We start from the raw sequence: 115,343 nt of genomic DNA, 5'->3' as shown, positions 1-115,343 counted from the left end.
ATGCACTTCATCTTCACAAAGGAAGGTGCATTGCTGATCGATTGGAAGTTCCTCAAGATTTACGAAGAAGGCGTCAGGCAAGGGATTTATATTTCCATCCGCTTCCTCGTGCTTGTCTTGATGACAACCATATTAACGCTGACGACGTCACCCATTTCCATCACGGACGGTATGGAGACGCTGTTGAATCCGTTGAAGCGCTTTAAACTGCCTGTTCACGAGTTGGCATTGATGATGTCGATATCACTTCGCTTCATTCCGACGTTGATGGATGAAACAGATAAGATTTTAAAGGCACAGCTCGCCCGTGGCTCCGATTTGACGAGCGGGACTGTTAAAGAAAGGATCCGGGCGGTCGTTCCGCTTCTTGTCCCTCTTTTCGTCAGCGCATTCAAACGGGCAGAGGACCTCGCCATCGCAATGGAAGTGAGGGGCTACCGCGGAGGAGAGGGCAGGACGAGGTACCGTCAATTGGATTGGCAGTGGCGTGATACAGTGGTCATCATTCTCTTCCTCGTTTTAGTCGTAGCCCTTTTTTGGCTGAGGGGAGGGAACTGATATGAGACGTGTTAAGGCCAAAGTTGCTTATGACGGTACACACTACGCTGGATACCAGTTTCAACCGAATATGCGGACAGTGCAGTCCGTCATCGACAAGGCGCTTGTGAAGCTCCACAAAGACAGTTCCATCCACTCTGTCGCAAGCGGCAGGACGGACGCAGGTGTGCATGCATGGGGTCAAGTGATCCATTTTGACACTCCTCTAGAGCTGCCGCTCGATCGTTGGCAAATGGCGATGAACGTTTTATTGCCGAAAGATGTGCGGATTGTAGAAACAGAATTCGTGGATGAGGATTTCCATGCGCGCTATTCCGCAACAGGTAAAACGTATATGTTTAAATGGTCGTCAAGTGAAGTGCAGAGCCCCTTTGAACGCAATTATGCAGTCCATTTGGGAAAGTGGCGGCCGGATATCGCTAGGATGCGTGAGGCTGCCGAGTACATTATCGGTACGCATGATTTCACAAGTTTCTGTTCGTCCAAGACTGCTACTTCGAACAGGGTGCGGACGGTCAGGGAACTGACTGTTGAACAACAAGGCGAAGAGCTGATCATGACGATTGAAGGCGACGGTTTTCTGTACAACATGGTACGGACAATTGCCGGTATGCTTTTTGCAGTCGGCATCGGTTGGAACGAGCCGCAGGACATGAAGGAAATCCTTGAGGCGAAGGACCGGAAAAAGGCTGGCAAAACAGCGCCAGCACACGGTTTGTACTTGATGAATGTCACGTACTAGACCCGTGTCAACTTTTCCTGGCGTTTTCTAACAAAACGCTTGACTTATGAACGTATTCAATATAAGATGATAAATGGTATTTCAATAACCCCACAATAAGCCCCGGAAAGTTTATTTGTGTTTAGGGATAGAGAAAACGGAACAGATTTGATATTTTTAGGAGGAAACAATACATGCGTACAACATTCATGGCTAAAGGTCACGAAGTAGAGCGTAAATGGCTCGTTGTCGACGCTGAAGGACAGACGCTTGGTCGTCTAGCTTCTGAAGTTGCATCAATTTTGCGCGGCAAAAACAAACCTACGTTCACACCACACGTTGACACTGGCGATCACGTTATCATCATCAACGCTGAGAAAATCCATTTGACTGGGAATAAATTAAAAGATAAAATCTACTATCGCCACTCTGGCTATACTGGTAATCTTAAACAACGTACTGCGCTTGAAATGCGTACGAACTATCCAACTAAGATGTTGGAACTTGCGATTAAAGGGATGCTTCCAAAAGGCCCACTTGGTCGTCAAACATTCAAGAAACTTCATGTCTATGCTGGACCGGAACATCCACATACGGCACAAAAACCAGAAGCATATGAGCTTCGCGGATAATTAAGAGGAGGAAACACTTTTGGCACAAGTACAATATATCGGCACTGGCCGTCGTAAAAGCTCAGTAGCTCGTGTACGTCTCGTACCTGGCGAAGGTAAAATTGTCGTCAACAACCGTGACGTAGAAGACTACGTACCATTCGAAACACTTCGTGAAGTGATTAAACAACCACTTGTAGCTACTGAAACTCTTGGCAGCTATGACATCCATGTAAACGTCCACGGCGGCGGTTACACAGGTCAAGCAGGCGCAATCCGCCACGGCGTAGCACGCGCTCTACTTACTGTAGACCCTGACTTCCGCGGAACTTTGAAATCTGCAGGATTGCTTACTCGTGACTCCCGCATGAAAGAACGTAAAAAATACGGTCTTAAAGGCGCGCGTCGTGCACCTCAGTTCTCAAAACGTTAATCTACGAATATTTACAGCCCTTTCCTTTTCAGGAAAGGGTTTTTTGTTTGGGTATTTTGGAATTATGTAGTATTAGGTTTTCTATTATAGGATCTTCTTCATTTCGAAAGCGTAAACACGAAGAATGATTTATCGAAATAAAATAACATTCGTGTTTACATTGACCGTCTTACAGTTTTTATGCTATAAATATAAAGTGCAAAAACAGCTTCAAGAAATGTGCGATAATTTTATTTAAATAATAAATGTATATGCTTGGGAATATGGCTCAAGCGTTTCTACCTGGTAACCGTAAACTACCGGACTACATGAAAAACTGACTGGAAACATTTTTATTCCATTGTTTTTCGTGAATCGGTAAACCGGATAGGTAGAATCTATCTGGTTTTTTGTATTTCATCCAGAAAATAAATTGCCGGAAAAAGCATATGAATAGCTTCCCGTTAATAACGGGAGACTAATCTATAGTGGTTCAAACAAAAATGTATTCTAAAGGATGGGACAGCATGACTAAAAAACCTATTTATTTCAACCACGACGGTGGAGTCGACGACCTTATATCTTTATTCTTATTGCTTCAAATGGATAATGTCGAACTGACAGGCGTATCTGTCATTCCGGCGGATTGTTATTTAGAGCCGGCCGTTTATGCAAGCCGGAAAATCATTGACCGCTTCGGGAATGATGTTAGCCTTGATGTAGCAGAATCGAACTCTCGCGGAAAGAATCCTTTTCCGAAAGACTGGAGAATGCATGCATTTCTTGTAGATGCACTGCCAATTCTAAATGAATCAGGGAAAGTTGTTACGCCCGTGGCGGAGAAGCCGGCACATCTTCATATGATCGATGCGATTCGAAATACACCAGAGAAGACTACTTTATTATTCACTGGGCCGCTTACTGATCTTGCGCGTGCATTGGATGAAGCGCCGGATATTGAAGAGAAGATCGAAAGGCTTGTTTTCATGGGCGGCACTTTCCGTGAAGATGGAAATGTCCATGAGCCAGAACATGATGGTACAGCTGAGTGGAATGTGTTTTGGGATCCGGAAGCAGCGGCTCGCGTATGGGAAACAAAGATCGAAATAGATTTAGTCGCGCTCGAAAGTACAAACCAGGTACCACTAACTTTGGATGTACGTGAGCGCTGGGCAAGGGAACGCAACTATATCGGAGTGGACTTTCTCGGTCAATGTTATGCAATGGTTCCGCCGCTCGTCCACTTTAAAACAAATTCCACGTACTATCTATGGGATGTGTTAACAACAGCATTTCTTGGAAAACAAGATCTTGTAAAGGTAAAAACGGTCAATAGTATTGTCATTCCGGATGGACCGAGTCAGGGTCGGACAGTGGAAACACCTGACGGGCGCCCTGTAAATGTTGTTTATGATGTGAATCGAGACGCATTCTTCGATTACATTACGGAATTGGCAAAGCAGGTTACCGGAGAAAACTCCAAATAAAAACGAATAATCAGCTCGATTTTACTATGATAGGAGAGATACTATGCAATACATCTGGGGGATTGGCGGCATCATTGGGATATTGGCAATTGCATGGTGCCTATCAACAGCAAAAAAGTCCATTAATCCGAGAACTGTTTTTGGAGCTTTGGCCATCCAAATTATTTTCGGATTTATGGTGTTAAAATGGGAGTTCGGAAGAAAAGTCTTGGAATACATTTCTGGAATTGTCCAAAAAGTAATCGACTCCTCCAATGAAGGAATTCAATTCTTATTCGGAGGTGTACTAGGGGCAGAAGGTGCAGGCTTCACCTTTGCATTTCAAGTGTTACCCATTATCATTTTCTTTGCTTCCTTAGTATCGGTACTTTATTATTTAGGAATTATGCAATTCTTGACGAAAATCCTTGGTGGCCTTTTGGCGAAGGCTCTTAAGACGAGTGAGACCGAATCGATGTCGGCTGCTGCCAATATCTTTCTCGGACCGACGGAAGCCCCGTTAGTCGTTAAACCTTATATCGAAAAAATGACTAGATCAGAGTTGTTTGCAGTGATGGTAGGGGGCTTGGCCTGCGTATCAGGTGCCGTGTTAGGCGGTTACGCTATGTTAGGCGTCCCTATCGAATATTTGCTGTCGGCAGCTTTCATGGGTGCTCCGGCAGGATTGTTATTTGCCAAAATTATAGTTCCTCAAACGGTACAGTTGAACGAAACAGAAGATGTTCAAATGGTAAAAGACACGGAATCCAAAAACGTCATCGATGCGGCTTCACGCGGGGCGATGGATGGATTGAAAATAGCGGTTGGTGTAGGTGCGATGTTAATCGCGTTTATCTCTCTCATTTATTTGATTAACCTAATCACCGGAGCAATTGGCGGATTCTTTGGATTTGAATCGTTAACGCTTGAAAAAATATTAGGGTATCTTTTCTTCCCAATCGCCTTCCTCATTGGTGTTCCTTGGGAGGAAGCATTGCAAGCCGGTTCATTTATCGGGCAAAAATTCATATTGAACGAATTCGTTGCCTACACTTCTTTTGCATCTGAAATAGCCAATCTGTCACCTAAGAGCGTCGCGATGATCAGCTTTGCACTATGCGGCTTCGCAAATCTTTCAGCGCTTGCTATGTTAATTGGCGGTTTAGGTGGTATGGCCCCTTCAAGAAGACAAGACATCGCGGAGATGGGATTACGTGCAATCATCGCGGCGACACTAGCCAATCTGACGAGTGCAGCTATTGCGGGGATGTTAATTTAATTTCCACTGGAGTTCAAAATATTGGACTGAGGATCCCTCACCCCTATAATATGAAGGGAATGAACAAGAGGAGGAATCGGCATGAAGGAAATGACTACAACTGAACTCCAGAAGCAGTTGGAAAACGGTGAAACAGTTAATATGATTGATGTCCGGGAAGAAGATGAAGTTGAACAAGGCATGATTCCAGGTGCAATCCATATTCCATTAGGGGAAGTTCCGGAGCGTTTGGAAGAGCTCGAAAAAGCTGAACCATACGTGCTCATTTGCCGGTCAGGCGGACGCAGTGGGCGTGCAGCAGAGTTCTTAGAGGCAAAAGGATATGACGTGACGAATATGGTCGGCGGCATGCTGGACTGGCAAGGGGACGTTGAATAAGTATTGCGAAAAGAGGAGCCTATGCGGCTTCTTTTTTTGTTGCCGATGTGCAAGTTTCCATTTTCTCGCGTTCAAGGTCCATTAATTCCAGCAAGGGTCCAATCTTTCATGTTCAAGGTCCATTCATACCTCTACCTGTTGCGCTTATCAATTATGTAATACAAGCATTCATATCTTCGCCAAGGTGTGCGTATAGTGGAGGAAAAAGGCGGTGTAAGATTGAAACGATGGCTAATCATCGGGTTATTATTTGCGAGCTCCCTTCTTGTTGTGCTGTACGGTGTGAATGCCTCGGACAGAGGATTCTTCATGCCTGAACAGCTTGGGGGAATGAAGATTCTCATTGATCCCGGGCACGGTGGATTGGATGGAGGAGCGTCAGTTGGAGAAGTAGTAGAAAGGGATATTACCTTAAGCATTGCACATGAGTTGAAAAAAAGGCTTGAAAAGAAGGGTGCAATGGTTGTCATGACCCGTGAGAAGGAAGGGGACGCCATTGCGGAACATGCACCAAGTGATAAGTTTGGAACAATTCGGCAAAGGAAATTGGCTGATTTGAAACTGCGTGAAAATATCGCCATCAATGAGGATCCCGACATCTTCCTCAGTGTCCACGTAAATGCAATTCCGGAACAAAGATGGCGGGGCTCGCAAGTATTTTATCATGCGGAAGGACATCCCGGAGGCGAGCTATTAGCCAAGTCAATTCAAGGATCTTTCGTAACAAATTTAAAAAATACCGAGCGTGAAGCCATGGCGATCAAAGGGGTTTATTTATTGAAAAAGGTTCCGATGCCTTCCGTACTTATAGAAACGGGCTTCATCTCAAATCCTGAGGAACGGGCATTGTTGACGGATCCTACGTACCGGGGGAAAGTGGCGGATGCGATTGTGGAGGGAATTATACAATTTCAATTATCGGAAAAACAATGAAAGTAAATTCCGACTTTGAAGAAGGGGCAATATGGTATACTTAGGGAAGAATGAATAAATCTCTAAGGGGTGGCCATATTGATAAACGAACAAATTATCCGTGATGTTGTAGGCGAGTTGAAGGATCCGTTTTTACATAAAACACTTGCGGAAACAGATGGAATTGTCAGCGTATCGGTTAAACCGGAGAAGAAGCATGTCAGTGTAAAATTGGCCATCGCTAAAGTCAACACGGCGGAGCAAATGAACTTGCAGACGAAAGTGGTTGAAGTGATAAAGGCGGCCGGGGCGGATTCAGTCGGAATCCGATTTGAAGAACTTCCGCCCGAAACGCTTGAAAAGTTCCGTGGCACTGCGACGGAGGCGGAAGCACAGGACCTGCTGTCTCCGCTGAATGATATTGAATTCATTTCGATTGCATCCGGGAAAGGCGGAGTCGGTAAGTCAACCGTTTCCGTGAACTTGGCGGTTGCGCTCGCTCGTCTCGGGAAAAAGGTCGGATTGATCGATGCGGATATTTACGGATTCAGTGTGCCGGATATGATGGGCATTACCGAGTTGCCGGTAATCCGTGAAAATCGGATCATTCCGGTGGAGCGTTTTGGCGTGAAAGTGATTTCCATGGGGTTCTTTGTCGAGGATAACGCTCCGGTCGTATGGCGCGGCCCGATGCTTGGGAAAGTGCTGGATCAGTTCTTCCGCGATGTGGATTGGGGTCCTCTTGATTACCTCATCCTGGATTTGCCGCCTGGAACAGGTGACGTTGCGCTTGATGTCCATCAAATGATTCCTTCCTCGAAAGAAATCGTTGTGACTACGCCGCATCCGACTGCTGCATTCGTAGCAGCACGTGCAGGGGCAATGGCGCTCCAAACAGATCATACGTTGTTGGGCGTCATCGAAAACATGGCATGGTTTGAATCGAAGTTGTCTAACGAAAAGGAATATGTATTCGGACAAGGGGGAGGCACGCGGTTGGCGGAGGAATTACGCACCGAGCTTCTAGGCCAAATCCCGCTTGGACAGCCCGATTGGAATGAAACAGATTTCGCGCCATCCGTTTATGCCGAGCATCATCCGATCGGTCAAACGTACACAGAAATTGCAAAGGCAGTTATCGACAAAGCGAATAAATAAAGTAAAACGAACAATCATTGGGGCTCAGTTCACCCCCACTGACTGTTCGTTTTTTTAATCCGGCGTGGAGGTTTTTAACATGTACTGTTGGGTTAAAGCGGGAGATGACGTTATTTGCCGCCGCCCCCGCCACTTTCGCCGCCCCCAGCACCGCCCCCGCCTCCGCCACCTGATTCACCGCCGCCCCCGCCGCCCTTCTCGGTTGGCGCTACTTCACCAGCTTTAAGAATCAGCTCCTGCCATTTTGCTTTGAGTAATGGGCTATTAATCGTTTCCTCAATGGATTTCTCCATCTGTTTTTTCATATCTGCAGATTGCAATATAGTTTCCATCTGCTTTTGCATATCTGGTTGACCGAAAAACTCCACCATTTCCTTTTGAAATGAAGAGTCGTTAATTAACTTCGACATGATATCCTGCTGCTGATCTTTCATGCTTTTTGCAATTTTTTCGGTGAATTTCGGGTCTTCGAATGCTTGCTTCCAAAATTCCTCACCTTTTTTCGACAATAACGTATCCTCGATAGATTTCTTCACTTCCGGTTGCTCCAACACCATTAATTCCCTGAACTCGGGATCAGACAGCATTTTCCGGATAGCTTTTTTTCCATCATCCGTCTGCAAGGCATCCGTCATCATTTTCTTCATTTCATCGTAATTCGGCCCTTGCTGTTGCATGCTGCAGCCCGATAGGAGTAAGGCAAGTGCTAGTAAATGAACCCATTTTTTCATCATGAGATCAATTTCCCTTCCGATTGCATTTTCAATTATTGTTCACAATATGAAGAGGAATATGCATTAGGCATTCAAGGAAATAGATTTTTCGGCAAAACGTTGATACACTATTGAGAGCAATTTAAAATGGGGGAACAGTATCGTGACCATACGAAATTGGGTTAAATTCTTTTTTACTGCATTGATAATTGGAGGAGTTGTCACGGGCATCTTAGGGTTGATCGTCCGTTGGGAATTCTTTTCACAATATTTATCTGCCGGAGAATATACAGAGTTTCTTAGCGCTTTATTATGGATGATCTTTCTCGGGTTCACAATGAGTGTCGTTGCGCAAATGGGCTTTTTCGCCTATTTGACTGTGCATCAATTCGGTGTGAACTTATTTAAGACATTGACGTTATGGAACTGGGTACAGTTGCTGATCATCGCGGTTGTCATCTTTGACTTGGTGTTTTTCAGATTCAAATTGACGGCAGGGGAAACAGGGCGGACGGTTCTCTATTTAACATTGCTATTTTCCTTATTGGCAGTGTCCATCGTCACAGCGTATTTCAAAGCAAAATGGACAAAAAAGCACACACTTATTTCCGCATTGTTTTTCATGATTGTCATTACGACACTTGAATGGCTGCCGGCTTTGATGGTTCGGTCCGGCAATATTGATTCATGGGTGACGATTTTATTATTCCCGCTTCTCGCGGTAAATGCTTATCAGCTTCTTATGTTGCCGAAGTATAACCGTCAATCCGATGAGGACAAAGCGAGACTTGACGCACGTAAGCAAGCGCGTAAAACGGCAAAAACGGCAAAAGCGAAATGATGAAAAGCGCAGTTCCTCACTTGAATGGGGAACTGCGCTTTTGCTATCGTCTACAGAATAATAGCCTCAAAACACCTGCTCCCTTAGGGTCGCAGAAAACATTGCTCCCAACGCTGCGCTTGTGGTCGCAAAAGCCGTTCTTCGTGACGGCTTTGCCTCTAGGCAGGCGCCCTGCGCTTTTGCTATTTCGGCAATTTTTTTGTTTTGATGGACATATTGAATAGGACATCCTCCAATGATTTGTTCTGACGCGTTTCAGTTAGCTTTTTGAAGTCGGCTAACGTAATCCGTTCCTCACGGTAATGCGGCAACGAAATGATTTCCCCTTCGATGACCGGCGGCGGCTCTCCCGTATGCCAGCGGACTGATGAACCAAGGGCGTTCACTTCGGTGTCCCAAAGTGCGGTCCGTAATGAATAAGGGAACTGCTCATCGGACGTTCTGAACCATAACGGTTTGGTACCGAAAAGCTTCTCGTATTTCTCCAGCTCCTCAATCAGAAGAGGTGTATTCTGTTCATACTCCATCCCGGCATGTCCCAGTAAGCCGGTAGGGATGTTGCGTTTCTTGATCAATTGTACGATTTCAGGAAAGCGCCCGGCCCAATCCATGTCAAGAAGGAGCAATGGATAGGGAGCCTGTAATTCACGGATCAGCTGCTCCACTTCCTCGTCTCCAAATGAAATATTAATGGTCAATGCGGACCCCGACATTCCTCTGACGATGACTTCATTCGGCTCGTCCGTCAAGCGGAAAACAGATTTCAACGAATCCGATCCGGGCATGCTTGGGAAAAACAATGCGGCAGCACAGCATACGATAAGTAGAAGAATTAGTTTTGCTCTCAAGTTACATCCCCTTTGAAACGAAATCTATAGGGTACTTTATGATAAAGGCTTGACCGATATGATTGGAACATGCTAATATAAGAAAGTCGTTACGGGGTAATGAAATTAAAGTTGATTTTCCCCGGGCTTTCAGTTAAACTAAATAATGTCGTTGGAAAAATTAATTACGATTCCGCAGTAGCTCAGTGGTAGAGCAATCGGCTGTTAACCGATCGGTCGTAGGTTCGAGTCCTACCTGCGGAGCCATTTTTATGCTTCCATAGCTCAGTAGGTAGAGTGCTTCCATGGTAAGGAAGAGGTCACCGGTTCGAATCCGGTTGGAAGCTCCAGTTGAAACTTGAGAATTCTGTTTCAAACGCAAGACATTTTTTTTATGTCCGCCTGCTGACTTAGTACAAGGTTGTAAAAATAGGCTTGCATTATGACTATAAGTTTGTTACTATAGCATTTGTGCGATTCACTGAGAAATATTTATTATTATAGTATGGCCCCTTGGTCAAGCGGTTAAGACACCGCCCTTTCACGGCGGTAACACGGGTTCGAATCCCGTAGGGGTCACCATGTTTGTTTTCTTAAATGAAGATGCACAAAATATTACAAGCTCCCGTTAAAATTGGGAGAGGCAAGCAGGTCGCGGAAGCGATTGAACGAATGAAGCTGACAAAGAGATGCGCAGCTTATCACAAATTTAACCTGGTGGGGTAGCGAAGTGGCTAAACGCGGCGGACTGTAAATCCGCTCCCTCAGGGTTCGGCGGTTCGAATCCGTCCCCCACCACCATCTATACATACATCTGGGAAGCAGCTTATCACGATATATCATTGGGGTATAGCCAAGCGGTAAGGCAACGGACTTTGACTCCGTCATTCGTTGGTTCGAATCCAGCTACCCCAGCCAAACTTTTTTAGCGCTTCGCGATAAAAAAGTTTTGCGAGCAATGCCGTAAGGTAATTGCGAGCAAATCGGTTTTAATACCTAAAGCATTCCAAGTTCAATGGATTGCGAGCAAATCGGTTTAAATATTCAAGCACCATAAATAATTCGCTCATTAATCAACAATCCTACAATCCACATACAAACCACTCAAATCCATCCATCGATAGGATTTTTTTTATTGCCAAAAATCCCTCCCACCACTTTCAAAAAAAAGTTCATTCGGTTACCCGTCAAATACAGTTATATATATTTCTTCAACAGGCCTCTGCCTCCAGCTGATTGTGAACTCCTGTTTTTGAAATCTGTAGAAAATGAATAAATATCCAAAAACTTGTCGGGTTGAGCCATTCCATATGAGGAATTACAATATGGGGGGGGGGCTGACAACTATGAAAAGAATGAATATATCATTAATAGGGGTTCCGCTAGATTATGGACAAAGCCGTAGAGGCGTGGACATGGGACCGAGTGCAATCCGATATGCCGGCGTGGTAAACAGATTGGAAGCGATCGGGCATACGCTGAAGGATGAGGGAGATGTCCAAGTAAGCGCAGTTGAACGTAAAGATCAGGAAATTGCAAAGTTGAAAAACTTGGATGAAGTTGTCCAAGCGACTGGTGAACTTGCGAACCGTGTAGCTAAAGTCGTTGAGAAAGGGAACTTTCCTCTTGTGCTGGGAGGCGATCATAGTATTGCCATCGGTACAATTGCAGGACTAACATCGAAATATAAGAACTTAGGCGTCATCTGGTATGACGCACACGTTGACATGAATACGCCTGAAACGTCACCGTCAGGCAATATCCACGGGATGCCGCTTGCGGTCCTGATGGGGCGGGGCCATGAGAGGTTAGTGGATATTTATCAAGAAGGGCAGAAAGTGAAGCCCGAGAATATTGTCATCATCGGTGCACGTTCAGTTGATCCGGGAGAGCGTGACCTCATTAAAAATTTAGGAATCAAAGTGTTCACGATGCATGAAATTGATCGGGATGGCATGACTACGGTCATGAAAGAAGCAATTTCTTATTTGCAGGAAAAGAACATCGATGGGGTTCATCTATCATTGGATCTGGATGGCCTTGACCCACTCTACACACCTGGAGTCGGTACACCGGTGGCGGGCGGAATAAGCTATCGTGAAAGTCATCTCGCAATGGAAATGCTTGAGGATGCTGGCATAATTACATCCGCTGAATTCGTCGAGGTGAATCCAATACTCGATGAAAGAAACAAAACTGCGGATGTTGCAGTCGGATTGATGGGATCTTTGTTAGGGGAAAAATTACTATGAGAATGGCCGCCTGGGTTTTCATCCAGGCGGTTTTACTAGCTTCACAGAGTTTTACCCGTAATTGATTTCTGTAAAAGAAATCCCTAAAAGAACGGAAAAATTTATCAATCTTTGGTAAAATAAAAAACATGGAGTAAAAATGAAACCAGTTGGACCCTTCAAACGTATAGAAGGAACAGCCGCATAGAGCGGAGGATGAAAGTCATTGGATGAATTGGTCAATAAAAGAATAAATCAAGTGATCAAAGGCGATCAAGATGCATTCGAGGAAATAGTCACCATGTTTCAACATCGGCTGTATCATGTTTGTTATCGAATGCTCGGCAATCCCCAAGAAGCGGAAGATATAGCCCAGGAAGCTTTTGTACGTGCTTATGTGAATATCCATACGTACGATCAGAAACGGAAGTTCTCCACTTGGTTATTTCGGATTGCAACAAATTTATGCATCGATAGGATCCGCAAAAAGAAGCCGGATTATTATCTTGATGCAACAGTGCCGGGAACGGACGGACTGAACATGTACTCGCAGATTGCAGCGGCCGGCGACTTGCCGGAGGAAGAAGTGGAGCGTATGGAAGCGCAGGAACGTGTCCAATATGAGATTGGACGGCTGCCGGAGAAATACCGCACTGTCATCATTTTGCGTTATATGGAAGAATTGCCGTTGCAGGACATCAGTGATATTTTAGAGTTACCACTTGGAACCGTGAAGACCCGGGTCCACCGGGGCCGGGAAGCATTACGGAAGCAGATGGGTACTATGTAGGAGGGAATAAAGTATGAATACGTGTCAGGAACCAGTGATTCATTTAATGCACGCGTATTTAGACGGAGACATTAGCCGTGAAGAAGAGCAGGTGCTGCAAAAGCATTTACTTGAATGTGAACTTTGCAGGGAAATGATGGATGAACTGAAAATGTCGGCTTTATTTCTGAAGGATACAGCTCCAATTCAAGCACCGGAAGGATTTGTCTCGGGCGTTATGGCACGTCTCCCAAAAGAAAAATCGCAAGCTGGCTTTCAGCGCCTATTACGTAGACACCCGCTCGTGGCTGCGGCTGCACTATTTTTACTATTAATGAGCGCGACGCTCTTTTCAAGCTATAGCAACAATCAACAGTTCTCCTTCACGAAACAGCCGAATCTCATCGTCGATGGGGAAACGGTAGTCGTTCCCGCCGGGGAAGTCGTGAAAGGCGATATCGTCGTCAAAAATGGAAATCTCCGGATCGAAGGGGAAGTGAACGGTAATGTGACGGTAATCCGCGGCTCCAAATATATGGCTTCGACAGCAGTCGTTACAGGGAAAAGTGAAGAAATTGATCAAGCCTTCGACTGGCTATGGTATAAAATCAAGTCTACCGTCAAGGATATTTTCCCATCTTCGGATGGCGAGAAACAGGGAGAATAGCAATCCGGCGACTGCCTTCCCGGCAACGGGTAGCGCGGTCGCTTTTCACATCGCGCAATTAATGCTGCCGCTCGCGGAAAACTTCCTTGAAAGGAAACAAAACATGGGCTAAAACGTTCCCATTAGTAACCAGTCCTAATTTGTTTTCAAGAGCATTGAAACTAGGCTGTATGATATACTGAAGTATAGAATTTGCGATGAAGGTGAGGGAAGCGCATGCCCGGTTGGGAAATGATAACAAACTCAAGTCCGGTTGAAATACTGAAAAATATAGTGGATGTGCTTCTCGTTTGGTTTGTTTTCTATAAATTGATCACCATCATAAAAGGCACGAAAGCTGTACAGCTGTTAAAAGGGATTTTCGTCATTTTATTCGCACGTATTTTCACTGAATATTTCGGACTTGATACACTGAAGTGGATGTTGGATCAAGTGCTGATGTTCGGTTTCCTTGCTATTATTATCCTTTTCCAACCCGAAATACGCCGCGCCTTGGAGCAGCTTGGCAGAGGCCGCTTATTTGCAAGGTCGCAATTGCAGGAAGAAGAGGAACGCGACCGCATGATTGAAGCGTTTACCAAGTCGGTGAGCTATATGGCGAAGCGGCGGATCGGAGCACTTATTTCGATTGAACGGGAGACCGGTCTAAGTGAATATATTGAAACCGGAACGCCGTTGAACTCGGATGTCACTTCTGAATTACTCATCAATATATTCATCCCGAATACGCCGTTGCATGACGGGGCCGTCATTTTGCAAAAGAATCGTATTGCGGCTGCGGGCTGCTATTTGCCGCTCTCGGAAAATCCTTTCATTTCAAAGGAGCTCGGAACCCGACACAGGGCGGCACTTGGCATCAGTGAAGTGACCGATGCCATCACGGTTATTGTATCCGAGGAGACGGGTGCCGTCAGCATCACAACTAACGGTGACATCAACCGGAATCTTTCAATGGAGGAATTTGAAAAACAGCTGCGGCAAGTATGGTTTGGGGCAGAAACCGAAATGTCTTCTACTCCATTCTGGAAATGGGGGAAACAAAAAAATGGTTGATAAGTTAATGGATCGCCCATGGTTTCTCCGTTTTACAGCATTGGCGCTCGCCATCATTCTATTCTTTTCCGTCCAGTCGGAGAATGAAAAAAAGACGAGTTCCACAATCGGTGATTCACAGGGTATCCTTCACGATGTGCCTGTTGAAGTGCTAATTGATAATGAAAATTTCGTAGTAACCGGAGTCCCTAAGACGGTCAATATGGAAATCGACGGACCTTCAAGCCTCGTCCAGTCGGCAAAGCTGTTGAAGGATTTCACATTGAAGGTCGATTTGCGGAGCCTGTCGATGGGGAGACATACGGTCAAAATACAAGCTGAAAACCTATCGGATAAGCTGGATGTAAGATTGAATCCGGCGACTGTTGACGTTGTCATCGAAGAGAAAGTATCAAAAACGTTCCCAGTTGAGCCTGAATTTAATGAGCGGCTGCTTGCGGAAGGTTATAATGCTGTGAAAAAGGAAGTCGAGCCTTCCACCATTCAAGTGACTGGTGCGAAAAGCGTCGTGGAAGCAATCAGCTTTGTGAAGGTTTCGGCAACCGGAGATTCTGGCATCAATAAATCATTTGAACAGAAAGCACGTGTTCGGGTGCTCGACCGAGACCTGAATAAATTGGATGTGACGATTGAACCCGAAGAAGTGACGGTAAAAGTGGAAGTGAAAGAAAATAGTAAAGTGGTTCCGGTCGTCCTCAACCAAAGAGGCGTTCCCGGTGAGAACATCGTCATCGACTCGGTTTTCACAGATACGAAGATGGTGACGCTCTTCGGTCCGCAGAAGACGCTTGAAACCATTGATGCGCTTCGTGTGGATGTCGATGTTTCGAAGGTAAAGGAATCAGGAACCTTAGAATTGAACCTACCAAAGCCGACGGGGGTTTCCAAGCTTTCAGAGGATAAAGTCAAAGTGAACATTAGCGTGACGGTTATGGATGGCGAGGGTCCGCCGCCTGATGATGTATCGATGGAACCAACAACTGATGTGGAGAAGGACGTAACAAAGGAATTTAAAAACATCCCTGTCGTAGTGAAAGGCCTGGATGAGAAATATAGCAGTACCTTTTTGAAACCTGCAAACGGAGTTGTCGATGTGACGGTGACTGCCAAAGAGGAAGTCATTAAATCACTTGACAGTTCGGATTTTGCTATTAGCGTCGATGCTTCCGGGACGGATCAGGAAGGGGAGCATTCATATCCGCTTTCTGTAGTTGGTCCTGATAATATTGCATGGAAGCTTTCAGAGAATGAAGTGACATTGGAAATTAGGCTTGCATGATGGAGAAGCTGATTAAAGCATTGAAAGGGAGTATGGATTATGACAAAGTATTTTGGAACGGATGGCGTCCGTGGGATTGCGAATAAAGAATTAACGCCGGAGCTTGCTTTTAAACTCGGCAGGATTGGCGGATATGTGTTAACGAAAGATTCCCAGGAGACATCCCCATCCCAAGTGCTTGTTGGACGGGATACCCGTATATCCGGCCATATGCTGGAAAACGCTTTGATTGCAGGCCTGTTATCGATGGGAGTCGAAGTGATGAGGCTTGGAATCATCAGCACACCGGGTGTCGCTTATTTGACGCGTGTCATGAATGCCCAGGCGGGTGTCATGATTTCAGCGTCCCACAACCCATTTGGGGATAACGGGATTAAGTTTTTCGGTGCTGATGGTTTCAAATTGACAGATAAGCAGGAAGAAGAAATTGAATCCCTCTTACATGAAGAGACTGATCAGCTGCCTCGTCCGGTAGGTGCGGATGTTGGCACTGTGACGGATTACTTTGAAGGCGGCCATAAATATATCCAATACTTGAAGCAGACGGTCGATGAGGAATTCACAAACCTTCATGTTGTACTTGACTGTGCACATGGCGCGACTTCTTCACTAGCAACGCATGTCTTTGCCGACCTTGATGCGGACTTGACGACAATAGGGGCATCTCCGAACGGCTTGAACATTAATGAAGGAGTCGGATCGACACATCCTGAAGGCCTCAGCCAGCTCGTGGTCGATAAAGGCGCAGACATCGGACTAGCTTTTGACGGGGATGGAGACCGCCTCATTGCTGTTGACGAACTTGGCCGGGTCATTGATGGTGACCAGATCATGTTCATCATCGGCCGCCATCTCCAATCGAAAGGCCGCTTGAAGTCCGATACAATCGTTTCAACGATTATGAGCAATCTCGGCTTCTACAAAGCATTGGAGCGGCACGGCATGATGAGTGTTAAAACAGCCGTCGGTGACCGATACGTCGTCGAAGAGATGAGAAAAGGGAATTACAATCTCGGCGGGGAGCAATCCGGCCACATCATCTTCCTCGATTACAATACAACAGGGGACGGTCTGTTGACGGCCTTGCAACTTGTCAACATCATGAAGCGGACGGGTCGGAAGCTATCAGACCTTGCAAGCGAGATGACAATTTATCCGCAGGAACTTGTCAACGTCCGTGTGACGGATAAAAATAAAGTGACCGAAAATGCAAAAGTCGCTGCGGTTATCAAGGAAGTTGAGGAGGAAATGGCTGGCAACGGCAGAGTCCTCGTCCGTCCATCAGGAACGGAACCGCTCGTCCGCGTAATGGTCGAGTCACCGGACCACGATACATGCGAACGCTTCGTCAACCGTATTGCGGATGTGGTTCGTGAGGAAATGGGTATAGACGAATAATCAATGAGTTGGCTATTAAGGGTGAAAGGAAATCGCTACGATTTCCTTCATCCTTTTTTGTTTTGCGCTGTTAACAGGCGGTCATGATGCTGCTTCATGCGATCACGAACAAAAAAACGCATCCTCAATCGGATGCGATGGGAATGTCTATTTAGAATACACGTTGGAACTTATTCCGAATGATGATTGCTGTGGAGTTTAAAATGAACAGTGCTACTAGCAAAACGATAATTGTGGCGGCTGCCAGATTGGCATATTCCGCAACTAACGAAGCATCCAACGTCCAGTAATAGATCTGCATCGGCAATACTGTGAAGCGGTCCATGATGCTTCCAGGGAACGGGATAAGCAGTGCCGGAATTCCAATGACGACGAGAGGCGCAGTTTCTCCGATGGCGCGAGATAGGGAAAGAATCGCACCCGTCAAGATGCCCGGAAGTGCTGCCGGCAGGATGACACGCTGGATCGTTTGCCATTTCGTGGCGCCGAGCCCGTAAGATGCTTCACTTAAAAAGAAGGGGATGGAACGGATCGCTTCCTGGCTTGCAACGATAACAATCGGCAAAATTAATAACGACATCGTCAATCCGCCAGCAAGTACGATGTTTCCAAGGTCTAGCACCCGTACAAAAATAGTTAAACCGAGGATTCCGTACACGATGGAAGGGACGCCTGCCAAATTGGAAATATTCGTCTGAATGAAGCTGACCAGGCGACCTTTTTTCGCATACATCTCCAAGTAGATCGCCGTGCCGACGCCTACAAACATCGTAACGGGAGCAACGACAAGCATGAGCCAAAACGTTCCGAGAATCGCTCCCATGATGCCCGCGCGCTCAGGCTGCGTCGATAACTTACCGGTCAAGAAATTGAAGTTGACTGAACCGATGCCTTCCGTAACGACTTTGACGAGCAAAACTGCAAGAAAGAACAGCCCGAAAAATGCAGATAGCATGAAGATGGACTTCGAGAACCGGTTCAGGAATAAACGGCGCTTCGTCCGACGGATATGTTGTTTTTCATTCAGTTGTTTCATCTTAATATTCCTCCCTGAACTTTTTGGAAACAGCCCTTGCAATAAGGTTCATCACGAGTGTGAAAACGAAAAGGGTCATCGCGACTGCATACAAGCTGTAATAGACTGTCGATCCGGAAGCGGCGTCCCCGCCTGTCACTTCGACGATATAAGCGGTCATCGTCTGCATCGACTGTGTTAGATCAAAAGTAAAGTTTTTCGTGCTGCCGCTCGCAATCGTCACAATCATCGTTTCCCCGATGGCACGTGATATCCCGAGCACAAACGAAGCGATGATGCCCGATAGAGCTGCAGGAATAACAACTTTACGGGTCACTTCAAGCTTCGTTGCACCTAATCCGGAAGCCCCTTCACGCATCGAGTTTGGAACGGAACTCATTGCGTCTTCGGATAGGGAGGCGATCATCGGGATGATCATGACACCCATGACTAAGCCGGGGCTAAGAATATTCGTCGCTTGGAGACTTGGAATGAATTCACGTAATAGCGGTGTTACAAAAGTGAAGGCGAAAAACCCATAGACGATTGTCGGTACACCTGCCAGCAGCTCAAGCACCGGCTTGACGACTTTCCTCACTGTAGCGGGAGCATATTCGCTCAAGTAGATGGCGGCCATCAGCCCGATCGGCGCGGCTACTGCCATTGCAATCAAAGAGGAAGTGACGGTGCCCATCAATAATGGAAGCACCCCGAATTCAGGATTCTGACTCAGCGGCTTCAAGACGGTGCCCGTAAAGAAATCGAGGAACGGTACACGTTTGAAAAACTCCACTGTTTCAGATAACAATGTCCAAATGATGCCGACTGTCGTCAGGACTGACAATGAGGCGATTATGGCGAGGAAGCTGGGAATGAGCCGTTCAATCCTTCTTCTGATCGACTGACCGCGTTGGTTTTGGTCAATCATGTCCCGGATATTCACTTTATCTGCCTTTGGTATTTCGTGATTTATCATTAAAAGATACCCCTTCCACTAAGATGCAAGAGGATGAAGGCTTTAACAGCCCTCATCCTTCCATTCTGATATTACAGACCTTCTAGGAAGTTGACGTTTTCTTTCACTTCCGATTCCGGAATCGGTGCAAAGCCTGTTTCACCTGCGAATTTATTAATATTGTTCATGACGTACAGCGCAAAATCCTTAACTTGCGGCTTTTCTTTTGCGTGATTCACATTCAAGTATGTGAAGACCGGGCGAGTGAACTCCGCATAAGCGCCATCCTCAGCGATCGTATCTAACGCAGGCTCGACAGGACCGTTTCCGAAGTCGACTGCAACAGCATTCATCTTGTCTTTGTTATTCACATAGTAGCCGTATCCGAAGAACGCGATGCCGTTCTTGTCCTCGGAAACAAGGTTAACAAGTGTCGAGTATTCTTGCTGCAAGTTGACTGAGCTATCCATATCTTGCTTATCTAAAATGCTTTCGTAGAAAGACTCATATGTTCCATGGTTTTCATTTGGTCCCATAGCATTGATCTTTTCATCGGGCCAATCAGGGTTGATGTCGGACCAATTCTCGACAGTGCTATCGGCAAGGAAGATGCTGACGAGTTCTTCAGGCGTCATTTCAGCAGCCCAATCATTTTCTTTATTGATGACGAAAGTAAGGCCATCCAAGGCAACCTTCAATTCTTTCACTTCGATGCCGAGCTTGTCTGCTTCTGCTGCCTCTTCATCTTTGATTTGGCGGGAAGCATCATTGAAGTCTGTACCGTTTTCAACGAGGAACTTCTTGAACCCTGCACTTGTACCTGCGCGGCTCACTTCAACGGAAACGTTCTCTTGTTCGTTCACCATGTACTCCTCAGCAAGACGTGCCATAAGCGGATACACTGTTCCGGAACCGTCAATGGCGACACTGCCTTCCAGTTCTGCTCCTTGCGCGGATGCTTTGTTTTTGTCCGATTCCCCGGGATCGCCGTCCTTGCCACATGCCGCAAGAACAACTGCAAAAGCAGCGATAATCATGAATAAAAGATACTTGTTAAACTTCATTGATAAATCCTCCCCTAGGTTTATGTTCTAATGTAAGATGAAGGAATCTCCCTCACAACTACATCTTAATGGACTATTGTTAAGTGAGTATTGTTAAAGTGTAAAGGTATTGTAAATCCGTACTTAATTAATAAATAAAAACCCACTGCTAATGAGCGGGTTTTTGTATTAGCCGAATCGGCCATTAATATAGTCGTCTGTCAATGTATCTAAAGGATTGGTGAAGATTGTTGTCGTCCGATCTTCTTCGATTACTTCGCCATTTAGGAAGAAGGCAGTGCGATCGGAAATACGTGCGGCTTGTTGCATATTGTGTGTGACGATAGCAATGGTAACATCGTTTTTAATAGCACTGATCAATTCCTCGATTTTATGCGTTGATACTGGATCCAGGGCCGATGTCGGTTCGTCCATCAAAATCACTTCCGGATCGATGGCAAGGCAGCGGGCGATGCATAGCCGTTGCTGCTGTCCTCCGGAAAGGCTGTACGCGCTTTTATGGAGGCGGTCTTTCACTTCATCCCATAATGCAGCTTTTTTCAAGCTTTCTTCTACAATCATGTCGAGCATCGCTTTGTTGCGGATGCCGTGCACTCTTGGTCCGAATGCGACGTTTTCATAAATCGATTTTGGGAAGGGGTTCGGCTTTTGAAACACCATTCCGACTTTGGAACGAAGGATTTCAACAGGCATCGCCTTGCCGAGAATGTTATTCCCTTTAAAAGTGACATTGCCTGAGATGGAGACATCAGCTGCGGTTTCCACCATCCGGTTCAATGTTTTGAGGAAAGTCGATTTCCCGCATCCCGATGGACCGATGATTGCAGTCACTTCGCGTTCATTGATGGACAGATCGATGTTCTTCAGCGCATGCGACGTGCCATACCAGAGATTCAAGCTGTTTGTTTCATAGATCGGCTTATGCCAGCTTTCGTTTCGTACAACTGATAATGGTTTTTCTTTTATACGATCAAGAAGTAATGTCATTTGAAATCCTCCTAGTAGGTTTTGAGGCTTACGTTTAGTGTACGTGAGGATTATTGAGGGAGTATGAACGAAGTGTAAAGGTTTTGTAAAGGAGAAGTGATGCGTAAATGGGCTAAATTATGCTGAGTGGTGATAAACGTGCTCTGAGTGGTGATAAAGATCCTCTAAGCGGTGATAAAGTCAATGTAAGTGGTGATAACCTCACTCCAAGTGGTGATAAATTGGGATTAACAGCAAATATGTAATTTCGGCGTTCCAATATAAAAAGGCCATCCCGTCGGATAGCCTTTTCATTCATTCAAAAATATAATGCAATGCCTTCACGGCTTGGTCCACTGTCTCGACCGTAGCATGCGCTTTACGGGAAAGCTCCTTCAGCGGATGGTGATGCTGCTCGGAACGGATGAGGATGAGCGGCTTGCCGTATGCAACCGCGGCACTCGCGTCCATCGCCGTGTTCCATTGCTTGTACTGCTCGCCGAAAAGGGCGATGACTAGATCGGCTTTCTTCATTAGAAGTTCAGTCCGCAAGTTGTTGAAGCTGGAAGCGGCGGCATCCTTGAAAATTGCATCCGGCTGCTTGCCTAAAATCTCCTCCCCGATATTATCCGAGCGGTCGTGATCTTCCATTGGCCCAACGAAATCAATCGGCAAGTTCAACGCCGCGACTTTCCGTTTCACCTCTTCACGCCAAGATGTATGGATTTCCCCTGCAAGATATACTGTCAATCTCATAAATAATCCCTCCTATATATGATGCCCCCATTATAACATTCATCCGAATTAGATTGCCCAACGTTGCACGAAAGTTTAGAATTAAGGAAAGAAAAGGGGGAGACAGGATGAAAACGATTTGGCATAACGGCAAACTGTATACGATGGATAAGGAAGGGGAAACCGTCGAGGCGCTTCTCACGGAAAATGGTAAGATCATCGCGTTGGGTACCTATGACGAATTAAAGAGTGAAGCTGAGAATGAAATCGACCTAAAAGGGGCGGCGCTCTATCCAGGATTCATTGACAACCATATGCATATGATCGGGTATGGTCAGAAGCTGCTCAGTTTGGATTTATCAAAGGCGAAGTCCGCTGATGAAATGATGGATATGCTCTTGAATGCCTATCCAGATTTGAAAGAGGATGAGTGGTTCATTGGCGAAGGATGGAATGAAAACAATTTCGCGGATAAAAAGATTTTCACGCGCCACGAACTGGACAAGGTGACGAATTCTCCAATGTATTTGAAACGGACGTGCAGGCACGCGGCAATCCTCAATTCAAAAGCGTTGGAGCTCGCCGGCATTACGAAAGATACGCCAGATCCGGATGATGGCGTCATAGTACGGGATGAAAACGGGGAACCGACAGGAGTATTGAAGGAAGGCCCTATGGATCGCGTACTGCAACTCATTCCGCAGCCGACGGAGGAAATGTTGACGAAGGCGCTTGAGAAATCGGTCGATGATCTGCTGTCGTTAGGATTGACCGGTGCGGTAACGGACGACTTGGGCTATTACGGTGATTACCACAATCCATTACAGGCATTTAGGAATGTCATCGGCGAAAAGAAAAAGTTCCGTGCGCATCTGTTGCGCCGTTCGACGGTGTTTACGCAATTGATGGAGGATAATGCCGAATACAACGAACCGTGGATTGACCCAGGAGAAATGAAATTCTTTATCGACGGCTCGCTTGGCGGAAGCACAGCTTTGCTGAGTGAACCATATGCGAATGACCCGTCCACTTTCGGCACAGCTGTGTTGACCGATGAGGAAATCCACGAGCATGTAGCGACTGCTCGGAAATACGGCCAGGCCGTTGCAATGCATATGATTGGCGATGGAGCTGTTGAAAAGGGATTGGACGCAATCGAGCGCCATCCTGTGCCGGAAGGGAAGCGGGACCGTCTCATCCATGTGAATGTGCTGCGTGACGACTTGGTGGAGCGGATGAAGAAGCTTCCGATCGTTTTAGACATACAGCCAGTTTTCGTCTCATCCGACTTTCCATGGGTCATGGAGCGTCTTGGTGAGGATCGCCTTGACTGGGCATATGCATGGAAGCGATTAATCGACGAAGGGTTCATTTGCGGAGCGGGTTCGGATGCACCGATCGAAGAAGTCGATCCGTTGCTAGGCATCTATGCTGCGGTGACGAGGAGTAAACCGGGGGAGATGCATGAGGGGTACTTGCCGAAAGAAAAGCTAAGCATGTTTGAGGCAGTTAGTTTATTCACATCAGGCAGTGCGGCAACGATAGGGAAGGCGGATTCACGTGGGAAGCTCGGCGTCGGTTTCGATGCGGACTTTACGGTCTTGGATAAAGACTTGTTTGAGGTGAGTGAAGAGGAAATCCTAGATGCTGCTGTCGTTATGACGGTAGTTGCAGGAGATGTCATGTATCGGAACTGACAAAAATGTATTTGGAGGAAGATAACAGGATATTACTTGTCCGTTATCTTCTTTTCAGTATTGGGTAGATAGGAGATTGAATATGATACAGTCACTTATATTCGATATGGACGGAACACTTTTTCAAACAGATAGAATCTTGGAGTTAGCGCTCGATGATACGTTTGAACACTTACGATCAATTGATAAATGGAACGGCGCCACACCTATTAATAAATACCGTGAAATCATGGGGGTTCCTTTACCGAAAGTATGGGAAACATTGATGCCCACTCATTCTAATGAAGATAGAGAACTAACGGATGGATATTTTCTTGAAAGATTACTTGAAAATATAAGAAATGGAAACGGAGCTTTATACCCCGGTGTCAAGGAACTCTTCAGTTACTTGAAAGAAAACGGATGCTCAATCTACATAGCAAGCAATGGATTAATAGATTACCTCGAAGCCATAGTGAGCTATTATCGATTGGATCGATGGGTGACAGAGACATTTAGTATCGAGCAAATTGACTCTATGAACAAATTGCACTTAGTCCGGAGCATTGTACAAAAGTATGGCATTACAAACGGAGCGGTAGTAGGTGATCGATTATCGGATATAAACGCAGCGAAAGATAACGGCTTACTCGCTATTGGCTGCAACTTTGATTTTGCTAGGGAAGACGAACTTGCTCAGGCGGATGTCATAATTGACGGCTTACTTGAGTTGAAAAAGATCAAAAGTGAGAGTTAGGAGTGTTGACGAAAGATCTGGAATTTGAAGGCGAATGGATTGATTCGAATAATATGAAGTTGACGAGGCACAGCTGGTTGGGTAGAAAAGTTGGTTAATTAAAACAGAGCAGATAGGGCACTTCAGCCATTCTGCTCTGTATTTTTTATTCGTCTAATTAACTATCTTATTACTCCGCAGTCCCTGTAATGATGCCTTCAACCTCTCCAATCGGCAAAGGACCATACTCGCGGCTATCGTATCCACGCCACCATTGATCAACGAGAATGAACAGTGTATTTTCCTTTACAGTTACGGCTGCCATGTTCATATTGAAGTATTCTCTTGTAGATTGTTCATCTACAATTACATTGCTCGGAACCGTTTTGAAGTACTCCTCCTCTCCAGCGCCGCGCCTTGTTGCTTTGCCATAAAATGTATCAAGTATCTTTCCGTCAATATACACCTGGCCGCCTTTAATCTCGACCGTTTCACCCGGTAATCCGACGACTCTTCCAATATACATTTCGGGAACTGCCGAATTCTTGGCAATGACGGAAGGTGGCATATGATAATAAACAGCTTGCCCCCGTTGCAACTCATCGAAATCAGTTGAAACGACAAGCTGCCCGTGCTCGTGGGATTCGAAATCATGATTTCCTCGATCCATTGAATCCAAGCCCCATTCAATTAAAAATGTATGTTCATTTTGTGTAGCGGTTTCCAAACGTTCAGGCGTTATAGCATCGGTGATTACTTCTAGTGTGTCCAGATATACCCTCGAGGAATATTCAATACCGTCTTCACCTACAAGGATTCGCGGTCCTTTCTTTTCCAAATTGTAAGTAAACCCCGTCTTGCCATCCACCTTAAGTTTGTAAGTGCCGTCACTCTGTGTAATCGTGTAATTCTCGTATGTCCCAGGGATTAACAGGGGCTCCTTAATTTTATAGCCACGCAAGTATGCTTCCTTATCCACTTTATCTGACATGAAACTTGAACCAAGGAAATCATCTTCAATCGTCAATGAAGTTCCATAGAATTTCAAAACGTATCTCGTAGGACTCGTTCGACTTGATTGTTCTAAAAGCATGCCATCCCATGAAGCAGTTACATTCGTTGTATCAGAACCACCAATGGTTACATATAATCCGACACCGACCGATAGCAGAACAATAAGTGAGATGAAGCTAGGAAGCAATGTATTTATACGAAACACTTTCTTAGGGCGGGCTGAAGCAAAGATACTCCGCCGTAGTTTCTCTTTCTGTACGGCGGAAGGTTTAAACGCTTGGCCAAGCTTTTCCAACTCTCGCGCTATCTCATCATCGGATAAGTGTTTCATTCGTAAAACCACCTTTCTCTAATTCTTCTTTGAACGCGACAAGCGCCCTCGACAAACTCATCTTCACTTTTCCTTCTGACCAATTAAGGATCGATGACGTATCTTTTGTTGAAAACTCTTGGATCTTCCGCAGTATGATCACTTGCCGGTAACTTGGCTTCAGCTGGTTAAGCGCTTCGTAAAATTGCCTTTGCTGTGAATTAAGAAGGACAGTTTCCTCCGATGACTGTTCGTGCTTGGCGCTGTGAGCATATAAATCAAAATAATACGTAATTGGATTCATCTTTCTGAAATAACTCATCGTCGTCGTATAGGCGATACGAAAAATCCATGTTTTGACGAGGGAGTCTCCTTTGAATTGATGTTCATTCCGAACTACCTTCATAAACGTTTCCTGGGACAAGTCCTCGGCTGTATGGGAATCTTTCACGAGCATGAGGATGTAACTGTAAACGGCATCATAATGTTCATCAAACCACGCTTCACTGGACAAATCGTTCACCTCGCTTAATATTAACTTAGACGCAATCTATGAAAATCGGTAACGGTTACATTGAACTAAATACTATACTACTAGTTCAAAAACAACAAAAAGCCACATTCACACTTTTGAATACGTGTGAATGTGGCCTCTATCTATTGCTTAGTTTTCACCAATCAACGGTACTCTCCATTGCTCTTCAACAGGATAATAGCTACTCATCGAAACAAGGTACAACGTCAATTCCTCCGGTACTTCTTCCAAACCCTCCAAATGCAATTCTAATGTCGCTCTATGGCGGCCGTTCTTATCTTTTAGATCCTGAATGGATGAGACGAATTTGGTAGGGTAGCTGTTCCCATTGCCATCAACGGCAATATAGTTGCCTAAGTCGGCATCAAGAGAGTCTGTGCCTCCCTCCATTTTGATGACGACATAATGATCTTTTCCAAACAAAGTTTTTTTCACGCTTTTAATTGTTAAGTGAGTCCCTTTATAGTCAAACGACACCGGATGTTCATTTATGTCTTTAGGTTTAAATGTAAGAGAAAAATCTGTAGGCTCTTTTTTATAGACGCCATCCAGTACAAAGGTAAGTTGGTCTTCGTTTTTCGGAACGAATGAATGGATCCATCCGGTGCCCCCCGGCGTACTCAGTTCTTTGCTCTCAACTTGCAGCATGCCAGGCGTCTTTGAATGAGTCGAGTGAGCTGCAGAATAAATCACTTTCCCTTCCGCATTTTCAATATGGTATTTAATTGCGGTACTTCTGCCGAATACAAGGTTATCCATGCTGCTTATTCCGAACTTCTCCTCGAACTTGTGTATTGCCTCTTCAGTCTCTAACCATTCTTCTTTTGTGAAAGCAGTCTCGAAATACAATTCCATGGAAGAAGGAGCGAAGTGCAGTTGCTTCAAATCAATTTCCACGCCGTGATGGACGGCAGTTGCATCTTTCAAGTCCGCCATTTTTGTCAGCTTGCGGTTTTCAAGTAAATCGACAGGGACGTCTAATTGCCAGTTGCCCTTTACGCCATTTAGTTCGACAAGATTGAACCGAATTGTCAGTCGTTCTAAGTTATCCTGACCGCGAATGGAGAATTGAATGAATCCATAACCGCTTTCTTGCCGCCAACCTGTGCCAAAGCCTAATCCATCAAGTACGTTTCCATTTTGATCAATGGCTGTGATGGAATTGTCAGATTGCGCCATTTTTAAATGCGTATCCAGCGTTTTGCCGTCTTTATTCAACACTTTATAAGAAAGCGACACCCTGGAAGAGTCTGCAATTACGTCTTCCACTTGTAACGTCAGCCCTTGGTCTTCGACTTCCAGATCAACCCTTTTCGTCAGCCCAGACTCCGCCGCAATTTGCAACCCTTTATCGACTTGGTTAGTCGAGAATAGACCGCCGATTAATTGTGCGAAGGCCGGGTTTACAGTTGCGCCGATACCAACAGCCAAAACGATGCCTGCAGCAGTTAAGGCGGCTTGTTTCCAAATCTTCGTCCGACGATGTTTTACCGGTTTTTCATAAGGCTCTAGCTGATCTAAGACAAGATCAGTAAAATTATCTGGCAAGGTCGGAGTTTGCAACGTTTCCTCAATGAAGCGCTGTTCCTCTTGAAAGGCATTCACAACTACTCCACAAGAAGTGCATGACTGTAAGTGCGTTTTTATTTCAGCTATCTCGTGTTCAGGTAGCAGCTGATCTACGAATTGTGAAAGTTTATCCGCCGTTGGACAGTTCATGAAAAAATCCTCCTTCTTGTTTTACGGTCTCCCTCATCTTTTTCTTTGCGCGATGCAGTTTATTGCGCACCGTTGATAGAGGGACGTCCATCAATTCACTAATTTCTTTATAACTAACTTCATTTATATAACGGAGAAGAATGATCAGTCGCTCATCTTCAGGCAATGTGGAAATCAGACGTTCCAACTGCCGGCTTTTCTCTTTTTTCAAGAACACAACTTCTGGATGCTCTCTATTAACCACTTTTGTTTCGTCGATTTCAACTTGAACGGTGGAGTACCGTTTTTTACGGAATTCATCCATGCAATGATTGATCGCCACCCGGTATAGCCAGCTGGAGAACGACCCGTCCGTATTGTATTTATCGAGGTTCCGATACACTTTGATAAATGCATCTTGAACGAGGTCCTGGGCATCCTGCGGGTTTTTCGTCATCCGCAGAATGGTCGCATATAATTGGTTTTTGTATTTGTTAATAATGTGTGCGTAGGATTGTTTGTCGCCTGCCAACACTTGCTGTATCCAAAGCTGCTCTTGTTCCATAGTGACCTCCTAACTGAAACGGACATGCGCATGTCGTTTGGTGTTTCATATAGTATAACGGGTTTACTCAGTGGAAAATTTCGTTTTTACCAAAACTTTCAACACAAGTCGGTGATAAAGTGGGGAAAGTCGGTGGTAAACACCGTAGAATCGGTGATAAAGTGCCGAGAATCGGTGGTAAACCCATGAGAATCGGTGATAAACCCGCTAAAGTCGGTGATAACCTATCTGCTCGGTGTACGGATGGCCATGCCGAGGACAGGTTGTGATAAACTTAGGGAAATTGTCATGAAAGGAACGGATAGCTAATGACAAATTTTTGGCATGAACGTTTTTCAACAGAAGAGTACATATACGGAAAAGAGCCGAATCAGTTTGTCGTGGAAGCTGCTCACGTGCTGCCAAAAGGAAAAGTGCTTTGCATTGCGGAAGGGGAGGGGCGCAATGCCGTCTACTTGGCATCCCTCGGATTTGATGTGACTGCATGGGACTATGCGCAGGCCGGGCTCGATAAGACGCAACAATTGGCGAATGAAAAAGGGGTTTCGGTGAAGACAGAGCTTCGCGATTTGGCAGAGGTTGTTTGGGAAGAGAAGCAGTGGGATGCAATCGTTCACATTTTTGGTCATTTCCCAGAGGATGTCATGGAAAAAACGATGACAGGCATTCAGAAGGCACTGAAAGTCGGCGGCTATTATGTCAGCGAATTGTATACGAAAGAGCAGCTCCGATATGGAACAGGCGGTCCGCGCGATTCGGTAATGCTAATGGATCCAGCAGACATCTTGCACAAGTTCGATGGATATTTCATCAAACATTTCCACGTCGGGGAAGTAAACCGTGAAGAAGGGCAGCTTCATACAGGGACGGCCCATGTCGTACAAAGCATTTTTCAAAAGAGAGAGGAAGAGAACTAATGGACGGACGTAATCGAAGTGATGTGAAGCCAGGAATGAAAGTCGCAGTCATCCTGAAAAAGGACCAGCGCACAGGTGTGAAAACGGAAGGGGTCGTCAAGGATTTATTGACAAACTCGAGCTTCCATCCGCATGGTATCAAAGTGCGGCTCGAGGATGGACAAGTCGGCAGGGTCAGCGATATCTTGGAATGAAACGAAATAAAGGGACGCAGCCTACTTCAGGCTCGTCCCTCTTTCATTTTAATTCACTTAATAAGGATCAGCTTCATGGCTTTTCTTCACAGCGTCATCTGCAGCTTCGTTCGCAGCTAATGTCCCTTGACCATATTTCGATAGACCTGATTCACGGCCTGGAATCTTATTGTCCGTTTTCGTTTCTTGGATTTCTTTCATTACCCTTTCTATACCTTCCTTCACGCGTCTGCCATAGTCTTCATCGGCTTGCGTGAAGTGATCGATCATGGCGTCTTGAATTCGTTTGTCGCAGATCGCCAGCGCTTCGGATAGGTTCTTAATCAATTCATCACGCTCCCAATCTTCAAAGCTGCGATATGTGTGGCCGGCTTGACCATAATTGTTCGGGCGATCGATTGGTGCACTCATTGCTGCCGCATTATAGATGGGTTGATGCGGTGTACGAATATCCTCGCTTTTTTCCTGATAGCCGCCGAGCATCGATGGTTCATAGTTGATATGCAGATCTCCAGACTCTTTCGCGTCATGGATAGCCATTTGACCGCGTTTCTGATTCGTCCGGACAGGAACCTTTGGTGCATTCACAGGCAATTTCAGATAGTTCGCACCTATACGATAGCGCTGCGTATCTGAGTATGAGAAAGTCCGGCCTTGCAGCATCTTATCGTCCGAGAAATCCATTCCGTCAACGAGAACCCCCGTACCAAAGGCTGCCTGTTCAATTTCTGCGTGGAAATCTTCTGGGTTTCGGTCAAGGACCATCTTACCTACCGGCAGCCATGGAAACTTCTCCTCCGGCCATAGTTTCGTATCGTCGAGTGGATCGAAATCGAGTTCAGGATGGTAATCATCCTCCATGATTTGAACGAATAGCTCCCATTCAGGATAATCTCCCCGCTCAATTGCCTCATATAAATCCTGTGTTGCATGGCCGACGTTTTTCGCTTGAATATCGTTAGCCTCTTCCTGAGTCAGGTTGCGGATCCCTTGCTTCGGCTCCCAGTGGTACTTCACCAACACAGCTTCGCCTTTTTCATTCACCCATTTGTAGGTGTTGACGCCAGAGCCCTGCATGTGGCGGTATGTAGCTGGAATGCCCCATGGGGAAAATAGGAACGTGATCATATGCGTCGCTTCAGGTGAACGGGAAACGAAATCGAACATCCGCTGAGGACTTGGCACATTCGACGCTGAATCAGCTTTAAACGCATGAATCATATCAGGGAATTTCATTGCATCGCGGATAAAGAAGATTTTCAGGTTGTTTCCGACTAAGTCCCAGTTGCCGTCTTCCGTGTACATTTTTACCGCAAAGCCCCTGGGGTCGCGTGCCGTTTCCGGCGAATCCTTCGCACCTGCCACTGTGGAGAAGCGAACCATTAGCGGTGTTCTCTTCCCGGTACCCGAGAATACTTTCGCACGCGTATACCTCTCAACTGGTTCGTCACCGACTGTACCGTATGATTCAAAATAGCCAAATGCTCCAGTTCCACGTGCATGTACCACTCGCTCCGGTATCTCTTCGCGGTCGAAATGGGAAATCTTTTCAATGAAATGATAATTCTCAAGCGTGGCTGGACCGCGATTGCCGATCGTACGGATATTTTGGTTATCCGCCACAGGATGACCTTGCCGCGTTGTCAACGTCTCCCGTTCCACGTCTTGGCTATTTGTAACATTCACATCTTTGTTCTTCGCCAAAAAGAAAACCTCCTCAAATCATTCTCCTTATCTTTTACCCTGTGTCGGAAAGTTTAGTCGGGTATATTTCAGTTCCTTTTTTATATTCGAAATAATGTATACTAAACAAAAGAAAGATTGCGAGGAGGGAATAGGTTGAAAACGATTTGGGGCATATTGTCAGTTTTATTCATATGGGCATTAGTATTACCATTTGCGGGCTTCGCAGCGTTTTTATTATATATTTCAAATAAGGGGTTTTTTGTACCGCTTGTCATCGCGGCATACATATCTTTTGGTGCAATACTTGTCATGGCGCGCTTTGATCTGTTCAACTATAAGAAGCATTTCTGGATCGGAGCAGCGGCTCTCATCGCTGTATCGCTTCTATTCACCATACCGGCCGTCTATGATAAAACCCGGCCAGTCATTACCGATGGCCAAGTTGATTTGACTGCTTACCAGCCGTTTGAAAAGAGGACAAAAGCTGTAGCTTTAGATGGGCCTGCAACTTTGCACCTCGAGGACAACTTGCCGATTATCGATGGGGCGACGGCGCTTTATCCGATTTACGCGGCATTCGCACAAGCCGTTTATCCTGAAAAAGAGTACCAACCCTATGACAGCGAAGTGATGTCGAATCGGACTGAAGCTGCCTATACGAACTTGATCAACGGAAAAGTGGATATCATTTTCGTTTTGGGACCATCTACAACGCAGCTCAACCAAGCGGAAAGTGCGGGTAAGGAGCTGAAGCTGACACCGATCGGGAAGGAGGCATTCGTCTTTTTCGTCAATTCCAAAAATCCGGTGAAAAGTTTAACCGAGAATGAAATTAAAGGGATTTACTCAGGGAAGATTACGAATTGGAAAGATGTCGGTGGAAAAGACAATGAAATCCGTGCATTTCAACGACCCGAAAATAGTGGCAGTCAAACTGCACTGCGAAAATTCATGGGCCTCACACCAATTATGAAGCCGCCGACAGAGGATGTCATGTCACTCATGGGCACGGTCATCGGCGAAGTGTCCGACTATAAAAATCATAAAAACGCAATCGGCTACACATTCAGGTACTACTCAACGCAGATGGTGAAAAACAATAGAATTCGCCTGCTTAGCGTGAATGGTGTCGAACCGAACACCGATACTATCAGGTCAGGAGAATATCCAATCACGAATGAATTTTACGCCGTGACAGCAGGAAGCGACAACCCGCATGTCGAAGCGTTCATAGAGTGGGTTCTGTCGGATGAAGGGCAGGAAATTATCGAGAAGACGGGATATGTTCCGGTGGGTAAGTGAGGGTTTAAAAGGAAGGAGTTGTTTGGACTTGATTGTAGCACTTTGGCAAGCGTCATTGATCATTTCATTTCTTTCGTTCTTTTTTGGCCTATTCACCAAGTCTAAAACGTCATTGCTCATTAGCTTTTTCACTTCTTTACCGATCGCCTTGTATTTCTTCGGTGCAAACAATGCATTTAAATTAGTGGCGCTGTTCCCGGTTATTCCCTTAGTTATCATGTATTTATTTCATCGGTATGAAAGAAGGAGGGTGGAATCATGACCTTTACAGAAACAGTAGGAATTCAACATCCAATCATCCAAGCCCCAATGGCGGGTGTCACGACGCCAGAATTCGTGGCAGCATCATCAAATGCAGGCATTTTAGGTTCAGTAGGTGCAGGGTATTTATCCGGAGAAGCTACACGGAATTTCATTCGCGAAGTCAAAAAGCTCACAGATAAGCCGTTTGCCGTCAATCTGTTCGTTCCAGAAGATGTCAAAATGAATCAAGAGCTTCTTCGTCAAGCGTATTTAGGACTGCAGCCGATCGGCAAGAGACTTGGCATGCCGTTTTGGAAGGCGCCATTGTCAGAATCGGATTTTGACGAACAAGTGGATGTCATTATTGAAGAAGGCGTACCGATCTGCTCATTTACATTCGGGATTCCAGATCCGCGGACGATTCAGAAACTCAAGAATGCGGGCGTAGTGCTGATCGGGACAGCGACGACGAAAGAAGAAGCAATTGCTGTGAAAAATGCAGGGGTGAATGCCGTTGTCGCACAAGGCAGTGAAGCCGGAGGACACCGGGGTTCATTCATCGGGGAAGAGCTTGTGTCACTTGCGGAATTATTGCCTTCGATTGCCGAGGCTGTCGGCATTCCAGTCATTGCTGCTGGTGGAATCGCTAACAAAGAGCATCTCGAACTACAACTCTCCCGCGGAGCCCAAGCCGTCCAAATTGGTACCGCATTGCTAGCAGCAGAAGAAAGCGGTGCGCATCCGCTCTATAAAGAAGCCGTCTTGGCATCGACCGATAATAGTACCGTGCTTACAAAAGCCTTCTCCGGAAAATCGGCAAGAGGCATCCGTAACGAGTTCATAGACATTACCGCAAGCGTCCCGATCGCCCCTTACCCCTACCAAAACGACTTGACAAAGAAAATCCGAAGCCAAGCGGCAAAGCTTGGAAAACCGGAGTTCATGTCGCTATGGGCGGGGGAGAGCGTCCATGAAACAACGGGTGGAACGGTGAAGGAAATCATCGGAGTATTCCTTTGAAAAGAGGATGGGTAATAGCATACAACTGCAATGCTAATGGGAAATAAAGGTCATTCTATCTTTACAAACTATTTAGAGCGTTTGATATTTCCTGTATAATTTCTTTGTGCACATAAATACTCCAAATAATAAAGATGGTAAGTAATATAAAGTATATTGTGAGATACAATTTCACAATTTTTCTTTGTATCCAAGGTTTAACAAATAATAAAAGAAAGCCTGTGATGAAAAGTGAGGATATTAAGATTGTAACTCCCCACATGTCATACGCTTTGTTAATTGATAACATTACTTTCATCGCTTGAATTGGAGAATCTTGCACATTGTACGTTTTTATTTTTCCGAAGCCCTCTTCAATCGTTAACATCATCGTTTTTTCATCCAAGTAATAACTATAACCAGTCAAATTAAAGTTGGTCTTTAGTGTTAATAGGAGTATTGTTATCAAAAGAATATAAACAAATAAAGGTAAAAACCTCTTTTTAGGAATAGCTATCCCTCCTTAACGGCTTATTCGAGATTCTTTCAAAAAATGCCATCCATATCCAGACTGAAAGAAAAGCGTCCCATTTGTTAAATAATTTACATATATTAACTTATTCAACACAATCGTAAAAACTCCTTCTTCTTCAACTAAACTCATATTTATTACGGGACCATTTCTTCATATTTCTTAACTGCAACATACTGAATAACCAGAAAACAGTATTTTATTATGTAGCAAAATGAAGTATACTAGTTTCAAGCTTTCAGGTTCTGAAAGAAATATTGCCTTTGGGGAAAGGGGAAAATGTAATGATTACGTTCTTGTTTTGTATCGTCTTATTGATTGTCGGCTATTTCACGTATGGCAAATTCATTGAGAAGATGTTCGGGGTGAAGGAAGATCGTGCGACACCTGCTTATACGAGCGGGGACGGCGTGGACTATGTGCCGATGAGCACAAAGAAAAACTCGTTGATCCAGCTGTTGAACATTGCGGGGGTAGGTCCGATTTTCGGTCCGATCATGGGGGCTCTTTATGGTCCGATTGCCTTTGTTTGGATTGTAATTGGGGCGATTTTTGCAGGTGCTGTTCACGACTATTTAACGGGAATGATCTCCATCCGTAACCGTGGAGCGCATTTGCCGGAGCTTGCAGGTAAGTTTTTGGGGAAATTCATGAAACATATCGTGAATGCTTTTGCCATTCTATTATTGGTGCTCGTTGGAACGGTTTTCGTATCCGCACCGGCAGGATTGCTGTACAACTTAATGAATGGTTGGATGGCGATGGGCATCATCGTTGCACTTATTTTTGCTTATTATATTCTTGCGACATTGTTACCGATCGATAAGATCATCGGCCGTTTCTATCCGATTTTCGGAGCGCTTTTGATTATTAGTGCAGTCGGGGTTGGCGGTATGATGGTCGTCAAAGGGGTCAGCATTCCTGAGTTGACTTTTGCCAATATGCACCCTGACAAATTGGCGGTTTTCCCGCTATTATTCTTAACGATTTCATGTGGTGCATTGTCTGGCTTCCACGCGACACAATCACCGATCATTTCACGTACGACACAAAAAGAAGGCCAAGGGCGCAAGATTTTCTATGGCATGATGATTGCAGAAGCGATCATCGCGATGATTTGGGCGGCTGCAGGAATGGCGTTGTTCAACGGTTATGGCGGCTTGAATGAGATGTTGGCTGCAGGCGGTCCTGCGTTGATCGTCAGCGAAGCTTCGACATTGATGTTGGGTGCAGTTGGTGGAACGCTAGCAATTCTAGGTGTCATTATCCTTCCGATCACTTCCGGCGACACGGCTTTCCGTAGTGCGCGTATGATCATTGCGGACTATTTCAAGTTGCCACAAGTGAAGATTGCGAGCCGTCTTTGGATTGCTGCACCGATGTTTATCATTTCCATAGCTTTGACGCAAGTCGACTTTAACATCCTATGGCGTTACTTCTCATGGGCGAACCAATCGACAGCCGTTATCGCATTATTCGTAGGTGCAATGTATCTGTTCATTGCACGGAAGAACTACTGGGTCGCACTCATCCCGGGAACGTTCATGTTGATGGCGACAATGACGTATATTTTAAATGCTACGATCGGCTTCGGATTGCCAATGAATGTGGCATATATCGGGGCAACTGTCATTTCAATCTTCCTTGTTGTGCTGTTCTTCTTCGCCGCAGTTCGGGCAAGAGCTGCACAAATCCCACTGGAAGAAGACATCTCACATTGGAAAAGTGCAACGACAAACTGATTGTTATTTTGAAAAAGAGGCGGCCGAGGCTGCCTCTTTTTACATATACCAAAGCAAGTCGTACTCCATCTTCTTCCCTTTTTCACTGTCCTGGTCGATGACTTTCCAAATGCCATTCTCCTTGAAGACCTTGTAATAAAAATTGGTTCCATCGGCTGTCTTGAATAGAATGAAACCTTCATTGCCTTTAACGAAAGTTACCGGGTTGATCACATTTTTGTAAGGCGGTTGGATTTCCGTGCTAAGAATATTAATGACAATTTCCTCCGCGATATGAGCGAGAGAATTGAAATCATTTTGTTTTTCGGCCTTGTACCGCAACTGGTTATAATCATATCGCTCATACGGAAGTAAATTTAAATGAAATGACTTTTTAATGTCGATGAGTGATTCCTTATAAAATTGATGTAATTTCTTTTCCTCGTCATCACCTTCATGAGAAAAGTCGAGCAGTTTAACACCTCTCGGACTAATCCCGAACTGCAACGTCTCCTTGCCGTATGGTGGATTTTCCGCTGTCTCGAATGTATTCACTTGAACTTCAACTGTGAAGGAAAATCCACCTTTTTCGTCACGCTGGATATTCACTATTTTTGCGTCATATAATCCATACGATTTATCGTATCCGTAATATTGGATGATGCCTTCCGAAATATACGGTTGAAGTGTCGACAGTAGCGCATCTTGGATGGATTGTTGGTCAATATTGTTCTGCTCCGCTTTAGACGTAAGAGGTTGAATAAGCATTGAAATCATTAGAAATGGAAGTAAGAAGTATAAACGTCTCAATTGGAAACCTCCTAACCGGTTTTGTGATTAGGTTTTCCTCAGTCGATGAAACAATACATGTATGAACTTTGAAAAAAATGTCTTTGAATGAAGACAGTTGCGTTATAATGAAATAAATTGTTTGATTACTTGGATACCGGAGGATGCTATGCGGAAATATTATGGTGAAATTGGATTGCTGTTAACAGCAATCATTTGGGGAAGCGGGTTTGTTGGGAGTGCAGTTGCATTGGATTCCTACACGCCCTATCAAATTCTGGCGGGCAGATTCCTAATCGGCGCCGTTCTATTATGTGCGGTTTTTTATAGAAAATTGAAGTTCATTTCAAAAAGTGCATTGATAAAAGGAACGATTTTAGGGGTCTTCTTATATATAGCATTTGCGCTGCAAACGGTCGGTCTCCAATTTACAACACCGTCCAAAAATGCTTTTTTGACAGCGGTGAATGTAGTTATCGTACCTTTCATAGGGCTGGCGATTTATAGAAGGAAATTGGATATATTTGAACTCATCGGAGCATTTCTCGCTATGTTCGGCGTTGCGGTCCTGTCACTCCAATGGTCAGCTGGACTCAATATCGGCGATTTCCTATCGTTTTGCTGTGCAATAGGATTTGCATTTCATATATTCTACACATCCCAATTCGTGAAGAAGGAAGATCCGATTGCGTTGACGATTGTTCAAATGGCGACAGCGACTGTGATCGGAGTCATCGTCGTATTGCTGAAAGGCGAGACAACGTTCAGCACGCAGCCGGAAGGTTTGACATCTCTACTCTATTTAGGTGTATTTTCAACGACAATAGCGTTTTTATTACAAACCGTCTCACAGAAATTCATTACAGAAACAAAAGCGGCAATCATACTTTCGACGGAATCATTATGGGGAATGGTCTTTTCAGTCATTCTGTTGAGTGAAATCCTTACGCTTAAGATGGGGATCGGGGCGGTTTTAATACTTGCTGCGATTATTTTATCGGAAACGAAACTGAGCTTTTTGACGAAAGGGAGTAATCCAGCAAGGTTGGGATAAAACGATGAATGGGGGAATGGAGAGATGTATAGTTCTGAAGAAAGAGATGAGTTTTTTGTAAAGGTAGTTGAGAGATTAACGTCCTCCAATTTAGTTGAAGGAGTTGTTCAGTTAGGTTCAGGAGTGATTGGATATAACGATGAATGTTCCGATATTGATCTAATGGTTTCTACGTCCAAAGTTGAAGACGTTGAAAGCACTAAAAGTTATATTCATCGGACTCTCAGTGAGCTAAATCCTATCTATATTAAAGAAAAGCAGTTTAGCAAGGATATTTATCTGCTTATCGTATTCATGGAAAATTCACTTGAGTTTAATGTGTCTATTCTTCCTAGTGAATTACTGAATGTGAAATCGCCTTTGTGGAAAGTGATAGTCGATAAAACTGGATTCGTATCCGAAAAGATGAACGCTGAAAATGAAGTCTTTCAAAATAAGCCAGTCAAATACGATGTGAATGTCGATATCGCGTTTGAATTCGTTTACAGTGCATTGAGTTTGAACAAAGAGTTGAAAAGAGGTAATCTCATTTATTCTCTGAAGATGCTTGAGACTATGAGAGACTATGTTCTACTGGCACAATCGATGAACGAAAACAAGAAGCTGCATCAATTTAAAGCGTATGACACGTTACATCCTTCGTTTATAGAGGAATACCTTTCAACCTATCCGGATGAAATGACAGTTGAAAAATTGACTGCTTCAGCTGAAAAGTTAAAAGGACTCTTTTCTGAAGTAGTTCAGCATAGTTCTACTATTACGATTGATAAGGCTTTACATAAGCTTCTTTATTCCTAAGAGAATTTTGTTGACCTGTCCCTTGGAGGCAGGTTTATAGTGTAATAAAAGGGAGGGAAGCTATGTTATCGATCGGGAAGACGGCCCATCTTGTCGGACTGACAACGAAGGCTATCAAACATTATGAGGAAATCGGACTTGTCCATCCTGCTTATGTGAGTCCGGAGTCGGGATACCGGTTTTATTCCCAAACAGAACAGAAACAGCTTGTGCGAATCAAAACATTGAGGAATTTCGGAGTGTCCCTTTCCGATATTTTGCGGGAAGGAGATGAACAGATGGAGTCTTTGTTGATGAATCGGAAAAAGGAAATCGAGAATGAAATCAACGAACTGCAAGGGAAGATGGAAGGAATCGATCAATTACTAAGCAAAGGGGAGAAGGAAATGGAGACACGTATTCTTGAAAGTGAAGGGTTTACAGTGAGAGGGTATGAGGTGCAAGGGCCCGTATCAGAAATTCCAGCAGAATGGGATCGGCTAATCAAGGAAATTAATGAGAAAGATGTCGTCGTAGAAGAATCATTTGGCGTCTGCTTGAAGATGGAGAATGAGATCATCCATTATATTGCGGGACTGCAATCTGAGTTGACGGAAGGGTTCCCGGACACGAAAGAGGTCGTTATTCCCGCTGGCAAGTTTATTGTGGCAACAGTGGAAGGCGGGATTCCAGGCATTCCGGCTACGTATGACTACATCATTCAAATGGATGACATCAAACTGAGGGATTGCTATGACTTCGAGCGATACGTCCATCCAGCTGGGGTGTCGGAAGACGTCATCGAGATTTGGATGCCGATCGAATGATATGGAGATCTGGCTTATAGCTGGGTCTTTTTATATTCCTACTTAAGAGCTTATCCTTATTTACTTCATTGCAAGGGGGTTACGGCGTGAAAGAAATATATAGGAAGTCGTCGATTTTCGGTTTTATTGGAGGAACAGGAATGATTTTATTTTGTATCCTCTATTATTTTATCTGGTATGAGGGGTTTTCTGTAAACGGCAATATATTGTTTGAAATAGGGATCAGCGGGTTAGCTGCGCTAGGTGCAGGAGTGTATTTCAAATATGCATATGAAAAGATGGTGGCCTCGAAGTCGTCGAAAATGTAAGGGACATGGAGACAATTGGAGAATTAATATTGAAACGAGTGCCGTCGTTGTTGCCGAAACTATATCACGTAGATCATAATGGACAACCGTCGTTTCAAATTCATCCTACAACAGGCCGGATTAGTAGGTGGCTATTATGTTTTCGTCCGTTTGAAAAAGGAATGCTTTTTCCTGTAGAATACGATATTTCATCAATGGATGGGCGTCCGATAGCGACAATCCACATTAAAAACAATGTAAAACAATTTACATTAACGTTGAGGAAACCTGATGGAACGGACATTGGGAGGTACATACAGCAGCTATCAAAATCGGCAATGAAAAACCGGGGAACCCTCTATCATGCGGATGGAACGGTTTGGAGAAAAATTGAAGCGAAGAATATGGCGGGCGACATCGACGTAATAGATGAGGAAGGAAATCGGACAGCTTCCTATCGCTACGGCCTGTTTCCTTACGCAACGCTCCCAGCATTCCAAAGCACATCCCTTCATGAGCATGTCTGTTTTGGAGCACAAATTTCATCCGAAGAAAAGCTTGCTTACGTGATGATTTTTTTCTTTTGGCTGGATGGGGAGAGTTGAAGATAAACGTGAGGATAAATAAAAAAACCACCAGTTGACGGTGGGAAAGTAATCAATTAAATTGGTAACCGATTGCCTATTAAATGTAAGCAACGAAATGATTGAAGATAGACATAGACCATGAACGAGCTAACGTTTACTTCTTTTTCATTTCCCACTTAAGCATAGTGTCTTCTCTTCCAATTTGTCGTAAGCCCAACTTTCCTAGCACCTTAGTTGAAGCGAAATTATCTTGCAAACATTCTGCAATGACTCTCTTAACTTGCCCCGATGCAAATGCCCATTCAATAAGCGCTCCGACTGCTTCAGTTGCATATCCTTTGTTTTGAGCAGATGGAATAATGCCGTAACCGATTTCCACAGTTTGATTTCCCGAAGGCTTCCCTTTAAAACCGATGTCACCAACAATGGCATCCGTTGCTTTATCCACAACGAACCAAACACCCCACCCTAATTGGGAAGCATCGCTTTGAAGTTCGGTTACATGTCCTTTCACATGAGCCCCTATTTCATACTCCTCAGGCGATATTGTCGATAAAAATTCTGGTGTGCAAGCAACCAGTTTGAGTCTCTTTGTGTTAAAAACCATGGTTATAACCTCCTGCGTAAGTCATTGATTCAAGTATACTTGAATCACGGTTTGTAAGTTAAAAATTCTTTCATCAATTGTATTGACTCTCACGTTACGTCATACTCTATAGTCAATAGTGAAGGGAGGCGGGGAGTTATGAAAGTGAAAGAAGTGGCGGATTTGACCGGTGTGAGTGTGCGCACGCTCCATCATTATGATGAAATCGGTTTACTTGTTCCGGACAATGTGACAGAGGCAGGCTATCGGGTTTATTCTGATGAAAATCTGACGACCCTCCAGCAAATCTTATTCTTTCGTGAAATCGGCTTCCCTTTGAAGAAAATCAAGGAGCTATTGGAAAGTCCGTCGTTCAACCGGTTGGAGGCGTTCGAGCTGCAACGCGACATGTTAGTGGCGAAGCGCCAGCAACTCGGGACAATGATTGAGACGATCGACAAGACGCTCCGATCCGAGAGAGGAGAAATGACAATGACTAACGAAGAGAAGTTTAAAGGGTTCGACTTCAGTTCGAATCCATATGAGCAGGAAGCAAGAGATCGGTGGGGGGATGAGGCGGTCGACAAGGCGAACAAGAATGTCGCTAAATTCGGCAAGGAAACTCAGGAGGACATGAACCGCATTTATTACAACCTCGCAGAACTTCGCCATACAGATCCGGCTGCAGCGGAAGCTCAAGCAGCTATTGGTGAGTGGTACACGTTCTTGAATAAAATCGGCGACTACTCATTAGAAGCATTCGCCGGACTTGGTGAAATGTATGTCGCGGATGAACGATTTACGAAGAATATTGACAAATTCGGGGACGGTTTGGCTGTTTTTATGCGGGATGCGATGAAGTTTTTTGCCGAAAGAAACTGATGATAACAACATGAAGTGACCATATAGATCCTTACGAGCGATTCATCGCTATTTTCACCCAGACATCGTATAATGAGGAAGCGGAAGAAGAATTCATTTTTCCTCTAGTTAAAAAAAGAGGTGCGATTACTTGAAACAGTTTGAAACAGCATTACCTGAGCAATATGAAACGTTAAAAAAACAGGCCAATTATACGTCTAGCTGGCGAGAGCGTTTAGACGCAGTAGAATTGTTATCGGCTTATCAACATGACAAAATCATTGATTTATTAAAAAATCGTATGCAGAATGATACTGTCTACAAGGTGCAAGTAGCAGCCTATGAAGCACTAGTGGCGTTTGGTGAGGACGTAGAGAAGCCACTACCGGCACGTTTTGATATTATCAAAGACACAGACAAAATATTCCTACGGGTGAAAAAGAGCTTACCGAAGGACCATTCAGTGGCAGACTTTGCAGATAAGCTAAAACGTATGCGTTTAGATGTCTATGATGCGTATGAAGGCGATAAAGGTGCACAATTTATGAACTGGTTAGAGGAACGTTGGGCAAAACTGTAATCAGTAGTTTGGCGATTTAGAACGAAAGTCATTCTCTCCGCATGTGGAGGGAATGGCTTTTTCTTATCCTGCCGTATGGTTCATCTCGATAGAATTTCCTGATTGTTTCTTTTCACTAAAATAAAAACTTATATAGACGACTTTAATTAGTTGGCGTATTGTTGAATAAATAAGAAAATGGGAGTGATTGCAAATGGACGTCGCGGAATTTTGCGAGCGGTATGCCGTCGAGCGAAAAGGAACGAATTCATTGAAATGGGATGCATTGGATGAGCGTTTCGGTGACCCTGATCTGATCGCAGCATGGGTTGCAGATATGGAGTTCAAGGCCCCCGAAGCAGTATTGGATGCATTGCAAAAACGGATTGCCCATGGTGTGTTCGGTTATTCATTCGTACCCGATTCTTTCTATGAAGCATTTATCAATTGGGAGAAACAGCATCATGGGTACGAAGTGAAAAAAGAATGGATGCGCTTTTCAACCGGAGTCGTCACAGCACTATATTGGTTTATCAATGCATACACCAAACCTCGTGAAGCTGTCATGATTGTAACGCCTGTCTACTATCCATTCCATAACGCCGTGAAGGACACCGACCGTAAATTGGTGACTTGTGAGCTTGTGAATGATAATGGATTTTATCATATCGACTTTGATGCGTTCGAGAAAAGCATCATCGACAATGATGTAAAACTGTTTATCCAATGTTCTCCGCATAACCCTGTCGGCCGCGTGTGGACAGAAGAAGAGTTGGTGAAGGTCCTGTCAATTTGCAAGAAGCACGGTGTTCTAGTCGTTTCGGACGAAATTCACCAAGACCTTACTATGGAAGGGCATAAGCATATCCCTTCTGCAATTGTATGCGATGGTGAATTCGCAGATCGGCTCATCACCGTAACAGCGCCGTCTAAAACATTTAATTTGGCTGGACTCTTATTTTCACAAATCATAATTGAGGATGAACAGCTGCGTACCCAATTCGATGAGTACGTGAAAACGGTGAACCAAACTGAAGTGAATATCCTTGGATTGACCGCCGCGGAAGCTGCTTATCGGCATGGACAAGAGTGGCTGGATGGATTATTGGCAGTCATCAAGCATAACTACGAACATGTAAAACAACATCTGCATGACGCGGCACCCGAAATTATCATCTCTCCATTAGAAGGCACTTACTTGATCTGGCTAGATTTAAGAAATGTGATTGATCCAGAGAAAACAAAGGAATTTATCCAAGATCGATGTCGAATTGCTGTTGATTTCGGGGAATGGTTTGGCCCTGAAGGAAAAGGGTTTATTCGATTGAATATGGCGACTGAGCCAAGATTTGTCGAGCTTGCCGTTGAAAATATCTTGTCGAACCTTGGAAGGTGAAAGGTGTTTTCAATTTTATTTTTAAGAAAAGCAAGAAAGTCGAAGCGATTCATAGTATAATAGGACAACCATCGATAGATGAGCAATTGTTACTTCCATGACAACCATGCCATCACTTGCTTTCCTGCGGGATTGAAAAATCTTGGGAAAGTGAAACTCTACGTATAGGTAAAACGTATAATACATATATAGATAAACGCTTGAACTGTCCGAACCCCTACTCTTGTCTACAACTTAGGGCTTAGAAGGTTTACACCTGCAGACGGTTTAGGTTCCCCCAAAAAATGTACATACTTGTAGAGAGATGAGTTAGGGGTTGGGATAATGGGAAAAACAATCTATATCGTACTTACAGACACGGGAACATTGTTGTCTAAGGCGATTGGCATGTATACACGCAAAGATTTGAATCATGCATCCATAGCATTCGACGAGCAATTGACCGAAATCTATAGTTTTGGTCGGAAGCAGCAATACAATCCGTTCTTCGGTGGGTTTGTACGTGAAAATGTTGCGGAAGGCATTTTTCAGGAGGCTGATTGCGCTGTATACCGTTGCGAAGTTTCTACGGAAGCGTATATACGGATCCGTCAGAAAATCGTTCAATTTGAGTTGAATCAAAGAGCTTATAAATACAACTTTATCGGTTTGTTCGGCGTGGCGCTGAATAAAGAGATTCGACGGAAGAGGGCGTTTTTCTGTTCGCAATTCGTCGCGACCGTCATGCAGGAGAGCGAGATGCACCGACTGCTGACGAGGCCTAGCCTGACAATGCCGCATCATCTGGCGTATATGCCACATATGGAACTAGTTTATGAAGGTGACTTAAAAACATATTTACACACTGCAAGAGGGCCGCAAATGGATCGTCCGATTCGAATGGGACTTTGGAAGAGTCTGGCGTTCCGCCTACTTGCCTGATGTTGAAGCTTCTCTGTTACGAGAAGCTTTTTTCGCGTCTAGCTACGGGCGCCAGAGGCTCGGGGTCATAATTCAAAGCTGCTCTGTGGCAAAAAGCGCCACGCCGCATCTTTGCCTTATGCCTGTCGCCTCTAAGCAGTTGCCCTTCGCTTTTATACAGTCTTCATGCGATAATGAAAAAAATGATGTAAAAAGGATGACACGATGACAAAAACGATTGATGTACAAGTAAACGCACAGAGTATAGCGGCCTTCAAGAAGGGCTACCCATTGATTTTGAAAGACGCGGTAATTAATCCGGAAGTGTTGCAGGAGGAAGGCTCACTTATCCGCTTGGTCGATAAATACCGTAAATTCATCGCAAAAGGCTATTATGGCAATCAAAACAAAGGAATCGGCTGGGTATTGACGAGGGATGAAAACGAGGAAATCGACTTCGCCTTTTTCGAGTCCAAGATAGCAGCAGCCCTTTCGAGACGGGAATCTTTTTTTGAAGATAGCGAGACGACCGCATTCCGTATCTTCAACGGAGAAGGCGATGGCATCGGTGGATTGACGATTGATTATTTTGACGGCTATTACATGGTGAGCTGGTATAGTGAAGGAATCTATTCCATGAAGCATCATGTGTATGGTGTGTTGGACAAGCTCGTGGAATATAAGGCAGTATACGAGAAGAAACGCTTCGATACGCAAGGCCAATACATTGAGCAGGACGATTTTGTAAGAGGGATTCCCGGAGATTTCCCGATCATCGTGAAAGAAAATGGCATGAACTTTGCCGTCGATTTGAATGATGGCGCAATGACGGGAATTTTCCTTGATCAGCGTGATGTGCGTAAAGCGCTGCGCGACAAGTATTCGGAAGGCAAGCACGTGTTAAATACATTCTCATACACAGGTGCGTTTTCGGTTGCCGCGGTACTTGGCGGGGCGCGGGAGACGACGAGCGTTGATTTGGCGAAGCGCAGTTTGCCGAAGACGATCGAGCAGTTCAGTGTGAATGGGATTGACTATGAAGCACAGAACATCAAAGTGATGGACGTGTTCGATTACTTCCGTTATGCGAAGCGTCATGAGCTGAAATTCGACGTTGTTGTTTTAGATCCACCGAGTTTTGCACGCTCCAAGAAATACACATTCAGCACGGCGAAGGATTACCCGGCATTGCTCAAGGATGCAATTGACATCACAGAGAAAAACGGCATCATTATTGCATCAACAAATAACGCAAGCTTCAGCATGAAGAAGTTCAAGACATTCATAGAAAAAGGTTTTGCGGATGCTGGCTCACGCTTTAAGATCCTCGAGGAATCTTCATTGCCAAAGGATTTCCGCACAAGCCGCGACTTCCCGGAATTCAATTACTTGAAAGTCGTCATTTTGCAGAAGTTGAAATAATAAATTGGAAACCATCTCCGTCTGGGGATGGTTTTTTGGTTGGGTCATTGCAATTAGTGAGATAAAGCCTTTCAATAGAGAGAAAGATAGAAAAGGGGGAGAGGGGATGGTCGAGGCGGTACTTCATGGCGTCATCCTAGCGATCGGACTTATATTACCATTAGGCGCCCAAAATGTATTTGTGTTCAATCAAGGGGCTTTGCAGCCAAAGCTAGCCAGGGCACTTCCCGTCGTTATCACCGCGGGGATTTGTGACACGATTTTGATCGTGGCTGCAGTATCAGGAGTATCTCTACTCATTTTGACATTCCACTGGTTGGAAACAATCATGTTTGCTGTCGGTATCCTGTTTTTACTGTACATCGGAATTTCTCTTTGGCGAAGCGCCCCTGCGTCAATGGAGGCGGAAGCGGAACGGTTTTCTCCTAAGAAGCAGATTTTGTTTGCAGCATCCGTCTCTTTATTGAATCCACATGCCATCATCGATACGATCGGCGTGATCGGTTCGAATGCCTTAAGTTATTCAGGAGAGGCACGTTTCGCGTTCACGTTGACGACAATCATCATTTCATGGTGTTGGTTTTTCGGACTCGCTGTTGCTGGAAGAGTACTCGGCAAGATGGATACGAGCGGGAAATTCATTGGCATGTTGAATAAAGTCTCCGCTGTCGTCGTCTGGGCGGTCGCGGTGTATATGGCGGTCCGATTACTGAGCAAGCTTATTTGAGAGGTACCAATATCTATTGAATAAAGAGAGTTATCTATTGAATCCGGATAGTTATCTAGTGGATAAAGAGAGTTATCTATCGAATTTGGCCAGTTATCTATCGAATAACAAAACTTATCACCAAATCGGGACTATTAACCTAACAATAGAGGAGCGTGGGCTTACAACTCCCTCAGCTCCTCATTCAATTTCGCTGCTTGCTTTCTGAAGTACATGTAGAAGGAAAACCAAATGATTGAATAGAACACGATGAAGATGCCGAGCATGCCGATAAATCCTCTCACTGTGAATGGAATCCATCCAATGATGAAGGCTACGATGAAATACAGCATAGTCACACATAAGAAATGCAGTGTCGTCTGGACCGGCAATGTCAGTTTTTCATTTTCAAACAGCAAAGGAGTCACCGTGAAGAACCAGCCGCAAAATACTGTGCCGAGTAAGTTTTTCCCGAGAATTGAGGCATCTAGCATATCCTTACCGTCAATATAGATGACCGCTAGAATTGTAGCGACTGCCAAGAATGAGCCAAAGAAAATGCCCAATACACTTCTTGTCAAAAACGTTTTCATCCGTTTTTCCTCCTGTTCATTTTCAGCGCTTCCTTGATGCCGCTCACATATGTCCTCGAAACATACTCTTTCGCTCCGGACTTAAAATGGACGACTAACGTACCGTTGAAAGAAGCTTCAAAACGGCTTAGCTCATGCAAGTTGGCAATGACCGATTTCGATAGCCTGATGAATTTCGCAGAAGGCAGCATCTCTTCAAGCTCATAAAGTTTCTCTTTCAATGAAAAGGAGCCAGTAGCAGTGACGGCCATGACGCCTTCCTTTTCCGTATGGAAATAATGGATGTCGTCCGGTTTCAAAATATGCTGCATCTCGCCATCTCTTCCAACGAGAAACTCCGTTTTCTTCCCCTTCAAAAAATCAAGGATCTCCTTTATCGAATCATCCACTTCATTACAATGGATCGTCACTTTCGTTTCCTCATAAATTTCATCAATGTCCAGTGTAACTTTCATTCCCCATATCTCCTCCTCGGCCCCTATTAGTAGGATACCATTTGAAGAAAGATTTTCGCGGACTATTTCCAAAACGTAAGACCAATAGAGAGACGGCAGTGACGAGGACGATAAATCCGATAGACTTGAGTGTCGCTGCGTTCCATTCTAACTGTCCATTCCAAACGGCGATGAAGAGTTGATTCATATGATAGACGGGATTGAAATCAGCAATGACTTGCACGAACTTCGGCATCATGGGAATCGGCATTGTGAATCCGCCAGTGAACATCACTACTTGAAAGATGACGATGGAGAAGACGAGCGCGCCATTCATGCTTGTGAATAAAGAGTAGATCGCTGAAGAGATGATAAGCAAGGCTGCATTCAATAAGATGAACGTCCCGAATGCCAAAATGAAATTGAACGGCAGGAATGAAAGGTCATAAGCGATCATGCCGATGAAGAAAACTAGGAAATAGCCAAGGCTCGTAATGATGATCGACTTTAGGATATTCGATAGTAGCAATGTCCTTTTCGGTACTGGCGATAAAATGATTCGCTTTTCCACGCCTGTCGTCCGGTTCATTACTTGATCGAACCCGAATGCGAAAAAGACGACGCCGAACGTGATCAGTAAAATGAAGGAAGGTGTGTACGTTTCCGCGTAACTGAGATTCCCGGTATACGTGGCGTTCCCGAAGAGTTGCCCCATGAATAAATACGTGACCGGCGGAACAATGATCGTGAACACCAAATAAAAAATCTCCCGTGTAAACATAAGCAAGTCATACTTTAGCTGAGTAAGTAACATGCAAATTCCTCCCTATATAGATACTTTTGATAAGTAAAAGTCGTTGATTGATTTGTAGCCGTTGGAAAGGATACCTTCCGTCGAATCAAACACTTCAGTGACACCGTTGTTCAAGAGCATTACTTTATCACAATACAATTCAACTTCATCCATATTATGTGTAGTCAAAATAACGGTGCCGCCTGTGCGTTTGTTGTACTCGCTAATATACGTCCAAAGCATATTTCGCATATGCGGATCGAGACCTGTTGTCGGTTCATCCAAAATTAGCAGTTTCGGCTCGGATAAAAAGGCGATCGCCAAACTGACGATTTGCTTCCAGCCTCCTGATAATTTATCGAAGTATTTTTTCCGGTGCGGCTGCAGTTTGAAGTCGAAAATGATTTGTTCGATATCGACCGGTGAGTTGTAATACGCTTTGAACAGCTTCAGCAACTCGACCACCTTCAACGTTTTGTAAAACTGCGTCGGCTGCAGAACGACTGATATGTCCCTTCGTATCTGTTCAATTTGGTTGGCCGTTAACGTGTTCAATTCACTGCCCAACACGGCGACAATTCCATTGTCATACGGATTCAGCGTCATCAATATCTCAAGAAATGTAGATTTCCCTGCACCATTTTTGCCGATGACTCCAATGATTTCTCCTGCATTGGCAGTGAAATCAATTCCCCTTAATACGTTGTTCCCCCCATATGCCTTTTGCAAATTGCTGACTCTTACAATTTTCATTTGCAATCCCTCCGTCGTCGTTCTTTGTATTCTTACTATATACAGACTCTACGAATCCGTATGCCGGTTTTCGATGACCGGTCGTTTTTTTAAGGTCAGTTGCAAAAAAGCACATGTGAGTTGCATCGGGTGTACACTTCCTTGGAGTTATGCCCCAATAATGAAGGAGAATAGGGAATCTTTGTTGAATTAAGGGTAGATTGGAGGTGGCTCTATTGGTTTCATTAAAACCGATCAAGCGAAGCAAACTGAGAATCTTTGCAGGAAAGAAAGTATATAGACTGAAACGCTATAGCGAATGGCTGTTTGACGGGAAAAAGTATGCGCGCAAAAGACTCGATGAAAAACTGCCATATAGTATCAAAAAGCATCGGACTCCTTTGCTAAGGCAATTGAAGGACGTCGACATGCAGTTGCAGTGGAATAAAATCACAAATCTTCAGATTGCCGCTAAACGATTGCATAAAGTCGTCATTGAACCAGGAGAAACCTTTTCATACTGGCGTCTCATCGGCAATACGACGAAGCGGAAAGGGTATGTCGACGGCATGATCCTCCATTATGGAAAAGTGACTGTCGGGACGGGCGGAGGGCTTTGCCAGCTATCTAACCTCATCTATTGGATCACATTGCATACGCCACTGACTGTGACAGAGCGCTATCGCCACAGTTACGATGTCTTTCCCGATTCGAACAGGAGTCAGCCGTTCGGCAGCGGAGCGACTTGCGCCTACAATTATTTGGATTTGCAAATAAAGAATGAAACCCAAACACCATATCAGCTCATGATCTATTTGACAGATACACATCTCAATGGGGAATGGCGTTCAATTACGCCAGCAATCCGGACATATGAGATTTACGAGAAAGAGCATCATTTCACGAGGGAATTATGGGGAGGGTACGTCCGTCATAATTCGATTTTTCGGAAATTATTCGACGCAGAAGGGAACCAGATCGACGATGAATTCGTCACAGAGAATCATGCGATAACAATGTATGAGCCTTTTCTAACATATGAGGGGGACGGGAAATGATTATCATGATTAACGGGGCGTTCGGTGTTGGCAAAACATCTGTTGCGAATGAACTAGTAAGAAGGCTGGATGGAACAATGCTGTTTGATCCGGAAGAGGTCGGATTCATGTTGAGGCAAATCATTCCGGATGAGATGAAATTGCAAAATGAGAAAACTGGGGATTTTCAAGACTTGAAGATGTGGAAACCATTGACGGTAGAAGTGGCAAGGCAGTTACGCGAGACGTACGGCAAAGATTTGATAGTGCCTATGACGATTTACAATAAGGACTATTTCAACACAATTCATAGCGGATTCCTGCAAATCGATCCTGAAACCTACCATTTCTGTTTGACCGCGAAAAAGGAAACAATCCATGAGCGGCTGATTGAGCGCGGAGAAGAGGTAGGCAATTGGTGCTTCGAGCAGACGGATAAATGCCTTGAGGGGTTTGCCGACTCCTGCTTTGAACAATTCATACAAACAGACGATGTAGGTATTGAAGAGATTGCGGATTTCATTTGCAAAGAGATTGGACAAGGAGCAGCGACAAAATGTTAGGTCTGAATAAAGACGTAGTCGCATTGACACCGTACTGCCGAGAATGGAAAGCGCTTTTCGAGCAGGAGAAGACGTTATTAGAATCGCTAATCGGGGAGTATGTAGTTGATATTCAGCATATCGGAAGCACCGCGATTGAAGGGATTGCGGCAAAGCCTATGATTGACATTCTCATTGGCGTTCGATCGGTGGATGACGTGAAGAAATTCGATAAATACCGATTGAAGGATGCGGATATTTATCATTTGGGGCGTGTGGAAATTGAAGGTAAAGCAGTGTTTGCCAAGTTCTCAAATTTGGAAGAATTGACGAAGACGCATGTCTATCATGTAGTAGAATATGGCGGCAACTGGTGGAAGCAACATACGTTTTTCAGGGACTATTTGAATGAACATCCCGATGTCGCGCAAAAATATGAAGCGTTGAAGAAGGAACTAGCGTTGATATATCCGGATAACGAACGGCAATATACAGATGCTAAGAAGGCGTGTGTAGATGAGGTGCTGAGGTTAGCGGGATTGTGAATACGGGCGGGAGGAAACTACTATGAGACACCAGGATACGCTTCCGGAAAAACAGCGGGAGCTGAACATCATAAGAGCATTTAAACAACTTGTCCATTTCGGGTGGCAGCAGGCTCTCTCCTGTTTGTTCCCAGTTGTTATTTTTGCTTCCTTAGCACTTACGAAAATTATGCCTCTTCCCTTACTGTCACGATATGACTGGCTTCTGATCATTTGCGTTCTTATGCAGTGGTGGATGCTACGTTCGGGACTGGAAACGAGAGATGAACTGAAAGTAATTACCCTGTTCCACTTGATTGGACTTACTCTTGAAATCTTCAAGGTGAATATGGGTTCGTGGTCTTATCCAGGGGAAGGGTATTTCAAAATTTTTGGAGTTCCTTTGTATAGCGGATTCATGTACGCAAGTGTAGCAAGTTATCTATGCCAAGCGTGGAGAAGGCTGGATGTCGACCTCATTAAATGGCCGCCTTTTTGGATAGTTGTCCCTCTTGCTTCGGCAATCTATTTGAACTTTTTCACCCACCATTATTGGATCGACATTCGTTGGTGGTTATCTGCACTTGTCATCATCGTCTTTTGGAAATCTTGGGTTAGTTATAATGTGAATGGATCTCAGTACCGGATGCCTATTGCTCTTTCATTTGTACTCATCGGTTTTTTCATATGGGTAGCTGAAAATATCGCGACGTTCTTCGGTGCATGGCAATATCCAAACCAAGCCGAAGCATGGAGTCTCGTTCATCTAGGAAAAGTCAGCTCATGGCTTTTATTAGTGATTGTCAGCTTTCTAATCGTCGCAACGTTAAAGCAGGTGAAGGGGAAAAATAGGTAAGATACAGTGCAATGTAAAGGTTGAGAATTTACGTTAAGGTGGGGGTCAGATGAGTACGCAATGGTTGAATTGGGCGAAGCAAATTCAGGCTTTGGCGCAGTCAGGGCTAGCGTTTTCTAAGGATATATATGATATAGAGCGCTATGAGGAGTTGCGCAAAATCAGTGTAGAGATTATGTCGCAGCACACCGATCTTGAGATACATAAAATTGAAAGCTTGTTTACAAACGAAACAGGCTACCAAACACCGAAAGTGGACGTTCGAGGTGTTGTCTTTAAAAATGATCAAATCTTAATGGTGAAAGAAAATATCGATGGTAAATGGGCTTTGCCAGGTGGGTTTTGCGATATTGGATTGTCCCCTTCAGAAAATGTAGTGAAGGAGATTGAAGAGGAATCTGGCTATGATGTAATTCCCGTCAAGTTACTCGCTTTATTAGATAAAAACAAGCATCCTCACCCACCGGATCCATATCATTACTATAAGGTTTTTATTTTGTGTGAAATTATCGGAGGAGAACCTGCTGTAGGACCCGAAACAAATCAAGTTGAGTTCTTTACGAAAAACAATTTACCGCCACTTTCTATGAATCGAAATACGGAGTCTCAAATTACAACAATGTTTGAATTCTTGAGGGACCCTAAAAAGAAAACGATATTTGATTGATTTCATTCCACTCGCGGTAGAATCTCATATTCAACCAACAGTTGATAGGCGACCAGAGAGCGATATGCTACGCTGAATGTACAGTGCGCGCTGAAACATATTGGGGAGGTTGTTTGGATGTTGGATACACGGAAGATTGGAAGTTATATTTCAAAGCTTCGAAGAGAGCGGGATTGGACACAGGTGGAAATGGCGGATCGGTTGAATGTGAGTCATCAGGCCGTATCTAAGTGGGAGCGTGGGGAATCGTTGCCTGACCTTGGGACATTGATGAACATCGGACAGGCTTTTGGTGTGTCGGTGGATGAGTTGATGAATGGAGGTGCCGAGCGAGAAGGTTCGGTATATATCCATAACCTTGGGCGGATTGTGAAAGGGATTTCTGAGGACCGTCGGGAAGAGGTCGCGGAAATGATCAATGCGGGGGAAGCGGACATGGATGAATTGATTGAAGTCGCCCCTTTATTAAGAGCAAGCGAATTGGCTGCCGTGACGGAGAGGGTTGATAAAAGCTTGTTCAATGAGGATATGATTGTAAGACTCGCGCCATTTGTGGAAACGGAGCTGTTGGATGGGCTCGTGCTCCAGGCGATGGAGGACAGTGTTGAAGTGGAATTGATCGAAAAACTGGCTCCGTTTGTTAGCAGTAACGCGTTGGGCCAATTGTTAGACAAGGCCGTTACTGATGGAGTGGATTTTGACGCTGTAGTCCGGTTGGCACCATTCGTGGAGCAAGAGTCATTGGATAAGCTTTCACTTCAAGCGGTTGAGGAAGGCATTGAATTGGAGCAGATCGGTAAACTTGCTCCGTTTGTTAGCAGAGAAGCATTGTGGAATATACTCGATAAAGCTGTTACGAAAAATGTGGATTATAATGCCGTTATCAAGCTGGCACCATTTATCGGTAGAGAACATGTAGATAAATTGATTGATCGGGCAGTGAGTGAAGACCTTGAATGGGAGTTTGTCGTCAAATTGGCTCCGTTCTGTAGTCGGGCAATGTTGAATCGATTGGCGGAACAAGTGAAAGAGGGAGAGTTGGATTCAAGCCGCTTAGTTTCCCTTGCTCCTTTCATTGACAGGGAAGTCCTGAGCAGAATTGTGGATCGGATGGAAATGAGAAAGTTTGCTCCGGAGACTGTGGCGGAATTAGCACCATTTGTAGATAAAGGAACGTTAAGCAGATGGATTCAAGGTTTGTTAATTAAGTGAGAGGGAAAGCAGCACTGTGAATTCGGTGCTGTTTTTCAGTTGTATACATAATTTGTCATGTTCCATGAGTTGCGAATTGTCTGGTAAGTGGGAACGGGTGTATGGTATACTGTGAGAATAATAGCGTAGTTTTCAAGGGCGGTCAGCATCCCGTGGTTGTAACAACTTTCCAGTCTATCATAGACGGAATGGGGTGCTGTAACGTGACTACATTCGAAGCAATAATCGTCATGATTAGTTTTTCTACGCTAATCGTAGCAGTGATTGCATTAGTATTGTCACAAAAGAAAAATCCACCCTTGAGTTTTAGCCGACTCGGATGGATTATTCCCTGACGTGACGCTGATCCCCATATGGAAACCATGTCTATTGAAGTTCCGCAATGATGCTCTAACATCGTTGCGGTCCTTTTTACTATAACCTCTATCTAATGGAATTATAACAAATAGGAATTACAAAGTCTATTAATTGAAACAATTCAAGTCTGCATAATTGATTAGGGGGAAGTGGATGTTGATAAATAATCGGTTAGCCATCCGGGATTTAATAGAAGACGATAAATTCCTTTTGGCCAAATGGTTGTCCGATCCGGAGGTTCTCCAGTTTTACGAGGGGCGGGATCGCCCGTTAGATTTGGCGCAAGTCGAAGAGGATTTTTTCGGGAATGCAGACGGTGAAACAAGGTGTCTCATTTTGTATGATGAGGAGCCGATTGGGTATGTACAGTATTATCCGGTTGGGGATGAGGAAAGACGGATTTATGGCTATTCGGATACGTCAGAAATCCTCTATGGAATGGACCAGTTCATCGGTGAACCAGCCTATTGGAATAAAGGAATCGGGACGCAACTTGTCGAAATGATAGTTGCGTATTTATTGATTGAAAAGAATGCTGATCGCATCGTTATGGATCCACAAACTTGGAATGAGCGGGCAATCCGCTGTTATGAGAAATGCGGATTCAAGAAGGTCAAGCTCTTGCCAAAGCATGAATGGCATGAAGGGGAATACAGGGATTGCTGTTTGATTGAATATGGCAAGAAGTGAAGTTGTGCAGCCAAGAAATCGAGGATCTTCCGTTATTATTGAGAAGGATAAGGTCGCGGTTATTAAGAGGAATCTTGGCGTTGAGGAATATTATGTCTTTCCGGGCGGTGGAATTGAAGTTGACGAAAGTCCTGAGCAAGCAACAATTCGGGAAGCGTTTGAGGAGCTAGGTGTTCATATTGAGATAAAAGAACATCTGGGAATCGTTGAATTCAATGGAAAGCAATACTATTTCTTAGCAGAGATTGTCGGCGGGGAATTTGGGACAGGACAAGGCGAAGAGTACGATGAGAGCTGTAACCGTGGATTATATGAGCCGAAGTGGATACCGATTGCCGAGCTAATAGCGTTGGATGTTCGACCAATAGAGATTGTGAAAATAATAGTTGACCGAATGGAAATTTGAAAATAGTTGGAGGAACTAGGAATGAAACGAATGAGAGCACCATTCGCAGCCAAACGATTTGTCGATGAATATTTCCCTCGTTGCCAGGCTGCAGTCCTCGCTGGAAGCGTTGTCAGGGGAGAAGAAACTCCTACATCAGATTTGGATATTGTGATTTTTGACAACCAATTTGAAGTGGCCTACCGTGAAACTCTTATTGAGCATGGCTGGCCAATTGAAGTATTCGTACATTCTTTAACTTCCTATCAAACCTATTTTCGAAGTGATGCGGAACGAGCGCGTCCTAGCTTGCCGCGAATGGTAGCGGAGGGAATTGTTTTGAAGGACACCGGCATTTTATCAACGATTAAGAACGAAGCCGCAGAGTTGTTAAATGCAGGACCAGCCCCTTGGTCGGATCAGACATTGTTGACGAAGCGGTACATGCTGACAGATGCGCTTGGTGATTTAATAGGAACACAAAATGAGACAGATGCACTTTTCATCGCAAATACACTCGCCGAAGCAATCCATGAGTTTGTACTTCGGACGAACGGGCAATGGATCGGCGCATCCAAATGGATCGTGCGGGCACTGAGAGAGTATGATGAGGATTTAGCCGATCGATTTGTGGCGGCATTTCATTCGTTTTATAAGACTGGCAATCGTGAAGGAATCATCGAACTAACAGATGAAGTGTTAGCACCATATGGCGGAAGATTATTTGAAGGGTATTCTGTAGGGAAATGAGGGATGGCTTTGACAGTTACTCATGTTAATTGGGGTGGACATCAGTTGAGGCTTACGTGGATTCGGGATTTGATGCCGGACCGAGAACTGATCACAAGCGTCCATGCTTTTTGCTTTTATGAAGGCAAACTGCTCATGGTTAACTTGAATGACCGCGGTTGGGATTTTCCCGGAGGTCATATCGAAGCGGGGGAAACAGCGGAAGCTTGCGTCTGTCGCGAAGTGATGGAGGAGGCATATGTGGCGGGTGATTGTACACACTTAGGTGCCATTGAAGTGAGCCATGAAGAAAATCCGTTATGGAATTCATCCAGCCCCTATCCGAAAGTGGGGTATCAAGTATTTTATCGAATGGATATTAGAGAATTTCTGTCCTTTGACGCTGGTTTTGAATCATCGGAGCGGATGCTGATTCAGGCGGAAGAGGCGGCTCATTACCATAAGGGATGGCAGAAGGGTTTTGATGAAATTATGGATGCAGCACTTCGCATTCGTAAATTATCTATTGAATAAGGTGAAATATCTATTGGATATTAGAATATATCTATTGAATAACAGGAGTTATCGATTGAATACTGAACTTTATCACCAAATTGAGACCTTGAGGCTATGTAAAATAAAGGCAGTGGACTGAATGAAGATAATAAAATTACAGCATCATGAAATACCACCATATGACTTACTTCTACTCGCCGATCCTTCTTATGAACTCGTAGAAGCGTACATAACAGATGGCGAATGTTATGTATATAAGGAGAACGAAGACATAATTGGAGTCTTTGTGATAGTTCCATTGTCCGAAGTTACAGTGGAGATTACAAACATAGCAGTCCGTGGAGATAGGCAAAGACAAGGGATCGGCAAGAAATTACTACAAGAAGCAATCAAGGTCGCGAAAAGCAGCGGCTATGAATGGATCGAAATCGGAACGGGAAATTCAAGCATAGGTCAGCTTGCGCTCTATCAAAAATGCGGATTTCGTATTTCGGATGTGATCAAAGACTTCTTCATACAGCATTATGACAAGATCATCATGGAGAACGGCATTCAATGCATCGATATGATTCGGCTTAGGTTAGAGATTCAGTAAAGGGAAGAAGGGATTACGATGATTATACCAAACAAATTAAAGCATGGAGACGAAATTCGGATCATCGCTCCGAGTCGAAGTGCTAGCCTTCTATACGAGGAAGGCGTTCAAACTGCAAAGGAACGATTAGAGAACTTAGGCTTTGTCGTTTCATTCGGTAAACATATTTTTGACAAAGACCTTCAAAACTCCACTTCCATTCAGCAAAGGGTCGAGGATTTACATGATGCATTTGCCGATAAAAATGTAAAAGGCATTTTGACGGTCATTGGCGGTTTTAATTCAAATGAACTCCTTCCTTATATTGATTACGAATTAATTAAAAAGAACACGAAAGTGTTTTGCGGATACAGCGATATTACGGCAATCGGCACAGCAATATCGACGCAGACCGGAATGGTCACGTATTCAGGGCCACATTTCTCGAGCTTTCAAATGCGAAAGGCGCAGGAATACCAAACACATTTCTTTAAGCAATGTCTCATGCAGAATGAACCGTTCGAGTTGAAGCCGTCTGAACACTGGAGCGACGATGCATGGTATTTGGATCAGGAAAACCGTGTCTTTGAGAACACGGTTTGGAAGACATATAACGAGGGGACAGTAAGCGGTGAGCTATGGGGCGGCAATTTATGCACATTGAATTTGCTGCAAGGAACAAAGTACATGCCAATTATCGAAAATGCGATTCTTTTTATCTAAGACGATGAAATGACAATTTCCGAAACGTTCGCCAGAGATTTGACGTCATTACTGCAAAATGCGCAATCCATAAAGGCCCTCGTCATCGGCAGATTTCAACGAGCGTCAAAGATAACGGAGGAGCAATTGCTGTTCATTCTTGATAAGCATCCCATGTTGAAAACGATTCCAGTTCTATATGACGTGGATTTCGGCCATACGCAGCCGATGTTTACATTTCCGATTGGCGGAGAAGTGCAGATTGATGCGGAGAAAGGATCATTGAAACTTGTGAGGTTTTAAGGTGTAAGGGAGGAGTATTCGTTTTAATGAATGTAAATGTATGGTCATTTATAGGTGCACTGCTTTGCATTCCACTATTTTTATTTACGATTTTTACTCCTTCTATCTTTAAACTGTTTCAAATGACGGGCACTCATCCGTTGAATATCGTTTTTGGCATAACATTAGTTGTCTTTTTCCTCGGGCTTGTAGGATTTAAGGACATGAGAGAATGGAAATCCATATCTAGAAGTATAGTGTCACTACTCCTTACTGCTTTATTGATGGTCATAATTGGCTCTATTATAATAGTTGGCAGTTTGCTTAAATGAACATCGTTCATCTGCAAAGCCATATTTGTTTTAACCTAGAAAAAGCGTCTCCGTAAAGGAGGCGCTACTTTTATTTGTTCGATTTTAGTGATTGCCTTACAGCACATTTCCTTATTAACGCATAATTTTCATTATGAAGGACAGTCTAATCCTTAGAAAATAGTTGAAAGGATTGGATCAATTTGTACTACTACAAGGAAGAGCTTATCAATATTATTACTCCTGATAAACCAGATCCTGAAGCTGCAAGAGTTATGCAAGAAATATTAGGTGGCCATTTTGGCGAAATGAGAACGATGATGCAGTATTTCTTCCAAAGCTCCAATTTTAGAGGAAAAGATACTCAATATCGAGATTTGCTCCGTGGCGTTTTTTTGGAAGAAATCGCGCACGTCGAACTCGTTCAAAATACAATCAATCAGCTTTTAAATGACTCTGGTCATTCTGCTGCTCCAGGGAACGCTGGTGTCGACCAAGCTCCACTTAACGACGCTACTAGACATGCAAATCCTCATCACTATATTATTGGCGCGCAGTCTTCTCTACCAGTTGACGCTTCAGGTAACCCTTGGAATGGATCTTGGGTCTATGCTCATGGAAACCTTATCGCGGATTTACTCGACAACTTAGTGCTCGAATCAACGGGAGTTCTCCAGAAAACGCGAATTTATGAAATGAGTTCGAATAAAACATTCCGTGAAACGCTCGCTTTTCTAATCGTTCGTGATAACGCACATCAGAATGCTTTTGCAAAAGCTCTGGAGACGTTAGGTGTCGATTGGGGTAAGATACTCCCAATTCCTAATTATGATATCAACAAGTATCCTGAATGTAGAAAATATGTAGACATGGGATTCCATAATGCGCAATTCAACTTCAGATTAGACCCGACTCGCATAGCTGAAGTTTTCCAAGGTTCCTCTCCAAGTCGGAATGAAGGCACTCTTCAAGTGGTCGATCCGCCTCAAGGTTTCCCGGTGCCGTTAATGCCGGATATGCCGAACGAACATAGCCCTGGAATTCAAGACATGAACCGTTAATTATTAGCCCCTAGCAACGATGCTAGGGGCTTTTGCTTGTCACAAAATCGTCGGGAGACAAACAGGGGATTTCCGATTACGCTGAAAGTAACAAATTGTAAATGTACGTGAGGGGGTATTGGGGTGAAACGATTGTTACTACCAATGTTTCTATTTACCGCTGTGCTAATGACGGGTTGCGCATATGAGTATACGGAAGAAGACGGCTACCGGATGGCGGTCATCAATGAAGGTTTCCCGGTTCCGAAAAATGCCTATGAACTGAAGCCGGAAGATTGTACATCAGAAATCGCGAAGTCGGCGAAGTATAAGCTGAAAGGCATTGGGGATGAAGAGGGAACCCCGCCCGATGACTACTTGCAGGAAATCCGGGAATGGGGAAGGACCGAGCTTGAAGACAAACGAGTCGGTCATGTTCATTATTTCGAGAAAAAAGGCAAAATCATGTCGCTGATCATTCAGAAGAATGTATTTGACGTGTTTGAGATGAGCGATAATGTGGAGTTGTAATAGAAAACAGGAAATGAAGGCGAATGAGGTCTTTCATTTCCTGTTTTTTTCTTTAAAGACCTAATTATCGAAAATCATCTGTACACCATCCATACGGATGGTATATACTATAGTTAACATACAAAAGGGGGATGGTAGGGGTGGCCGAATCTGAAAAGATTACAATTAATATGAACGTTGTCGATTTGGGGAAAGTCGATTTACTTGTTGATCAAGGGTTTTATTCCAACAGAACAGATTTCATAAGGACTTCGATTCGTAGTCAATTGGATACACATGCTGAAGAAGTGAAGGAAATTGTCATTCGAAAATCATATGTCGTAGGGGTAGTGAATTACGGGCGAAAAGAGCTGGAAAAGCTCCGTGACTCTGGGACAATGATTGATGTGAAAGTTGCGGGATTACTCGTGATCTCAGATAACGTCGATGCAGAACTGGTGAAACAGACGATGGCTTCGGTACAAGTAAGAGGTGTATTGAAAGCGAATGCTGAAGTGAAAACAGCTATTCAAGAGCTATGAAAAGACGCCTCCCGGGAAAAAACTGGGAGACGTCTTCATTGTAAGTTCCTTAACGCAATCCGAAACATTGCCTTTTTCTCTTCCTCGTTTTTATATTCGAAGAAACCTAGCTGATTCCCCCAAGGGTCTGTGAAAGTTCCCCATTTGACGGGTACTTCTTCCCTTGAATGAAGTTCGAACCGTTTAACGCCTAATTCTTCCTGAATCCGATTGCGTTCCTTTTCGAGATCAAGTACTCCCAACCTAAGAGGGCCACTATTAACAGAAGGAATACCTTTAGCAACTTGCAACCAACAACCGGGGAGGAGCTCCCACTCGGCAAACCCATCATGCGGAATGAAATTAGGTTCTCTTTTGAGCAAGGTCGTATACCAATCTTGCCCTTTTGCGAACTCTGTTACCCGAACTTGTATCGTCATTTCATACAACAATCGAATCACCTTTTCACTGTTATTCAAACAACTTAACGTTAAGATCTTTCCCAACACAATGGATAAGCATGGCATGCAACTGCCCACGGTGGTGATAGAGGTGTGCTGAAATCTCTAACAACCACTCAAACCGCGTATAGGAAACGCCCCAATACGAAGTTGTCTTTTGCATCAGTTCTTCCTCGGTATAACCAAGATAACGTTTTTCCAAAAATGTAAAGTTAGACAGCAAAGCTTCTTTCATTTCAGCCATGGACACAAGAGAGTTGGTCATATAAAAGTTGCTCATCTGTCCCTCAGAAGCTTCCTCTGAAATGAGTAAATCGGCTTTGCAGATCAGGGCCATATGAGCCAACAGCTGCCCGACTGAAAACTTGTTTTCTGTTGGCTGCACTTCTAAATCGGATTGATCTACTGTATCTATAATATCAATCGTCGACCTAACCACAATATGGATTTGATGCAACACACTTTTTACATACTCACTCATTTCACCACCTCAATCAAACGCCCTCAGGACCCTCAAATTATCAAGCGTCAGCACACCGCTCCATTCCTGCTTAGCGATTTCCCAAACGTCTTCATATCGTCCCCATGCCCATGTTGGCTCCCAGCTGCCATTTTCTGTTTGGCTGGAAGCGAGATGCTGAATGTTTGCAGGGATGATGTCTTTAAAGTCTTCATATAGAAAAGACGTCGGGGATGATACGACTTGAAGAGGAAGCAGGCAATAGTCATGCCATTTTTCCTGATCTGTCGTCACGCTGCGATGGGCAATCTCGCGCACCCTAGCGGAAATTTTCTCTGCTTCTTCCGCAGGCAATTCTCTCATCAATTTCACCAAGCACTGCAATTCATGAAAGTCGTTTGTCGCCTCTTCGTTGGTATAAGCAACCGAGTAGGCAGTCAACTTTTCTAGAAACTCCTTAGGAACAAGCCCCTTGTAATGATGGAGCAATCCAGTCATTTCAGCGCTAGGGTTTCCCCATGGCCAATCACCGCCGTAATTCCACCAGATGGCGCGCGGTGCAGTCTCCACTTCCTTCGGGACGATTTCCCATCCCATCTTTTCCTCGTCAAACGTTTTAAGTGCATATTGAATTGCTCGCTGCACCATCGGCTCAGATTCATCCGCTCCGACGCGAATTAAATGCTGTAATCCAATTGTCGTCGCTAACGCTGACGATGCCTCACATCGGAAATCAGGCTCCAATCCATTTCCGAAACCGCCGTCTTCATTTTGATAAACCTTAAGCTCCTCTAACACTTGCTCCCGGCTCCCATTTTCAAATTCAAATTCGAATAGCGCTTTTTCTAATGGTCGTGCCTCTGTTTTAAGAAAATCCGTGGCTTGTAGATATTGTTCTGTCGCTAGTTTTTCCATTTAAATCCCCACTTTCGAAAGAATGATTAATATGGATACTTTCGCTATTGTTATCTGTGAATCCTTCCCAATTAAAAATAAAGACACCCATTGAATGGATGCCTTTATCTGATAGTCAATTAAAACTCATATTCCGCGAGCACTTTCGCAATCGCATCTTCAATCGGCGTAACAGGTCCGGTTACATAATTGTTGATTAAGATCGAGAAAATCAGTTCCGTGCCATCTTTCGCGGTGACGTAACCGGAAAGGGTTGAGACGCCTGTGATGGATCCGGTTTTTGCCGTAACATTTCCGGCTGTCAACCCACTGCCCATCCGATTGCGGAGCGTGCCCCCGATCATCCGTTCAGGAACGCCCGCAATCGGCAAGGAAGCCTCGAACGCAGGGAACCAGCTTTTCCCCTGGATGTTATACAGTAATTTTGTGAATTCATCTGCAGAAACGAGGTTCTTATGCGACATGCCCGAGCCGTCGCGAAGGACGATCGTATCCGTGTTGACGCCAAATTGCTTCAGTTTATCCTTCATGACAGCAAGACCTGCACTCCAACTGCCTTCGCCGCGCTGTACTTTCCCCATTTCCTTGACTAACGTTTCAGCGTGTCCATTGTTGCTCAACTTCATGAATGGAATGAAAAGTTCCTTTAGCGGCATCGATTTTTTCGAAACGAGCACGGTAGCGTTACCAGGTGTCACACCGGACTTCATCCCGCCGTTTCCGACAAGTTGGATGCCTTGTTCTTCAAGTGACTTCTTAAAGACATCGAGGGTTAATCCTGTTGGCTCCCAAACAGCTGACCATGACTGGGATCTAGTACCTTCTACAGGAATTTTGCCTTCAATAATGATCCTGTTCGTTCCATGCTCACGCGCGATGGAAATGCTTTTCGCTTCGCCTTTCGCCACAGTCGTAGCACGGTTGACAATCTCAACATAGTCCGTTTCCGGAGTGAGTGTCACTTTCGGAAGATCCCCGGCTTTATTGCCAGCATTCACTTCGACAATGACAGTTCCCGCATCATAGTCTTCGTTCGGGGAAAGCGTCAGTGCAGAAACCTGTGCTCCGACATAATTATGCTCATCCGACCAGTTCAAATCCTGGGAATAACGGTCATCATCATACCAACTGTCGTCAGCAATCAGGTTTCCGTTGATCTTGTCGATCCCTTTCGCCTTCAAACCCTTTGCGAATTGATCCAAATCCTTTTTCATCAACGTCGGGTCGCCTTTACCTTTCAGATAAAGATTACCGTGAATCATTTTTCCTTTTACTTGTCCGTCCGTCAGCACTTCTGTCGAGAACTGATAGTCAGGACCCAATATGTCCATTGCCGTCGAGCCCGTCAGCAATTTCATATTGGAAGCAGGGCGTAGCCGGATATCACCTAGGTGGGAATACATCGTTTCACCTGTATCGGCTTTCCGCACACTGACCCCAGTAATTCCCCCTTGGAGCTTCGGGTCTTTTAATATTGCCTGTAATTTTTGGTCTAAAGTTGTCGAATCAATGGATGCTACGGGAGTTGTTTCCCCGGATGCGGCGACAGATGAATACGTTCCTTCATGTGTTACCGGAAATACGGCGATCAAAGCAATTACCATTGCCAGGAAAGCCCTTTTGAGAAGACATTGCTGTTTCATTAACATGCTCACATCCTTTCATCCTTTGTATTTGATTGTACTTCAACTTATTTAAAGTGGGTAGACTGAAAACAGAATATTGGAAATTTGAAGCGTTCTACCTAAATGGGTAAGTAGTCATTATTCATTATATGTATGAAGTGGCATCGCTCATACATACTGAATCCTGTCTAGGCGGTAGTTCGATGATTTCAGGCGATCCATAATAAAAAACCGCCAATCATGGCGGTTTTCACAAGATTTATTCCCCTAAATCAACATTATGATAAACTTGCTGAACGTCTTCCAGGTCATCCAATGCGTCAATCATTTTCTCGAATTGCGCTTGCGCATCAGCATCCAAAGTGACATCATTATGAGCGAGCATCGTCAATTCAGCTACGGAGAATTCTGTGATGCCAGCATCTTTCAAAGCTTCCTGCACAGCATGGAATTGGTCCGGTTCCGCGTAGACAATGACCGTGTCTTCTTCTTCTGAAATATCGCGGACTTCAACGTCTGCTTCCATTAGAAGTTCCAACACTTCATCCGCAGTTTTGCCTTCCAAACCGAAAACGGCAGTGGCGTCGAACATGTATGCAACGGAACCGCTGACACCCATGTTTCCGCCGTTTTTCCCGAATGCAGCTCGCACTTCGGAAGCAGTCCGGTTAACGTTGTTTGTCAATGCATCTACGATGACCATCGATCCGTTCGGGCCGAAGCCTTCGTAGCGAAGCTCGTCATAGTTTTCCTCGGCGCCGCCTTTCGCCTTCTCGATTGCGCGGTCAATGATCGCTTTTGGCACATTGTACGTTTTCGCGCGTTCCACTACCACTTTCAATGTTTGGTTCAACTCTGGATCAGGTTCACCCTGTTTTGCTGCAACATATAATTCACGCCCGAACTTTGCGTAAATACGGCTCGTATTCGCGTCCTTCGAAGCTTTCTTCTCTTTAATATTATTCCATTTCCGGCCCATCTTTTATCACACTCTCTTTCAATCTGAGCATAGATTTCATCGAGCTATTATACACCCGTTGCATGAATGCTGACAAGTGAAAAATCCTTTAATTGGAATGGAGTAAGTTCTCTTTCCTGTGCAAAAAGTTCTCGTTAATTCCCGTAAAGTTTTCGTTCGTTCTCGGAAAGTTCTCGTTCCGACACATAGAGTTCTCATTCACCCGTCAATTTTCACTTTTTAATCAATGAAAACTACCTTATACTATAAGTGAACAAAGGCTGCCTTAATTTCTGCAAAAAACGCAGAAATACGGCAAATCGAACTCTACGTGGTTCGATTCACTACATTTTCGAATAGAGAGGAAACGTGGGCATGGAACTTATATATAAAGGCAAGACGAAAGATGTTTATAAATTGGAAGATGGCAATGTTTTATTGGCATTCAAAGATGATGTGACTGGGGAAGACGGCGTGTTCGATCCGGGAGCGAATACAGTAGGATTGACGATTGAAGGGGCAGGGCAATCAGGCTTGCGCATGACGAAATTCTTTTTTGAGAAATTGGCGGATAAAGGGATTCCGACGCATTATATCGATGCCGATATTGAAAATGTGACAATGACTGTGAAACCGGCAACCGTATTTGGAAAAGGGCTGGAAGTCATTTGCCGGTTCCGTGCTGTCGGAAGTTTCTTGCGTCGTTATGGTGCATATTGCGAAGAAGGACAACCGTTAGATGCATTTGTTGAAGTAACAATTAAAGATGACGACCGCAATGACCCGCCAATCAATGAGGATGCATTGGCGCAGCTCGGCATTTTGACGGGAGAAGAGTATGCGGTATTAGAGAAGTTGACGAAGGACATTTCAATTGTCGTGAAAGAGGAACTTGCGGTGAAGGGGCTTGAGTTGTACGACATCAAGCTCGAATTCGGACGTGATCCGGAAGGAAATATCATGCTGATCGATGAAATTTCCGGCGGCAATATGCGTGTGTATCAAGATGGTGTGTATGTGGCGCCGCTTGACCTGGAGAAATTGGTATTAGCTTAAATAGAGGAGACCGCTGTTCATTCCGATATAGGGGAATGTGCGGCGGTTTTTTTGTGTGTTTGCAATCGCGTCCAAAGTGAGGGATCCCGCGCCCAAAGTGAGGGATCCCGCGCCCAAAGTGAGGCATCCCGCGTCCAAAGCGAGGGCTCCCGCGTCCAAAGCGAGGCACCCAGCGTCCAAAGCGAGGCACCCAGCGTCCAAAGCGAGTCCTCCCGCGTCCAAAGCGAGGCATCCCGCGTCCAAAGCGAGCTCCTCAGCGTCCAAAGTGAAGTACACCTGCTCAAACTATCTTCGACAAATGGGCGGGAAAACTTACCACTACTAAATCCACTCCAGTTGGGCATGCTTGGCAGGAATAAACGTGGAGGAGGAACTACATTGAAGCGAAAACTATTAATGGTAGTACTAATCAGCGTCGTTATCGTAGTGGCGGGATGTGGGAAAGCCAAACAAAAGGTGCCTGTCAGCGCGGAAAAAATGGAAGCGATCGTCACTCCTTTATTGAACACGGAAGGGAAGGAAATCGGTGAAGTGACATTGGTCCAAGAGACGGAAGGCGTTATGATCAATGTGCAGGCGGAGGACTTGCCGCCTGGACTGCATGGAATTCATTTCCATGAAACCGGCGTGTGTACACCACCCGATTTCACTTCTTCCGGAGGGCATTTCAATCCGACCGGGAAGGAACACGGCTTCCACAATCCGAAAGGCTTCCATCTTGGCGATTTGCCGAATATCGAAGTGCCGGAGGACGGGAAAGTGTCGTTCAGGTTGACGAATTCAGAAATTACACTGAAAAAAGGTCAGGAAAACTCCATCCTCGATAAGGACGGAAGCGCAATCGTCATCCACGAAAAGGCGGATGACTACAAGACGGATCCGGCAGGGGATTCTGGTGCACGCATTGCCTGCGCCGCCATCACAGGTAAGAAATAGAAAAAACCGGTCCAAGGACCGGTTTTTTCATGGCTTCAATATCACTTTAATGCAATCATCTTCGTGCTCGTAGAAATGGTGGTAGGCAGCCGATGCTTCCTCCATCGGAACGACATGCGTAATGATTTCCGTCGGATCGAATTCGCCTTTCGTAATCTTATCAAAAAGTGTAGGCATGTAGTGGATGACGGGGGCTTGCCCCATCTTCAGCGTAATATTCCGTTCGAACATATTCCCGAGTGGAAACATGTTGTAGAGCGAACCGTAGACGCCTGTCAGATGGATCGTCCCGAATTTACGCACGGCTTGGTAACCGATTTCCACTGCACTTAACGTCCCGCCTTGCATCTTCAACTTTTGACCGACCTTCTCAGCAATATTCTTCTTTCCATCCATTCCGACACAATCGATGACAATATCAACACCGCCACGGGTGATCTCTTTAATATGAGCGCCCATATTGTCATAGTCATCGAAATTAAAAGCTTCCACTTTGTTCATCTTCACAGCGTGATTCAGCCGATACGGGACATGGTCGACTGCGATGACGCGTTTCGCGCCTTTCATCCACGCGAATTTTTGTGCCATTAATCCGACAGGTCCGCAACCAAGCACGGCAACCGTATCCCCACGCTTCACGCCGGCATGCTCGACGCTCCAATAGGCGGTTGGCAACACATCGGACAGGAAAAGCAACGCCTCGTCAGGAAGCTCGCAAGAATCCGGTACGAGAAACGGTGTGAAATTGCCATACGGGACGCGTAAATATTCCGCCTGGCCGCCAGGATATTCCCCATACCGTTCGGTGAATCCGAAATACCCGCCCGTATCGACATGGGGATTCGGATTCGAATTGTCGCATTGGCTCTCCATCTGATGCTCGCAATAAAAACATTTGCCGCATGAAATATTGAACGGAATGATGACCCGGTCGCCTTTCTTCACTTTCGTTACATTCGGTCCGGTTTCTTCGACAATACCCATCGGTTCATGGCCAATGACATATCCCTTATGTGTAGGCAACGCGCCTAAATAGATATGCAGATCGGACCCGCAAATCGCAGTGGACGTCACCTTGACGATAATATCATCAGGCTTCTCGATCTTCGGTGCCTCAACCTTTTTCACTTGAATATCTTTCACACCTTGGAACGTTACAGCTTTCATTTGAACTCCTCCTTCTCTATCTGCTTCTTCCTATATTCCCCGTAAGAAACAAAAATAGTCGCGAAGAGTTCATTGCAGGAAAAAGTTCTCCGTGTAATACGGCTGCGACTTCTCGTTGAAAGCGACCCCGACGCCGAGGTGGCTATAGTCTTTAATTAATATATTCTCCCGATGCCCTAAGGAATTCATCAATCCCTCATGAGCAAAAATGCTGCTCGATTGCCCATACGCCAAATTTTCACCAGCCCTGCGGAATTTGATATCATCCTCTTTCATCCGATCGAAAGGCGAAAGCCCCTCCAAGTTTTCATGGCTGAAATAGTCTTTGATTGCCATATCGCGGCTATGCTTGCGGGCTGTTTCAGCGATTCTCTCATCCCATCGCAATATCGAGCGGCCGTGCCGGACACGGGCGGCATTCGTCAAATCGAATAGCTGCTCTTCAAACCCATTGCGCAAGGATACATCCCCGCCCGCGTACATGCCCGATTTCCTTTGTTCCAATGCGATCGTGATGAGTTGGACAGCTGTCACGGTATCATTCCGATGCAGATCGTAAAACACGTACATATAGACATCCCCGGCTTTAAAGAGATCCATCCCTTCGTTTTCCTGCAGGACATAGATACTCAAGCCTTTACGGATCTCTTTCAACGGCTCGCCATAAGCTTTCCGGACATCAGCTTTCGGTGTGCCGTACCGGATTCCTGCTTTCGAGGAAATGAGGTCATCATTCGTGTAAATAGCGTTCACTTTCGATTTTTCATCGTATGAAATCATGACGAAATTCTGGTAATCCTCATGATATGTGAACCACTCGGTGCCGTATTCATTCAATGAATAGCTCTTTGGCTCGCCAAGTTCTGCCTTCACTTGTTCCTCGGTTGCACCGAGCTCGATATTATGGATGGACATAGCGGAGTGATCGGGTTTGTCCAAGCTCGGCTTAGCCACTTTGTCGGGAATAAGCTGTTCCACTTCAGATGACTTCGAAGATATATAAAGGAATAATCTATCGGCAGCGTTAAGGATGGAGTTCATGGTGGAAGTGACCGGTTCTTTCTCTAAGATGCTTTCAACCTTTTCGTCAACTGGATTCAGGAAGGAAAGGTCGATGTATTTCGAAACGGGCTCTTCCCATAAAGGTTTTGCGAGATAAAGTGCAACTATGAAAATGATGAATAGAAAAATCCGCTTCACGGAAATCGCCTCCTTTCTAGTATTGTACCCGCTGAAGGTGCGATAGATACAGTTGGACACTTTGATAGTTTGAGTCCGAGCGGAAAGGCGGTATACTGGTAGAACACTATTGGATCGGAGTACAGGAAATGAAAATGACGAAGAAAATGCAAAGCGCTCTAGTGATGGAGAACAATATACAGCTATTCAAATGCCCAATCTGTTCTGCGGAGATGAAAATAGAGGAGCATTCCCGTCTCATCTGCCGGAACATGCACTCATTCGACTTGGCAAAAAGCGGATATGTCAATTTGGCGCCGCAAGCCCATGCAACTAAATATGATAAATCACTGTTTGAAGCGAGGACTGCCGTCATGAGCAGCGGGTTTTTCGAGCCTGTCCTTGAAACTATCATTTCCCATTTGGATGATCAATTGGCGCGAGTTGAGTGTCCTGTCGTATTGGATGCGGGCTGCGGGGAGGGGACCCATTTGCAAACAGTTCATTCTCGGATGCGGACTGGGAGTGTCGGCATAGGCATTGATTTAGCGAAGGAAGGCATTACGGCAGCTTCGAAAGCTTACCCGGGAATCATTTGGAGTGTGGCAGACCTGGCTGCTATGCCGTTTTCGGATGCTCGTATCGATGCAATTTTGAACGTCTTATCACCGGCGAATTACGCGGAGTTTACCCGGCTGCTGAAACCGGGCGGCGTGTTGGTGAAAGTCGTACCGGAAAGCGGGTACTTGCAGGAATTGCGGGACGTCTTTTACGAAGGGAAGCAGCAGAAAGAAGAGGCTGACCCGGTAGCAAGGTTCTCTGAACAGTTCGATGCAGTCGAGACGGAACGGGTAACATACACGTTTGCGCTGCCGGATGGGCTGCTCGCGCCATTGATTCGCATGACGCCGCTCACATGGAATGCGAGTGAAGAGCGGGTTGATGAAGTGATTGCGACGGGAATGAAAGAGATAACGATTGATTTGCGGGTGATTTCGGGTGTTCGGCGGTCGGGGGAAAGCGACTAAGTGGTGATAAAGTCGTTGCGAGCGGTGATAAAGCATGCATGAGCGGTGATAAACCCAGTCTAAGCGGTGATAAACGGTCCATAAGCGGTGATAAGCTCAATGTGAACGGTGATAATCAAGATTTGTAGATCGCTCGGAAGGGGAGAGGACAGATGTTCAGTGGAATAAGTTCGATTCCAAATTGGTTTTATATGTTGGCGTTCATCGTTGTTATACTGCTCGTCATTATTATTGAATGGAAGACGCGATAGGAGGGATTGCATGGCGAATAAAAAGGACAAGCGGGTGAAACCGAAATTGTCGATGGAACATGAGTTGTTGAGGCCTTCAGATATATGGAACCGAGACGGGTTTATAGAAAAAGCGAGATTTGAAGGCGGTGTAATGCCGGGTGCAGATGGGGAGCGCCTCGTGTTCGATAATTGCGTGTTCAAGGATATGTCATTTGCGAACAGTGATTGGAGAGGCGCAGAATTCGTTGATGTATCATTCCAAACATGCGATTTCTCAAACGTTCAAATGGAAAATGTCATGTTTCACCGATGCGAAATCGTTGCTTCCAAGCTGACGGGTATAGATATGGCCAATTCCAATATAGGACATCTCCTCATGAAGGAATGTGACGCCCGCTATGTGAACTTCAATTTTTCTAAAATGAAGGAAGTTGAGTTCGCGGAGTGCAACTTAGAGGATAGTGATTTTTACGAATGCGATTTCAAACAGGTCCGATTTGAAAAGTGCAAGCTTGACGATGCGAATTTCTCGGAAACCGATTTGGATGGCGTGGATTTATCCGACAATACATACGAGCGCATCGAAGTGACAGTGCCGAAGATTGCGGGATGCATCGTGTCGACGGAGCAGGCGCTCGGCTTTGCGCGTGCGCTCGGTCTAACGGTGAGGGATGAATGATGGTATACTGGAAAGACATTTGACAAAGAAAGAGTGGCCAAAACATGCTAACATTCGAACAAAAACAGCAAATCATTGAGACATTCCCTGAACTGACGCGGAAAGAAGTGTCGATGAAGCGGCTCAATTACCATTTTGAAGATAGCCTTTATGAAAAAACAGTCGTTGTGCAGCATCTTCATCCGAACGGCAATGGATTTGTGTACCTGGAAGGGGTCCCGGGTTACGAGACGGATGACCGCGGGCTCGTCAACATCCGTGAAGCGACGGAAGAAGAGTTGAAAAAGACAATCCGCGACGCCATCCGTGCACTTTCAACCGAAGAGGCTGAAGAAGAGGAATCGATTGAAGAAGTGTGGGTGAATGAGGAAGGCCAGAAGCTGACGTTGCTTGGAGAAGAAGGCTATTTCAATATTTACCATGGCGCCAATCTGGAAGAGGGTTTCGGCGATTATCAGGAAGCCGTCGACTATTTGAAAGAGGAGAAATTCAAGCTTAGCAGGGGGTGACGCCAAATGAAGGGAAGAACGCTCGTCATCGGGCTCGTCGTCTTTGTCCTCGCAGTCGTTGCAATCATCTATTTTGCAATGACAGCACAGTTTGATAAAGACCGGCAGGAAGACCCGCAAGTTGAGATTATTGATAAAAAGTAAAAGCTGCCTGGACAAACGGAAAAATTCGTTGTCCAGGCAGCTTTTCTATTGTCATGGAGTTAATGCCAATTCCCAGCTTTGTATTCACCTTTCCTAAACGGCATCCACCAGTTCCACTTGCCAAATAATTTCATTAAACTCGGAACAAGCAACAGGCGGATGATCGTTGCATCAATGGCGACCGCAATCGCGATGCCGACGCCAATCTGCTTCACCGGCATGACGTCTGTGAACGCGAATGCACCCGTCAATACAATCATGATCAATGCAGCGGAAGTAATGATCTTACTTGTCGTCGCAAGCCCTTCGACCGTCGAATGATCATTATCGAACGTCTTCGCGTATTCCTCTTGCATCCGAGAAATGAGGAACACTTCATAGTCCATGCTCAAGCCGAAGACGAGACTGAAGACGAGGATCGGAATGATGAGCGCAATCGTTCCAGGATGCATTCCGAAATGGCCATATTGGAAAATATAGACGAGGATTCCAAACGTCGCGGATAGCCCAACGATGTTCATCAAAATCGCCTTCAACGGAATAAGCACCGAGCGGAATGCAATCATAAGAATGATGAACGTCGACACTAGGATTATTGTTAGCACAGACACGATATTGCCGAAAATCTCATCAAAGATTTCCTGATTGAACTTCGGTTGACCACCCACCAACAGATTCCATTCGGATTGCTGTGACCAATCCCGCGCCCATTGCTGCGCTTCGTCGGACGTGCCTTTCGCCTGAAGCGTAACTGGAATCAATACTTGATTATCCTTGACGAATGAATCAAGAAGCGGTTCAAGCTGGGCCTTCATTTCAGGTACTTGCATCGCTTGCTCCCATTCTTCAGGAGAACCGACTCCGCTAGCAGTGAAAATTGTAGTCAGCTTGTCGACCAATCGATCATCGGCCAAATCTTCTTCCAACGCTTTCATTGCATCCAAGCCTTCCGCATCAGTCCAGCCGCCATCACGTTCCGCGATCAAGTACACATGCGATCGCTTACCGAGCCCGAACGTGTCATCCATCAATTCGTACGAAGCCCGAGTATCATACGACGCCGGCAATGAATCGATCTGTGGAATCGTCAAATCCATATTTTTCACAGGAATTATTGCAATGCCCAGTAAAACAAGCGCCACAATTGTAATAAGAATGGGACGTTTAATAACGGCATTGGCGAACTGCCTCCATCGATCAGAGCCGTTTTCCTTCACCTTCAACACGCGGCCTTTATTCAACCGGTCGCCGAGCATTATTAAAATCGCCGGAAGCAACGTAACTGAACTGAGCACCGCCATACCGACGACAATCATTCCGCCGAGCGCAATGTTTTGGAAGATCTCGACTTTGATAATAAACATTGCACCTAGACCGATGAACACACAAAAGGCCGAGAAAATGACAGAGCGGCCCGCAGTACGGATCGTTGTCGCAACAGCCTCAAGCACATCGCTCTTCAATCGCTCTTCCCGGTAGCGGCTAATGAACAGAAGCGAAAAGTCGATGCTCAGAGCGAGCCCAAGCATCGGAACGATATTCAATACAAAAATAGCCAACTCCATCTGTCCGCCAACTAAAGCCAACACACCGAACGTCGATACGACTGTCGCAACACCGACGATCAACGGAACCATCGAAGCCATGAGTGAACCGAATGCAAAAAGAAGGACGATGATTGCGATTGGCAAGCCGATCGCCTCCGCCTTCATCAAATCGCGTTGGCTCGCGCTATTGATATCTTTCGTAATGGCGGATTGGCCTGTTAGGACAATGCCTTTCTCGTCACCGATCGCTTTCCGGATATCTGTAACGACTTTGGACATATCCTTGCCGTTCTCTTCAAAGTGGAGCAATGCATAGGAGACATCCTTCGTATATTGCTCTTCGTTATCCAAAGGGGAAACGACTTCGGAAGCAAGATCCAGCTTCTCAATTTCAGTCAAAGTGGACGCAATCGTTGCATCACTTGCTTTATCGAAAACGACAAACATCGTTTCTGCCGGTAAATCGAATTTCTCAGAAGCGATTTTCATCACTTGTTCATGTTCTCCATCCATCCTGAAGCCGTCACCCGCAAGCAGCCCAGGCAAACGGATTGCAAAAATGGCCATGGCAATGAAAAGTGCAATCCAGGCAATCATGATCGTTTTATAATACTTCGTAACAAAAAGCGCAAGTGTGCGCATACCATCGTCCTCCCCAATCTTTCTGTCTGCTCCTTATCATATCGAAATTGGATAGGAATGTCTTTTTTGAAGGGATAGTTTGGGAGAATCGCGTCCAAAGTGAGCCGCTGCGCGTCCAAAGAGGATGGCTCCGCGTCCAAAGCCATCCACTGCGCGTCCAAAGAAGATGGTTCCGCGTCCAAAGCCATCCACTGCGCGTCCAAAGAGGATGGCTCCGCGTCCAAAGCCATCCGCTGCGCGTCCAAAGAGGAAGGTTCCGCGTCCAAAGCCAGCCACTGCGCGTCCAAAGAGGAAGGTTCCGCGTCCAAAGCCAGCCGCTGCGCGTCCAAAGAAGATAGTTCCGCGTCCAAAGCCATCCGCTGCGCGTCCAATGAGGTAGCTCCCGCGTCTAAAGCACATGTACTATCCAGGAATAAATACGAAAAAAACCACTCCCCGAAGGAAGTGGTTTTGAAGGGTTAATTCAAATTAGTTTTTTTCAACGTTAGTTGCTTGAAGTCCGCGTTGACCTTGTTCGATTTCGAAAGTCACGTCTTGGCCTTCTTCAAGAGTTTTGAAGCCATCACCTTGGATAGCTGAGAAGTGTACGAATACATCGTCGCCATCTTCACGTTCGATGAAGCCATAACCTTTTTCTGCGTTAAACCATTTTACTTTACCTTGTTCCATGTTTGTTTCCTCCTTGTGTGCAAAGCACACATTGTGTTACTATCCTTGCTCAAGTCTTGAAGCGGTCAAGCGTTAAATCGTGACCATCGCGCCGAACAAAAATAATTCTCCTTTATCATACCAGAGGCCATTTGGCAATGCAAGTGAAAAGTTTTGTATTACAATAATAAATTCAAAATTTGATACACAATGGCGGCAAGAGCTGCAGAAATAGGCATTGTAATCACCCACGTGAGGACAATTTTTTTCGCAACTCCCCATTTGACGCCTTTAACACGTTGCGCCGAGCCGACTCCCATGATTGCGGATGAGATGACATGAGTCGTGCTGACAGGCAAATGGATGAGCGTCGCGCCGAAAATGATCATAGCAGAGCTCAAATCGGCAGCTGCTCCGTTGACTGGACGGATTTTCATAATCTTCCCACCGACAGTCTTAATGATTTTATATCCGCCGATGGATGTCCCAAGCCCCATCGCAGTGGCAGCAGCAATCCGAACCCAAAGTTGGATATCGTCGCCTGTCTGCAACTGTGCGGCAATTAATGCCATTGTAATGATCCCCATCGCCTTCTGGGCATCGTTCGTACCGTGCGTGAATGCTTGTAGGGCCGCGGTTCCAATCTGCAAATAACGGATCCGTTTATTCGCCTTGAACAAATTCCGGTTTTTCAATAAAACCTTGAAAAGCGTCATCATCAGGAACCCGGCCGCAATTGCGATGAACGGGGAAATGAGTAGAGCTTGCATGATTTTGACGAACCCGCCGTAATTCAAAACCCCAAATCCTGCCGCTGAAATGGCGGCACCTGCGATCGAACCGATCAACGCATGCGATGAACTTGAAGGAATGCCGTAATACCAAGTGATTAAATTCCATGCAATCGCAGCAGTAAGGGCAGCCAATATGACAATAGATCCTTTTTCCAACATGAAAGGATCGACAATATCTTTGGAAATGGTCTTGGCGACGCCTGTAAACGTCAATGCGCCGATGAAGTTCATTATTGCAGCCATATAGATGGCTGTCCGTGGTTTCAATGCTCGTGTCGATACCGAAGTCGCAATGGCATTCGCCGTATCGTGGAAGCCATTTATGAAATCGAATGCGAGCGCAAAAACTACGATAGCTATCGTGAGAAACAATATCATATCCATAAAAGCTGCTCCTTACGCGTTTCGCATGATGATTGTTTCAAGTGTGTTCGCAACGTCCTGGCAATGATCCGCAATGTCTTCCAGCAACTCATAAATATCCTTGAACTGGATGATGCGGATCGGATCCTTTTCACGGATGAACAGCTGTTTGATCGATGTGCGAAGGACTTCATCGCAAATCCGCTCATATTCTTTAATCAAAACAGCGTGATCCCGCATCTGGACAAGTTTCTTCTTCGCAAGCAATTCCATCGCCTTGACGATTTCATCGGAACTTTTCACGATATTATCCATGAACTTCTGGACATATTCGTCGATTTCCGTCAGCGAGAACATTTCAAGATTCGCCGCGAAATGTTCGATGCCGTCGAGGATATCGTCCATCTTAATTGCCAATTGCAAAATATCTTCCCGTTCAATCGGCGTCATGAAAGAAATGTTGAGTTTTGAGATAAGGTCATGAATCAGATCATCGCCTTCTGTTTCGTATTGCTTTAACTTGATGCTTACTTCTTTTAAATCTGCAACCGACGTCACTTTGAAGTCATTCGCATAGTGCATCGCTTCTTGGACATGCTCAGCAATCTCCAAAAGAGCTGCGAAAAAAGGATCGGTTTTACGTGGACTGAACATTTTTAAGCCTCCATCCGTTTCCGGAATCAATTTTTAGTAGTCTTATCATAGCAAAAAACAATGAAAATAAGTACAGATATACGGGCTGATTTCTTTTTTAAGTCATAATGTGGTAGAGTTCTGATGTTGAAAAAATCGAAATTTATTTCCAGGAATTTTGAAACTTTATTATCGGTCGACCGTATGTATAGTAGAATTCAAATAGGAGAAGGCGAGGTGAGAGGATGGAAGTGTTCGGAATGCCGGTCATCCATGTCTATTTGACCGTGCTCATAATCGCAGGATTAGCGACCGTGCTGTACATTCTATTCAGTGACATTGCAGAAGGGATTGGCGATGCGAGTCCGATTTTGGATCCCGCAGTCATTCTTGCATTCATTTCATTTACATCAGCAGTGGGATATATATTGGAGTTGACGACAGAATGGAATCATTTGCTGATCTTGATCATTGCGCTTGGGGCAGCGACCGCATTGGACTTCCTTCTATATTTCTTCGTGCTCCTTCCTTTGAAATCCGCAGAAGTATCGCTTGCTTATACCGATGAATCACTCACAGGCCAAGTCGGCAAAGTCATCGTTCCGGTACCGGTTGACGGCTTTGGCGAAATCATCATCGAAACGGTGAATGGCATCATTTCGAAGAGGGCTGCGGGGTATGAAAACAAAGCGATCGACTACGGAAAAGAAGTGTTGGTCATCGAAGTGAAGGAAGGAACGTTCATCGTAAAGGAATATGAGCCTTTCCGCTTCAAGTGATCAAATCAAAACCAATCCATTAAGGGGGAAACAGAATGCCAGGAATTTCAGGAATGTTTATTGTCATCGGGATTGTCGTGTTCATTTTGCTTGCTGTCATCCTTGTGTACATTTCAAAGTACAAGACAGTCGGACCGGATGAAGCGCTGATCGTCACGGGTAGTTATTTAGGATCGAAAAACGTACATACGGATGACTCGGGCAACCGGATTAAAATCATCCGTGGCGGGGGAGCATTCGTCTTCCCTGTGTTCCAACAAGCGGAACCTCTCAGCTTGCTCTCTAGCAAACTAGAAGTGACGACGCCTGAAGTGTATACGGAACAAGGGGTTCCCGTCATGGCGGACGGAACAGCAATCATTAAGATCGGCGGATCGATTACTGAAATCGCGACGGCAGCGGAGCAGTTTTTAGGAAAAGCGAAAGCCGACCGCGAAAATGAAGCGAAGGAAGTTCTCGAGGGACATTTGCGTTCCATTCTAGGATCCATGACGGTCGAAGAGATTTATAAGAATCGTGATAAGTTCTCCCAGGAAGTGCAACGTGTCGCTTCGCAGGATTTGGCTAAAATGGGGCTTGTCATCGTTTCCTTTACGATCAAAGATGTACGCGATAAAAACGGGTACTTGGATTCACTCGGTAAACCGCGTATCGCCCAAGTGAAACGCGATGCAGACATTGCTACAGTCGAAGCGGAAAAAGAGACGCGCATCAAGAACGCAGAAGCATCGAAGGAAGCACAAAAAGCTGAAATCGAACGTGCTACGGAAATTGCTGAAGCGGAGAAGGAAAATCAGTTGAAAGTCGCTGACTACCGCCGCGAGCAAGATATCGCGAAAGCGCGCGCCGACCAAGCGTATGAGCTAGAATCCGCCCGTGCGAAACAAGAAGTTACGGAGCAGGAGATGCAAGTCAAAATCATCGAGCGTCAAAAGCAGATCGAGTTGGAAGAGAAAGAGATCCTGCGCCGTGAAAAGCAATATGATTCCGAAGTTAAGAAAAAGGCCGACGCAGACCGTTACGCGATCGAGCAAAACGCAGCCGCGGATAAGTCTCGTCAAATGGCTGAAGCGGAAGCAGAGAAGTATCGCATTGAAGCACGTGCATCTGCGGAAGCTGAAAAAATCCGCCTTGACGGGTTGGCAAAAGCCGACGCTCAGCGTGCGCAAGGTGAATCCGAAGCTGACGTCATCCGCCTGAAAGGTCTCGCGGAAGCAGAAGCGAAACGCAAAATCGCGGAAGCGTTCGAACAATACGGCCAGGCAGCTGTGCTTGACATGATCGTTAAGATGATTCCAGAATACGCGAAGCAAATTGCAAGCCCGCTTTCTAACATCGATAAAATCACTGTTGTTGACACAGGCAGTGGTGAAGGCGGCGGTGCCAATAAAGTGACATCATACGCAACGAACCTGATGTCCACTCTGCAAGAAACATTGAAAGCCTCTTCAGGCATCGATGTAAAAGAAATGATGGAAAGCTACGTTGGTAAAAACAATCTTCGTCCTAGCATCGACAACTTGGCGGAAGAACTTCGTACGAAGCCGACACCAGTCAAACCGAAACCTGTTGATGAGGAATAAGCTTTGCTTGAACACCCGGACCACATTCGTGGTACGGGTGTTTTTTTAATTGTCAAAAGCATTTGGCGCGAATAAGCACGGCCCCGTCCAAAGTGATGCCGCCCGCGTCCAAAGCAAGCTGCTCCCCGTCCAAAGTGGTGCTATCCGCGTCCAAAGTAAGCTGCTCCGCGTCCAAAGTGATGCCATCCGCATCCAAAGCCCACCCACATCTTAAGAATTTCTTCATTTTTCTCCTCACTCCCCCTTAAGAATCTTCCCCTACAATGAGAAACAGTTACTACGTTGGAGGGGAAATCATGATACAGGTTCAAGAATTAACACATTCATTCAAAATCGGCAAGAAAGGCAAAGAGCGAAAAATTCCCGTTCTAAAAGGGCTGTCCTTCGCAATCAATGAGGGAGAGATCGTTTCGATTGTCGGTCGAAGCGGGTCAGGGAAGTCGACGCTTCTTCATATATTGGCGGGATTCCTGAAGCCCGATGCCGGCATCATCCAAATCGGCGACGTTCGGACATCCACTTTCAGTGAGGCGGAGAGCGCTAAATTCCGCCTCGATCATTTCGGCTTCATCTTTCAAAATTTCCAGCTCATGCCGGGTCTTACGGCATTTGAAAATGTGGAGTTGCCGCTCAAACTCGCCGGCGTTGCCAAAAAGGATCGCCAGAAAAAAGTCCAACAGCTTCTTCAGCTCGTCGGCTTGACAGAGGTGCAAGACCATTATCCGAATGAATTATCGGGAGGTCAGCAGCAACGGGTGAGCATCGCGCGTGCACTCATCACCGATCCGCCGATCATCTTTGCGGACGAGCCAACCGGGAGCCTTGACTCAGAGACAGAGCAGGACATCCTGCTGCTCATCCAATCGCTCAATAAAACTCGTGGCATCACATTCATCATCATTACACATGACGACACAGTGGCGGAAACCGCGGATCGCGTTTACAAGATGCATGACGGTGAATTATCGGAAGGGGGTGTTGGACATGCAAGTTAACGATCAAATCGATTTCGTCCGACAACATATCAAAAAGAACAAACTACGTGTCTTCATGACAATCCTTGCAGCAACGATGGGGACAGCCTTCCTGATTGTCCTTGCTTCCGTCGGGTTCGGCATCCACGACACGCTGCGGAACGAAATACTCGATAACCGGTTGGTGAACCAAATAGAAGTGTACTCAAGTGAAATGAATCAGGTAAAAGTGGAGGACCTGAAAAAACGTGAACATGTGAAGGCGGTCGTCTTCCGCCAGTCTGTAAGCATCAATCAGCAATCGGAACTGGACGGGTTCATCGGCAGCCATAACATGACGGTCACGGAATTCCAAGAGGAAGCCAAAGTGGGCTTCGCCTTACAAGAAGGACGCATGCCGGAAAATGAATCTGAAGTCGTTGTCGGAAGCCACTTCGCAGAAAATCTGATTGAACCAAATACAGTCGAGGAAGCGGAGCCTTCAACATATAAAGGTTCATTAATCGGCAAACAGTTCACATACAAAATGGGATTGTATGAAGAAAAGGAACTGTTCCCGGAAGAAACTACGTTGACCATTGTAGGCGTCGCGAAAGAGCCGGCGAAGGATTGGATCATGGATTTCAATATATATGCGGATTCAGCCATCATGCCTGACTTGACCACAATTTTCACTAGTCACGTTGATGACGAGAATAGTGAATTGTTCTACGGAAACGTCAATGTGTATGCCAAGAACTTGGAAAACGTAACCGCTGTCAGCAAGGCGCTCAAAGACGAAGGGTATTCCGTTTACTCGATTGCTGACCAGCTCGAACAGCTTGACGTCTTCTTCCTAGCATTCAAAGCTGGCCTCGTCTTCGTCGGCACGATTGCAATCTTAATTGCCTCCATCGGCATCTTCAACACGATGACAATGGCCGTTACAGAACGGACGCGGGAAATCGGTGTCATGAAAGCGATCGGAGCAAGCCCGAAACTGATTCAAAGACTGTTCCTAATGGAAAGTGCCTGGATCGGAATAATAGGAACAATCATCGCAGTCATCATCTCTTACGGCGTCAGTTTCATTGCCAATATGGTATTGCCGATCATCGTTTCAGCCGCACTCGGGGATGAGGAGATCGCAAGCTTAGATATAACGTTTTCCATCATTCCATGGCAGCTTGTCATCATCGCATCCGCAATCAGCATTACAGTTGCCATGATTTCTGGCTGGCGCCCGGCTCGCAAGGCGACAAAAATTGACGTCATTCAAGCACTGAGACAAGAAATATAAAAGAAAGTATATTCTATTTATTCAAAAATAACTATGGAAATTCCCGGCATTATTCGTTATAATGGAGGAAACATGCGGAGATAGTCGAAACCTGCCTGACGGAGGATGCCTATGGGAACCACTCGAAACGACAGACCCCGACAAATAGATGTCCTGCCCCCCGTATTACGGATGACGTCGGGACAGATTACGTTTATGGGGCGATGGAAAAACGTTGCAGAAGCCCTTTTTTCATTGAATGAAGGAGGCTCTTTCTGCGCCCAATATAACCCGGAGAACACGATTGTCGAAACGTACACGCTGCTGGATGGCCAAGTCGATATCGAATACCGCGGTACGCGCACAAAAATGCGTATCGGAGAAACGATGGATGCTTCCTGCTACGACAAGGTAGTCACGTTTTACGGAACATCCGACGCGGAAATCCTCATGAAAATGGATGCGGACTTCTATGAACAATTATTTTTCGAAACCCAAACTTTGCAAACCGAAATTGATGCAGTCGCGCTTGTGGATGGTTATACGTATCACCATTGCGATAGGATCAGGCAATATGCCATTGAAGTATGGAAACGGATGGACCAGCCGAAAAGCAGACTGAAATTGATGCGGTGGGGTGCTCACTTCCATGATATCGGCAAACTCGCAATTCCTCTCGAAATCTTAAATAAACCCGAAAAGCTCACGCCGGAAGAATGGGAAATCATGAAATTGCATTCCCAAGCCGGAGCAAACATTATGCGCGCCCATCCAGTGGAGTGGTTGAAGGATGCCGCATTCATCGTAGAACAGCATCATGAGCGATACGATGGCAAAGGGTACCCTTATGGATTGAAAGGGGATGAAATATCCCTGGAAGCCGCCATCGTCTCTGTCGTCGATGCCTATGACGCAATGACAACGGAACGCGTCTACAAAAAAGCGGTGACAGCAGAAGAGGCATTCGAAGAACTGAGAAGAGGCAAAGGGACACAATTCCATCCAGATGTAGTAGATAGGTTTATAGAAATATACCAGGAAAAGAAATTGGCCTGATTCTTAAAGACTCGGATAACCGGGTCTTTTCATTTTATTTCAACTCTAAAAAAGTGCATGATAGATAGAGGAGTTTGAATAATCTATTGAAAGGCGGAGGGAAAATGGAATATCGTATCGAGCATGACACGTTTGGAGAAATCAAAGTACCAGCGGATAAGTTGTGGGGCGCGCAGACACAGCGGAGCAAGCAGAACTTTAAAATCGGTGGAGAACGGATTCCGCTCGGCGTCATCCGTGCGTTCGCCCATTTGAAAAAATCGGCTGCAATTGCGAGCAACTCATTTGGCAATCTATCGGAAGTGAAAACGAAAGCAATCGTGGCGGCTGCCGAAGAGGTGATTGAAGGCAAATGGGACGACCATTTCCCGCTTGTCGTTTGGCAAACCGGCAGTGGAACGCAATCCAACATGAATATGAACGAAGTGCTTGCGAACCGTGGCAACCAGCTGTTGGAGGAGTGGGGCGAGGAAGAGCGCCTTCATCCGAATGATGATGTGAATAAATCGCAAAGCTCCAACGATACATTCCCGACTGCACTGCACGTCGCAGGCGTGATCGCTGTGGAGCGTGAATTGCTGCCATCCTTACAAGTCTTAAAAGAAACCCTCGGCAAGAAATCCGAAGAGTTCATGGATATTATCAAGATCGGACGTACACATCTGCAAGACGCGACGCCTCTTACATTGGGCCAGGAAATAAGCGGCTGGCATCGCATGCTTGAAAAGACAGAGAAAATGCTGAACGAAAGCGTCCAGTCCATGAAGGAACTTGCAATTGGCGGAACTGCTGTCGGTACAGGACTGAATGCACCGAAAGGATTCGGTGAAAAAGTTGCAGAAGAAATTTCAAAATCGGTCGGCATCGCTTTCACATCGGCGGAAAATAAATTCCATGCCCTCACAAGCTATGACGAAGTCGTCTATACACATGGTGCGATAAAAGCCCTTGCAGCGGATCTGATGAAAATCGCGAACGACGTAAGATGGTTAGCAAGCGGCCCGCGTTCAGGAATCGGTGAAATTACAATTCCTGAAAATGAACCGGGCAGCTCCATCATGCCGGGCAAAGTCAATCCGACGCAAAGTGAAGCCCTCACAATGGTTGTAGCACAAGTGATGGGGAATGACGCAGCTATCGGATTCTCGGCAAGCCAAGGAAACTTCGAGCTGAACGTCTTCAAGCCGGTCATCATCTACAACTTCCTGCAATCTGCAAAGCTTCTCGCAGACGGCATGCGCAGCTTCAATGACAATTGTGCGGTCGGCATCGAGCCAAACCGGGAAGAGATTGATAGCAAAGTGAAAAACTCCTTGATGCTTGTGACTGCGCTAAACCCGCATATCGGTTATGAAAACGCAGCAAAAATCGCGAAAACAGCACATAAAGAAGGAACGACGTTGAAGGAAGCGGCACTGAAAACTGGTTTATTAACAGAAGAGCAATTTGATGAATATGTTGATCCTTCCAAGATGATCGGACGATAAAATGTACAAAGAAAATTGCCCTTATTGTAACTTGGCCGCAGATCCTGAGCAGCAAATCATTTTTGAGACAGAAACATGCGCCTATATCCTAAAGCCTTCCGAGCAAAAAGTGTTGGAAGGCAGTGGCCTGATCGTACCGAAACGGCATGCGGAAAATGTGTTTTCATTGACGCCTGAAGAGTGGCGGGATACGCAGGAGCTCTTGCTGAAAGCGAAGGCATACTTGGAAGAACGTTATAACCACGAAGGCTATACGATCGGATGGAATACGGATGTAGTGGGCGGGCAGTCGATTCCTCACGCCCATCTGCATGTCATTCCACGGTTTTCAGATGAGCCGTTAGCTGGCAAAGGCATCCGTTATTGGATCAAGCAGAAAGAGAATAAACGAGGCGCAATGTCCACAAAGTTGTAACCCTACTCCTTACCATTATCCGATATGATGGAAGGACAATGACGTAGCAAAGGAGTAGACATGAATGAAAAAACTAATGCCTATCATGCTTATACTGATCCTTATCCTTTCCGCTTGCGGTGAGAAGGCGCAAAAACACTCGGAAGACGAACATTTGGAAGTGGGCCATGAAAAACATTTGCCGAATGGGGACTTGCAGGAAGTAACTGAATCAGCCGCAGTCTTGCCGAAGTTTTTGGATGACAAGCCCGAGGATATGCGCCTCGTCTATCAAGTTGCAGCATCCGCCTCTGATGTGCTAACTTACATGCCGTGCTATTGCGGCTGCGGTGAAAGTGCCGGGCATGGCCACAACTTGAACTGCTTCGTCGATGAAATCCGCGAAGACGGTTCTGTCGTCTGGGACGACCATGGAACACGCTGTCTCGTATGCTTGGAGATTGCGGTTAAATCGGTACAAATGAAACAAGAAGGCAAGTCGATGAAAGAAATCCGTGAATTCATCGATGAAACATACAAAGAAGGCTATGCAGAACCGACAGACACGCCGATGCCTGCATAATCACACCGCTCCATCCGACAAGGATGGAGCGTTTTTTACAATACGCGCATAAACTCTAGAAAAGACGCATAAATTGCTTCAAAGGCTCATAAGTCATAAAAGATGCGCATATATCACGAAAATGCCTCATAAATGCTTATATATACGCATAAATCTGTTTAAAAACGCATAAACATCTTTATTACAAATATAACCAACAATTTATTTTTCTGAATATGTTTTTACCACTTTAAATTTTCTTCAAAACGTCGTATGCTGTGGGAGAGAATTGAATGCTCCTATTTCGTTCTACATGAGGAGAGATATAATGGTTTTTGAGGGGAATAATAAAATCCGCAGAAAAATCTATCAAACCATCGATGGGATGACTGATGAAGAGTTCAACGGTACTCCGTCAACAGGCGGCTGGTCTCCAAAGCAAATTTTGGAGCATCTTGCATTGATGGAAACATATATAGCTTCAAAAATAGCAGGAGAATTGAAGAATCCTGAGAGTCCAAAAGCCTCGAAGAAAATGATCGTCCTTTCTGGAAGCTTGCTCGTCAAAGGGGATCTTCCTATAGAAACGCAACCGACACATACGTATAAATCAATTCCGGAAATTAAAGAGGAGCTTCATAACTCGAGAATTTATTTGCTTGATGTCTATGATTGCAGCTGCAAAGACCAATTGCGTGAGAAGTCATTCAAGCATCCGAATCTCGGCTCGATGCCTTTGGAACAATGGTTTCCGATTGTCGGCCTGTACGAAAAATGCCATTTAAAGCAATTGAAGAAGACAATTGATGAACTACGTATAAACGGCTGCTCATTAGAAGCGGCTGAATAAGGAAAGTCCCCGACAAGATAATACGGGGACTTTTTTGATTCAGATGTCATCGAATGTATAGATCCATCACCAACAGGCGGTGTTGACACCAATATAACGTAAGGGATGTGTGTTGCAAATGAACAACCAACCATTCGTCGCCTCTTGGAGCGGCGGGAAGGACTCGGCGTTGGCGTATTATCGCGCACTTCAAGCAGGGGGAGTCGCGAAGCGGATTTGGACGATGTTTGAAAAGAATAAAGAACATTCGAAGTCACATGCCTTGCCGTTGGAAATAATCCGGGCGCAGGCGGATAGCCTCGGTATTCCTTTAATGATCCGTGGTGCCGACTGGAACAGCTACGAAGAGCAATTTTTAGATGCAATGCAAGAATGCGTAGATGCGGGCATCGCTGATGGAGTTTTTGGGGATATCGACCTTGAGGATCATTTGACATGGGTTCGAACAGCATGCGCAAAAGTTGGAATGAATGCAGTTCACCCCCTATGGATGGAGCCTCGCCGTCAATTATTGGAGGAGTTCGTGCATTCAGGTTTTGAAGCATACATTGTAGTCGTCAATACTAAAATGATGTCTGCAGAATTCATCGGGCGTGAATTCACGATTGAATTAATGGATGAACTCGAGTCGCTCGGCATTGATTCGTGTGGGGAATCGGGGGAATTCCATACCATTGTCGTCGATGGACCGATTTTCAAAAAACGTGTACCTATCGAGTTCAAAGGGCAGCATGAGCGCGATGGATATGTATTCTTAGACGTGGGGTTGGAAACAAACCTGCCAACTTAGTGAGTTAGCATATTTTTAACGATTTGGTGTAAGTTGGAATTTCTCTGTTGAAATATAGCTGTAATTTATTTATAATGTAAAGGTTGCTTGGAAAAAGCTCATGTATGAATAAGTATACATGCCAATTCGGCTAAACATAGATAGAAACTTAACAGTAAAGGGTGTCAGGGAAAGAGAATGAATGAACGAATGACGGAATCGCAAATCGTCGCTTTGATCGAATCGGCCATCCGTGCCGTGAACATGGATGTAGAGCTCAAGCAGGAAAGCACGGGCGTCAATATGATGTATGATTTCATCAAGGATGAAGTCATTGTCGACATTGACCGTGTACAAAAAGCTTGGCAAGAACTCCCCGAATCGATGCCACTGGAAACGTATCTTCGTGTATTAACCATCCACGAGTTGGGGCATGCAATGGATCGTAACGCATTGCTCGACTCACTCGACCGTACAAAGGAAATCATTCTCATGAAAAAACAAGCCGCGGCTGAAAAACGGCCTACCGATCTGCCGATGATGACAGCGCTGATTGAAGAGCATCAAGCAGACATTGCTTTCGAGGAAACCGCATGGGCCAATGCTGAAATCCTAAACAGCTATTTCGGAATCGTTGATGGAGACAGTTTTGCAAAAGTGAAAATGCATAGTCTTTCGACATATCGGGCAGCATATGAGGCTGACTTGAGAATTTATAATGGATTTATTCACACGCAAGAGGAATTAATATCTGTATAACATGAAGAAACCGCCAGTCTGATGAAGTCAGGGGCGGTTTTTTCATGCATTTTTATTGTAAGTATCCGGATGCTTTTAATTCCCGTTCCAAAAATGGCTTCGCGTTCAGCAAATCACGGAATCCTTCATACTTGGCGATACCTTCAGCCGTCGGTTTTTTACCGGTCTTATACGCACGGATCAAAATATTTTTCGGTGTATGCTCCATATCGATGAATTCAAGCAGCTGAGCGTCATATCCGACGAGTGACAGGATTTCAGCGCGGATGGAGTCGGTGGCAAGTGCCGAGAAGCGTTCTTTGATTAACCCATGTTGGAGCATCACTTCAAGAGCAGGTGATTGGACTTGCGAGAACAGTTCATGCTGGCAGCAAGGGACGCTCAAAATAACTTCCGCTCCCCATTTGACAGCGCGCGCCAATGCCATATCCGTTGCAACATCGCATGCATGTAAAGTGACGACCATGTCCACGGACGTTTCCTCGTTGTAATCGTTAATATCGCCGACGAGGAACTCCAACTGTTCATAGCCAAGATCTTTCGCAATCAAATTGCATTCTTCAATGACTTCCTTTTTCAGGTCAAGCCCAGTCACTCTGATATCCAACCCTTTTTCGATGTGTAAATAATGATAGAGGGCAAACGTCAAATAGGATTTGCCGGAACCGAAGTCCAAAATACGGACAGGACGATCTTTTGGCAAATAAGCGAGTGCGTCATCGATGAACTCGACAAAGCGGTTGATTTGCCGGAATTTGTCGTATTTCTGCTTCTTCACCTTGCCTTCTGGAGATTGCACGCCAAGACGGACTAGAAAAGGGTAGGGGGTTTCATCGTCCAAAAGATAGTTCTTTTTCCGGTTATGCGACAAGTCGACTTTTTTCGCCACGGCCGCCTTTTCACCTTTCCAGGAAACTTTGAATTTTTTCGTCAGCTGGATATGGACTTTCTCATTCGTGAATTCCGCGTGCATCTGCTTGAATTGCTCCAAAAGTTGACGGAGGGTTGTCTGGATGTCTGAGATTTTTATATTTTCATGTTTCAAAATTCGTTCGTAGTGATATTCAAATTGAATATGGACTTCTTTTTTAATTTCCACCGGCTTTAGTTTCACTTTCTGTAAGCCGGTCGATTTATAACGGGGCTGGCTGATCGTTCCTTGGATGAATGATCCTTCCTGAATTCGGCGGACGATTTCATCAACTGATTCTTCAAATTGCATAATGATGGACCTCTTTTCGGGCGAGTATGTATATATAAGAATATCAAAAGGGATTAGCGTTTGCTAATCCCGTGAAGTGAACTGCTGTTTATGCGTGGAAAACCCGATTTATGCGCGAATTTTCAAGTTTATGAGCTATTCCAAGGGCTTATGCGTCGTTTAGCGCGTTTATGCGTATTTGGAGTGATTTATGCGTGAATAAATGGATTTATGAGCTTTTGGAGCACTTTAAGCGTAAGTATCGCGTTCGAGATTTTATTTAAACGTGAATCCGCGTTTCGCCAAGAATTCTTTCATATAGGTCCGTCTCGGTTCGGCGAGGAAATCGGCCATTTGGACGGACCACGCAGTATCCTTTTGGTTCGACCCGCGATTGAGGTAATAGTCGTGCATCGTTTGATCGTAGGCTGGCAGAAGTTCGTCGTATTTGGCAGTGTCGTAGCTGTTCTCATGGATGATCGCTTCGACCGGTAATCTCGGTTTCACTTCGTTTGCTTCGTCCGGAACGCCGATGGACATGGCGAACATTGGCGCGACGCCGTCCGGGAGTCCTAGTAGCTCGCTGATTTCCTCAGGGGCATTGCGGATGCCGCCGATATAGCAAATGCCATATCCTTTTGATTCTGCCGCGATGGCAACGTTTTGGGCGAAGAGCGCTACATCGATGGAGCCGACGAGCACGTTTTCTGCGTGGGAATAATCGATTTCCTTGCCATGCATAGCAGCGGCTTTTGCTAATCGGCAATAATCTGCACAGAAAATCAATACGGCTCCGGCGGATAGAAACTGCCTTTTATTCTTTGAAAGCTCAGCTAGCTGTTCCCGTTTTTCCTGATCGGTGACATGGATGACGGAATAGGCTTGGACAAAATGGGAGCTTGCCGCATGTTGGCCTGCGTGGACCAGTTCCTGGACGTCTTCCTTTGAGAGAGGAATGTCCTTGTATTTTCGTACGGATGCGTGTGATGTCAATAAATCGATGATCATATTTTTACCTCCAGAATATTTCGTTATTCTATATTGCGTGAATACGTTCATGTTACACTACTCATAACGCTTAGAAAAGGGGGATCCGCATGGATTGGTTTGAAGGTATATCATTGACGACGACTTTGCTTGTCCTTATTTTAGTCGTCATTCCCATTTCGATCGCTATCTATCTTTATTTTTACGACAAACGGCAGAAGCAGCATTCTGTTCTCCGGAACTACCCTGTGCTTGGACGGATGAGGTATGTGCTGGAAAAGACGGGGCCGGAGCTGCGTCAGTATTTATTCAACGCCGATCATGAAGGAAAGCCTTTCAATCGTGAAGAATATTTGCATATGGTGCTTCCCGGGAAGTATTTGAACAGCATTATCGGCTTCGGATCGAAACGTAATTTTGAAGAAGCAGGCTATTACATCCGCAATGCGCTGTTCACGAAGCAGAACGAAGAAATGCGTGTCGATAATGATGAGTTGATCCATACGATGCGCTACCGTGTCGATGAAGACAATCTATTTTCGCGGAAGGAGCATCGGGAAGAGATTCCTGCACTGCCCTGGCTTCTGCCTGAAGAGGATGCAGTCGTCATCGGACCGAATTGTGAGCATCCGTTCCACGTCCGGAGCCTGCTTGGCCAATCCGGCATGAGTTATGGGGCACTCGGTGAAAATGCGATTACTGCTTTGTCTAAGGGAATCGGCATGGCTAAAGAAGCGTGGATGAACACAGGTGAAGGCGGACTGTCCCCGCACCACCTAGCAGGAGATGCCCATATCATCGCGCAAATCGGGTCGGGATTATTCGGTTTCCGCACTGAGGAAGGGGAGTTCAGCTGGGAGCGTCTCCGTGAAAAGGCGGAAATTGAGCAAGTAAAAGCTTTTGAAATCAAGATGGCGCAAGGCGCTAAAATGCGGGGCGGCCATGTCGAAGGGGAAAAAGTGACAGAGGAGATAGCGGAAATCCGGAATGTAGTTCCGTATACAACAATCAACAGCCCGAACCGTTTTCGTCAGTTCTCGGACTACCCGACATTGTTTGATTTCATCGAGCAGATCAGGGACCGTGGCGGCAAGCCTGTCGGGATAAAAATCGTCATCGGCGGAAAGGAAGATGCGGAAGAGCTGGCGTCGTTCATGCATGAAACAGGCAAAGGTCCGGATTTCATCTCTTTGGATGGAGCGGAAGGTGGATCCGGAGCGACGTATCAAGATTTGGCGGACAGTGTCGGATTGCCGCTCAAATCGGCACTTATCCTGCTCGATGACGCCTTGCGGAAATATGATGTGCGCGACCAAGTAAAGATCATTGCTTCCGGAAAAATCACGACGCCTGACAAAGCGGCGATTGCATTGGCGATGGGGGCTGATCTTGTCCAAATTGCCCGTGGCTTCATGATTTCGGTAGGGTGCATCATGGCTGAACGGTGCCATACGAATGAGTGTCCGGCAGGTGTAGCAACAACGGATAAAAATCTGCAAAGAGGGCTGGTCGTAGAGGAAAAGAAATTCCGCGTTACGAATTATATATTGACGATGCGTGAAGGGTTGTTTCGGATCGCAGCTGCCGCTGGGATTGATTCTCCGACAAAGTTCGAGCGAAATCACGTAGTTTATAAGGATGAAAGAGGACGTGTCTTCCCTGTTGAATAAAGACGTTAAGCCATTCTGCCGCTGGGATTGATTCTCCGACAAAGTTCGAGCGAAATCACGTAGTTTATAAGGATGAAAGAGGACGTGTCTTCCCTGTTGAATAAAGACGTTAAGCCATTCTGCCTATTCGGCGGAATGGCATTTTTTGAATTAAAATACCTAAGACACCTTCTGAATTTTGTGATAATATGTAAATAACTAAAGTTTTATAGAAAGGGGTTAGATGGATGTCTTTGTTGAGGAAAACGGTTGGCGAGGTCGTAAGGGATTGGGCGAAAGCGTTGCCGGAGCAAGAGGCCTATGTTTATCCGGAGCATGGGATCAGAAGAACATATGATGAGTTTAATAGAGAGACAGATGAGCTCGCGAAGGCATTCATCGGGATGGGGATCGAGCGTGGGGAGCATATCGCCATTTGGTCCGATAACAAGCCGCAATGGTTGCTGAGCCAGTTTGCCACTGGAAAGATGGGGGCTGTCCTCGTTACGGTGAATACGAATTATCAGGCGAACGAGCTCGAATATTTGCTGAAGCAATCGGATGCGACAACGTTGATTTTGGCTGAAGGATACAAAGGGACGTGTTATATCGACATCATCCGTTCTGTTTGCCCGGAATTGCTGGATAGCGAGGGCGGTATCGTAACCAGTGTCAAGCTTCCTAAACTGAAAAGAATCATACTCATGTCGGATCGCGAAGAATCCGGTATTTATAAGTGGTCGGAATTCCTAGCTCATGCGCAAGGAATCACAGATGAAGAATTAGAGGAACGGGAAAAGACGTTGTCGCCCGACGATGTCATTAACATTCAATATACGTCCGGCACGACAGGGTTTCCGAAAGGCGTCATGTTGACGCACCACAATATTGTTAACAATGGAAAGATCATCGGAGATCTCATGAAGTTGACGGAGAAAGATCGCCTCTGCATTCCAGTACCTTTCTTCCATTGTTTCGGAGCCGTTTTGAGCAACTTGGCTGCGGTTACCCATGGTTCGACAATGGTCATTCTCGAGCAGTTCGACCCTCTTCGTGTATTGGAAGCAGTTCAGGAGGAAAAATGTACGGCACTTAACGGAGTGCCGACAATGTTCATATCGGAATTGAACCATCCAGAATTCAAGAATTTCGACACGTCGACATTACGAACGGGCATCATGGCGGGCTCAACTTGCCCAATTGAAGTGATGAAGAAAGTGATACGCGACATGGGAGCGGATGAAATTACGATTTGCTACGGGCAGACGGAAGCTTCACCAGTCATCACACAGACGCAAACCGATGATCCGATTGAAAAGCGTGTGTCCACTGTTGGAAAACCACATCCATTTGTCGAAGTGAAAATTATCGATCCATTGACGTATGAGGAGATGCCTGTCGGTAGTCCGGGTGAACTGTGCACACGCGGTTATCATGTGATGAAAGGCTATTATAATAATGAGGAAGCGACACGTGAGGCGATAGATGAGGATGGCTGGCTTCGTACGGGGGATATCGCTATTATGGACGAAGACGGTTATATCGACATTACTGGACGGATAAAAGATGTTATCATCCGCGGCGGAGAAAACATTTATCCGCGGGAAGTGGAGGAGTTCCTTTATACGCATCCAGGTATATCGGACGTTCAAATTGTTGGTGTTCCAGACCCGAAATACGGGGAGCAATTGATGGCGTGGATCATCCCGAAAAAGGGAGCGATCATTGACGAGGAAGCTGTACGGTCATTTTGCCGTGGCAATATTTCCTATCACAAAATTCCGACTTACATTAAATTTATCGATGAATATCCGATGACAGCATCAGGGAAAATACAGAAATTCAAACTTCGTGAAATGTCGAATACTGAATCTTTGAGTCACCAAACGTAAAAAACTAGATCAAACAGGAGAAGGAATGCAGAACCTTCACCTGTTTATTTATTTCTTATCAAGATTTGCGAAATCAGTCATATAGTGTTGTTTCGAGTGAACCGTCTGCGTGGTAGACGGCTAGAATTCCGTTTTGGTCATTTACATACGGTTTGGCTTTCTCCAACAGGTCATCCTTTGTATCTTCCTTGAAAATTGCCCGCTCGCCGTCTTCTTTCATGAGGACCCAATCTTCGTTGCGTGCTATCGCTACGTATTTCGTACGGTCGGCACTATCCCCATGCACGTATTCCCTTGCTTTTGCTGTAGCGATGGATATCGCTTTACCTTCATCGTTCCCTTCGCGAAGTAACGCATTCGCTATTTCAATTGCCTTATTCCTGACGTCTGGTTCCAGGTTTTTAAAAGAATCAGGATAATCACTTGTAGTCCAAGGCATTGGAAATCGCCTCCTTATGTTGACGATTCCCTTTTTCAATTTGCTTAAACGCCATTTATGAGGATTTCGTCCAAATGAATCGGCTGTGTTGTCGAAATATGTGCATTTCCCGGGAAATGTGTAAGAAGTGATGGAGACCTGTTATAAATTGGTGAAAATGTTAATTTTAAAAATGCGCATTTACTAATTGAAAAAATGCTATTATAAAAAGAAATAGAATATAGAAACAGGAGTGAGAATATGTCTAGTGATTTCTATCAACTGATTGCCATTGTTGTGTATATGGTGGCGATGCTGTTCATCGGCTGGTATGCTTTCAGGAAAACGACAAATCTTAACGATTACATGCTCGGTGGCCGTTCACTGGGACCTGCCGTTACAGCGCTGAGCGCCGGTGCGGCAGATATGTCAGGTTGGCTGCTCATGGGGCTCCCGGGGGCAATTTATGCTGTAGGACTAACGGAAGCATGGATTGCCATCGGTTTGACGGTGGGCGCATATTTAAACTGGCTTCTCGTTGCACCAAGACTTCGTGTGTATACGCAAGTATCTAGCGACTCGATTACAATTCCGAGCTATTTAGAAAGCCGGCTGAAAGACAAGTCGCGACTTCTTCGGATTGCGTCAGGTATTATCATCCTTGTATTCTTTACATTCTATGTTTCTTCAGGCATGGTTGCGGGCGGAAAGTTTTTCATGAGTTCTTTCGGACTCGATTATCATTCCGGAATGTTGATCGTTTCTGCCGTCGTTGTCGCGTATACGCTATTCGGAGGATTCTTGGCCGTCAGCTATACCGATTTCGTACAAGGTCTCACGATGTTCTTCGCATTACTATTAGTTCCAATAATCGGTTTGACATTGACAGGCGGTTTTGCTGAAACTGCTGCAAGTATCAGAGAAGTGGATCCTGCCAGACTTAGCCTTATCAAAGGGGCCACTGTTGCAGGCGTCATCTCTTCGGTTGCTTGGGGGCTCGGCTATTTCGGGCAGCCGCATATCATCGTCCGTTTCATGGCAATCAAATCGGTCAAGGAGACGAAAAGTGCACGCCGGATCGGAATTGGTTGGATGGCGTTGAGCTTGTTCGGTGCAATCGCTACCGCGCTGGTGGGAATCGCTTATTTCCAGCAAAATGCTGGTGCCGAATTGGTCGATGAGGAAACGGTGTTCATCGCACTAGGGCAAATAATTTTCCACCCTTTCATTGCAGGAATCATGCTTGCCGCGGTGCTTGCTGCTATTATGAGTACGATTTCTTCACAATTAATCGTCACTTCTTCGGCTCTTATCGAAGACTTGTATAAGGCGATCATCAAATCGGATGCAACAGATAAACGATATGTCTTCCTCGGCAGGATGGCGGTTCTCGTCGTTTCATTAGTCGCGATGGCGCTCGCTTGGCCGAACAATGAATCGATCTTGAAACTTGTATCATTTGCATGGGCGGGCTTCGGCGGAGCATTCGGACCGATTATCTTGTTATCCCTTTATTGGCGTAAGCTGACGGCAACTGGCGCATTATGGGGAATGATTGCAGGTGCGGTCACTGTCGGTATATGGGGCACAATCGATGCGTTGTCTGATGCACTTTATGAAATCGTGCCCGGCTTCCTCATCTGCCTAGTCGTAACGTATTTCGTCAGCTTGCTGACGTATCGTCCGAACGCGGAAATCGATAAGGAATTCTACGACGCAACGGTTTTATTGAAAAAAGAAAGATAATGGAACGACCTCCAGCGAACGCCGCGGAGGTCGTCTTTTATTGGATATGGTAATCTATTCATAAGAGGGGATGGATTGGATGAAACTGGACCATGTTGTTTATTTCACATCAAAAAGCCCTGTTGAAGTCGTCGAGGAACAAAGGAAAGCAGGCAGGCGGGCGATTATCGGCGGAAAGCATGAGAAATGGGGGACGCATAATGCATTGCTGTATGTGAACAATGCGTATGTGGAATGGTTGTCTGTCGACCGCCCCGAAGTAGCGGAGCAAGCGGATCATCCGTTGACGCGTCTGCTGCTTCATGATTTGAAGGAAAAGGACGGATGGGGTACGTTATGTTTATCCGTAACCGATATTGAGCAATTTAATGAGGACATTACAAACAAAGGGTTTGCGACTTCCGGCGTGTTGGATGCAGAGCGCCGGACTGCGAGTGGAGAGCTGAAGAAATGGAAGATGCTCTTTGTCGATCAGCCGGTTTCCGATGAGTTGCCGTATCCTTTCTTCATTGAATGGGAAACACCTGAGGAAATTCGTTTCGAACAGTTGCGATCGGAAGGGGCATTGTCTCCGGCTAATGAAGAGATGGAAATCAGGGATTGTGTTTTTGCCGTCGAAGATCCGCTCCGGGATACGGGTGAATGGGCAATCCTCCTTTCACGGAAAGTCGGTGACTCGAACGATATTATGATCGGGGATGTCCGGCTTCGGTTCATCGAACATGAAAACGGAAAGAATAGATTGCAGGAAGTCGTAATTCGGTAGACGGTAGGAAAGGGGTTTGCTTATGGAGATTTTAGTGGAATATGCAGTTCTTGTCGGCGTGCAGGAACAGAATAATGAGCATTTTGATTATGAAATGGAAGAGTTGCAGAATTTGGCGGAGGCTATCGATGTGCAAGTCGTCGGTACGGTGACGCAAAATTTGGAGCGAAGGCACCCGACCACTTATGTCGGAAAAGGGAAGATCGCAGAAATTAAGCGGTTTTACGAGGAGACGGATGCGAATCTGATCATTTTCAATGATGAGCTTTCCCCGTCCCAAATCCGTAACTTGGAACAGGAGCTGGAAGTTAAGGTCATTGACCGGACGATGCTCATCCTCGATATTTTTGCGAGGCGGGCACGGACACATGAAGCGAGGATGCAAGTCGAGTTGGCCCAGCTTCAATATACGCTTCCACGGCTCGTCGGTTTGCGTGCGTCTTTGAGCAGGCAAGGTGGCGGCACGGGTGGCGGCTTCCAGAACAAAGGGGCCGGGGAAACGAAGCTTGAGCTGGACCGCCGGAAAATTGAAGATCAGATTGCTAAGCTTCGGAAAGATCTAGAGCATGTACGCGATCGGCGCGACACACAGCGGAAGCAACGGAAGAAAAGCGGCATTCCAGTCGTATCGATCGTCGGCTATACGAATGCCGGCAAATCGACATTGATGAATGGGATGCTGCAAAAAATGGACGAGGATCATACGAAGCAAGTATATGAAGAGAATATGCTCTTTGCCACACTTGATACTTCAGTGCGCCATTTGAAGTTTGCCGACAATAAAGAATTCCTCCTGACGGATACAGTCGGCTTCGTATCCAAGCTGCCCCATCACTTGATCAAAGCTTTCCGCTCCACGTTGGAAGAAGCGCGCGGGGCCGATCTCCTTCTGCATGTCGTTGATGTTTCAAATCCGGAATACCGTTATATGATGGAAGTGACGAATGAGACGCTGCATGACGTCGGCGTTGAAAATATTACGACCATCAACGTCTACAATAAAGCTGACCTTGCAGGGGTCCCTTATCCAAGAGAGACCGCAGATAGCGCTTGGATTTCAGCTAAAGAAGCGGAAAGCCTGGATGAATTGCTAGAATTAATTAAGAAAAAGATCTTTGAACAATACATCACTTGCAAGCTGCTCGTTCCGTTCGATCGCGGAGATATCGTTTCCTATTTGAATGACAAGGCGAATGTGAAGAAGACGGAGTACGAGGAAGAGGGTACGTTGATGACCGTCGAAATGGATGGTTCGGAGAGAATCAAGTTCGAGGAGTTCATTGTTAGTCATTAACGAATAGAACGAAAAAACCGTACCGTGTGACTCGAAAGTCGCCGGTACGGTTTTTATCTATAAAGAGAAAGGGGGTGGGATAGTAGTAGTATCCCCCGGTTCTCAAAATGTTAAACCTCTTGGAATTGAATATTATGGAGGCGGGCAAAAATGCCGCCTTTTCTTACTAACTCATCGTATTTTCCGTCTTCCGCAATTCCGTCCTCCGTCACGACAATTACTCTGTCAGCATCCCGGATTGTCGCCAATCGGTGCGCGATGACAAGTGTTGTGCGATTTTCAGCTAGTTCATTCAACGATTGCTGGATGATGCGTTCCGTTTCCGTATCCAGGGCGGAAGTAGCTTCATCCAAAATGAGGATCGGAGGATTCTTCAAGAACATCCGCGCAATCGCAAGCCGTTGCTTCTGGCCTCCGGATAATTTCAATCCACGTTCACCGATCTGCGTTTCGTAGCCGTTCGGAAGCGATGCGATGAACTCTTCTAAATGCGCCTTTTGGGCGGCTGCAAACACTTCTTCGTCTGATGCATCCAAATTTCCGTACGCGATGTTTTCCTTGATCGTCCCTGTGAATAAAAAGACGTCTTGCTGCACAATTCCGATCTGTGAACGCAATGACTGCTGCGTCATGTTGCGAATATCGATGCCATCGATTGAAATCGCTCCGGAATCGACATCATAAAACCGTGGGATAAGGGAACAGATCGTTGTTTTCCCCGCACCCGATGGACCGACGAACGCAATCGTCTCACCGGATTTGATTGATAAATCAATACCTTTCAATACGTATTTATTATCATCGTATTGAAAATGGACATCGTCGAATAAAATATCACCGTGTAAGTGGCTGACTGACTTCGCCCCGTCACGATCTTTAATTTCCGGCTCCTGTTCAATCAAATCAAGGAATCTGCTGAATCCAGCCATCCCTTTCGGATACAGCTCCAGCAAGGCACTGATTTTATCGACAGGCTTGATAAGAATATTGACGAACAAGATGAATGCGACAAGATCCCCTATTGACAGTCGCTCATTGATAGTGAACCATGCACCGACAACGAGGACGATCAATGTCACAAGCCTTGTCATCATAAACATGCTCGAATGTGTCCATGCCATGACGTTATAGGCGACGAGCTTAGCTAGCCTAAAGCTGCCATTGTCTTTTTTGAAACGTGAAATTTCGAATTCTTCGTTCGTAAATGATTTGACGACCCGCGCACCAGACACCGAATCCTCAACGCGCGCGTTGACATCCGCGATCTTCCCGTACATATTCTGCCACGCAGCATTCATTTTACTATTACAGAATGCCACGAGCACAACGAGGAGGGGCACCATGCAGATTGCAATGATGGCCAACTCGGGATTGATGGTAAACATGAGAATGAATGCCCCGATGATCGTCATGACCGCGATGAAAGCATCCTCAGGTCCGTGATGGGCGAGCTCTCCAATATCAAACAGGTCATTCGTAATCCGGCTCATCACATGTCCCGTTTTTGTGTTATCGAAGAAACTGAATGACTGCCGGTGGACATGATTGAACAGTTGCTGTCTCATATCCGTCTCGATGTTGATGCCGAGCTTATGTCCTAAATAACTGACGATGTATTGAAGAAATGTGCTTACTAGATAGACGATCAGTAACAGGACGCTCGTCGTGACGATCATCCCCCAATCTCCGGAAGGCAGAAGCGTGTCGATGAACCATTGGACAGCCATCGGAAAAGCCAACTCTAGCAGAGCGACGAATATGGCGCTTGAAAAGTCGATGATGAAAAGCCTTTTATGCGGCTTGTAATAAGATGCGAATTTTTTCAGCATAGTATGATGTCCTTTCTGTCATTCCCAGTCATTATAGCGGATTTCATTCAAAAGGGACATTAAAACTTCAGGATTCAAAATAGCAGAGCGAGTGAGAAAAGGCACAGAGGATTCCTGTAGTAGGAAAGATTCAAATTATAGGAATTGCAATAAATGATGGAACCCTTTTCCTTTTATACCGTATGATTAGATGTGACATAAAGAGAAACAAAGAGAGGAAGCGAGACAGATGAAAAAATGGTTAAAGGGTCTTGGTGTCGGTGTGCTAGCACTTGGTTTGGCGGCTTGCGGATCTGCGGCAGAGCCAAAAAAGGATGCAGGAACCGGTGAAAAAGTCGAGCTTGAAAATAAAAGTGAGATGACGGCGCAAGAAGTATATAGCAAAGCGATGGAAGTATCTGCAGAGCAAAAGAGCATGCATGCTGTAATGGATATCGATCAAAAGATGTCGATGCCAAGTCAAGAAGTTGAAATGGATTCGAAAATTAAAATGGACATGGACATCATCGTCGAACCAATGGCAATGCACCAAAACATGAAGATGGATATGGGCGAGATGGGTAAAATGGACATGGAGCTGTACATGACTGAGTCAGGTTTCTTCATGAATGATCCTGAATCAGGCCAATGGATTAAGATGCCTAAGGATATGTATGATGAAATGATGGCGCAAATGGGCGGCGAAACAGATCCGACGTTGGATATGAAGATGTTCAATGAATTCAAGGATGATTTCAAGTTCGAACAGACTGATGATGAGTACATCTTAACGCTCTCTGCTTCTGGCGATAAGTTCAGCGGTCTGATGAAAGATTTGATGGGATCGTCTCTTCCGGCAGACATGACTGAGGAAGAATCTGAGCTGCTTGAAAATATTGATGTGAAAAGCTTGGAAGTTATCCTGTACATTGACAAGGAAACATTCTATACGAATGCGTTCGATTTGGACATGGATATGACGATGAAAATCGAAGAGGAAGAAATGCGCATCGTTCAAAAGATGAAATCCGTCATTACGAAAATAAATGAGATCGATGAAATTGTCGTTCCTCAAGAAGTGATCGACGAAGCGGTTGATTTGGAAGAATTGATGCAACAAGGACAAGATCAAGAGTAATAACACGCAAGCGGTCATGAACAGTTGGAGTCAACTGTTCATGACCGCTTTTTTTGATGCGGACAACTGACTATCATCTTGTAATCTCACAACTGATAATCATTTTCAATTATCATTTGACTCTTAATTCACAACTGCTATAATTGGGTTAGTGGCTAACTGATAATCGTTTTCACTAGTGAGATTCTCAGTTAGATCGCTAATATTCGATATCGGAGTTCTTTCTTCATGAAGAAACGTTATTTGTTCATTGCACTACTTATACTCTCATTCCTGTCGTTATTCGTTGGAGTGAGCTCGATTAAACCGTTGGACCTCCTCGATTTCAAGTCGGAGGAGACTGAAATTTTCCTCATCAGCCGCGTGCCGAGACTTGTGGCGATTCTACTCGCCGGGGCAGGGATGAGCATTGCGGGTCTGATCATGCAGCAACTAAGCCGGAATAAATTCGTGTCGCCAACGACCGCAGGGACACTCGATGCCACCCGGTTAGGCATCTTAGTATCAATGTTATTGTTCACCAATGCATCGACGATCGAGAAGATGATTGTCGCGTTTGCGTTCGCGCTTGCAGGCACATTGCTATTCATGCAGATCCTTGATCGGATCAAGTTCAAGGATGCGATTTTCATTCCGCTCGTCGGGCTGATGTTCGGAAACATCCTATCATCGATCACAACATTCTTCGCTTATAAGTCGAACGTAATCCAAAACATGTCGGCGTGGCTGCAAGGTGACTTTTCGATGATCATGAAAGGGCGGTACGAACTTCTTTACATAAGCATCCCTGTGCTGATCATCACGTACTTGTACGCCAACCGTTTCACAGTGGCGGGAATGGGTGAGGATTTTTCGAGGAACTTGGGTCTTGCGTATAACCGGATTGTCAATATCGGCCTTATCTTGGTTGCACTCGTTACGACGACCGTCATTTTGACGGTCGGGATGATTCCGTTCCTCGGTTTGATCATCCCAAACATCGTATCGATCTTCCATGGGGATCATTTGAAGAAGACTTTGCCGCACACTGCTTTGTTAGGTGCGATCTTCCTTCTGATTTGTGATATTTTAGGCAGGGTTCTCATTTACCCTTATGAGATATCCATCAGTCTAATGGTCGGAGTCATCGGAAGCGGTATCTTCCTCTATCTGCTGTTTAGGAGGAAGGCGTATGCGTAATTCTACTAAATTGATCATCTTGTCAGTGTTTGCCGCTGTGTTCTGTGCCTTGTATTTATTCCAAGGTTTAAACGGCAGTTTCGACTATGCGCTTCCCCGCAGAGGCATCAAAGTGATTGCGATGGCGTTGACTGGCGTAGCAATCGCATATTCGACGGTCATCTTCCAGACGATTACACATAATCGGATCTTGACCCCCAGTATAATGGGATTGGATTCCTTGTATTTATTGCTCCAGACGGTCGTCATCTTCTTTCTGGGCTCAAACCATATTACAATCGTCAACAAGCATGTGAATTTCATTTTATCCGTTTCGACGATGGTTGTTTTCGCGCTCATTTTGTACCGCTTCCTCTTCAAAAGGGGCGGGCAGCCGATTTACTTCCTATTGCTCGTCGGAATTATCGTCGGCACATTTTTCGGAAGCATATCGACATTTCTTCAAGTGCTGATTGATCCGAATGAATTTATGCGGGTGCAGGACAAAATGTTCGCGAGCTTCAACAATGTGAGCGGGGAACTGGTTTGGTGGGCGCTTGGAATTGTTATTCTTACGTTCATCATCGGCTGGAAATCATTTAATGATCTCGATGTACTGTCACTCGGAAGGGATACGGCCATCAACCTCGGCGTTTCCTATGATCGGGTCGTCAAGTTGATGTTGGTCATATCTGCAATTTTGATATCCGTTTCTACGGCGCTTGTCGGGCCAATCACTTTCTTCGGTTTGATTGTTGCCAACTTAGCTTATCAATTCTTCAAAACATATAAGCACTCGATTCTTATTGCGGGCGCTTCCGTCATGAGCATCATTGCACTCGTCGGAGGGCAGTGGGTCGTGGAACGTGTCTTCACATTCTCGACGACGCTCAGTGTCATCATCAACTTTGTCGGCGGTGTCTATTTCATCTATCTACTATTAAAGGAGAGTCGATCCTCATGATCCAAGTCCGTGAGTTGTCAAAGTTCTATGGAAAAAAAGCGGTCGTTGAAAAGGTGAACGTCAATATCCATCGTGGGAAGATCACTTCGTTCATCGGACCGAACGGCGCGGGGAAATCGACGCTTCTTTCAATGGTGAGCCGACTGATTGATGCAGACACAGGCGAAGTGCTTGTGGATGATCACCTAGTGAATAAAATGAAATCCAATGAATTTTCAAAGCGTGTATCCATTTTGAAACAATCCAACTTCATGAATGTACGTCTGACAATCCGTGAATTGGTTTCGTTCGGACGTTTCCCGTACTCCAGAGGGAAACTGAATGCAGAAGACCTGCGGATTATCGAGCAGGCAATGGAGTATATGGACTTGATGGATATGCAGAATGATTATATGGATGAACTGTCCGGCGGCCAACGTCAGCGTGCATTTATTGCAATGGTAATCGCGCAGGATACTGACTACATCCTGTTGGATGAACCATTGAATAATCTGGATATGAAACATTCCGTCCAGATTATGAAGATACTGCGTAGATTAGTCGATGATTTAGGAAAGACTGTCATCATCGTGCTCCATGACATCAATTTCGCATCCGTCTATTCGGATCGCATCGTCGCATTGAAAGACGGACAGGTCATCAAGGACGGTCCGACGAATGATATTATCAACTCGGATGCTTTGAAGGAAATTTACGACATGGACATTCCTATTAAACAAATGAATAATTGCCGCATTTGTGTGTACTTTAACTCTTAACTCTTAAAAACAAAAGGATGGTATTGATGAAGAAACTTACAATGACCCTATTGCTTGCAGCTATTATGATTGTGGTTGCGGCTTGCGGTACGAAAGAAAAAGAAGTAGGCAAAACATCAGGAACCGATGCAAATAAAGCAGGCGAAACGATTTCCATCGAGCATGAACTTAGCGACAAAGCTGTGGAAATACCGAAAAACCCCGAGAAAGTGGTCGTTTTCGACTTTGGCACACTTGATACGATGGATGCACTCGGAATTGAAGTGGCAGGTCTTCCAAGAGCGAACGTACCAGGATACCTTTCGAAATACGATGATGATAAATACGTCAACCTTGGAAGCTTGAAGGAGCCTGATTTCGAAGCGCTTCACGCAATGAAGCCGGATGTCATCTTCATTTCATCACGCCAAGCGGATCTGTACGATCAATTCGCTGAAATTGCTCCGACGATTTATGTCGGCCTGGATTATGCGCATTATATGGATTCATTCAAACATAATGCTGAAATGATCGGGGAAATCTTCGGCAAGGAAGATGCAGTGAAGTCAGAGCTAGCTGACATCGATGAAAAAATCGCTGGCATTCATGAAAAAGCGTCTTCAAATGGTTCAAAAGCACTTCTCATACTTGCGAGCGAAGGCAAAGTGAGCGCATATGGTCCGAATTCGCGTTTTGGGTTGATCCATGACGTATTGGGCTATAAAGCAGCAGACGAGAAGATTGAGGTTTCTACGCACGGACAAAATATTTCATTTGAGTACATCGTTGAGAAAAACCCTGATGTCCTATTCGTTATCGACCGCGACGCTGCAATCGGCAACGGCGCTAGCGCAAAAGACTCTGTGGAAAACGATCTTGTGAAAAAGACTAACGCGTATAAGAACAATAAAATCGTCTACTTGAACGGGGAGTACTGGTACCTATCGGGCGGCGGATTGCTTTCCATGAAAGAGATGATCGAAGAGGTTCAAGCGGGTCTTTGAGTAAAACAGGCCTGTTCACTTATTGAGTGAACAGGCCTGTTTTTTGTTATTATAAAAGTAAACATGACTCGGGGTGAAAGTATGGGGAAGTCCGTGACGGTACAGGCTAATGAATTCCTGCATGACGGGAATGTCGACATTAGAAGTGGGAATATTAAACACGACGGTGATGTGCGAATCGCGCAGGACGTGGAAAACTCCATGTCCGTCGGGGCGACAGGGAAGGTTTTCATTTGCGGAGCAGTACGGAAAGCGACCATTGAAGCGGGAACGTCCGCCATCATCGAAGGGAATATCCTCTCCTCGACCGTGACAGTCGGAATGCAGGAAGTGTTGGAGGAAATGCTGGCGGAGCAATTGGGCGGACTTCTTTCCTATTTGGAGAGGATAAAGGATACGATCCTTCAAATAATCCAAATTAGAGGCGTCAAGCCGGAAGAAGTCGATGCCAGTGAATTGAAAGAGCTTGTATTGGTCATTCTGAAAGAGAAATACATGGATTTTCAACATGATAAAAATGAATTCATTCAAAAAGCCAAGAACCATTCCACCGAGTTGTCACTTGGATGGAAGCCTGTCATCGAAAAACTGTATAACGTCTTTACGGATACATCGATGACAGTTGTCCGGAATGCGGAGGAGTTTTCAAAACTATTGAATGAGGCGCACGTGCTGGTAGAGCAATTCTCTGCAGGTGGAAGCGGTTGCTCTTTGTTGAAGATTCCATACGCCATCAACAGTACGCTGTCTTGCAATGGGACGATCGAAGTGACCGATTCCGGACTGTACAATTGCTCCGTGAGCGCTAAGAAGCATGTTTCCGTCGAAGGCTGCTGCCGTGGCGGCATCATTACTGCGGGTGAAAAAGTATCCATCAAGGAGACCGGTTCCGCGAAAGGCGTGAAAACAGTCGTCAAGACGGAGAGCGGCGGTACGATTACAATCGGGCTTGCTCGCTGCGGGACCGAGCTTTGGATAGGAGACACTGTCCATCATATCGATAAGGATACATTAGGGGTCTATGCACGCATCGTTGACGGGCAATTCGTGATGAATTAAAAAAAGTTCTTGTGATTAGCAGTTGCCCGGGAGTATAATGACAAGTGTCAAGACACCAAAACTATACAACGAGGGGCAGACTACTTGTGAACAATAAAACGGGCGGGATTTCCCGCAATAAATTACTCGTAATTTCTGGTACAGGTTGGATGTTCGATGCAATGGATGTCGGTATCCTTTCATTTGTCATTGCGGCCATCTCGGTAGAATGGCATTTGTCAACAACAGAAATGGGCTGGATCGGGAGCATGAACTCGATCGGCATGGCGGTCGGGGCATTTGGTTTCGGATTGCTTGCGGATCGGATTGGAAGGAAAAATGTCTTCATGATGACGCTTGTTCTCTTTTCATTGGCGAGCGGATTATCCGCGCTGACGACAACATTGACAGTTTTCCTCATTTTGCGTTTCTTCGTAGGAGCGGGTCTCGGCGGGGAACTCCCAGTCGCATCAACGCTCGTGTCGGAAAGTGTTGCGGCAAAAGAACGAGGTCGCGTCGTTGTCCTTTTGGAAAGCTTCTGGGCAGCGGGCTGGCTCATCGCAGCGTTGCTGGCATACTTCATCATCCCGGAATACGGCTGGCGGATTGCTTTGATCCTGACAGCACTCCCTGCATTTTACGCCATCTATTTACGGCGGAACTTGCCTGATTCCCCGAAATTCGAAAGGGAAGGGGAACCGAAACAGTCCTTCGGCGACAAGCTAAAGCTTATCTGGTCCAAGCCATACGCGCGTAGAACGACGATGCTATGGATCGTCTGGTTCACCGTCGTGTTCTCCTATTACGGGATGTTCCTCTGGCTGCCGAGCGTCATGGTCATGAAAGGGTTCGATATGATCCACAGCTTCAAATATGTGCTCATCATGACACTCGCGCAATTGCCTGGCTACTTCACAGCTGCCTGGCTCATTGAAAGGGCGGGACGCAAATTCGTGCTGTCGACGTACTTGATTGGGACAGCTGTGAGCGCGCTTCTGTTCGGAAACGCGGAATCGCTCACAATGCTCCTCATTTCCGGTGCACTCCTTTCATTCTTCAACTTAGGGGCATGGGGTGCACTGTACGCCTATTCGCCGGAACAATATCCGACTGCCGTCCGGGCGACAGGCTCAGGAATGGCGGCAGCAGCCGGTAGAATCGGCGGCATCTTCGGTCCGTTGCTCGTCGGCTCCCTGTTAACTGCAGGCTACGGTTTCGGACTGATCTTCGGCATCTTCTGCGGCGCCATCATCATCGGCGTCCTGGCGGTTTTATTGTTAGGGACCGAAACGAAACAACTGGAATTGGAATAAACAACAGGGACTGCTACTTGGCAGTCCTTTTTGTATGGATTGCGTGGAAGCGGTATGTTTGCGGGTGATCCATGAAGGTTATACAAGGACAGAGTGAAGATACATAGAATATGGATCAAGTTAGAATAGGAGAGATGGAAACGTGGAGAAAAAGCTACAACTACTCATTTTCGCGCTTGTGCTCGTATTGGGGCTAGCTGCTTGCGGGAATGATAAGGGCAGCGACTCAGCCAATACAACTGCAGACAGTGAAACCGAGACGAAGACAGAAGAGGCGGAAGGCGCTGACTCGAATGCCAAAGAGGATGAAGCAGGCGAGGAAACAGCAGATGACGCAGAAGCCGGGAACGAACTGCAAAACGACCAGACAATCGGCTTGTCGATGGACGAATTCAAGGACAAGTTCAATGAACATGCCGCTGCGCAAGGGTTGGATTACAAAATCGAGAAATTTGAATGGCTCGACCAGGAAGACGGCACGCAAACCGCAACCATTGAATTGCATGATGACCTAAGAATCAACGGATTGTCGACAGGTGAAGAGGACGAGCTGAAAGCGATCCTGCTTGAAGTCGAAGGATTCGAATCGCGGCAAACCGCTTTCGACATTGTCAACGTCATTATCAAATCAGTTGGCAACGTGGCGGACGAAGATGCGAAAATGATCATGAATGAACTCGGACTGAAAGACCCGAACGAAGACGGCAATGACACAGAAACCTATATCGACCATAACGGCCTGAAGTATCTCCTGATCAACGAACGGTCGAATTACTTCGAGTTAGGTATCGCGAACCAAAACGACCCTGATCTCATCGCTGACTAATATCCTTGCTGACGACCTCTCATCCAGGGTCGTCAGTTTTTTATTTTGGAATCGCGTCATGTGGAGTTGAGGAATGGCAGACCCTCCGCATACAAAACCTATAGGCGCGCCCATTGATAGACGTTCCGCACCCAAGGAAGCGCCTCCCACGCTCTAGGTCGCCTGCCTCTCTGGGAAGTTTCAACTTAATGAAACTTCCATTCGGCTCCATACGTATTTAGACGTATAAAGAGAGGGGATGTTGGTATGTCAGTCAAAGAGTTTACAGTGAGTATCACTCCAACGGAAGCAGCTGATATCATTCAAACGGAAATATTGCGGGGGAGCATCAGCGGCACATTGGTGGATCATTACGTGAGGACAGCCGGTTTGTCGGAAGTCCATGTTTTGATTATGGAGAAATACTATGCGCTCGCATAATCGTGCGTCCGTCACTGCCACGATTGATAATTTCGAAGGGACAACACGTGTCCATGTCGTGGCGGCGGGCAGCTCGGAGGGTGTGTTCTTCCGATTTGATTGGGGAGCCGGTAACAGTTTTGCGACAAGCGTTGAGAGAGCGTTAGAACAATATATGGTTGGGGGAGAATGAGTTGATTCATGAGGTAATGAAATGCTATTTTACAAAATCTTGGCATGGCACCATGACCTCGAGGGAACTGAAACGCCGGAGGAGCGCTATCATGCATACATAGAGGCCTATGAAGCAGAAAGACCTTTATCCGATGGCGAACGGGAGATGATCCCACATCTATTCGCAATCATCCGCGCATTTCGATATGATCGGATAGAAGAAGGAATTGACAAGATTAAACATGGTGATGGCAAAGCGTTCATAGATGAAACAATAATGTTACTGCAAGGCTGAAAGGGAGTGTGCCGATGTTCCGAATACCTGAATCGATTGCTGAACTTGGCAAGGAACGGATCAAAGGATTTCCGGTAGAAGGATTTGTCTATGGGGAAGGTCCGCAAAAGCCTGAGCTTCTGCTGATCGGCGAAGCGCCAGGGGAATTTGAGGCTGTGGATGGAATTCCTTTCATCGGCAGGGCTGGCAAGGAATTGATGAAGTCGCTCGATTCAATTGGATTGACGCGTGATGATGTTTATATGACGAGCACGGTCCGCAGCAGGCCGTACAAATGGGGCGAAAAGCGGGAGCGGGACGGCACGATGACGAAGCGGAAGTACAATCGGCCGCCGACTGCGAAAGAGATTTTGGCGCATGCCCCGGTGCTCGATTATGAGATAGCAAATATTGAGCCGAAACTGATTGTGGCGCTCGGGAATGTCGGTTTGCAAAGGTTGCTTGGCAAAGAGGCTAAAGTGACGGAGCTGCATGGCCAGTTGCTGGAACGGCCTGTACGGTTTCTTCCGGATCTTGATAGTACGACGTTCGAGTGGACGGATAAGGTGTATCGGATTGTGCCAACATTCCATCCAGCGGCCGTCTTTTACCGTCCGTCGCATAGGCCGGATCTGGATGCGGATTGGCTGAAGATTGGAGAGTTCCTGGAGGATTTGCGGAATGAATGAAAAATCATATAAACGGATTCTCATAATCGGATGCAGCGGCGCGGGGAAATCGACGTTATCGGTCGAGCTGGCGAACCGTCTGCAATTGCCCTCCCTTCATTTAGATGCACTTTTTTGGAATGAAGGATGGGTACCTACGCCGAAGCCGGAATTTCGGGAAAAACTTCAAAGTGAACTGGAAAAGCCCGCATGGATCATCGATGGAAACTTCAACTCCACGATTGAGATGCGGGCTCAATATGCTGATCTCGTCATTTTCCTCGACTTCCCGAACTGGCTATGCCTAATGAGGGTTTTCAAGAGGAGATGGATGTACAGGGGGAGAACGCGCCCGGATATGGCGGAAGGCTGTCCGGAGAAGGTTGATTGGGAGTTTGTGAAGTTCATATGGACGTATCCGAAGAAGAAGCGGCCAGGTGTTTACCGAATACTTGAGCGAGTCGATGCGGAAGTGCTAGTGTTGAAGTCGCCGAAGGAAATGAATAGATGGCTTTCCAGGGCAAATACGTAAATAACACGGACAGAATTTATTGTTATGAGTAGTTGCAAATGTTTATGCGTGATTGTACGCGTTTATGCGCTTTTAGAGGGATTTATGCGTGGATTTTACCGTTTATGCGCGATAGTTAGGATTTATGCGTTTCTGGAGCGGTTTATGCGTGGCTGGATGAATTTATGCGTATTTGGAGAGAGAAAAGGGTGAGTAGATGGAAAGTGAATTGAAGACGAAAGGGTCGATGAAGGAATTCATCGGTTTATTGCGCCAGCTGAAGTGGCCGAAGGGGAAGACGGCGCTTGCGCTTGTGCTTGCGTTATTTTCGACGGCGGCGAGTTTGGCGGTTCCGTTAGTGACGAGGGAGCTTGTCGATTCCTTGACGGGTGCCTCTTTTAATTGGAGTACGGCTGTGTTCTTGTTTGCGGTTTTCATTCTGCAGGCGGTATTGGGCGGGGTTTCGTATTATTTGCTGGCATTCATCGGTGAAACGATCGTTGCCGACTTGCGGAATAAGTTGTGGTACAAAGTGCTTCGGCTCCCGGTTTCTTATTACGATGAGAATGAAACCGGTGAGACAATGAGCCGGATAACGCAGGATACGACGATGCTGAAGCAATTGGTGTCAGATCATCTCGTGTCGTTCATTACGGGTATCATTTCGATTATCGGTGCAGTTGCAATTCTTCTGTATTTGGATTGGAAGATGACGTTGATCATGTTGATCAGCATACCGGTTAGTATGGCAATCATCTTTCCGCTTGGCCGGATTATGCATAAAATCGCAAAGGCGACGCAAGGGGAGATGGCGAAGTTCTCGGGCCATCTTGGTCGGGTGCTTGGCGATATCAGATTAGTAAAGGCATATCGGGCTGAGCCTAATGAAGGAGAGAAGGGTGGAAAGGCGATCAGCTCGCTGTTTTCATTCGGCTTAAAAGAGGCGAAGATCCAGGCAATCATTTCGCCAGTCATGACGCTCGTGATGATGAGTATTTTAGTCGTGATCCTTGGTTATGGAGGCGCGCAAGTTTCAAAAGGCGTGTTGTCCGCGGGGACGCTTGTTGCCATCATTTTTCTGATGTTCCAGATTATCATGCCGTTTGCGCAGATGGCTCAGGTATTTACGATTTTCCAGAAGGCTGTCGGGGCGACTGAACGGATTCAGCAGATGTTAGGAATGGATAGCGAACCTTCTAATGGATCCACGAATGTGCCGGATGGAAGCATCAAGTTTGAATCGGTCGGTTTTTCATATGAAAGCGGAAAAGTGGTTCTTGAGGGAGTTTCATTCCAAGCGAAACCAGGGACGATTACTGCATTTGTCGGTCCGAGCGGCGGAGGGAAGACGACGATATTCTCGTTGATCGAACGCTTTTATTTACCTACGGTGGGTGAGATTTCGATTGGCGGCATGCCGATTACAGAAATTGCATTGTCCGATTGGCGGAAACGGATTGGCTATGTGTCGCAGGAAAGTCCCTTGTTGAGTGGGACGATTTTGGATAATATCGCATATGGGTTGGAAATTCGTCCTTCAATGGAAGAGGTGCGGAAGGCTGCGGAGGCGGCGAACGCCCTTCAATTTATTGAAGCGATGTCCGACGGTTTTGAAACGCTCGTCGGGGAGAGGGGAATGAAGCTCTCAGGAGGCCAGCGTCAGCGGATTGCGATTGCGCGAGCGTTATTGCATAACCCGGAGATTCTGTTGCTAGACGAAGCGACGTCCAATTTGGACAGCGGTTCGGAGACGCATGTACAAGAAGCGCTGCAACGGCTCATGGAAGGGCGGACGACGCTCATCATCGCGCATCGGTTGTCGACGGTGGTTGACGCGGATCAGCTCATTTTCCTAGAGGCGGGCCACATTACGGGAATCGGCACGCATGAGGAATTAATTAAGTCCCACCCGTTGTATCGGGAGTTTGCAGAAGGGCAAGGATTGTCGTGAAAGTATCATAGTCGCAGTATTAGGGGATATATAAGGTTGAAGAACATTAGCGGAGGAAAAATGAAATGGCAGCCAAGAAATCGCTGGCGGATTATCAAAGAGAATATGAGGACATCATCTTTGCAGACCGGCCAAAAAGGGATATGCTGTTGGCCGGTTTAATGACGGAGATGAGAAAGCAATTCAAGATTCCCATGCCAAGAAATAAAGACTGGGAAAGAGAGAACTCGGAAATTGCAGCGATGTACAGGAAGTTACTGATAACGAGATCTTTATAAAATAATGAACGTGAGGAGGATTCGGATGTACAAGCCGATTGATAAATCATTTTTTGAACCGCATGTGCTGGAGCTGGCGCAGAACCTTGTCGGGCAATATATTGTGCATGAGCATCCGGATGGCGTGATTGCTGCAAGGATCGTGGAGACGGAAGCGTATCAAGGACCTGAGGATCGAGCCGCCCATAGTTTCGGGAACCGGCGGACGAAACGGACGGAGATCATGTTCGGTGCGCCGGGGCTTGTGTATACGTATCAAATGCACACACATACGTTGATGAATGTCGTGAGTGGCCCCATAGGAACACCGCATGCTGTACTCATCCGTGCAGCGGAACCGGTTGATGGGCTTGAGCTGATGCAGGACAACCGCGGTCCGCATTTGAAGATGAAGGACTGGACGAATGGCCCTGGCAAGCTTTCGAAAGCACTCGGCGTCTCGATGAAGTATTACGGACATCATTGGGCGGATGAGCCGCTGTTCATTGCCGAAGGGCCGGGAGCAGTCGAGATTGAAACGGGTCCCCGTGTCGGGATCGGGAATTCCGGTGAAGCCGTCCACTATCCTTGGAGATTCTTTGAAAAGGATAATCCTTACGTCTCAAAGTATCGCCCTTAAGTTTAGCTGCCCTCCAGTGTGGAATAGTAGTAAGGGTAGAAACAAGAAAGGATGATAGATAATGGCTAAAATTGCTACGGTAATCACGAATCTATTCGAAGACTCGGAGTACACGGAGCCGGCGAAGGCGTTCGAGGAAGCTGGACATGAAGTCGTGACGATCGAGAAGGAAGCCGGCAAGGAAGTGAAGGGCAAGCAAGGGGAGTCAACAGTCAAAGTCGACCTCGGAATCGGCGATGCTTCGCCTGAAGACTTCGATGCTCTGTTCATTCCAGGTGGATTTTCACCGGATCAGCTGCGTGCGGATGACCGCTTCGTCCAATTTGCGAAAGCGTTCATGGACGCTAAGAAACCGGTTTTCGCCATCTGCCATGGACCTCAGCTGCTGATTACGGCAAAGACGTTGGAAGGCCGCGATGCGACGGGTTACAAATCCATAAAAGTCGATATGGAATATGCAGGCGTGAACTATGCGGATAAGGAAGTCGTCGTTTGCCAGAATCAATTGGTCACAAGCCGGACGCCGGACGATTTGCCGGCATTCATCCGGGAATCGACTAAATTACTACAAAAATAATAATGGATAACAGGACCGTTCCTAACTGGGACGGTTCTTTTTTGTCAAATAACGGAATATAAAAATAAAGAAAAATATTTTATTGAACTGAGATGAATACCGTGTTAAATTAAAACAATACAAATTTCTTCGTGTTGAGAATTCGGACTATTTGGCCTATGAAAGGTTTTTTTACGGGGATATCGAGGGGGAAAATGGTATGAAAAAGATATTGAAAATGGGAAGTGCTTTCATCGGAATCATCGTCGGTGCCGGCTTTGCTTCAGGGCAGGAAATACTGCTGTACTTCACGAGTTTTGGATTCATGGGAATTGTTGCAGCAGTTATATCCACAATTCTTTTTGCTTATTTGGGAATGGTGTTAACGAGGATCGGAAGCCGGATGCGAACGACTTCCCATAAGGATGTCATCTACAAGATCAGCGGACGGTACGTTGGAATAATTGTCGACTTCGTCATTATTTTTACGTTATTCGGTACAGGCGTCGTCATGTTGGCAGGGGCAGGATCCAATCTGAATCAACAATTTGGATTGCACCCCATCGTAGGAACGATCGTAATGGTGCTCCTTGTCTATTTGACGATTTTGCTGAATGTCGACAGAGTTGTTGCCGTTATCGGGAGTATTACGCCATTTCTAATTTTGGCGGTCGTTATCATTTCAGTCTATTCCTTGGCGACGATGGATCAGCCGTTCAGCTCTTTGAATCAAACCGCTATCGCTCTGGAGACGCCGTTGCCGAACTGGTTTTTTTCCGCGATTAACTATGTATCCTTCAACATTACTGTAGGTGCTTCGATGGCCTTGGTTATGGGCGGAGCCGAGAAGGATGAAAAATCCGCTGCAATTGGCGGTTTGGTTGGCGGGTTAGGATTGGGAATTCTAATTATCCTAAGCCATTTGGCCATTTTCTCCAAAGTGGATGTCGTAGGGGATGCGGATCTGCCGATGCTTGCCATCATCAATGATATTTCCCCTATACTAGGGACTTTCATGGCGTTCATTCTTTATGGAATGATTTTCAATACGGCTGTAAGTATGTTTTATGCTTTCGGTGCAAGGTTCGTCAAGATTGATACGGATAAATTCAGGGTTTTCGTCTTGATTACATTAGTTGTCGGATTTGCACTGAGCTTCCGAGGCTTTAAGGAGTTGGTCGGCGATTTCTATCCGATTGTCGGGTACTCTGGTCTTTTCCTCGTAGGGGCGCTCGTTGTCGCGTCATTCAGGCTTCCATCGATACTGCGTAAATAATCGTAAAAGCGCGTTTCTCTCGTTTGAGAGAAACGCGCTATTTTTTATGCGTTTTGTAATTCGAGTTGTTCTTTCGGACCGAAGAATTCAAAGTGGATTTTATCTTCAGCAACTCCGTTTGTGTGCAATGCAGAGATGACGGCTTGCATGAAAGGTGTTGGTCCGCAGACGTACACGTCGCTGCCTTCCATTACATGCTTCGCCAAGAATTCGCGGGTAATGAACCCGTCGCCTTCTTCGGAATAAAGGGCTTCGTATTTTGCATTTTGAAGTGATTCTGTCATGTTGCGCAATACTTCATCGAACGCTTGGTGCTTGCGTGTACGTGAGGAATGAAGGAATGCGACTTGCCGTTCCGGTGCAACAGTTGCAATCGTTTCGTACATCGCCATCATCGGTGTGATGCCCACACCGCCGCTGATCAATGTGACAGGAGTAGTGCTTTCTGTATCCAAATAGAAGTCTCCCGCTGGTGCGCTCACTTCGATTGTATCGCCGATGTTCATGTTTCTGTGAAGGTACGTAGAAACTTTTCCGTGCGTTACACATTCGTCTTCGCGTTTCACTGAAATACGGAACATTTCGTTTCCAGGTGATTGTGACAAGCTGTATTGACGGTTCAATGTGTATTCGTCCCCAGGGATGCGGAAACGAACTGTAATGTATTGGCCAGGCTTGTACGAAGGCAGTTGTTTACCGTCTGCCGGTTTCAAATAGAAGGAAGTGATGACGTCGCTCTCTTGAACTTTATTAGCGATGACGAAATCCTTGAATGTTCTCCATCCTGTTGCTACTTCTGTTTCATCGTACATTTCTTTCTCGATGCCGATGAATGCGTCAGCAATAACTCCGTATGCTTCTCCCCAAGCGCCGATGATTTCGGGAGTAGCTGCGTCTCCGAGCACTTCTTTGATCGCGCCAAGGAGATGATAACCTACGATTGGGTAATGTTCTGCTTCAATTCCTAATGAACGGTGTTTATGAGCGATTTGGATGACTACAGGGATGATCGCGCCAAGATTGTCGATGTTTGCTGCTGCCGCATAAACGACATTGGCAAGTGCTGTTTGCTGACGGCCCTGTGATTGGTTTGCATGGTTGAAAATATTTAATAGCTCTGGATGAGCTGCGAACATGTTTTTATAGAAGACTGTTGTAATTGTTTTGCCGTGTTGCTCAAGAACGGGAACTGTAGATTTTACGATATCAATTGTTTGTTGGGATAACATGAAGAGCACAACCTTTCTTGTTTTGTTACTTTTACTATAAACGATTATTTTCGCTAAAGATATATTTGAAATACATCTTTAGGGTGTTGTAAATTTTTAGACACATTTCTTTCACGATACCGACATA

At 45.5% G+C, this 115,343-nt stretch carries 126 protein-coding genes, 5 tRNA genes, 2 pseudogenes and 1 riboswitch (1 of these 134 only partly in view); of the genes and pseudogenes, 96 read left to right on the top strand and 37 right to left on the bottom strand.

Translation table 11 applies throughout. The annotated features are described in order from the left end of the window. The 9 genes from M3191_RS07910 to M3191_RS07870 all read left to right on the top strand — a co-directional run. A protein-coding gene (locus M3191_RS07910; protein WP_251699682.1) for an energy-coupling factor transporter transmembrane component T family protein crosses the window boundary here: on the top strand, positions 1-558 show its 3' portion. Its footprint begins 246 nt before the window's first position; 558 of the gene's 804 nt are visible here — the last part of the coding sequence; its start codon lies beyond the left edge, outside the window; its stop codon occupies positions 556-558. 1 nt (position 559) lies between these two features. Then, a complete protein-coding gene (gene truA, locus M3191_RS07905) occupies positions 560-1,300 on the top strand; it encodes a tRNA pseudouridine(38-40) synthase TruA (protein ID WP_251699680.1) in 741 nt (246 codons plus the stop codon). 173 nt (positions 1,301-1,473) lie between these two features. After that, positions 1,474-1,911 carry a 50S ribosomal protein L13 gene (gene rplM / locus M3191_RS07900; protein WP_251695500.1) on the top strand — a complete coding sequence of 146 codons (438 nt, stop codon included), beginning with the start codon at positions 1,474-1,476 and terminating at the stop codon, positions 1,909-1,911. A gap of 19 nt (positions 1,912-1,930) precedes the next feature. Further along, positions 1,931-2,323 carry a 30S ribosomal protein S9 gene (rpsI, locus tag M3191_RS07895; protein WP_251627916.1) on the top strand — a complete coding sequence of 131 codons (393 nt, stop codon included), beginning with the start codon at positions 1,931-1,933 and terminating at the stop codon, positions 2,321-2,323. Positions 2,324-2,548: 225 nt separating this feature from the next. Then, positions 2,549-2,650, top strand: a riboswitch (purine riboswitch). Between the two features lie 179 nt (positions 2,651-2,829). Further along, entirely contained in the window at positions 2,830-3,789 is a 960-nt protein-coding gene (locus tag M3191_RS07890) for a nucleoside hydrolase (RefSeq protein ID WP_251699678.1), read from the top strand. Between the two features lie 43 nt (positions 3,790-3,832). Further along, positions 3,833-5,047, top strand: coding sequence for a NupC/NupG family nucleoside CNT transporter (locus M3191_RS07885; protein WP_251699676.1), 1,215 nt, complete (start codon positions 3,833-3,835; stop codon positions 5,045-5,047). Between the two features lie 81 nt (positions 5,048-5,128). Next, positions 5,129-5,425 carry a rhodanese-like domain-containing protein gene (locus M3191_RS07880; protein ID WP_251699674.1) on the top strand — a complete coding sequence of 99 codons (297 nt, stop codon included), beginning with the start codon at positions 5,129-5,131 and terminating at the stop codon, positions 5,423-5,425. A 219-nt stretch (positions 5,426-5,644) separates the two neighbouring features. Then, the gene (locus M3191_RS07875) at positions 5,645-6,358 is read left to right on the top strand and encodes an N-acetylmuramoyl-L-alanine amidase (RefSeq protein WP_251699672.1); all 714 of its coding nucleotides are present in this window, start codon (positions 5,645-5,647) and stop codon (positions 6,356-6,358) included. A gap of 78 nt (positions 6,359-6,436) precedes the next feature. Further along, positions 6,437-7,495: an Mrp/NBP35 family ATP-binding protein gene (locus tag M3191_RS07870; RefSeq protein WP_251699670.1), complete on the top strand. Its 1,059-nt coding sequence runs from the start codon at positions 6,437-6,439 to the stop codon at positions 7,493-7,495. A gap of 110 nt (positions 7,496-7,605) precedes the next feature. Here M3191_RS07870 and gerD read toward each other — a convergent pair whose 3' ends face one another. Next, positions 7,606-8,229 (bottom strand): spore germination lipoprotein GerD, encoded by a 624-nt coding sequence (gene gerD, locus M3191_RS07865; protein WP_353056515.1) that lies wholly within the window; start codon positions 8,227-8,229, stop codon positions 7,606-7,608. Between the two features lie 142 nt (positions 8,230-8,371). Here gerD and M3191_RS07860 point away from each other — a divergent pair, with 142 nt between their 5' ends. Next, on the top strand, positions 8,372-9,049 hold the full coding sequence (locus M3191_RS07860) for a KinB-signaling pathway activation protein (protein ID WP_251699668.1): 678 nt from the start codon (positions 8,372-8,374) through the stop codon (positions 9,047-9,049). Positions 9,050-9,231: 182 nt separating this feature from the next. Here the strand turns inward: M3191_RS07860 and M3191_RS07855 are convergent, their stop codons facing one another. Next, positions 9,232-9,897, bottom strand: a complete 666-nt coding sequence (locus M3191_RS07855) for a hypothetical protein (RefSeq protein ID WP_251699666.1) — start codon at positions 9,895-9,897, stop codon at positions 9,232-9,234. A 171-nt stretch (positions 9,898-10,068) separates the two neighbouring features. On the opposite strand from M3191_RS07855, the gene M3191_RS07850 reads away from it, so the two are divergent. From M3191_RS07850 to glmM, 11 genes are all read left to right on the top strand, one after another. Next, a tRNA-Asn gene (locus M3191_RS07850) sits at positions 10,069-10,143 on the top strand. Positions 10,144-10,150: 7 nt separating this feature from the next. Continuing rightward, positions 10,151-10,226: transfer RNA gene (locus M3191_RS07845), tRNA-Thr, on the top strand. A gap of 157 nt (positions 10,227-10,383) precedes the next feature. Continuing rightward, positions 10,384-10,458: transfer RNA gene (locus M3191_RS07840), tRNA-Glu, on the top strand. Between the two features lie 134 nt (positions 10,459-10,592). Further along, a tRNA-Tyr gene (locus tag M3191_RS07835) sits at positions 10,593-10,677 on the top strand. Between the two features lie 42 nt (positions 10,678-10,719). Next, positions 10,720-10,794: transfer RNA gene (locus tag M3191_RS07830), tRNA-Gln, on the top strand. A 428-nt stretch (positions 10,795-11,222) separates the two neighbouring features. Then, entirely contained in the window at positions 11,223-12,128 is a 906-nt protein-coding gene (gene rocF / locus M3191_RS07825) for an arginase (protein WP_251699664.1), read from the top strand. 205 nt (positions 12,129-12,333) lie between these two features. Then, the gene (sigW, locus tag M3191_RS07820) at positions 12,334-12,897 is read left to right on the top strand and encodes an RNA polymerase sigma factor SigW (protein ID WP_251695491.1); all 564 of its coding nucleotides are present in this window, start codon (positions 12,334-12,336) and stop codon (positions 12,895-12,897) included. A gap of 13 nt (positions 12,898-12,910) precedes the next feature. Beyond that, positions 12,911-13,543 carry a zf-HC2 domain-containing protein gene (locus tag M3191_RS07815; protein WP_251699662.1) on the top strand — a complete coding sequence of 211 codons (633 nt, stop codon included), beginning with the start codon at positions 12,911-12,913 and terminating at the stop codon, positions 13,541-13,543. A 216-nt stretch (positions 13,544-13,759) separates the two neighbouring features. Then, the gene (cdaA, locus tag M3191_RS07810) at positions 13,760-14,596 is read left to right on the top strand and encodes a diadenylate cyclase CdaA (protein ID WP_285853264.1); all 837 of its coding nucleotides are present in this window, start codon (positions 13,760-13,762) and stop codon (positions 14,594-14,596) included. Further along, a complete protein-coding gene (locus M3191_RS07805; protein ID WP_251699660.1) occupies positions 14,589-15,875 on the top strand; it encodes a CdaR family protein in 1,287 nt (428 codons plus the stop codon). The genes cdaA and M3191_RS07805 overlap by 8 nt, the downstream gene beginning before the upstream one ends. Before the next feature lie 39 nt (positions 15,876-15,914). Then, positions 15,915-17,273 (top strand): phosphoglucosamine mutase, encoded by a 1,359-nt coding sequence (glmM, locus tag M3191_RS07800; protein ID WP_251699658.1) that lies wholly within the window; start codon positions 15,915-15,917, stop codon positions 17,271-17,273. Between the two features lie 151 nt (positions 17,274-17,424). Here glmM and pstA read toward each other — a convergent pair whose 3' ends face one another. The 5 genes from pstA to M3191_RS07775 all read right to left on the bottom strand — a co-directional run bounded on the left by pstA (position 17,425) and on the right by M3191_RS07775 (position 22,029). Beyond that, entirely contained in the window at positions 17,425-18,309 is an 885-nt protein-coding gene (gene pstA, locus M3191_RS07795) for a phosphate ABC transporter permease PstA (protein WP_251699656.1), read from the bottom strand. A gap of 1 nt (position 18,310) precedes the next feature. Beyond that, on the bottom strand, positions 18,311-19,264 hold the full coding sequence (pstC, locus tag M3191_RS07790) for a phosphate ABC transporter permease subunit PstC (RefSeq protein WP_251699654.1): 954 nt from the start codon (positions 19,262-19,264) through the stop codon (positions 18,311-18,313). Between the two features lie 71 nt (positions 19,265-19,335). Next, positions 19,336-20,307 (bottom strand): PstS family phosphate ABC transporter substrate-binding protein, encoded by a 972-nt coding sequence (locus M3191_RS07785; RefSeq protein ID WP_251699652.1) that lies wholly within the window; start codon positions 20,305-20,307, stop codon positions 19,336-19,338. 168 nt (positions 20,308-20,475) lie between these two features. Beyond that, entirely contained in the window at positions 20,476-21,294 is an 819-nt protein-coding gene (gene pstB / locus M3191_RS07780) for a phosphate ABC transporter ATP-binding protein PstB (protein WP_251699650.1), read from the bottom strand. 294 nt (positions 21,295-21,588) lie between these two features. Continuing rightward, on the bottom strand, positions 21,589-22,029 hold the full coding sequence (locus M3191_RS07775) for a YtoQ family protein (protein ID WP_060205541.1): 441 nt from the start codon (positions 22,027-22,029) through the stop codon (positions 21,589-21,591). A gap of 107 nt (positions 22,030-22,136) precedes the next feature. Here M3191_RS07775 and M3191_RS07770 point away from each other — a divergent pair, with 107 nt between their 5' ends. Beyond that, the gene (locus M3191_RS07770) at positions 22,137-23,705 is read left to right on the top strand and encodes an amidohydrolase (RefSeq protein ID WP_251699648.1); all 1,569 of its coding nucleotides are present in this window, start codon (positions 22,137-22,139) and stop codon (positions 23,703-23,705) included. 82 nt (positions 23,706-23,787) lie between these two features. Further along, positions 23,788-24,441, top strand: coding sequence for an HAD family hydrolase (locus M3191_RS07765; protein ID WP_251699646.1), 654 nt, complete (start codon positions 23,788-23,790; stop codon positions 24,439-24,441). Between the two features lie 169 nt (positions 24,442-24,610). On the opposite strand, the gene lepB is transcribed toward M3191_RS07765, so the two are convergent. From lepB to M3191_RS07745, 4 genes are all read right to left on the bottom strand, one after another. Then, positions 24,611-25,765, bottom strand: coding sequence for a signal peptidase I (gene lepB, locus M3191_RS07760; protein ID WP_251699644.1), 1,155 nt, complete (start codon positions 25,763-25,765; stop codon positions 24,611-24,613). Beyond that, on the bottom strand, positions 25,746-26,258 hold the full coding sequence (locus M3191_RS07755; protein WP_251699642.1) for an RNA polymerase sigma factor: 513 nt from the start codon (positions 26,256-26,258) through the stop codon (positions 25,746-25,748). The genes lepB and M3191_RS07755 overlap by 20 nt, the downstream gene beginning before the upstream one ends. Before the next feature lie 150 nt (positions 26,259-26,408). Beyond that, positions 26,409-27,998: a DUF4179 domain-containing protein gene (locus M3191_RS07750; protein ID WP_251699640.1), complete on the bottom strand. Its 1,590-nt coding sequence runs from the start codon at positions 27,996-27,998 to the stop codon at positions 26,409-26,411. Then, positions 27,976-28,542: an RNA polymerase sigma factor gene (locus M3191_RS07745; protein ID WP_251699638.1), complete on the bottom strand. Its 567-nt coding sequence runs from the start codon at positions 28,540-28,542 to the stop codon at positions 27,976-27,978. Before M3191_RS07745 ends, M3191_RS07750 begins: the two co-directional genes overlap by 23 nt. A gap of 119 nt (positions 28,543-28,661) precedes the next feature. On the opposite strand from M3191_RS07745, the gene M3191_RS07740 reads away from it, so the two are divergent. From M3191_RS07740 to M3191_RS07730, 3 genes are read left to right on the top strand one after another with little or no spacing between them, the layout of a single operon-like run. Next, a complete protein-coding gene (locus M3191_RS07740) occupies positions 28,662-28,811 on the top strand; it encodes a hypothetical protein (protein WP_251699636.1) in 150 nt (49 codons plus the stop codon). A 39-nt stretch (positions 28,812-28,850) separates the two neighbouring features. After that, entirely contained in the window at positions 28,851-29,459 is a 609-nt protein-coding gene (locus M3191_RS07735) for a class I SAM-dependent methyltransferase (RefSeq protein WP_251699634.1), read from the top strand. Then, positions 29,459-29,653: a YwbE family protein gene (locus M3191_RS07730; protein ID WP_251699632.1), complete on the top strand. Its 195-nt coding sequence runs from the start codon at positions 29,459-29,461 to the stop codon at positions 29,651-29,653. Before M3191_RS07735 ends, M3191_RS07730 begins: the two co-directional genes overlap by 1 nt. Positions 29,654-29,710: 57 nt before the next feature. Here M3191_RS07730 and M3191_RS07725 read toward each other — a convergent pair whose 3' ends face one another. Then, a complete protein-coding gene (locus M3191_RS07725) occupies positions 29,711-31,357 on the bottom strand; it encodes a catalase (RefSeq protein ID WP_251699630.1) in 1,647 nt (548 codons plus the stop codon). A gap of 135 nt (positions 31,358-31,492) precedes the next feature. Between M3191_RS07725 and M3191_RS07720 the strand changes: the two genes are divergently transcribed. From M3191_RS07720 to M3191_RS07705, 4 genes are all read left to right on the top strand, one after another. Then, positions 31,493-32,641: a PstS family phosphate ABC transporter substrate-binding protein gene (locus M3191_RS07720; RefSeq protein ID WP_251699628.1), complete on the top strand. Its 1,149-nt coding sequence runs from the start codon at positions 31,493-31,495 to the stop codon at positions 32,639-32,641. 22 nt (positions 32,642-32,663) lie between these two features. Then, the gene (locus M3191_RS07715) at positions 32,664-32,903 is read left to right on the top strand and encodes a hypothetical protein (RefSeq protein ID WP_251699626.1); all 240 of its coding nucleotides are present in this window, start codon (positions 32,664-32,666) and stop codon (positions 32,901-32,903) included. After that, positions 32,900-33,904, top strand: coding sequence for an NAD(P)H-dependent flavin oxidoreductase (locus M3191_RS07710; protein WP_251699624.1), 1,005 nt, complete (start codon positions 32,900-32,902; stop codon positions 33,902-33,904). The genes M3191_RS07715 and M3191_RS07710 overlap by 4 nt, the downstream gene beginning before the upstream one ends. 795 nt (positions 33,905-34,699) lie before the next feature. Beyond that, complete coding sequence (locus M3191_RS07705; protein WP_251699622.1) at positions 34,700-36,157, top strand: carbon starvation CstA family protein; 1,458 nt, start codon at positions 34,700-34,702, stop codon at positions 36,155-36,157. 39 nt (positions 36,158-36,196) lie between these two features. Here M3191_RS07705 and M3191_RS07700 read toward each other — a convergent pair whose 3' ends face one another. Next, positions 36,197-36,946, bottom strand: a complete 750-nt coding sequence (locus M3191_RS07700) for a DUF3888 domain-containing protein (protein ID WP_251699620.1) — start codon at positions 36,944-36,946, stop codon at positions 36,197-36,199. A 148-nt stretch (positions 36,947-37,094) separates the two neighbouring features. Between M3191_RS07700 and M3191_RS07695 the strand changes: the two genes are divergently transcribed. The 5 genes from M3191_RS07695 to M3191_RS07675 all read left to right on the top strand — a co-directional run bounded on the left by M3191_RS07695 (position 37,095) and on the right by M3191_RS07675 (position 40,475). After that, positions 37,095-37,979, top strand: a complete 885-nt coding sequence (locus tag M3191_RS07695; protein WP_251699618.1) for a DMT family transporter — start codon at positions 37,095-37,097, stop codon at positions 37,977-37,979. A 24-nt stretch (positions 37,980-38,003) separates the two neighbouring features. Continuing rightward, positions 38,004-38,777, top strand: coding sequence for an aminoglycoside 6-adenylyltransferase (locus M3191_RS07690; RefSeq protein ID WP_251699616.1), 774 nt, complete (start codon positions 38,004-38,006; stop codon positions 38,775-38,777). Positions 38,778-38,839: 62 nt separating this feature from the next. After that, positions 38,840-39,583 (top strand): MerR family transcriptional regulator, encoded by a 744-nt coding sequence (locus M3191_RS07685; protein ID WP_251699614.1) that lies wholly within the window; start codon positions 38,840-38,842, stop codon positions 39,581-39,583. 86 nt (positions 39,584-39,669) lie between these two features. After that, positions 39,670-39,891: a hypothetical protein gene (locus tag M3191_RS07680; protein WP_251699612.1), complete on the top strand. Its 222-nt coding sequence runs from the start codon at positions 39,670-39,672 to the stop codon at positions 39,889-39,891. Positions 39,892-39,920: 29 nt separating this feature from the next. Then, positions 39,921-40,475 (top strand): hypothetical protein, encoded by a 555-nt coding sequence (locus M3191_RS07675; protein ID WP_251699610.1) that lies wholly within the window; start codon positions 39,921-39,923, stop codon positions 40,473-40,475. A 136-nt stretch (positions 40,476-40,611) separates the two neighbouring features. On the opposite strand, the gene M3191_RS07670 is transcribed toward M3191_RS07675, so the two are convergent. Further along, positions 40,612-41,064, bottom strand: a complete 453-nt coding sequence (locus tag M3191_RS07670) for a GNAT family N-acetyltransferase (protein ID WP_251699608.1) — start codon at positions 41,062-41,064, stop codon at positions 40,612-40,614. 138 nt (positions 41,065-41,202) lie between these two features. Here M3191_RS07670 and M3191_RS07665 point away from each other — a divergent pair, with 138 nt between their 5' ends. The 6 genes from M3191_RS07665 (at position 41,203) to M3191_RS07640 (ending at position 46,908) form a co-directional block, all read left to right on the top strand. Next, positions 41,203-41,925, top strand: coding sequence for a MerR family transcriptional regulator (locus M3191_RS07665; RefSeq protein ID WP_251699607.1), 723 nt, complete (start codon positions 41,203-41,205; stop codon positions 41,923-41,925). Between the two features lie 130 nt (positions 41,926-42,055). Then, a complete protein-coding gene (locus M3191_RS07660; protein WP_251699605.1) occupies positions 42,056-42,484 on the top strand; it encodes a HEAT repeat domain-containing protein in 429 nt (142 codons plus the stop codon). A gap of 193 nt (positions 42,485-42,677) precedes the next feature. Beyond that, positions 42,678-43,859 carry a MalY/PatB family protein gene (locus M3191_RS07655; RefSeq protein ID WP_251699603.1) on the top strand — a complete coding sequence of 394 codons (1,182 nt, stop codon included), beginning with the start codon at positions 42,678-42,680 and terminating at the stop codon, positions 43,857-43,859. 324 nt (positions 43,860-44,183) lie between these two features. Continuing rightward, positions 44,184-44,780, top strand: coding sequence for a hypothetical protein (locus M3191_RS07650; protein WP_251699601.1), 597 nt, complete (start codon positions 44,184-44,186; stop codon positions 44,778-44,780). Positions 44,781-44,984: 204 nt separating this feature from the next. Continuing rightward, complete coding sequence (locus M3191_RS07645) at positions 44,985-46,181, top strand: class I SAM-dependent rRNA methyltransferase (protein WP_251699599.1); 1,197 nt, start codon at positions 44,985-44,987, stop codon at positions 46,179-46,181. 106 nt (positions 46,182-46,287) lie between these two features. Further along, positions 46,288-46,908, top strand: a complete 621-nt coding sequence (locus M3191_RS07640) for a LysE/ArgO family amino acid transporter (protein WP_251699597.1) — start codon at positions 46,288-46,290, stop codon at positions 46,906-46,908. A gap of 161 nt (positions 46,909-47,069) precedes the next feature. Here M3191_RS07640 and M3191_RS07635 read toward each other — a convergent pair whose 3' ends face one another. The 4 genes from M3191_RS07635 to M3191_RS07620 are packed head-to-tail and all read right to left on the bottom strand — an operon-like array spanning position 47,070 to position 49,460. Beyond that, on the bottom strand, positions 47,070-47,480 hold the full coding sequence (locus M3191_RS07635) for a DUF3021 domain-containing protein (protein WP_251699595.1): 411 nt from the start codon (positions 47,478-47,480) through the stop codon (positions 47,070-47,072). After that, the gene (locus tag M3191_RS07630; RefSeq protein WP_251699593.1) at positions 47,477-47,935 is read right to left on the bottom strand and encodes a LytTR family DNA-binding domain-containing protein; all 459 of its coding nucleotides are present in this window, start codon (positions 47,933-47,935) and stop codon (positions 47,477-47,479) included. Before M3191_RS07630 ends, M3191_RS07635 begins: the two co-directional genes overlap by 4 nt. Beyond that, on the bottom strand, positions 47,913-48,728 hold the full coding sequence (locus M3191_RS07625) for an ABC transporter permease (RefSeq protein WP_251699591.1): 816 nt from the start codon (positions 48,726-48,728) through the stop codon (positions 47,913-47,915). Before M3191_RS07625 ends, M3191_RS07630 begins: the two co-directional genes overlap by 23 nt. A gap of 12 nt (positions 48,729-48,740) precedes the next feature. Next, on the bottom strand, positions 48,741-49,460 hold the full coding sequence (locus M3191_RS07620; RefSeq protein ID WP_251699589.1) for an ABC transporter ATP-binding protein: 720 nt from the start codon (positions 49,458-49,460) through the stop codon (positions 48,741-48,743). Positions 49,461-49,675: 215 nt separating this feature from the next. On the opposite strand from M3191_RS07620, the gene M3191_RS07615 reads away from it, so the two are divergent. From M3191_RS07615 to M3191_RS07545, 16 genes and pseudogenes are all read left to right on the top strand, one after another. Then, a complete protein-coding gene (locus M3191_RS07615) occupies positions 49,676-50,497 on the top strand; it encodes a VanW family protein (protein ID WP_251699587.1) in 822 nt (273 codons plus the stop codon). Next, positions 50,494-51,039, top strand: coding sequence for an AAA family ATPase (locus M3191_RS07610; protein WP_251699585.1), 546 nt, complete (start codon positions 50,494-50,496; stop codon positions 51,037-51,039). Before M3191_RS07615 ends, M3191_RS07610 begins: the two co-directional genes overlap by 4 nt. Beyond that, a complete protein-coding gene (locus M3191_RS07605) occupies positions 51,033-51,563 on the top strand; it encodes a GrpB family protein (RefSeq protein WP_251699583.1) in 531 nt (176 codons plus the stop codon). The genes M3191_RS07610 and M3191_RS07605 overlap by 7 nt, the downstream gene beginning before the upstream one ends. Before the next feature lie 70 nt (positions 51,564-51,633). Further along, positions 51,634-52,398, top strand: coding sequence for a DUF817 domain-containing protein (locus M3191_RS07600; RefSeq protein ID WP_251700111.1), 765 nt, complete (start codon positions 51,634-51,636; stop codon positions 52,396-52,398). A 49-nt stretch (positions 52,399-52,447) separates the two neighbouring features. Beyond that, the gene (locus M3191_RS07595; RefSeq protein ID WP_251699581.1) at positions 52,448-53,065 is read left to right on the top strand and encodes an NUDIX hydrolase; all 618 of its coding nucleotides are present in this window, start codon (positions 52,448-52,450) and stop codon (positions 53,063-53,065) included. 117 nt (positions 53,066-53,182) lie between these two features. Continuing rightward, complete coding sequence (locus tag M3191_RS07590) at positions 53,183-54,277, top strand: helix-turn-helix domain-containing protein (protein ID WP_251699579.1); 1,095 nt, start codon at positions 53,183-53,185, stop codon at positions 54,275-54,277. Positions 54,278-54,378: 101 nt separating this feature from the next. Beyond that, on the top strand, positions 54,379-54,612 hold the full coding sequence (locus tag M3191_RS18670) for a putative holin-like toxin (protein WP_353056514.1): 234 nt from the start codon (positions 54,379-54,381) through the stop codon (positions 54,610-54,612). 175 nt (positions 54,613-54,787) lie between these two features. Continuing rightward, positions 54,788-55,324: a GNAT family N-acetyltransferase gene (locus tag M3191_RS07585; RefSeq protein ID WP_251699577.1), complete on the top strand. Its 537-nt coding sequence runs from the start codon at positions 54,788-54,790 to the stop codon at positions 55,322-55,324. Continuing rightward, on the top strand, positions 55,311-55,730 hold the full coding sequence (locus tag M3191_RS07580; RefSeq protein WP_251700110.1) for an NUDIX hydrolase: 420 nt from the start codon (positions 55,311-55,313) through the stop codon (positions 55,728-55,730). Before M3191_RS07585 ends, M3191_RS07580 begins: the two co-directional genes overlap by 14 nt. 21 nt (positions 55,731-55,751) lie before the next feature. Beyond that, positions 55,752-56,459, top strand: a complete 708-nt coding sequence (locus tag M3191_RS07575) for a nucleotidyltransferase domain-containing protein (protein WP_251699575.1) — start codon at positions 55,752-55,754, stop codon at positions 56,457-56,459. Between the two features lie 9 nt (positions 56,460-56,468). Beyond that, positions 56,469-56,972, top strand: a complete 504-nt coding sequence (locus M3191_RS07570; protein WP_251699573.1) for an NUDIX hydrolase — start codon at positions 56,469-56,471, stop codon at positions 56,970-56,972. A 121-nt stretch (positions 56,973-57,093) separates the two neighbouring features. Next, positions 57,094-57,549 (top strand): GNAT family N-acetyltransferase, encoded by a 456-nt coding sequence (locus tag M3191_RS07565; RefSeq protein ID WP_251699571.1) that lies wholly within the window; start codon positions 57,094-57,096, stop codon positions 57,547-57,549. A gap of 18 nt (positions 57,550-57,567) precedes the next feature. Then, a pseudogene (locus tag M3191_RS07560) lies at positions 57,568-58,533 on the top strand (S66 family peptidase). Between the two features lie 493 nt (positions 58,534-59,026). Then, a complete protein-coding gene (locus tag M3191_RS07555; RefSeq protein WP_251699569.1) occupies positions 59,027-59,884 on the top strand; it encodes a manganese catalase family protein in 858 nt (285 codons plus the stop codon). 123 nt (positions 59,885-60,007) lie between these two features. Further along, entirely contained in the window at positions 60,008-60,394 is a 387-nt protein-coding gene (locus tag M3191_RS07550; RefSeq protein WP_251699567.1) for a hypothetical protein, read from the top strand. Between the two features lie 140 nt (positions 60,395-60,534). Beyond that, positions 60,535-60,915 carry a CopG family transcriptional regulator gene (locus M3191_RS07545; RefSeq protein ID WP_251699565.1) on the top strand — a complete coding sequence of 127 codons (381 nt, stop codon included), beginning with the start codon at positions 60,535-60,537 and terminating at the stop codon, positions 60,913-60,915. Between the two features lie 35 nt (positions 60,916-60,950). Here M3191_RS07545 and M3191_RS07540 read toward each other — a convergent pair whose 3' ends face one another. From M3191_RS07540 to M3191_RS07520, 5 genes are all read right to left on the bottom strand, one after another. Then, positions 60,951-61,334: a VOC family protein gene (locus M3191_RS07540; RefSeq protein WP_353056520.1), complete on the bottom strand. Its 384-nt coding sequence runs from the start codon at positions 61,332-61,334 to the stop codon at positions 60,951-60,953. Between the two features lie 31 nt (positions 61,335-61,365). Next, positions 61,366-61,836, bottom strand: a complete 471-nt coding sequence (locus M3191_RS07535) for a DinB family protein (RefSeq protein ID WP_251699562.1) — start codon at positions 61,834-61,836, stop codon at positions 61,366-61,368. Between the two features lie 9 nt (positions 61,837-61,845). Further along, a complete protein-coding gene (locus M3191_RS07530; protein ID WP_251699560.1) occupies positions 61,846-62,730 on the bottom strand; it encodes a hypothetical protein in 885 nt (294 codons plus the stop codon). 119 nt (positions 62,731-62,849) lie between these two features. Next, positions 62,850-64,379 (bottom strand): D-alanyl-D-alanine carboxypeptidase/D-alanyl-D-alanine endopeptidase, encoded by a 1,530-nt coding sequence (dacB, locus tag M3191_RS07525; protein WP_251700109.1) that lies wholly within the window; start codon positions 64,377-64,379, stop codon positions 62,850-62,852. Positions 64,380-64,614: 235 nt separating this feature from the next. Then, positions 64,615-65,334, bottom strand: a complete 720-nt coding sequence (locus M3191_RS07520) for a YebC/PmpR family DNA-binding transcriptional regulator (protein ID WP_251699558.1) — start codon at positions 65,332-65,334, stop codon at positions 64,615-64,617. Positions 65,335-65,688: 354 nt separating this feature from the next. Between M3191_RS07520 and M3191_RS07515 the strand changes: the two genes are divergently transcribed. Next, positions 65,689-66,369 (top strand): phosphoribosylaminoimidazolesuccinocarboxamide synthase, encoded by a 681-nt coding sequence (locus M3191_RS07515; protein ID WP_251699556.1) that lies wholly within the window; start codon positions 65,689-65,691, stop codon positions 66,367-66,369. On the opposite strand, the gene M3191_RS07510 is transcribed toward M3191_RS07515, so the two are convergent. Next, positions 66,361-66,633 carry a hypothetical protein gene (locus tag M3191_RS07510; protein ID WP_251699554.1) on the bottom strand — a complete coding sequence of 91 codons (273 nt, stop codon included), beginning with the start codon at positions 66,631-66,633 and terminating at the stop codon, positions 66,361-66,363. The two genes, M3191_RS07515 and M3191_RS07510, sit on opposite strands and share 9 nt — an antisense overlap. A gap of 114 nt (positions 66,634-66,747) precedes the next feature. Here M3191_RS07510 and M3191_RS07505 point away from each other — a divergent pair, with 114 nt between their 5' ends. Next, positions 66,748-67,305: a superoxide dismutase family protein gene (locus M3191_RS07505; protein ID WP_251699552.1), complete on the top strand. Its 558-nt coding sequence runs from the start codon at positions 66,748-66,750 to the stop codon at positions 67,303-67,305. 27 nt (positions 67,306-67,332) lie between these two features. On the opposite strand, the gene M3191_RS07500 is transcribed toward M3191_RS07505, so the two are convergent. Both M3191_RS07500 and M3191_RS07495 read right to left on the bottom strand, forming a co-directional pair. Next, positions 67,333-68,472: a zinc-dependent alcohol dehydrogenase gene (locus M3191_RS07500; protein ID WP_251699550.1), complete on the bottom strand. Its 1,140-nt coding sequence runs from the start codon at positions 68,470-68,472 to the stop codon at positions 67,333-67,335. A 69-nt stretch (positions 68,473-68,541) separates the two neighbouring features. Continuing rightward, on the bottom strand, positions 68,542-69,672 hold the full coding sequence (locus M3191_RS07495) for a CAP domain-containing protein (RefSeq protein WP_251699548.1): 1,131 nt from the start codon (positions 69,670-69,672) through the stop codon (positions 68,542-68,544). 128 nt (positions 69,673-69,800) lie between these two features. On the opposite strand from M3191_RS07495, the gene M3191_RS07490 reads away from it, so the two are divergent. The 4 genes from M3191_RS07490 (at position 69,801) to M3191_RS07475 (ending at position 72,244) form a co-directional block, all read left to right on the top strand. Continuing rightward, positions 69,801-70,679, top strand: coding sequence for a putative RNA methyltransferase (locus tag M3191_RS07490; RefSeq protein ID WP_251699546.1), 879 nt, complete (start codon positions 69,801-69,803; stop codon positions 70,677-70,679). A gap of 261 nt (positions 70,680-70,940) precedes the next feature. Further along, positions 70,941-71,591 (top strand): pentapeptide repeat-containing protein, encoded by a 651-nt coding sequence (locus tag M3191_RS07485; protein ID WP_251699544.1) that lies wholly within the window; start codon positions 70,941-70,943, stop codon positions 71,589-71,591. A gap of 44 nt (positions 71,592-71,635) precedes the next feature. Then, a complete protein-coding gene (locus M3191_RS07480; RefSeq protein ID WP_251699542.1) occupies positions 71,636-72,100 on the top strand; it encodes a hypothetical protein in 465 nt (154 codons plus the stop codon). A 6-nt stretch (positions 72,101-72,106) separates the two neighbouring features. After that, positions 72,107-72,244, top strand: coding sequence for a hypothetical protein (locus M3191_RS07475; protein WP_251699539.1), 138 nt, complete (start codon positions 72,107-72,109; stop codon positions 72,242-72,244). Positions 72,245-72,303: 59 nt separating this feature from the next. On the opposite strand, the gene M3191_RS07470 is transcribed toward M3191_RS07475, so the two are convergent. The 5 genes from M3191_RS07470 to M3191_RS07450 form a co-directional block, all read right to left on the bottom strand. After that, positions 72,304-74,433, bottom strand: coding sequence for an MMPL family transporter (locus M3191_RS07470; protein ID WP_251699538.1), 2,130 nt, complete (start codon positions 74,431-74,433; stop codon positions 72,304-72,306). Beyond that, entirely contained in the window at positions 74,385-74,804 is a 420-nt protein-coding gene (locus M3191_RS07465) for a hypothetical protein (protein WP_251699536.1), read from the bottom strand. The genes M3191_RS07470 and M3191_RS07465 overlap by 49 nt, the downstream gene beginning before the upstream one ends. A 97-nt stretch (positions 74,805-74,901) precedes the next feature. Continuing rightward, on the bottom strand, positions 74,902-75,102 hold the full coding sequence (locus M3191_RS07460; RefSeq protein ID WP_060205704.1) for a cold-shock protein: 201 nt from the start codon (positions 75,100-75,102) through the stop codon (positions 74,902-74,904). 158 nt (positions 75,103-75,260) lie between these two features. Then, entirely contained in the window at positions 75,261-76,259 is a 999-nt protein-coding gene (locus tag M3191_RS07455; RefSeq protein ID WP_251699534.1) for an inorganic phosphate transporter, read from the bottom strand. Between the two features lie 12 nt (positions 76,260-76,271). Further along, on the bottom strand, positions 76,272-76,892 hold the full coding sequence (locus M3191_RS07450) for a DUF47 domain-containing protein (protein ID WP_251699531.1): 621 nt from the start codon (positions 76,890-76,892) through the stop codon (positions 76,272-76,274). A 224-nt stretch (positions 76,893-77,116) separates the two neighbouring features. Between M3191_RS07450 and M3191_RS07445 the strand changes: the two genes are divergently transcribed. Both M3191_RS07445 and M3191_RS07440 read left to right on the top strand, forming a co-directional pair. Beyond that, positions 77,117-77,650, top strand: a complete 534-nt coding sequence (locus M3191_RS07445; RefSeq protein ID WP_251699529.1) for a hypothetical protein — start codon at positions 77,117-77,119, stop codon at positions 77,648-77,650. A gap of 35 nt (positions 77,651-77,685) precedes the next feature. Further along, complete coding sequence (locus tag M3191_RS07440; RefSeq protein ID WP_251699528.1) at positions 77,686-79,233, top strand: flotillin family protein; 1,548 nt, start codon at positions 77,686-77,688, stop codon at positions 79,231-79,233. 52 nt (positions 79,234-79,285) lie between these two features. Here the strand turns inward: M3191_RS07440 and M3191_RS07435 are convergent, their stop codons facing one another. Next, on the bottom strand, positions 79,286-79,459 hold the full coding sequence (locus M3191_RS07435; RefSeq protein WP_251699526.1) for a hypothetical protein: 174 nt from the start codon (positions 79,457-79,459) through the stop codon (positions 79,286-79,288). A 70-nt stretch (positions 79,460-79,529) separates the two neighbouring features. Between M3191_RS07435 and M3191_RS07430 the strand changes: the two genes are divergently transcribed. From M3191_RS07430 to M3191_RS07390, 9 genes are all read left to right on the top strand, one after another. Beyond that, positions 79,530-80,228: an ABC transporter ATP-binding protein gene (locus M3191_RS07430; RefSeq protein ID WP_251699524.1), complete on the top strand. Its 699-nt coding sequence runs from the start codon at positions 79,530-79,532 to the stop codon at positions 80,226-80,228. Further along, positions 80,218-81,486, top strand: a complete 1,269-nt coding sequence (locus tag M3191_RS07425; RefSeq protein WP_251699522.1) for an ABC transporter permease — start codon at positions 80,218-80,220, stop codon at positions 81,484-81,486. Before M3191_RS07430 ends, M3191_RS07425 begins: the two co-directional genes overlap by 11 nt. Positions 81,487-81,597: 111 nt before the next feature. Next, the gene (locus tag M3191_RS07420; protein WP_251699520.1) at positions 81,598-82,521 is read left to right on the top strand and encodes an HD-GYP domain-containing protein; all 924 of its coding nucleotides are present in this window, start codon (positions 81,598-81,600) and stop codon (positions 82,519-82,521) included. A gap of 104 nt (positions 82,522-82,625) precedes the next feature. After that, positions 82,626-84,008, top strand: a complete 1,383-nt coding sequence (gene fumC / locus M3191_RS07415) for a class II fumarate hydratase (protein ID WP_251699518.1) — start codon at positions 82,626-82,628, stop codon at positions 84,006-84,008. Between the two features lies 1 nt (position 84,009). Further along, positions 84,010-84,423: an HIT family protein gene (locus M3191_RS07410; protein WP_251699516.1), complete on the top strand. Its 414-nt coding sequence runs from the start codon at positions 84,010-84,012 to the stop codon at positions 84,421-84,423. A 64-nt stretch (positions 84,424-84,487) separates the two neighbouring features. Next, entirely contained in the window at positions 84,488-84,985 is a 498-nt protein-coding gene (locus M3191_RS07405) for a PCYCGC domain-containing protein (RefSeq protein ID WP_251699514.1), read from the top strand. Between the two features lie 307 nt (positions 84,986-85,292). After that, the gene (locus M3191_RS07400; protein ID WP_251699512.1) at positions 85,293-85,814 is read left to right on the top strand and encodes a DinB family protein; all 522 of its coding nucleotides are present in this window, start codon (positions 85,293-85,295) and stop codon (positions 85,812-85,814) included. Between the two features lie 118 nt (positions 85,815-85,932). Continuing rightward, positions 85,933-86,604, top strand: coding sequence for a diphthine--ammonia ligase (locus tag M3191_RS07395; RefSeq protein ID WP_251699510.1), 672 nt, complete (start codon positions 85,933-85,935; stop codon positions 86,602-86,604). A gap of 177 nt (positions 86,605-86,781) precedes the next feature. Beyond that, positions 86,782-87,342, top strand: coding sequence for an integrase (locus tag M3191_RS07390; RefSeq protein ID WP_251699508.1), 561 nt, complete (start codon positions 86,782-86,784; stop codon positions 87,340-87,342). 52 nt (positions 87,343-87,394) lie between these two features. Here M3191_RS07390 and M3191_RS07385 read toward each other — a convergent pair whose 3' ends face one another. Continuing rightward, positions 87,395-88,564: a class I SAM-dependent methyltransferase gene (locus tag M3191_RS07385; protein WP_251699506.1), complete on the bottom strand. Its 1,170-nt coding sequence runs from the start codon at positions 88,562-88,564 to the stop codon at positions 87,395-87,397. Between the two features lie 255 nt (positions 88,565-88,819). Next, positions 88,820-89,551 carry an oxygen-insensitive NADPH nitroreductase gene (gene nfsA / locus M3191_RS07380; RefSeq protein ID WP_251699504.1) on the bottom strand — a complete coding sequence of 244 codons (732 nt, stop codon included), beginning with the start codon at positions 89,549-89,551 and terminating at the stop codon, positions 88,820-88,822. Positions 89,552-89,640: 89 nt separating this feature from the next. On the opposite strand from nfsA, the gene M3191_RS07375 reads away from it, so the two are divergent. Both M3191_RS07375 and M3191_RS07370 read left to right on the top strand, forming a co-directional pair. Beyond that, entirely contained in the window at positions 89,641-91,200 is a 1,560-nt protein-coding gene (locus M3191_RS07375) for an FMN-binding glutamate synthase family protein (protein WP_251699502.1), read from the top strand. Between the two features lie 227 nt (positions 91,201-91,427). Continuing rightward, positions 91,428-93,071, top strand: coding sequence for an AMP-binding protein (locus M3191_RS07370; RefSeq protein WP_251699500.1), 1,644 nt, complete (start codon positions 91,428-91,430; stop codon positions 93,069-93,071). A gap of 73 nt (positions 93,072-93,144) precedes the next feature. Here the strand turns inward: M3191_RS07370 and M3191_RS07365 are convergent, their stop codons facing one another. Further along, the gene (locus M3191_RS07365) at positions 93,145-93,510 is read right to left on the bottom strand and encodes a hypothetical protein (RefSeq protein WP_251699498.1); all 366 of its coding nucleotides are present in this window, start codon (positions 93,508-93,510) and stop codon (positions 93,145-93,147) included. Between the two features lie 240 nt (positions 93,511-93,750). Here M3191_RS07365 and putP point away from each other — a divergent pair, with 240 nt between their 5' ends. The 3 genes from putP (at position 93,751) to hflX (ending at position 97,295) form a co-directional block, all read left to right on the top strand. Next, on the top strand, positions 93,751-95,235 hold the full coding sequence (gene putP, locus M3191_RS07360; protein ID WP_251699496.1) for a sodium/proline symporter PutP: 1,485 nt from the start codon (positions 93,751-93,753) through the stop codon (positions 95,233-95,235). Between the two features lie 79 nt (positions 95,236-95,314). Next, on the top strand, positions 95,315-96,001 hold the full coding sequence (locus M3191_RS07355; RefSeq protein WP_251699495.1) for a VOC family protein: 687 nt from the start codon (positions 95,315-95,317) through the stop codon (positions 95,999-96,001). Between the two features lie 22 nt (positions 96,002-96,023). Beyond that, positions 96,024-97,295: a GTPase HflX gene (gene hflX, locus M3191_RS07350; protein WP_251699493.1), complete on the top strand. Its 1,272-nt coding sequence runs from the start codon at positions 96,024-96,026 to the stop codon at positions 97,293-97,295. Positions 97,296-97,405: 110 nt separating this feature from the next. On the opposite strand, the gene M3191_RS07345 is transcribed toward hflX, so the two are convergent. Then, entirely contained in the window at positions 97,406-99,124 is a 1,719-nt protein-coding gene (locus M3191_RS07345) for an ABC transporter ATP-binding protein (RefSeq protein ID WP_251699491.1), read from the bottom strand. A gap of 229 nt (positions 99,125-99,353) precedes the next feature. Here M3191_RS07345 and M3191_RS07340 point away from each other — a divergent pair, with 229 nt between their 5' ends. From M3191_RS07340 to M3191_RS07255, 17 genes and pseudogenes are all read left to right on the top strand, one after another. Beyond that, positions 99,354-100,241, top strand: coding sequence for a DUF6612 family protein (locus M3191_RS07340; RefSeq protein WP_251699489.1), 888 nt, complete (start codon positions 99,354-99,356; stop codon positions 100,239-100,241). A 228-nt stretch (positions 100,242-100,469) separates the two neighbouring features. Continuing rightward, positions 100,470-101,420 carry an ABC transporter permease gene (locus tag M3191_RS07335; RefSeq protein ID WP_251699487.1) on the top strand — a complete coding sequence of 317 codons (951 nt, stop codon included), beginning with the start codon at positions 100,470-100,472 and terminating at the stop codon, positions 101,418-101,420. Next, positions 101,413-102,363 carry an iron chelate uptake ABC transporter family permease subunit gene (locus M3191_RS07330; protein ID WP_251699485.1) on the top strand — a complete coding sequence of 317 codons (951 nt, stop codon included), beginning with the start codon at positions 101,413-101,415 and terminating at the stop codon, positions 102,361-102,363. Before M3191_RS07335 ends, M3191_RS07330 begins: the two co-directional genes overlap by 8 nt. Continuing rightward, a complete protein-coding gene (locus M3191_RS07325) occupies positions 102,360-103,121 on the top strand; it encodes an iron ABC transporter ATP-binding protein (protein ID WP_251699483.1) in 762 nt (253 codons plus the stop codon). Before M3191_RS07330 ends, M3191_RS07325 begins: the two co-directional genes overlap by 4 nt. 26 nt (positions 103,122-103,147) lie before the next feature. Then, positions 103,148-104,104, top strand: coding sequence for a siderophore ABC transporter substrate-binding protein (locus tag M3191_RS07320; RefSeq protein ID WP_251699481.1), 957 nt, complete (start codon positions 103,148-103,150; stop codon positions 104,102-104,104). An 81-nt stretch (positions 104,105-104,185) separates the two neighbouring features. Then, the gene (locus M3191_RS07315) at positions 104,186-105,163 is read left to right on the top strand and encodes a FapA family protein (RefSeq protein ID WP_251699479.1); all 978 of its coding nucleotides are present in this window, start codon (positions 104,186-104,188) and stop codon (positions 105,161-105,163) included. Positions 105,164-105,312: 149 nt separating this feature from the next. Then, positions 105,313-106,455 (top strand): MFS transporter, encoded by a 1,143-nt coding sequence (locus M3191_RS07310; RefSeq protein ID WP_251700108.1) that lies wholly within the window; start codon positions 105,313-105,315, stop codon positions 106,453-106,455. A 142-nt stretch (positions 106,456-106,597) separates the two neighbouring features. Next, a complete protein-coding gene (locus M3191_RS07305) occupies positions 106,598-107,281 on the top strand; it encodes a hypothetical protein (protein ID WP_251699477.1) in 684 nt (227 codons plus the stop codon). 246 nt (positions 107,282-107,527) lie between these two features. Then, positions 107,528-107,873, top strand: a pseudogene (locus tag M3191_RS18665) (DUF6054 family protein). Between the two features lie 21 nt (positions 107,874-107,894). Continuing rightward, positions 107,895-108,149 carry a hypothetical protein gene (locus tag M3191_RS07290; RefSeq protein ID WP_251699471.1) on the top strand — a complete coding sequence of 85 codons (255 nt, stop codon included), beginning with the start codon at positions 107,895-107,897 and terminating at the stop codon, positions 108,147-108,149. Between the two features lie 14 nt (positions 108,150-108,163). Then, positions 108,164-108,817 carry a uracil-DNA glycosylase gene (locus M3191_RS07285; protein WP_251699469.1) on the top strand — a complete coding sequence of 218 codons (654 nt, stop codon included), beginning with the start codon at positions 108,164-108,166 and terminating at the stop codon, positions 108,815-108,817. Beyond that, a complete protein-coding gene (locus tag M3191_RS07280) occupies positions 108,810-109,328 on the top strand; it encodes an AAA family ATPase (protein WP_251699467.1) in 519 nt (172 codons plus the stop codon). The genes M3191_RS07285 and M3191_RS07280 overlap by 8 nt, the downstream gene beginning before the upstream one ends. A 196-nt stretch (positions 109,329-109,524) precedes the next feature. After that, complete coding sequence (locus tag M3191_RS07275; protein ID WP_251699465.1) at positions 109,525-111,258, top strand: ABC transporter ATP-binding protein; 1,734 nt, start codon at positions 109,525-109,527, stop codon at positions 111,256-111,258. 65 nt (positions 111,259-111,323) lie between these two features. Continuing rightward, positions 111,324-111,536, top strand: a complete 213-nt coding sequence (locus M3191_RS07270) for a hypothetical protein (protein ID WP_251699463.1) — start codon at positions 111,324-111,326, stop codon at positions 111,534-111,536. A 25-nt stretch (positions 111,537-111,561) separates the two neighbouring features. Beyond that, positions 111,562-112,155 (top strand): DNA-3-methyladenine glycosylase, encoded by a 594-nt coding sequence (locus M3191_RS07265; RefSeq protein ID WP_251699461.1) that lies wholly within the window; start codon positions 111,562-111,564, stop codon positions 112,153-112,155. 61 nt (positions 112,156-112,216) lie between these two features. Beyond that, positions 112,217-112,732, top strand: a complete 516-nt coding sequence (locus M3191_RS07260; RefSeq protein ID WP_285853256.1) for a type 1 glutamine amidotransferase domain-containing protein — start codon at positions 112,217-112,219, stop codon at positions 112,730-112,732. A gap of 199 nt (positions 112,733-112,931) precedes the next feature. After that, positions 112,932-113,987: a YkvI family membrane protein gene (locus tag M3191_RS07255; protein ID WP_251699459.1), complete on the top strand. Its 1,056-nt coding sequence runs from the start codon at positions 112,932-112,934 to the stop codon at positions 113,985-113,987. Positions 113,988-114,031: 44 nt separating this feature from the next. On the opposite strand, the gene hmpA is transcribed toward M3191_RS07255, so the two are convergent. After that, on the bottom strand, positions 114,032-115,216 hold the full coding sequence (gene hmpA, locus M3191_RS07250; RefSeq protein ID WP_251699457.1) for an NO-inducible flavohemoprotein: 1,185 nt from the start codon (positions 115,214-115,216) through the stop codon (positions 114,032-114,034). Positions 115,217-115,343 lie beyond the last annotated feature (127 nt).

This window comes from Sporosarcina luteola, assembly GCF_023715535.1.
GTDB classification, from domain to species: Bacteria; Bacillota; Bacilli; order Bacillales_A; family Planococcaceae; genus Sporosarcina; species Sporosarcina luteola_B.
The sequence above is the reverse complement of the archived record's forward strand: the minus strand, read 5'-3'. Positions and strand labels throughout refer to the sequence as shown.

Excerpts from the sequence above, each read along its gene's own strand:
- M3191_RS07330 (WP_251699485.1), top strand. The coding sequence starts at position 101,413 with ATGCGTAATTCTACTAAATTGATCATCTTGTCAGTGTTTGCCGCTGTG.
- M3191_RS07750 (WP_251699640.1), bottom strand. The coding sequence starts at position 27,998 with ATGAACTGTCCAACGGCGGATAAACTTTCACAATTCGTAGATCAGCTG.
- M3191_RS07710 (WP_251699624.1), top strand. The coding sequence starts at position 32,900 with ATGACCTTTACAGAAACAGTAGGAATTCAACATCCAATCATCCAAGCC.
- M3191_RS07410 (WP_251699516.1), top strand. The coding sequence starts at position 84,010 with ATGTACAAAGAAAATTGCCCTTATTGTAACTTGGCCGCAGATCCTGAG.
- M3191_RS07485 (WP_251699544.1), top strand. The coding sequence starts at position 70,941 with ATGGCGAATAAAAAGGACAAGCGGGTGAAACCGAAATTGTCGATGGAA.
- M3191_RS07335 (WP_251699487.1), top strand. The coding sequence starts at position 100,470 with ATGAAGAAACGTTATTTGTTCATTGCACTACTTATACTCTCATTCCTG.
- M3191_RS07765 (WP_251699646.1), top strand. The coding sequence starts at position 23,788 with ATGATACAGTCACTTATATTCGATATGGACGGAACACTTTTTCAAACA.
- M3191_RS07345 (WP_251699491.1), bottom strand. The coding sequence starts at position 99,124 with ATGCTGAAAAAATTCGCATCTTATTACAAGCCGCATAAAAGGCTTTTC.
- M3191_RS07695 (WP_251699618.1), top strand. The coding sequence starts at position 37,095 with ATGCGGAAATATTATGGTGAAATTGGATTGCTGTTAACAGCAATCATT.
- M3191_RS07255 (WP_251699459.1), top strand. The coding sequence starts at position 112,932 with ATGAAAAAGATATTGAAAATGGGAAGTGCTTTCATCGGAATCATCGTC.
- M3191_RS07735 (WP_251699634.1), top strand. The coding sequence starts at position 28,851 with ATGACAAATTTTTGGCATGAACGTTTTTCAACAGAAGAGTACATATAC.
- M3191_RS07420 (WP_251699520.1), top strand. The coding sequence starts at position 81,598 with ATGGGAACCACTCGAAACGACAGACCCCGACAAATAGATGTCCTGCCC.
- M3191_RS07605 (WP_251699583.1), top strand. The coding sequence starts at position 51,033 with ATGTTAGGTCTGAATAAAGACGTAGTCGCATTGACACCGTACTGCCGA.
- M3191_RS07385 (WP_251699506.1), bottom strand. The coding sequence starts at position 88,564 with ATGCAATTTGAAGAATCAGTTGATGAAATCGTCCGCCGAATTCAGGAA.
- M3191_RS07340 (WP_251699489.1), top strand. The coding sequence starts at position 99,354 with ATGAAAAAATGGTTAAAGGGTCTTGGTGTCGGTGTGCTAGCACTTGGT.
- M3191_RS07285 (WP_251699469.1), top strand. The coding sequence starts at position 108,164 with ATGTTCCGAATACCTGAATCGATTGCTGAACTTGGCAAGGAACGGATC.
- M3191_RS07395 (WP_251699510.1), top strand. The coding sequence starts at position 85,933 with ATGAACAACCAACCATTCGTCGCCTCTTGGAGCGGCGGGAAGGACTCG.
- M3191_RS07670 (WP_251699608.1), bottom strand. The coding sequence starts at position 41,064 with ATGGTTTTTAACACAAAGAGACTCAAACTGGTTGCTTGCACACCAGAA.
- M3191_RS07440 (WP_251699528.1), top strand. The coding sequence starts at position 77,686 with ATGCCAGGAATTTCAGGAATGTTTATTGTCATCGGGATTGTCGTGTTC.
- M3191_RS07585 (WP_251699577.1), top strand. The coding sequence starts at position 54,788 with ATGTTGATAAATAATCGGTTAGCCATCCGGGATTTAATAGAAGACGAT.
- M3191_RS07580 (WP_251700110.1), top strand. The coding sequence starts at position 55,311 with ATGGCAAGAAGTGAAGTTGTGCAGCCAAGAAATCGAGGATCTTCCGTT.
- M3191_RS07375 (WP_251699502.1), top strand. The coding sequence starts at position 89,641 with ATGGATTGGTTTGAAGGTATATCATTGACGACGACTTTGCTTGTCCTT.
- M3191_RS07430 (WP_251699524.1), top strand. The coding sequence starts at position 79,530 with ATGATACAGGTTCAAGAATTAACACATTCATTCAAAATCGGCAAGAAA.
- M3191_RS07470 (WP_251699538.1), bottom strand. The coding sequence starts at position 74,433 with ATGCGCACACTTGCGCTTTTTGTTACGAAGTATTATAAAACGATCATG.
- M3191_RS07635 (WP_251699595.1), bottom strand. The coding sequence starts at position 47,480 with ATGAAAACGTTTTTGACAAGAAGTGTATTGGGCATTTTCTTTGGCTCA.
- M3191_RS07455 (WP_251699534.1), bottom strand. The coding sequence starts at position 76,259 with ATGGATATGATATTGTTTCTCACGATAGCTATCGTAGTTTTTGCGCTC.
- M3191_RS07665 (WP_251699607.1), top strand. The coding sequence starts at position 41,203 with ATGAAAGTGAAAGAAGTGGCGGATTTGACCGGTGTGAGTGTGCGCACG.
- M3191_RS07400 (WP_251699512.1), top strand. The coding sequence starts at position 85,293 with ATGGTTTTTGAGGGGAATAATAAAATCCGCAGAAAAATCTATCAAACC.
- M3191_RS07530 (WP_251699560.1), bottom strand. The coding sequence starts at position 62,730 with ATGGAAAAACTAGCGACAGAACAATATCTACAAGCCACGGATTTTCTT.
- M3191_RS07480 (WP_251699542.1), top strand. The coding sequence starts at position 71,636 with ATGCTAACATTCGAACAAAAACAGCAAATCATTGAGACATTCCCTGAA.
- glmM (WP_251699658.1), top strand. The coding sequence starts at position 15,915 with ATGACAAAGTATTTTGGAACGGATGGCGTCCGTGGGATTGCGAATAAA.
- M3191_RS07450 (WP_251699531.1), bottom strand. The coding sequence starts at position 76,892 with ATGTTCAGTCCACGTAAAACCGATCCTTTTTTCGCAGCTCTTTTGGAG.
- M3191_RS07885 (WP_251699676.1), top strand. The coding sequence starts at position 3,833 with ATGCAATACATCTGGGGGATTGGCGGCATCATTGGGATATTGGCAATT.
- M3191_RS07770 (WP_251699648.1), top strand. The coding sequence starts at position 22,137 with ATGAAAACGATTTGGCATAACGGCAAACTGTATACGATGGATAAGGAA.
- gerD (WP_353056515.1), bottom strand. The coding sequence starts at position 8,229 with ATGATGAAAAAATGGGTTCATTTACTAGCACTTGCCTTACTCCTATCG.
- M3191_RS07405 (WP_251699514.1), top strand. The coding sequence starts at position 84,488 with ATGAAAAAACTAATGCCTATCATGCTTATACTGATCCTTATCCTTTCC.
- M3191_RS07620 (WP_251699589.1), bottom strand. The coding sequence starts at position 49,460 with ATGAAAATTGTAAGAGTCAGCAATTTGCAAAAGGCATATGGGGGGAAC.
- rocF (WP_251699664.1), top strand. The coding sequence starts at position 11,223 with ATGAAAAGAATGAATATATCATTAATAGGGGTTCCGCTAGATTATGGA.
- M3191_RS07630 (WP_251699593.1), bottom strand. The coding sequence starts at position 47,935 with ATGAAAGTTACACTGGACATTGATGAAATTTATGAGGAAACGAAAGTG.
- M3191_RS07645 (WP_251699599.1), top strand. The coding sequence starts at position 44,985 with ATGACAAAAACGATTGATGTACAAGTAAACGCACAGAGTATAGCGGCC.
- M3191_RS07640 (WP_251699597.1), top strand. The coding sequence starts at position 46,288 with ATGGTCGAGGCGGTACTTCATGGCGTCATCCTAGCGATCGGACTTATA.
- hmpA (WP_251699457.1), bottom strand. The coding sequence starts at position 115,216 with ATGTTATCCCAACAAACAATTGATATCGTAAAATCTACAGTTCCCGTT.
- M3191_RS07595 (WP_251699581.1), top strand. The coding sequence starts at position 52,448 with ATGAGTACGCAATGGTTGAATTGGGCGAAGCAAATTCAGGCTTTGGCG.
- M3191_RS07785 (WP_251699652.1), bottom strand. The coding sequence starts at position 20,307 with ATGAAGTTTAACAAGTATCTTTTATTCATGATTATCGCTGCTTTTGCA.
- M3191_RS07685 (WP_251699614.1), top strand. The coding sequence starts at position 38,840 with ATGTTATCGATCGGGAAGACGGCCCATCTTGTCGGACTGACAACGAAG.
- M3191_RS07290 (WP_251699471.1), top strand. The coding sequence starts at position 107,895 with ATGCTATTTTACAAAATCTTGGCATGGCACCATGACCTCGAGGGAACT.
- M3191_RS07535 (WP_251699562.1), bottom strand. The coding sequence starts at position 61,836 with ATGAGTGAGTATGTAAAAAGTGTGTTGCATCAAATCCATATTGTGGTT.
- M3191_RS07325 (WP_251699483.1), top strand. The coding sequence starts at position 102,360 with ATGATCCAAGTCCGTGAGTTGTCAAAGTTCTATGGAAAAAAAGCGGTC.
- M3191_RS07315 (WP_251699479.1), top strand. The coding sequence starts at position 104,186 with ATGGGGAAGTCCGTGACGGTACAGGCTAATGAATTCCTGCATGACGGG.
- M3191_RS07815 (WP_251699662.1), top strand. The coding sequence starts at position 12,911 with ATGAATACGTGTCAGGAACCAGTGATTCATTTAATGCACGCGTATTTA.
- M3191_RS07425 (WP_251699522.1), top strand. The coding sequence starts at position 80,218 with ATGCAAGTTAACGATCAAATCGATTTCGTCCGACAACATATCAAAAAG.
- M3191_RS07625 (WP_251699591.1), bottom strand. The coding sequence starts at position 48,728 with ATGTTACTTACTCAGCTAAAGTATGACTTGCTTATGTTTACACGGGAG.
- M3191_RS07270 (WP_251699463.1), top strand. The coding sequence starts at position 111,324 with ATGGCAGCCAAGAAATCGCTGGCGGATTATCAAAGAGAATATGAGGAC.
- dacB (WP_251700109.1), bottom strand. The coding sequence starts at position 64,379 with ATGTTAATGAAACAGCAATGTCTTCTCAAAAGGGCTTTCCTGGCAATG.
- M3191_RS07650 (WP_251699601.1), top strand. The coding sequence starts at position 44,184 with ATGGGAAAAACAATCTATATCGTACTTACAGACACGGGAACATTGTTG.
- M3191_RS07310 (WP_251700108.1), top strand. The coding sequence starts at position 105,313 with ATGTTCGATGCAATGGATGTCGGTATCCTTTCATTTGTCATTGCGGCC.
- M3191_RS07275 (WP_251699465.1), top strand. The coding sequence starts at position 109,525 with ATGGAAAGTGAATTGAAGACGAAAGGGTCGATGAAGGAATTCATCGGT.
- M3191_RS07610 (WP_251699585.1), top strand. The coding sequence starts at position 50,494 with ATGATTATCATGATTAACGGGGCGTTCGGTGTTGGCAAAACATCTGTT.
- M3191_RS07280 (WP_251699467.1), top strand. The coding sequence starts at position 108,810 with ATGAATGAAAAATCATATAAACGGATTCTCATAATCGGATGCAGCGGC.
- fumC (WP_251699518.1), top strand. The coding sequence starts at position 82,626 with ATGGAATATCGTATCGAGCATGACACGTTTGGAGAAATCAAAGTACCA.
- M3191_RS07500 (WP_251699550.1), bottom strand. The coding sequence starts at position 68,472 with ATGAAAGCTGTAACGTTCCAAGGTGTGAAAGATATTCAAGTGAAAAAG.
- putP (WP_251699496.1), top strand. The coding sequence starts at position 93,751 with ATGTCTAGTGATTTCTATCAACTGATTGCCATTGTTGTGTATATGGTG.
- M3191_RS07265 (WP_251699461.1), top strand. The coding sequence starts at position 111,562 with ATGTACAAGCCGATTGATAAATCATTTTTTGAACCGCATGTGCTGGAG.
- rplM (WP_251695500.1), top strand. The coding sequence starts at position 1,474 with ATGCGTACAACATTCATGGCTAAAGGTCACGAAGTAGAGCGTAAATGG.
- M3191_RS07590 (WP_251699579.1), top strand. The coding sequence starts at position 53,183 with ATGTTGGATACACGGAAGATTGGAAGTTATATTTCAAAGCTTCGAAGA.
- M3191_RS07565 (WP_251699571.1), top strand. The coding sequence starts at position 57,094 with ATGAAGATAATAAAATTACAGCATCATGAAATACCACCATATGACTTA.
- M3191_RS07575 (WP_251699575.1), top strand. The coding sequence starts at position 55,752 with ATGAAACGAATGAGAGCACCATTCGCAGCCAAACGATTTGTCGATGAA.
- M3191_RS07515 (WP_251699556.1), top strand. The coding sequence starts at position 65,689 with ATGGAACTTATATATAAAGGCAAGACGAAAGATGTTTATAAATTGGAA.
- lepB (WP_251699644.1), bottom strand. The coding sequence starts at position 25,765 with ATGAAACACTTATCCGATGATGAGATAGCGCGAGAGTTGGAAAAGCTT.
- M3191_RS07435 (WP_251699526.1), bottom strand. The coding sequence starts at position 79,459 with ATGAAGAAATTCTTAAGATGTGGGTGGGCTTTGGATGCGGATGGCATC.
- truA (WP_251699680.1), top strand. The coding sequence starts at position 560 with ATGAGACGTGTTAAGGCCAAAGTTGCTTATGACGGTACACACTACGCT.
- M3191_RS07775 (WP_060205541.1), bottom strand. The coding sequence starts at position 22,029 with ATGAGATTGACAGTATATCTTGCAGGGGAAATCCATACATCTTGGCGT.
- nfsA (WP_251699504.1), bottom strand. The coding sequence starts at position 89,551 with ATGATCATCGATTTATTGACATCACACGCATCCGTACGAAAATACAAG.
- pstC (WP_251699654.1), bottom strand. The coding sequence starts at position 19,264 with ATGATAAATCACGAAATACCAAAGGCAGATAAAGTGAATATCCGGGAC.
- M3191_RS07745 (WP_251699638.1), bottom strand. The coding sequence starts at position 28,542 with ATGGAACAAGAGCAGCTTTGGATACAGCAAGTGTTGGCAGGCGACAAA.
- M3191_RS07705 (WP_251699622.1), top strand. The coding sequence starts at position 34,700 with ATGATTACGTTCTTGTTTTGTATCGTCTTATTGATTGTCGGCTATTTC.
- M3191_RS07390 (WP_251699508.1), top strand. The coding sequence starts at position 86,782 with ATGAATGAACGAATGACGGAATCGCAAATCGTCGCTTTGATCGAATCG.
- M3191_RS07460 (WP_060205704.1), bottom strand. The coding sequence starts at position 75,102 with ATGGAACAAGGTAAAGTAAAATGGTTTAACGCAGAAAAAGGTTATGGC.
- M3191_RS07805 (WP_251699660.1), top strand. The coding sequence starts at position 14,589 with ATGGTTGATAAGTTAATGGATCGCCCATGGTTTCTCCGTTTTACAGCA.
- M3191_RS07880 (WP_251699674.1), top strand. The coding sequence starts at position 5,129 with ATGAAGGAAATGACTACAACTGAACTCCAGAAGCAGTTGGAAAACGGT.
- M3191_RS07730 (WP_251699632.1), top strand. The coding sequence starts at position 29,459 with ATGGACGGACGTAATCGAAGTGATGTGAAGCCAGGAATGAAAGTCGCA.
- M3191_RS07540 (WP_353056520.1), bottom strand. The coding sequence starts at position 61,334 with ATGACGATACAAGTTCGGGTAACAGAGTTCGCAAAAGGGCAAGATTGG.
- M3191_RS07445 (WP_251699529.1), top strand. The coding sequence starts at position 77,117 with ATGGAAGTGTTCGGAATGCCGGTCATCCATGTCTATTTGACCGTGCTC.
- M3191_RS07365 (WP_251699498.1), bottom strand. The coding sequence starts at position 93,510 with ATGCCTTGGACTACAAGTGATTATCCTGATTCTTTTAAAAACCTGGAA.
- M3191_RS18670 (WP_353056514.1), top strand. The coding sequence starts at position 54,379 with ATGGTATACTGTGAGAATAATAGCGTAGTTTTCAAGGGCGGTCAGCAT.
- M3191_RS07320 (WP_251699481.1), top strand. The coding sequence starts at position 103,148 with ATGAAGAAACTTACAATGACCCTATTGCTTGCAGCTATTATGATTGTG.
- M3191_RS07475 (WP_251699539.1), top strand. The coding sequence starts at position 72,107 with ATGAAGGGAAGAACGCTCGTCATCGGGCTCGTCGTCTTTGTCCTCGCA.
- M3191_RS07490 (WP_251699546.1), top strand. The coding sequence starts at position 69,801 with ATGAAAATGACGAAGAAAATGCAAAGCGCTCTAGTGATGGAGAACAAT.
- hflX (WP_251699493.1), top strand. The coding sequence starts at position 96,024 with ATGGAGATTTTAGTGGAATATGCAGTTCTTGTCGGCGTGCAGGAACAG.
- M3191_RS07355 (WP_251699495.1), top strand. The coding sequence starts at position 95,315 with ATGAAACTGGACCATGTTGTTTATTTCACATCAAAAAGCCCTGTTGAA.
- M3191_RS07520 (WP_251699558.1), bottom strand. The coding sequence starts at position 65,334 with ATGGGCCGGAAATGGAATAATATTAAAGAGAAGAAAGCTTCGAAGGAC.
- M3191_RS07655 (WP_251699603.1), top strand. The coding sequence starts at position 42,678 with ATGGACGTCGCGGAATTTTGCGAGCGGTATGCCGTCGAGCGAAAAGGA.
- M3191_RS07370 (WP_251699500.1), top strand. The coding sequence starts at position 91,428 with ATGTCTTTGTTGAGGAAAACGGTTGGCGAGGTCGTAAGGGATTGGGCG.
- M3191_RS07690 (WP_251699616.1), top strand. The coding sequence starts at position 38,004 with ATGTATAGTTCTGAAGAAAGAGATGAGTTTTTTGTAAAGGTAGTTGAG.
- pstA (WP_251699656.1), bottom strand. The coding sequence starts at position 18,309 with ATGAAACAACTGAATGAAAAACAACATATCCGTCGGACGAAGCGCCGT.
- cdaA (WP_285853264.1), top strand. The coding sequence starts at position 13,760 with ATGCCCGGTTGGGAAATGATAACAAACTCAAGTCCGGTTGAAATACTG.
- M3191_RS07890 (WP_251699678.1), top strand. The coding sequence starts at position 2,830 with ATGACTAAAAAACCTATTTATTTCAACCACGACGGTGGAGTCGACGAC.
- pstB (WP_251699650.1), bottom strand. The coding sequence starts at position 21,294 with ATGACATTACTTCTTGATCGTATAAAAGAAAAACCATTATCAGTTGTA.
- M3191_RS07260 (WP_285853256.1), top strand. The coding sequence starts at position 112,217 with ATGGCTAAAATTGCTACGGTAATCACGAATCTATTCGAAGACTCGGAG.